Annotated in this window: 106 protein-coding genes, 1 pseudogene and 1 riboswitch (2 of these 108 only partly in view); of the genes and pseudogenes, 13 read left to right on the top strand and 94 right to left on the bottom strand. The window is 37.6% G+C overall.

The window, feature by feature from the left end; all coding sequences use genetic code 11:
- From IGJ95_RS05040 to IGJ95_RS05010, 7 genes are all read right to left on the bottom strand, one after another.
- Positions 1–1,763, bottom strand: the 5' portion of a protein-coding gene (locus IGJ95_RS05040; RefSeq protein WP_041684181.1) for a peptidoglycan D,D-transpeptidase FtsI family protein. 394 nt of this gene lie to the left of the window's left edge; only the first 1,763 of its 2,157 coding nucleotides appear in the window; the start codon lies at positions 1,761–1,763; the stop codon falls past the left edge of the window.
- Between the two features lie 254 nt (positions 1,764–2,017).
- Positions 2,018–2,863 carry a MurR/RpiR family transcriptional regulator gene (locus IGJ95_RS05035; RefSeq protein ID WP_010735849.1) on the bottom strand — a complete coding sequence of 282 codons (846 nt, stop codon included), beginning with the start codon at positions 2,861–2,863 and terminating at the stop codon, positions 2,018–2,020.
- Between the two features lie 279 nt (positions 2,864–3,142).
- Entirely contained in the window at positions 3,143–3,547 is a 405-nt protein-coding gene (locus IGJ95_RS05030) for a VOC family protein (protein ID WP_010735850.1), read from the bottom strand.
- Between the two features lie 42 nt (positions 3,548–3,589).
- Entirely contained in the window at positions 3,590–4,393 is an 804-nt protein-coding gene (locus tag IGJ95_RS05025) for an AraC family transcriptional regulator (RefSeq protein ID WP_010735851.1), read from the bottom strand.
- A 159-nt stretch (positions 4,394–4,552) separates the two neighbouring features.
- Entirely contained in the window at positions 4,553–6,487 is a 1,935-nt protein-coding gene (gene thrS, locus IGJ95_RS05020; protein WP_019723795.1) for a threonine--tRNA ligase, read from the bottom strand.
- Positions 6,488–6,811: 324 nt separating this feature from the next.
- Positions 6,812–6,991, bottom strand: coding sequence for a 2-hydroxymuconate tautomerase (locus IGJ95_RS05015; protein ID WP_002287649.1), 180 nt, complete (start codon positions 6,989–6,991; stop codon positions 6,812–6,814).
- 110 nt (positions 6,992–7,101) lie between these two features.
- The gene (locus IGJ95_RS05010) at positions 7,102–8,913 is read right to left on the bottom strand and encodes a heavy metal translocating P-type ATPase (protein ID WP_077151433.1); all 1,812 of its coding nucleotides are present in this window, start codon (positions 8,911–8,913) and stop codon (positions 7,102–7,104) included.
- 196 nt (positions 8,914–9,109) lie between these two features.
- Here IGJ95_RS05010 and helD point away from each other — a divergent pair, with 196 nt between their 5' ends.
- Entirely contained in the window at positions 9,110–11,392 is a 2,283-nt protein-coding gene (gene helD / locus IGJ95_RS05005; protein ID WP_438761517.1) for an RNA polymerase recycling motor HelD, read from the top strand.
- A 199-nt stretch (positions 11,393–11,591) separates the two neighbouring features.
- Here the strand turns inward: helD and IGJ95_RS05000 are convergent, their stop codons facing one another.
- The 16 genes from IGJ95_RS05000 to IGJ95_RS04925 all read right to left on the bottom strand — a co-directional run bounded on the left by IGJ95_RS05000 (position 11,592) and on the right by IGJ95_RS04925 (position 24,419).
- On the bottom strand, positions 11,592–12,230 hold the full coding sequence (locus tag IGJ95_RS05000) for a hypothetical protein (protein ID WP_010735856.1): 639 nt from the start codon (positions 12,228–12,230) through the stop codon (positions 11,592–11,594).
- A 480-nt stretch (positions 12,231–12,710) separates the two neighbouring features.
- Positions 12,711–13,430: a YebC/PmpR family DNA-binding transcriptional regulator gene (locus IGJ95_RS04995; RefSeq protein WP_029594248.1), complete on the bottom strand. Its 720-nt coding sequence runs from the start codon at positions 13,428–13,430 to the stop codon at positions 12,711–12,713.
- A 98-nt stretch (positions 13,431–13,528) separates the two neighbouring features.
- Entirely contained in the window at positions 13,529–14,710 is a 1,182-nt protein-coding gene (locus tag IGJ95_RS04990) for a nucleotidyltransferase (protein ID WP_010735858.1), read from the bottom strand.
- A gap of 77 nt (positions 14,711–14,787) precedes the next feature.
- Positions 14,788–15,549: a class I SAM-dependent DNA methyltransferase gene (locus IGJ95_RS04985; protein ID WP_010735859.1), complete on the bottom strand. Its 762-nt coding sequence runs from the start codon at positions 15,547–15,549 to the stop codon at positions 14,788–14,790.
- 1 nt (position 15,550) lies between these two features.
- Positions 15,551–15,904, bottom strand: coding sequence for a ribosome silencing factor (gene rsfS / locus IGJ95_RS04980; RefSeq protein WP_034688417.1), 354 nt, complete (start codon positions 15,902–15,904; stop codon positions 15,551–15,553).
- A 24-nt stretch (positions 15,905–15,928) separates the two neighbouring features.
- On the bottom strand, positions 15,929–16,513 hold the full coding sequence (gene yqeK, locus IGJ95_RS04975) for a bis(5'-nucleosyl)-tetraphosphatase (symmetrical) YqeK (protein WP_023519420.1): 585 nt from the start codon (positions 16,511–16,513) through the stop codon (positions 15,929–15,931).
- The gene (locus IGJ95_RS04970; RefSeq protein WP_153830349.1) at positions 16,503–17,150 is read right to left on the bottom strand and encodes a nicotinate-nucleotide adenylyltransferase; all 648 of its coding nucleotides are present in this window, start codon (positions 17,148–17,150) and stop codon (positions 16,503–16,505) included. The genes yqeK and IGJ95_RS04970 overlap by 11 nt, the downstream gene beginning before the upstream one ends.
- Before the next feature lie 12 nt (positions 17,151–17,162).
- Positions 17,163–17,474, bottom strand: coding sequence for a ribosome assembly RNA-binding protein YhbY (gene yhbY / locus IGJ95_RS04965; protein ID WP_019724120.1), 312 nt, complete (start codon positions 17,472–17,474; stop codon positions 17,163–17,165).
- A gap of 15 nt (positions 17,475–17,489) precedes the next feature.
- Complete coding sequence (yqeH, locus tag IGJ95_RS04960) at positions 17,490–18,599, bottom strand: ribosome biogenesis GTPase YqeH (protein WP_010735864.1); 1,110 nt, start codon at positions 18,597–18,599, stop codon at positions 17,490–17,492.
- Positions 18,596–19,123, bottom strand: a complete 528-nt coding sequence (locus IGJ95_RS04955) for a YqeG family HAD IIIA-type phosphatase (protein WP_010735865.1) — start codon at positions 19,121–19,123, stop codon at positions 18,596–18,598. The genes yqeH and IGJ95_RS04955 overlap by 4 nt, the downstream gene beginning before the upstream one ends.
- 316 nt (positions 19,124–19,439) lie before the next feature.
- Complete coding sequence (locus IGJ95_RS04950; RefSeq protein ID WP_010735866.1) at positions 19,440–20,174, bottom strand: amino acid ABC transporter ATP-binding protein; 735 nt, start codon at positions 20,172–20,174, stop codon at positions 19,440–19,442.
- Positions 20,175–20,187: 13 nt separating this feature from the next.
- The gene (locus tag IGJ95_RS04945; protein WP_226076818.1) at positions 20,188–20,877 is read right to left on the bottom strand and encodes an amino acid ABC transporter permease; all 690 of its coding nucleotides are present in this window, start codon (positions 20,875–20,877) and stop codon (positions 20,188–20,190) included.
- 11 nt (positions 20,878–20,888) lie between these two features.
- The gene (locus tag IGJ95_RS04940) at positions 20,889–21,707 is read right to left on the bottom strand and encodes a transporter substrate-binding domain-containing protein (protein WP_153830348.1); all 819 of its coding nucleotides are present in this window, start codon (positions 21,705–21,707) and stop codon (positions 20,889–20,891) included.
- Positions 21,708–22,034: 327 nt separating this feature from the next.
- Entirely contained in the window at positions 22,035–22,892 is an 858-nt protein-coding gene (locus tag IGJ95_RS04935; RefSeq protein ID WP_153830347.1) for a nucleotidyl transferase AbiEii/AbiGii toxin family protein, read from the bottom strand.
- A gap of 12 nt (positions 22,893–22,904) precedes the next feature.
- Complete coding sequence (locus IGJ95_RS04930; RefSeq protein ID WP_137072119.1) at positions 22,905–23,498, bottom strand: type IV toxin-antitoxin system AbiEi family antitoxin domain-containing protein; 594 nt, start codon at positions 23,496–23,498, stop codon at positions 22,905–22,907.
- Between the two features lie 465 nt (positions 23,499–23,963).
- Entirely contained in the window at positions 23,964–24,419 is a 456-nt protein-coding gene (locus IGJ95_RS04925; RefSeq protein ID WP_153830346.1) for a hypothetical protein, read from the bottom strand.
- Between the two features lie 30 nt (positions 24,420–24,449).
- On the opposite strand from IGJ95_RS04925, the gene IGJ95_RS04920 reads away from it, so the two are divergent.
- The 3 genes and pseudogenes from IGJ95_RS04920 to IGJ95_RS04910 all read left to right on the top strand — a co-directional run bounded on the left by IGJ95_RS04920 (position 24,450) and on the right by IGJ95_RS04910 (position 25,190).
- Positions 24,450–24,623 carry a hypothetical protein gene (locus IGJ95_RS04920; RefSeq protein ID WP_023519414.1) on the top strand — a complete coding sequence of 58 codons (174 nt, stop codon included), beginning with the start codon at positions 24,450–24,452 and terminating at the stop codon, positions 24,621–24,623.
- Positions 24,607–24,861, top strand: a pseudogene (locus IGJ95_RS04915) (hypothetical protein); the annotation flags it as partial. The gene IGJ95_RS04920 and the pseudogene IGJ95_RS04915, both read left to right, overlap by 17 nt.
- Positions 24,858–25,190, top strand: coding sequence for a hypothetical protein (locus IGJ95_RS04910; RefSeq protein ID WP_023519413.1), 333 nt, complete (start codon positions 24,858–24,860; stop codon positions 25,188–25,190). The pseudogene IGJ95_RS04915 and the gene IGJ95_RS04910, both read left to right, overlap by 4 nt.
- Positions 25,191–25,960: 770 nt before the next feature.
- Here the strand turns inward: IGJ95_RS04910 and IGJ95_RS04905 are convergent.
- The 11 genes from IGJ95_RS04905 to fabT form a co-directional block, all read right to left on the bottom strand.
- Positions 25,961–26,746 carry an acetyl-CoA carboxylase carboxyl transferase subunit alpha gene (locus IGJ95_RS04905; RefSeq protein WP_010735869.1) on the bottom strand — a complete coding sequence of 262 codons (786 nt, stop codon included), beginning with the start codon at positions 26,744–26,746 and terminating at the stop codon, positions 25,961–25,963.
- Positions 26,739–27,608, bottom strand: coding sequence for an acetyl-CoA carboxylase, carboxyltransferase subunit beta (gene accD / locus IGJ95_RS04900; protein ID WP_023519412.1), 870 nt, complete (start codon positions 27,606–27,608; stop codon positions 26,739–26,741). The genes IGJ95_RS04905 and accD overlap by 8 nt, the downstream gene beginning before the upstream one ends.
- 1 nt (position 27,609) lies before the next feature.
- Complete coding sequence (locus IGJ95_RS04895) at positions 27,610–28,989, bottom strand: acetyl-CoA carboxylase biotin carboxylase subunit (protein ID WP_023519411.1); 1,380 nt, start codon at positions 28,987–28,989, stop codon at positions 27,610–27,612.
- Between the two features lie 7 nt (positions 28,990–28,996).
- Positions 28,997–29,416, bottom strand: coding sequence for a 3-hydroxyacyl-ACP dehydratase FabZ (gene fabZ, locus IGJ95_RS04890; RefSeq protein ID WP_010735872.1), 420 nt, complete (start codon positions 29,414–29,416; stop codon positions 28,997–28,999).
- A gap of 19 nt (positions 29,417–29,435) precedes the next feature.
- On the bottom strand, positions 29,436–29,915 hold the full coding sequence (accB, locus tag IGJ95_RS04885; RefSeq protein WP_306795953.1) for an acetyl-CoA carboxylase biotin carboxyl carrier protein: 480 nt from the start codon (positions 29,913–29,915) through the stop codon (positions 29,436–29,438).
- 2 nt (positions 29,916–29,917) lie between these two features.
- Complete coding sequence (fabF, locus tag IGJ95_RS04880; protein ID WP_010735874.1) at positions 29,918–31,153, bottom strand: beta-ketoacyl-ACP synthase II; 1,236 nt, start codon at positions 31,151–31,153, stop codon at positions 29,918–29,920.
- Positions 31,154–31,165: 12 nt separating this feature from the next.
- Positions 31,166–31,903: a 3-oxoacyl-[acyl-carrier-protein] reductase gene (gene fabG / locus IGJ95_RS04875; RefSeq protein ID WP_010735875.1), complete on the bottom strand. Its 738-nt coding sequence runs from the start codon at positions 31,901–31,903 to the stop codon at positions 31,166–31,168.
- Between the two features lie 10 nt (positions 31,904–31,913).
- The gene (gene fabD, locus IGJ95_RS04870) at positions 31,914–32,834 is read right to left on the bottom strand and encodes an ACP S-malonyltransferase (protein ID WP_010735876.1); all 921 of its coding nucleotides are present in this window, start codon (positions 32,832–32,834) and stop codon (positions 31,914–31,916) included.
- A gap of 109 nt (positions 32,835–32,943) precedes the next feature.
- Complete coding sequence (locus tag IGJ95_RS04865; protein ID WP_010735877.1) at positions 32,944–33,168, bottom strand: acyl carrier protein; 225 nt, start codon at positions 33,166–33,168, stop codon at positions 32,944–32,946.
- A 54-nt stretch (positions 33,169–33,222) separates the two neighbouring features.
- Positions 33,223–34,185 (bottom strand): beta-ketoacyl-ACP synthase III, encoded by a 963-nt coding sequence (locus IGJ95_RS04860; protein WP_010735878.1) that lies wholly within the window; start codon positions 34,183–34,185, stop codon positions 33,223–33,225.
- Positions 34,186–34,194: 9 nt separating this feature from the next.
- Positions 34,195–34,635 (bottom strand): fatty acid biosynthesis transcriptional regulator FabT, encoded by a 441-nt coding sequence (gene fabT, locus IGJ95_RS04855; protein ID WP_010735879.1) that lies wholly within the window; start codon positions 34,633–34,635, stop codon positions 34,195–34,197.
- A 309-nt stretch (positions 34,636–34,944) separates the two neighbouring features.
- Here fabT and IGJ95_RS04850 point away from each other — a divergent pair, with 309 nt between their 5' ends.
- Positions 34,945–35,901, top strand: a complete 957-nt coding sequence (locus IGJ95_RS04850) for a GIY-YIG nuclease family protein (protein WP_010735880.1) — start codon at positions 34,945–34,947, stop codon at positions 35,899–35,901.
- 30 nt (positions 35,902–35,931) lie between these two features.
- Here IGJ95_RS04850 and IGJ95_RS04845 read toward each other — a convergent pair whose 3' ends face one another.
- From IGJ95_RS04845 to IGJ95_RS04820, 6 genes are all read right to left on the bottom strand, one after another.
- The gene (locus tag IGJ95_RS04845; protein WP_010735881.1) at positions 35,932–36,162 is read right to left on the bottom strand and encodes a YkuJ family protein; all 231 of its coding nucleotides are present in this window, start codon (positions 36,160–36,162) and stop codon (positions 35,932–35,934) included.
- A gap of 85 nt (positions 36,163–36,247) precedes the next feature.
- Complete coding sequence (locus tag IGJ95_RS04840) at positions 36,248–37,135, bottom strand: NAD(P)-dependent oxidoreductase (RefSeq protein ID WP_023519406.1); 888 nt, start codon at positions 37,133–37,135, stop codon at positions 36,248–36,250.
- Positions 37,136–37,222: 87 nt separating this feature from the next.
- Positions 37,223–38,446: a glycosyltransferase family 4 protein gene (locus tag IGJ95_RS04835; protein WP_010735883.1), complete on the bottom strand. Its 1,224-nt coding sequence runs from the start codon at positions 38,444–38,446 to the stop codon at positions 37,223–37,225.
- Between the two features lie 23 nt (positions 38,447–38,469).
- On the bottom strand, positions 38,470–39,510 hold the full coding sequence (locus IGJ95_RS04830; RefSeq protein WP_010735884.1) for a glycosyltransferase family 4 protein: 1,041 nt from the start codon (positions 39,508–39,510) through the stop codon (positions 38,470–38,472).
- A gap of 164 nt (positions 39,511–39,674) precedes the next feature.
- Positions 39,675–41,402: a phosphoenolpyruvate--protein phosphotransferase gene (gene ptsP, locus IGJ95_RS04825; protein ID WP_019723966.1), complete on the bottom strand. Its 1,728-nt coding sequence runs from the start codon at positions 41,400–41,402 to the stop codon at positions 39,675–39,677.
- Positions 41,402–41,668, bottom strand: a complete 267-nt coding sequence (locus IGJ95_RS04820) for a phosphocarrier protein HPr (RefSeq protein WP_002287602.1) — start codon at positions 41,666–41,668, stop codon at positions 41,402–41,404. Before IGJ95_RS04820 ends, ptsP begins: the two co-directional genes overlap by 1 nt.
- A 542-nt stretch (positions 41,669–42,210) precedes the next feature.
- On the opposite strand from IGJ95_RS04820, the gene IGJ95_RS04815 reads away from it, so the two are divergent.
- Positions 42,211–44,448: an ATP-dependent Clp protease ATP-binding subunit gene (locus tag IGJ95_RS04815; protein WP_137072107.1), complete on the top strand. Its 2,238-nt coding sequence runs from the start codon at positions 42,211–42,213 to the stop codon at positions 44,446–44,448.
- 195 nt (positions 44,449–44,643) lie between these two features.
- Entirely contained in the window at positions 44,644–44,964 is a 321-nt protein-coding gene (locus tag IGJ95_RS04810) for a DUF1827 family protein (RefSeq protein WP_438761513.1), read from the top strand.
- A gap of 18 nt (positions 44,965–44,982) precedes the next feature.
- Here IGJ95_RS04810 and IGJ95_RS04805 read toward each other — a convergent pair whose 3' ends face one another.
- The 4 genes from IGJ95_RS04805 to IGJ95_RS04790 form a co-directional block, all read right to left on the bottom strand.
- Entirely contained in the window at positions 44,983–45,204 is a 222-nt protein-coding gene (locus tag IGJ95_RS04805; RefSeq protein ID WP_010735888.1) for a hypothetical protein, read from the bottom strand.
- Between the two features lie 244 nt (positions 45,205–45,448).
- Positions 45,449–47,029 carry a peptide chain release factor 3 gene (locus tag IGJ95_RS04800; RefSeq protein WP_438761511.1) on the bottom strand — a complete coding sequence of 527 codons (1,581 nt, stop codon included), beginning with the start codon at positions 47,027–47,029 and terminating at the stop codon, positions 45,449–45,451.
- Positions 47,030–47,274: 245 nt separating this feature from the next.
- Positions 47,275–48,651: a hemolysin family protein gene (locus IGJ95_RS04795; RefSeq protein ID WP_010735890.1), complete on the bottom strand. Its 1,377-nt coding sequence runs from the start codon at positions 48,649–48,651 to the stop codon at positions 47,275–47,277.
- Between the two features lie 126 nt (positions 48,652–48,777).
- Complete coding sequence (locus IGJ95_RS04790; RefSeq protein ID WP_023519400.1) at positions 48,778–49,902, bottom strand: AI-2E family transporter; 1,125 nt, start codon at positions 49,900–49,902, stop codon at positions 48,778–48,780.
- Between the two features lie 135 nt (positions 49,903–50,037).
- On the opposite strand from IGJ95_RS04790, the gene IGJ95_RS04785 reads away from it, so the two are divergent.
- Positions 50,038–50,472, top strand: coding sequence for a GNAT family N-acetyltransferase (locus IGJ95_RS04785; protein WP_010735892.1), 435 nt, complete (start codon positions 50,038–50,040; stop codon positions 50,470–50,472).
- Positions 50,473–50,532: 60 nt separating this feature from the next.
- On the opposite strand, the gene ntdP is transcribed toward IGJ95_RS04785, so the two are convergent.
- From ntdP to recX, 3 genes are all read right to left on the bottom strand, one after another.
- A complete protein-coding gene (ntdP, locus tag IGJ95_RS04780) occupies positions 50,533–51,066 on the bottom strand; it encodes a nucleoside tri-diphosphate phosphatase (RefSeq protein ID WP_010735893.1) in 534 nt (177 codons plus the stop codon).
- A gap of 92 nt (positions 51,067–51,158) precedes the next feature.
- Positions 51,159–52,343 carry an A/G-specific adenine glycosylase gene (gene mutY, locus IGJ95_RS04775; protein WP_010735894.1) on the bottom strand — a complete coding sequence of 395 codons (1,185 nt, stop codon included), beginning with the start codon at positions 52,341–52,343 and terminating at the stop codon, positions 51,159–51,161.
- Entirely contained in the window at positions 52,336–53,136 is an 801-nt protein-coding gene (gene recX, locus IGJ95_RS04770; RefSeq protein WP_010735895.1) for a recombination regulator RecX, read from the bottom strand. The genes mutY and recX overlap by 8 nt, the downstream gene beginning before the upstream one ends.
- Positions 53,137–53,241: 105 nt before the next feature.
- Here recX and rlmD point away from each other — a divergent pair, with 105 nt between their 5' ends.
- Positions 53,242–54,618, top strand: coding sequence for a 23S rRNA (uracil(1939)-C(5))-methyltransferase RlmD (gene rlmD / locus IGJ95_RS04765; RefSeq protein WP_010735896.1), 1,377 nt, complete (start codon positions 53,242–53,244; stop codon positions 54,616–54,618).
- A gap of 115 nt (positions 54,619–54,733) precedes the next feature.
- Here the strand turns inward: rlmD and IGJ95_RS04760 are convergent, their stop codons facing one another.
- The 3 genes from IGJ95_RS04760 to IGJ95_RS04750 form a co-directional block, all read right to left on the bottom strand.
- Positions 54,734–55,450 carry a YcjF family protein gene (locus tag IGJ95_RS04760; RefSeq protein WP_010735897.1) on the bottom strand — a complete coding sequence of 239 codons (717 nt, stop codon included), beginning with the start codon at positions 55,448–55,450 and terminating at the stop codon, positions 54,734–54,736.
- A 214-nt stretch (positions 55,451–55,664) separates the two neighbouring features.
- Positions 55,665–56,243: a lytic polysaccharide monooxygenase gene (locus IGJ95_RS04755; protein ID WP_010735899.1), complete on the bottom strand. Its 579-nt coding sequence runs from the start codon at positions 56,241–56,243 to the stop codon at positions 55,665–55,667.
- Between the two features lie 364 nt (positions 56,244–56,607).
- Positions 56,608–58,158 (bottom strand): fibronectin type III domain-containing protein, encoded by a 1,551-nt coding sequence (locus IGJ95_RS04750; protein WP_438761508.1) that lies wholly within the window; start codon positions 58,156–58,158, stop codon positions 56,608–56,610.
- Between the two features lie 365 nt (positions 58,159–58,523).
- On the opposite strand from IGJ95_RS04750, the gene IGJ95_RS04745 reads away from it, so the two are divergent.
- Positions 58,524–59,006 carry a TspO/MBR family protein gene (locus IGJ95_RS04745; RefSeq protein WP_228065581.1) on the top strand — a complete coding sequence of 161 codons (483 nt, stop codon included), beginning with the start codon at positions 58,524–58,526 and terminating at the stop codon, positions 59,004–59,006.
- A 113-nt stretch (positions 59,007–59,119) separates the two neighbouring features.
- Here the strand turns inward: IGJ95_RS04745 and IGJ95_RS04740 are convergent, their stop codons facing one another.
- From IGJ95_RS04740 to IGJ95_RS04715, 6 genes are all read right to left on the bottom strand, one after another.
- Positions 59,120–60,883 (bottom strand): carbohydrate-binding protein, encoded by a 1,764-nt coding sequence (locus tag IGJ95_RS04740; protein WP_153830344.1) that lies wholly within the window; start codon positions 60,881–60,883, stop codon positions 59,120–59,122.
- 398 nt (positions 60,884–61,281) lie between these two features.
- Positions 61,282–62,496 (bottom strand): LCP family glycopolymer transferase, encoded by a 1,215-nt coding sequence (locus IGJ95_RS04735; RefSeq protein WP_010735903.1) that lies wholly within the window; start codon positions 62,494–62,496, stop codon positions 61,282–61,284.
- 416 nt (positions 62,497–62,912) lie between these two features.
- On the bottom strand, positions 62,913–64,385 hold the full coding sequence (locus IGJ95_RS04730) for a Mur ligase family protein (protein WP_010735904.1): 1,473 nt from the start codon (positions 64,383–64,385) through the stop codon (positions 62,913–62,915).
- A gap of 17 nt (positions 64,386–64,402) precedes the next feature.
- A complete protein-coding gene (locus tag IGJ95_RS04725; RefSeq protein ID WP_010735905.1) occupies positions 64,403–64,642 on the bottom strand; it encodes a hypothetical protein in 240 nt (79 codons plus the stop codon).
- Between the two features lie 5 nt (positions 64,643–64,647).
- Entirely contained in the window at positions 64,648–66,321 is a 1,674-nt protein-coding gene (locus IGJ95_RS04720; RefSeq protein WP_153830343.1) for a hypothetical protein, read from the bottom strand.
- A 79-nt stretch (positions 66,322–66,400) separates the two neighbouring features.
- The gene (locus IGJ95_RS04715; RefSeq protein ID WP_438761505.1) at positions 66,401–69,130 is read right to left on the bottom strand and encodes an adhesive domain-containing protein; all 2,730 of its coding nucleotides are present in this window, start codon (positions 69,128–69,130) and stop codon (positions 66,401–66,403) included.
- Positions 69,131–69,638: 508 nt separating this feature from the next.
- On the opposite strand from IGJ95_RS04715, the gene IGJ95_RS04710 reads away from it, so the two are divergent.
- On the top strand, positions 69,639–71,096 hold the full coding sequence (locus IGJ95_RS04710) for a helix-turn-helix domain-containing protein (RefSeq protein WP_438761503.1): 1,458 nt from the start codon (positions 69,639–69,641) through the stop codon (positions 71,094–71,096).
- Positions 71,097–71,194: 98 nt separating this feature from the next.
- On the opposite strand, the gene IGJ95_RS04705 is transcribed toward IGJ95_RS04710, so the two are convergent.
- The 3 genes from IGJ95_RS04705 to IGJ95_RS04695 form a co-directional block, all read right to left on the bottom strand.
- Positions 71,195–71,395 (bottom strand): cold-shock protein, encoded by a 201-nt coding sequence (locus IGJ95_RS04705; protein ID WP_010735910.1) that lies wholly within the window; start codon positions 71,393–71,395, stop codon positions 71,195–71,197.
- 128 nt (positions 71,396–71,523) lie between these two features.
- Positions 71,524–72,126 carry a superoxide dismutase gene (locus IGJ95_RS04700; protein ID WP_010735911.1) on the bottom strand — a complete coding sequence of 201 codons (603 nt, stop codon included), beginning with the start codon at positions 72,124–72,126 and terminating at the stop codon, positions 71,524–71,526.
- Between the two features lie 81 nt (positions 72,127–72,207).
- Positions 72,208–72,681: a GtrA family protein gene (locus tag IGJ95_RS04695; protein ID WP_010735912.1), complete on the bottom strand. Its 474-nt coding sequence runs from the start codon at positions 72,679–72,681 to the stop codon at positions 72,208–72,210.
- Positions 72,682–72,869: 188 nt separating this feature from the next.
- On the opposite strand from IGJ95_RS04695, the gene IGJ95_RS04690 reads away from it, so the two are divergent.
- A complete protein-coding gene (locus tag IGJ95_RS04690) occupies positions 72,870–73,676 on the top strand; it encodes a DUF1189 domain-containing protein (protein ID WP_010735913.1) in 807 nt (268 codons plus the stop codon).
- A gap of 55 nt (positions 73,677–73,731) precedes the next feature.
- Here IGJ95_RS04690 and IGJ95_RS04685 read toward each other — a convergent pair whose 3' ends face one another.
- From IGJ95_RS04685 to mltG, 10 genes are all read right to left on the bottom strand, one after another.
- Positions 73,732–74,679 carry a phosphoglycerate dehydrogenase gene (locus IGJ95_RS04685; protein WP_010735914.1) on the bottom strand — a complete coding sequence of 316 codons (948 nt, stop codon included), beginning with the start codon at positions 74,677–74,679 and terminating at the stop codon, positions 73,732–73,734.
- A 216-nt stretch (positions 74,680–74,895) separates the two neighbouring features.
- Positions 74,896–75,198 carry a HesB/YadR/YfhF family protein gene (locus IGJ95_RS04680; protein WP_010735915.1) on the bottom strand — a complete coding sequence of 101 codons (303 nt, stop codon included), beginning with the start codon at positions 75,196–75,198 and terminating at the stop codon, positions 74,896–74,898.
- Positions 75,199–75,213: 15 nt separating this feature from the next.
- A complete protein-coding gene (locus IGJ95_RS04675) occupies positions 75,214–75,879 on the bottom strand; it encodes a potassium channel family protein (protein ID WP_010735916.1) in 666 nt (221 codons plus the stop codon).
- Between the two features lie 186 nt (positions 75,880–76,065).
- Entirely contained in the window at positions 76,066–77,457 is a 1,392-nt protein-coding gene (gene mgtE, locus IGJ95_RS04670) for a magnesium transporter (RefSeq protein ID WP_153830341.1), read from the bottom strand.
- A gap of 145 nt (positions 77,458–77,602) precedes the next feature.
- A riboswitch (M-box (ykoK) riboswitch) is annotated at positions 77,603–77,778 on the bottom strand.
- An 84-nt stretch (positions 77,779–77,862) separates the two neighbouring features.
- Positions 77,863–80,934, bottom strand: a complete 3,072-nt coding sequence (locus IGJ95_RS04665) for an N-acetylmuramoyl-L-alanine amidase (RefSeq protein WP_438761501.1) — start codon at positions 80,932–80,934, stop codon at positions 77,863–77,865.
- 289 nt (positions 80,935–81,223) lie between these two features.
- Positions 81,224–81,856, bottom strand: a complete 633-nt coding sequence (locus tag IGJ95_RS04660; RefSeq protein WP_010735919.1) for a response regulator transcription factor — start codon at positions 81,854–81,856, stop codon at positions 81,224–81,226.
- A complete protein-coding gene (gene liaS, locus IGJ95_RS04655; RefSeq protein WP_153830339.1) occupies positions 81,853–82,926 on the bottom strand; it encodes a two-component system sensor histidine kinase LiaS in 1,074 nt (357 codons plus the stop codon). The genes IGJ95_RS04660 and liaS overlap by 4 nt, the downstream gene beginning before the upstream one ends.
- A complete protein-coding gene (liaF, locus tag IGJ95_RS04650) occupies positions 82,923–83,654 on the bottom strand; it encodes a cell wall-active antibiotics response protein LiaF (protein WP_438761498.1) in 732 nt (243 codons plus the stop codon). The genes liaS and liaF overlap by 4 nt, the downstream gene beginning before the upstream one ends.
- Before the next feature lie 180 nt (positions 83,655–83,834).
- Positions 83,835–84,314, bottom strand: coding sequence for a transcription elongation factor GreA (greA, locus tag IGJ95_RS04645; protein WP_010735922.1), 480 nt, complete (start codon positions 84,312–84,314; stop codon positions 83,835–83,837).
- 139 nt (positions 84,315–84,453) lie between these two features.
- Positions 84,454–85,629 (bottom strand): endolytic transglycosylase MltG, encoded by a 1,176-nt coding sequence (gene mltG / locus IGJ95_RS04640; RefSeq protein WP_010735923.1) that lies wholly within the window; start codon positions 85,627–85,629, stop codon positions 84,454–84,456.
- 216 nt (positions 85,630–85,845) lie between these two features.
- Here mltG and IGJ95_RS04635 point away from each other — a divergent pair, with 216 nt between their 5' ends.
- Entirely contained in the window at positions 85,846–87,000 is a 1,155-nt protein-coding gene (locus IGJ95_RS04635; RefSeq protein WP_023519383.1) for a serine hydrolase domain-containing protein, read from the top strand.
- Positions 87,001–87,111: 111 nt separating this feature from the next.
- On the opposite strand, the gene IGJ95_RS04630 is transcribed toward IGJ95_RS04635, so the two are convergent.
- The 25 genes from IGJ95_RS04630 to IGJ95_RS04510 all read right to left on the bottom strand — a co-directional run.
- Positions 87,112–88,071: an NAD-dependent epimerase/dehydratase family protein gene (locus IGJ95_RS04630; RefSeq protein ID WP_438761496.1), complete on the bottom strand. Its 960-nt coding sequence runs from the start codon at positions 88,069–88,071 to the stop codon at positions 87,112–87,114.
- Positions 88,072–88,222: 151 nt separating this feature from the next.
- Complete coding sequence (locus IGJ95_RS04625; protein ID WP_010735926.1) at positions 88,223–89,647, bottom strand: lipopolysaccharide biosynthesis protein; 1,425 nt, start codon at positions 89,645–89,647, stop codon at positions 88,223–88,225.
- A 120-nt stretch (positions 89,648–89,767) separates the two neighbouring features.
- The gene (locus IGJ95_RS04620) at positions 89,768–90,829 is read right to left on the bottom strand and encodes an EpsG family protein (protein ID WP_010735927.1); all 1,062 of its coding nucleotides are present in this window, start codon (positions 90,827–90,829) and stop codon (positions 89,768–89,770) included.
- Positions 90,830–90,840: 11 nt separating this feature from the next.
- A complete protein-coding gene (locus IGJ95_RS04615; RefSeq protein ID WP_010735928.1) occupies positions 90,841–91,791 on the bottom strand; it encodes a hypothetical protein in 951 nt (316 codons plus the stop codon).
- A 17-nt stretch (positions 91,792–91,808) separates the two neighbouring features.
- The gene (locus IGJ95_RS04610) at positions 91,809–92,792 is read right to left on the bottom strand and encodes a glycosyltransferase (protein WP_010735929.1); all 984 of its coding nucleotides are present in this window, start codon (positions 92,790–92,792) and stop codon (positions 91,809–91,811) included.
- Between the two features lie 11 nt (positions 92,793–92,803).
- The gene (locus IGJ95_RS04605; RefSeq protein WP_010735930.1) at positions 92,804–93,619 is read right to left on the bottom strand and encodes a LicD family protein; all 816 of its coding nucleotides are present in this window, start codon (positions 93,617–93,619) and stop codon (positions 92,804–92,806) included.
- Between the two features lie 12 nt (positions 93,620–93,631).
- On the bottom strand, positions 93,632–94,714 hold the full coding sequence (locus IGJ95_RS04600) for a glycosyltransferase family 1 protein (RefSeq protein WP_034691703.1): 1,083 nt from the start codon (positions 94,712–94,714) through the stop codon (positions 93,632–93,634).
- A gap of 62 nt (positions 94,715–94,776) precedes the next feature.
- Positions 94,777–95,838, bottom strand: a complete 1,062-nt coding sequence (locus IGJ95_RS04595) for an NAD-dependent epimerase/dehydratase family protein (protein WP_010735932.1) — start codon at positions 95,836–95,838, stop codon at positions 94,777–94,779.
- Positions 95,839–95,851: 13 nt separating this feature from the next.
- A complete protein-coding gene (locus IGJ95_RS04590) occupies positions 95,852–96,568 on the bottom strand; it encodes an IspD/TarI family cytidylyltransferase (RefSeq protein ID WP_010735933.1) in 717 nt (238 codons plus the stop codon).
- Positions 96,569–96,612: 44 nt separating this feature from the next.
- On the bottom strand, positions 96,613–97,653 hold the full coding sequence (locus tag IGJ95_RS04585) for a glycosyltransferase family 2 protein (protein WP_104775517.1): 1,041 nt from the start codon (positions 97,651–97,653) through the stop codon (positions 96,613–96,615).
- A 17-nt stretch (positions 97,654–97,670) separates the two neighbouring features.
- Entirely contained in the window at positions 97,671–99,062 is a 1,392-nt protein-coding gene (locus IGJ95_RS04580) for a sugar transferase (RefSeq protein WP_010735935.1), read from the bottom strand.
- A 212-nt stretch (positions 99,063–99,274) separates the two neighbouring features.
- Positions 99,275–101,413 carry a glycosyltransferase family 2 protein gene (locus IGJ95_RS04575; RefSeq protein WP_023519370.1) on the bottom strand — a complete coding sequence of 713 codons (2,139 nt, stop codon included), beginning with the start codon at positions 101,411–101,413 and terminating at the stop codon, positions 99,275–99,277.
- 31 nt (positions 101,414–101,444) lie between these two features.
- Complete coding sequence (locus IGJ95_RS04570) at positions 101,445–103,031, bottom strand: class I SAM-dependent methyltransferase (protein ID WP_438761494.1); 1,587 nt, start codon at positions 103,029–103,031, stop codon at positions 101,445–101,447.
- On the bottom strand, positions 103,021–104,241 hold the full coding sequence (locus tag IGJ95_RS04565) for an ABC transporter ATP-binding protein (protein ID WP_010735938.1): 1,221 nt from the start codon (positions 104,239–104,241) through the stop codon (positions 103,021–103,023). The genes IGJ95_RS04570 and IGJ95_RS04565 overlap by 11 nt, the downstream gene beginning before the upstream one ends.
- Before the next feature lie 11 nt (positions 104,242–104,252).
- Positions 104,253–105,059 carry an ABC transporter permease gene (locus tag IGJ95_RS04560; protein WP_019722596.1) on the bottom strand — a complete coding sequence of 269 codons (807 nt, stop codon included), beginning with the start codon at positions 105,057–105,059 and terminating at the stop codon, positions 104,253–104,255.
- 338 nt (positions 105,060–105,397) lie between these two features.
- Positions 105,398–106,627, bottom strand: a complete 1,230-nt coding sequence (locus tag IGJ95_RS04555) for an EpaQ family protein (RefSeq protein ID WP_143352709.1) — start codon at positions 106,625–106,627, stop codon at positions 105,398–105,400.
- Between the two features lie 118 nt (positions 106,628–106,745).
- Entirely contained in the window at positions 106,746–108,761 is a 2,016-nt protein-coding gene (locus IGJ95_RS04550; RefSeq protein WP_023519367.1) for a DUF7657 domain-containing protein, read from the bottom strand.
- Between the two features lie 46 nt (positions 108,762–108,807).
- Entirely contained in the window at positions 108,808–109,659 is an 852-nt protein-coding gene (gene rfbD, locus IGJ95_RS04545; protein WP_153830337.1) for a dTDP-4-dehydrorhamnose reductase, read from the bottom strand.
- Between the two features lie 451 nt (positions 109,660–110,110).
- Positions 110,111–111,139: a dTDP-glucose 4,6-dehydratase gene (rfbB, locus tag IGJ95_RS04540; protein ID WP_010735943.1), complete on the bottom strand. Its 1,029-nt coding sequence runs from the start codon at positions 111,137–111,139 to the stop codon at positions 110,111–110,113.
- A gap of 23 nt (positions 111,140–111,162) precedes the next feature.
- Complete coding sequence (gene rfbC / locus IGJ95_RS04535; RefSeq protein ID WP_010735944.1) at positions 111,163–111,735, bottom strand: dTDP-4-dehydrorhamnose 3,5-epimerase; 573 nt, start codon at positions 111,733–111,735, stop codon at positions 111,163–111,165.
- 13 nt (positions 111,736–111,748) lie between these two features.
- A complete protein-coding gene (gene rfbA, locus IGJ95_RS04530; RefSeq protein WP_010735945.1) occupies positions 111,749–112,615 on the bottom strand; it encodes a glucose-1-phosphate thymidylyltransferase RfbA in 867 nt (288 codons plus the stop codon).
- 98 nt (positions 112,616–112,713) lie between these two features.
- Positions 112,714–113,424, bottom strand: coding sequence for a glycosyltransferase family 2 protein (locus IGJ95_RS04525; RefSeq protein WP_023519364.1), 711 nt, complete (start codon positions 113,422–113,424; stop codon positions 112,714–112,716).
- Between the two features lie 4 nt (positions 113,425–113,428).
- Positions 113,429–114,256, bottom strand: coding sequence for a glycosyltransferase (locus tag IGJ95_RS04520; RefSeq protein ID WP_023519363.1), 828 nt, complete (start codon positions 114,254–114,256; stop codon positions 113,429–113,431).
- Positions 114,256–115,056 (bottom strand): glycosyltransferase, encoded by an 801-nt coding sequence (locus tag IGJ95_RS04515; protein WP_010735948.1) that lies wholly within the window; start codon positions 115,054–115,056, stop codon positions 114,256–114,258. Before IGJ95_RS04515 ends, IGJ95_RS04520 begins: the two co-directional genes overlap by 1 nt.
- A protein-coding gene (locus IGJ95_RS04510) for an MraY family glycosyltransferase (RefSeq protein ID WP_010735949.1) crosses the window boundary here: on the bottom strand, positions 115,056–115,343 show its 3' end. The gene runs 843 nt beyond the window's last position; 288 of the gene's 1,131 nt are visible here — the last part of the coding sequence; its start codon lies beyond the right edge, outside the window; it ends in the stop codon at positions 115,056–115,058. Before IGJ95_RS04510 ends, IGJ95_RS04515 begins: the two co-directional genes overlap by 1 nt.

Raw genomic sequence — 115,343 nt, 5'->3', positions numbered from 1 at the left:
CCGTAAATGCCTTTGACAATGCGTGGTTGGATTCTTTTTCCACCGTTTGCTACTGTTGCTGCATATTGCGCTAACTGGATCGGGGTATACGTATCGAACTGGCCAAATGCCAAGTCAGTAAAGTTTCCTGGTGTGAACCAGTCTTGTCCGTTGTCTGCATTGAATTTCTTCATGTATTCAACAGAGTGTGAGATCCCCGCAGACTCATTTGGTAAATCGATCCCTGTGACTGTTCCAAGTCCAAATTGTTTAAAGCCGTCACGCAATTGTTCATACGCTTGTGCCTCTTCACTTAGACTAGGTAAGCCCATATTTGGTACGTACTCTAACCCTAGCATCTTCAACGCTACTTTGATCATATAGGTATTTGATGAAAGCTCTAACGCTTGGACCACATCCAAAGGTACAGATCCAGTACGATTGAAGACGGAGCTTTTTTCTGAAGAGCCTTGTAATCGAATCGGTTCATCTACTAATACTTGATTACCGCTGATCACGCCACTTTGCCAACCGGCGGCTAACGTACCTGCCTTTACAACAGATCCTGGAACAAAGGCATTCGTGATCGTACCAAGGGCATTTTCAGTCAACTCTTTTGAGCCTTGCTCATGGCTGAAACCCGTCATCGCTAATACTTCACCTGTTTGAGGATTCATCGCGACTACATACGCACCTGGTGAGTATTGGGCTTTTCCATTATCGACTAATTTTTGATAATTGTTTCTAAGAATCTCTTCGACCTTCGCTTGGAACTCTGCATTGATCGATAACATCAAATTCGATCCTTTTTCTCCTGCATACAATTCTTTTTGTTGGATGACATTTCCATTGTTATCTAAAGTGATTTCATATTGTGTCTTTGTGCCTTGCAAGACATCTTCATATTGTTTTTCTAAATAGCTTTGGCCTACTCGGTCATTACGTGAGTAGCCTTTTGCCAAGAATTCTTCCACTTGATCGGCAGGTAAGCCTTGTTTTTCTGATGTTACGCTTCCTAGAATACTCTTTATGGAATCCGCCGCATTATACTGGCGTACCCAGTCAGTTCCTGTTGAAACACCTGGCAGGTCTGATGCATGTTCTGCCACGATCGCCAATTCTTGATCTGTAACACCAGAATTTTTGATGAAAACTGTATTCAGTTCATACGCATTATTCATTCGTTTAAAAATCGTTGCTGCTTTCAATTGTTCCTCATTGAAATTGATTTCCTCATCTGTCACTTTATCTACAGTTGCTTGGTATTGCTCACTCGTACTCAAGCTTTTTTCTTTTGCCGATAGGCGTTCAGTCGCAGCTTTCAAATGATCGGGATCTGCTAACCAAAAATCCTTCTTATCACGTGTAGTCAAATTTTCATCCACTGGCATATCGATCAACTGTGTCAAGGTATTTGCTGTTTTCAGCAAATCCTCCGCTGTCATATTTCTGCCTCTCGTGAATGTGATTGCTTGGTTGGCTTGGTTTGTCACCAAAGCTTTCCCGGTGGCATCGTAGATCATGCCTCGGGGTGAACTTACTTGTACCGTTAGAGACGAAGATGATTTGACTTTTGCTTCTAGTTCCTCACTGTTTACGATCTGCAAATAACCTAATCGAGCAATCAATGACACGAACAACGTAAATATAATGAAAAAAAGGAAATTTAAACGAAAGGGAACATGTGACCGTCGAAACGTTTTATTTTTTGGTTCTTGTGTTCCTTTTTTTATTCGATCTAACCAAGAATTATTTGTATTTTTTTTCATAAAACTTTTCATCATTCCTTCTTTTTCGCCTACTTATAGGCTCCATTGTACCTAAAAAAAACAAATTTAAAAAGTAAAATCCTGATCCGCAAGAAATTCTTTAATTCTCGACCCAAAAAAGACTAGTTTGTTTCACAAACAAGTAATGTGTCACACAAATGGATTCTAAAAAACTTTAAAAAATATGGTTATTTTTGAAAATAAAGTTTTCTTTTACTGTGAAACAATGGAAACAAATATGACATTGTGGAAAACTATCATCTGTTATTTCATTTTTGTTTGACATAATTTTTGATCACTTCTTTGGTTTGAGTGACTTTCTCGGTTAATTTTTCATTCTTTGCCATATAAAGATAAAAAATGATATCAATCGTTGCAAATTGAGCCAATAATGAGTTAGTTGCTGCACTTCGGTTCGTGATTTCTTTTGGTCTTGATGTCTGGACAACGACATCGGCCAATTTACTTAATCGGTTATTTCCAAATTGAGTCAATGCGATAATATCGATTCCCATTTCTTTGGCTAACTGTCCGATCATCACCACTTCTTTGCTGTTTCCTGAGTTAGAGACAAGCCATAGCACTTTTTTTGTTTCATTACTCACTAATTGTGGCAATAAGACGTGGATGTCTTTTTCAAAAATGATTGGTTTTCCTACACGAGACCATTTTTGGAGGATATCCTCAACGACTAAAGAAGATGCGCCCACACCATATAGATAAACTGTTTGTGCTTCTTCCAGACGCTCAACGACACGTTGGATCATCTCCTCTTCTAAAATATCCACGGTTTCTTTGATCGCTACTTGCGCATTATTCCCTAATTTATGTTTGATTGAATAAAATGATTCATTTGGTTCAATATCGCTGAATCCTTCCACGATACCTGCTTGTAATTCGGTGGAAATAGTGATTTTAAAATCCGTTAAACTTTGAAAGCCAAGTTTTTTGGAGAAACGAACAACTGTGGGAGCGCTCAGGCCCGCCGCTTCTGCTAACTCATTGGCTGTCATCGTTGGTATTTTTTCTACATGTGTTACGATATAATCTGCTAATTTTCTTTCGGCAGAAGAATAGTCATTCATCATACTTTCAATGCGACTCACTACGCTCATCTCATACACATCCCTTTTTCTAAATGTCTATGTCATTATATCATACTCAAAGGCAAACAATTCTCATACTAAACAAGAAAATAGAGAATATCCTTTGTTCTCTGCCTGCTCAACCGATTACTGTTATTCCTAAAAATCAATCGCTAAAAAAAGAAGCCAAGGTATAAGTGGCAACATGTCACACCCTTATCTTGGTTTCTTTTGACTTATCATTTATGGAGTTTCACAGAATCAGCTATTAAAAACAAAAAAAAGAAAGAAGCAACATCCAAAAAGAAACTAATACCCATCATTCAGTTCAAACAAATTGCCTTCTGGGTCTCTAAAGTAGGCACTGGTAAATCCTCCCCAAGCCTCTATTTTCTGAGGTTCACCTAAAAAAGTGACACCATTTGCGGTTAACTTCGCATAGTCCTTTTGGATATCCTTCGTAGGTAATATGATCACCACTGTATCAGATATTCCATTTTTAGCAGACTGTATATACCCTTTGACCAAAGACATTTCTTTTGCTGACGTCATATCAAAACAGTTAGGTTCTCCTTTTGCCATAGCAAATGACGTATACGGACCTTTTCGATTTCCCCATGTAGGAACCAATCCTAATTTTTTTGTGTAAAAATCATAACATTCCCCATAATCTTTTTGAATCAACAATCCGATTTTTGCCTGATTAAAGTTCATCTATCGACCACTCCTTTTTTAAGTTAGTTTTATTGTAGCAACTTAGGTTAGTAACGTATTGGATAGAAGCGACATTTTTCGCTGCTCACTCAACTTAACAAACTCAATGGGTGTGAGGCCAATATTTTTTTTGAACTCATTGATAAAATGGGACTGGTCATAATAATTTCCAACAAGCTCCCTTCGATCGGCAGGTTGTTTTAATAAAATGGTCAAACTATGATGAAATTTTATGGTCGATAGAGCCAATTGTGGGGTGAGACCGTAATGCTTTTTGAATAGCCGTTGGACATGCCTTGGACTAAGTCTCATATATTCGTATAATGCTTGTGGGGAAGCTAATTTTTTTATATATAGTTTTTCAAATAACTGAATGTATTCCGTCGAAGAGATACATTTGGCTAATCCGGATAAATAGCTGATCAGCGATTCTTTCATTTCTTCAATCGTGAGCGCAAAAAGATGGGTTGTATCAAACCCAACATCTACTTCTTCAATGAACAACACTTGATCCATCGCTGCTGTTGCCTCTCGACCAGTTAAAGCAGAAAAAGCACCTGGCTTTAAGCGAAAACCAATATAGTGTTCGGGAAACCTTGAGAGAAAGTTGAAGTCCGTTTTACTTGAACCAGTATAGAAAACAGATTGCTCCAAAACATTGACAATCAAATCAATGCAACCGTCGGCGATGATCACGTCGGTGACCGTACCGCTAAAGTCAAATGAAATAGACTCCCACATACACACCAAGACATCTGCTAAGACTGGGAGAACCGTTTCTTTATAATGTATTTTTTCTTCATATGCTTGATGAAACAGATGATGAGGTTGGATCGGTTGATACATTCTCTACGTTCCCCCTTATTTATCTAATACATTTATTTTAGCACGATCTAGCGTTTTGACGTGTGTAATGAGTGCCCCATAAAAAAACAGGAAGGAACAATTCTTTGTTGTCCTTCCTGTTTTTATTAAATTAGGCGTTGGTTCTCTTGCTAACTCGTCTTAACGGCTGTAATTATGAACCTCTTCTGCCATTGCATCGACAAAGATATTCAAGTCCTCTACAGCAGTTTCTTTACTACCATATCGGCGGATATTGACTGTTGCATCTGCCACTTCTTTATCCCCAACTACGATTTGGTATGGGATTTTTTGCGTTTGTGAGGCACGGATCTTATAACCCATTTTTTCATTGCGATCGTCGACTTCTACACGCAAGCCTTTCATTTGTAGACGTTCTTTGATTTCATAAGCGTAATCTGAATGAGCATCAACTGAAACTGGGATGATCGTTGCTTGGATCGGTGCCAACCAAGTTGGGAATGCGCCTTTGTATACTTCTGTCAAGTATGCCACAAAGCGTTCCATTGTTGAAACGATGCCTCGGTGGATAACGACTGGGCGATGATTATTTTCGCCATCTTCTCCTACATAAGTTAAATCAAAGCGTTCTGGTAATAAGAAGTCTAATTGGATCGTTGATAATGTTTCTTCTGTTCCCAATGCTGTTTTAACTTGGACATCTAATTTTGGTCCATAGAAGGCTGCTTCTCCTTCCGCTTCGAAATAGTCAAGTTCCATTTCATCCATCGCAGCTTTTAACATGATCTGTGCTTTTTCCCACATGGCATCATCGTCAAAATATTTGTCTGTGTTGTTTGGATCACGGTAACTTAAACGGAAGCGATAGTCTGTAATATTGAAATCAGCGTAAACTGCGACCATCAACTCCAACGTACGTTTGAATTCATCTTTGATCTGATCAGGACGAACGAATGTGTGTCCGTCATTCAATGTCATTTCACGTACACGTTGTAATCCAGACAACGCACCTGATTTTTCATAACGGTGCATCATACCAAGTTCTGCGATACGGATCGGTAACTCACGGTAAGAATGGATTGTATTTTTGTAGACCATCATATGATGTGGGCAGTTCATTGGGCGTAGCACGAGCATCTCGCCATCTCCCATATCCATTGGTGGGAACATATCTTCTTGGTAATGATCCCAGTGACCTGAAGTTTTGTATAACTCTACGTCCCCCATGATCGGTGTATACACATGTTGATAGCCTAAGCTGATTTCTTTGTCTACGATGTATCGTTCGATCGTACGACGGATTGTTGCACCTTTTGGTAACCAGAAAGGTAAACCAGAGCCAACTTCAGGAGCTACCATGAATAATTCTAGCTCTTTTCCTAGTTTGCGATGGTCTCTTTCTTTTGCTTCTTCACGCATTTGGATAAACGCTTTTAACGCTTTTTTATCAAAAAATGCTGTTCCATAAACACGTTGCATCATTTGGTTATTTGAATTTCCACGCCAGTAAGCTCCTGCCACAGATAATAATTTGAAGACTTGGATACGACCAGTTGATGGGACATGTGGCCCACGGCATAAATCGATGAATTCTCCTTGTTGGTAGGCAGTGATGACTTCGTCTTCTGGTAATTCGCTGATCAGTTCCACTTTGTAAGGGTCACTTGCAAAGATTTCTAATGCTTCTTGTTTTGATAACACACGACGTTCGATCGGCAAATTTTCTTTGACGATCGCCATCATTTCCGCTTCGATCGCTGGTAGGTCTTCGGCACTGACTTGGCTCTCACCGTTATCAGTATCGTAGTAAAATCCTGAATCGATTGCTGGTCCTACACCAAAGTGGATATTTGGATATAAACGGCGCATGGCTTGTGCCATCAAATGAGCACTTGAATGACGAATCAAAGCAAGTGCGTCTTCATGATCAGGTGTCACAATCTCGATTGAGCCATCCTCTTCGATCCCGCGGTTCAAGTCGATCAGTTCGCCATTCACTTTTCCAGCTAAGGCTTTTTTGGCTAAACTTTTAGAAATACTTTCTGCAATTTCTGCAGTGGTGATCCCTGGCGCAAACTCTTTGACTGCACCATCAGGAAATGTCATTTTTATCATAGGGGTTCCTCCTTTAAATTTCCGTTTTTAGCTTCGCCACCAATAAAAAAAGTCCTAGTATCTGTACAGATACTAGGACGAAAAATTCGTGGTTCCACCTAATTTTGAATACGACATGCGTATTCCTCAAGCGTGATAACGGTACGACCGCCTCTGTTTCAACAAAGGTTTCGAAAGTGGTCATCCTTTGGTTTTCTCCTGGAAAAGTTTCAGCCTAGCTTTTCCTCTCTTATCGAAGACTCTCAAATTCAGTTGTCTTTCTCATCAATCATCTATGTGTTTATTTAACCACTATTATTTCAAAAAATCAAGTCTCGAATTCACTTATTTTTTCCATTCACCATTGACACCATACGTGCCTTTTTTCATTTCGTTGATAATTACATGAATGTGTTCTTTTGGTGCTTGCGTATTTTTATGGACCGCCTCGGTGATATCTTTCATCATGTTTTCTAATTGTTCTGGGCTACGTCCTTCGACTAATTCAACATGTACGAATGGCATGTTTTCAACTTCCTTTCATCGTTCACTTTTGTATTGATCAACTATTGCTTCTCTCTTTGCATCATACCGCAAAAAGATTTTGCTGAAAAGTCTCTTTTATCATTTTGCCTTTAATTTTGTGTGATCATGGCATGTGGTTGTTGTTTCGCTGATTTTTTTGCACGTAACGCACTTAAAATGGAAACTGTATCAACCACTTCTTGAAGCATCGCGCCAAACAATGCTGGAATGACTCCTGTACTGGCAACGAGCATCAAAAAGACACAGACAAAAATCCCAATCAAAACAGATTGTTTCGCTACTTTCATCGTTTCTCTAGAAATCATCACTGCTTCTGCTACTCGTTCTAAATCATCTTTCAAAATGACGACATCTGCGCTTTCACTTGCAGCAGTTGAGCCATGTGCGCCCATGGCGATGCCTACATCTGCGACAGTCAAGGCAGGAGCATCATTGACACCATCTCCTACCATCGTGACAGGCCGCTTTTCTTTGGGGATACTAGTTAAAATCGTTAATTTATCTTGTGGTAAACAACGAGCATGAACTTCGGTCAAGCCAACTTCCTCGGCAATTGCTTCTGCAACCGTACGACCGTCCCCAGTCACCATCAGTAAGTCGGTGATGCCTTGAGCTTTCAAGCGAGCGATTGTTTTACTTGCTTCTGGACGGATTGTGTCTGAGAAGTAGATCGTGCCGGCGTATTTTTCATCAATCGCCACATAGATCGCAGTTGTATCTGTTTTAGCTTCTGGAACATCAATAAAGCGTGCATTCCCTACTTTAACCTGCCTGCCATCAACCGTAGCGGTAATCCCTTGCCCTGAGATTTCTTTCAAATCAGTGACTGGCAACAATTGGGGAACTGCTTGAACTAAGGAACGGGCCAAGATATGGGCTGAGCCTTGTTCCGCACTCGCCGCCACACGTAATAATTCCGCTTCTGAAAACCCTTGAACGGGAGCGACACCAGTTACTTCAAGCATCCCTTTGGTGATTGTTCCTGTCTTATCAAAGGCAATCGTTTTAGTCTCTGCTAATTTTTCCACAGCGGTACCAGTTTTGACAACGATCCCACTTTTACTTGAACGACTCATTCCCGCTACTAGAGCAACAGGTGCAGCCAAAATCAATGGACATGGCGATGCTACAACTAAGACTTGCACAAAGCGTACAGGATCACCACTAGCCCACCAAGCGATTCCGCCGATCAAGTAAGCGATCAAAGTAAAGGGAACAGCATAACGATCTGCTAGACGGACAAAACGTGCGGGTTTTTCTTTCGATTCCTCTACTAGTTTGATAATTAATTGATACTGGCTATCTTCTGCCCGTTTCTCAACCACCATTTTGACAGATGAGTCCCCATTGACCGAACCGGACATCAATTCATCACCGACTTTCTTGCTCATCGGTTTTGCTTCTCCAGTCAATGACGCTTCGTCAAAAGTAGATTCCCCCATGATCACTCGTCCATCAGCTGGAACGATTTCCCCTGGTTTGATCACCAGATGATCGCCGATCTCAAGTGTGTCTACCGCAACATCAAGTTGTTGATCTCCTTGCAATTTATGGGCAGTTCTTGGCGTATTATCTAATAGGGATTGCAATTCCTGACCTGCTTTTTTTTGCGCATAGTCTTCCAAACTTTCGCCACCTGTCAACATGATCAAAATCATCAAACTCGCCCAATATTCATTGACGAGCAATGTCGCAACAATAGCTGTAATCGCTAAAATATCGACCCCATATTTCCCTGAACGCAGTGTTTTGATCATTTCGACAAACATCAAGAAGGCGAGTGTGCCACCGGTGATAGCAATGATCATAAACGCAAGGCGAGGACGGTCGAACATAAACTCACTGATGAGGGCCACCGCTCCAATCAGTAGTGTCATTGCAAATTTTTTAAAATGTGTCATTTCGTTCAGCTCCTTTCTCCACATTTAGAATACCTGTTCTCTAAAGCCATTTAAACTAAAAACCCCTAAATGAAAACAACTATCACTCTCATGTAGTTTTGCGTTTATTTTTAGTTAACTCACTTGTGTACCTTTTTTAGTCAGACTGTGCTATACTTTTAATTCGTTATTTACGGCGGAAGGAGTAAACGATGCAATGAATGAAAGACAATTAGAACAACAGCATGTGGAAGAAACCACACAAATGATCCAACTTGAACAACGCCTATTGAATCGCAAATTAAGCGACTTGACTGAAAAAATGAATGACTCCACAAAAGAAACAGCTAATCACAAAATACGTAGCGGCTCCAACGAGTCTTTTTATGAGTCAGTGGTCGAATACCGCCAACATGAACAAGAATTGCTTTTAAAATACCATACATTAGAATCTCAGCAAAAACGTCTGCAAACATTAGAAGTAATGAAAGAAAGTCCTTACTTTGCTCGTATCGATTTCAAAGAAGAGACGGAAAAAGAAACTCTCTATCTTGGCATCGCCTCATTGAGAGATACAGAAGAAGAAACCATCGTGATCGACTGGCGTACACCGATCGCTAACCTGTATTACGAAGGAGAAATCGGCCCTGCTTTTTATGAAACAGATGTCGAAAAAATCGACGTCGAACTTCTCTTGAAACGACAGTTCAAAATCGTTGAAGGAAAAATCGTCTCCATGGTCGATACATCTGAAGTCATCAATGATGATTTTCTATTAGAAATCTTGGATGACGCATCAAGTGCTCACATGAAAAACATCGTGTCGACGATTCAAAAAGCTCAAAATGCCATTATCCGTGACACCAACAGTAAAGTGATGCTGATCGAAGGAATTGCTGGAAGCGGTAAGACTTCAGCATTACTTCAACGTATCGCATTCATCCTTTATCACAATCGGAAATGGCTAGATGCTGAGAACGTCTTATTGTTCTCACCAAACCATCTGTTTTCTGATTACATCTCCACTGTTTTACCATCTCTTGGTGAAAGTGGTGTTCCGACACAAACCTTCAAAAATTATTTACAGCAATTAGTTCCTGAATTTGAGTTGACTGAAGAAGAACAACAAGAAGTCGGTTTCCTTTCTGGTGCTGATGACCCGATAAAAACGTTGAAATCCGGATTGACTTTCGTTGATCTCCTGGAGACTTACATCCAGACGATCACTGATTTTGGGCCATTGTTCCGTGAGATGAAAATCAATGGTCGAACGATCCTATCCAAAGAAGCGATCCGAAAATGGTACCAAGAAACCAATGAACTACTTCCATTGCATCAACGTCTATCTTTATTACAGACAAAGTTATTGAAAAAATTAGGCGGTCTGCAAAAGGATGAAACCCGTCAGAAGTGGGTCAAAGAGCTTGCTGAAGAACAACTTCAAGAACTATATGCAACCGATCCAAATTTAGAATACACCGAACAAAAAGAAAAATCATTGCGTAAAAAACTTACGAATCAAATCGTGAAAAAAAGATTCCGTAAAGTTCACCGAGGAATTTTACATTATCAATTCGTCAACTTACCGAAACAGTTTCTTCACTTTTTACAAACGATTCCTAAAACGATGTTAACCGCACATGGAATCAGCGAAACTTCTTGGAACGAACATCTTCAAGAAGTCAAAATGAACTTACGGAAAAGAGAATTGCCACAGGAAGACGCCGTCTTGTACTTCCTATTGATGCGTCGAATCCATCCTGTATCAGTCACACAAAAGGCAAGGTATATTTTCATTGATGAAATGCAAGATTTTGCTCCTTCGCAGGTCGCATTGCTGCAATCAATCTATCCAACTGCCAATCTAACATTTTGTGGGGATCTGAACCAAAATGTTTTTGGGAACGAGACGATCACTGGTTCGTTAGAGTCGCTTTTCCCAGAGAAAGAAGTGACCCAATTCCAATTGACGACGAGCTATCGCTCCACGAAGCAAATCACTGATTTTGCCAATCATTTCTTAGCTCACGACAATCTTGTAGAAACAACGGCTCGTGAAGGTCGCCTACCGTTGATCGTCCAAAGTGATTCATCTACAAGCAAAATCAACTGGTTGGAACAAACGATCATTGACACGAAAGAGCAAGCAAAATATTGGCGTACCGCGATCATTGGTAAAACGATCGCTGAATGTGAAGCACTCTATGAACAATTGCCTGTATCCCTGAAAGATCAAGTCCAATTGATTGCTGATGAATCTGATTTTATGAAACGTTCGATTATTCTTCTTCCTGCTTATCTAGCAAAAGGATTAGAATTTGACCGAGTCTTTTTATGGAATGTCGATGATGCACATTTTAATTCTGGTCATGACAAACAAATCTTATATACAATGTGTACGCGTGCCATGCATGAATTGATCCTATTTACATCAGCGAAAGACGCTTCTTTTCTACAAGCATTGGCTACTGAAAATCATGAGTCTCTCGCTTTAGATTGATTCGTTATTAAAAATAAAAAGCATCAGGGGAATCAGTCCTCTCGCACCACTTTAAACTGAATATACGGCGAGAACAGAAGTAACCTCTTCAAAAAATAAGGCGTCATCCACAAAAATTGAAAAAACAATTTTCGTGGATGACGCCTTATTTCTCGAGGCTAAACACTTCTGTCTCTGCCTCTTTTTATTCATCTATCGATCATAACATCAATTCTGTGTTTGGGTATTTCAAACGAACAAGTGCGACGATCATTCGCAATTCTTCGATATTTTCGGGATATTCTGGGTCAAATACTTTACTATGGCGACCAATCCCTCCGTTATCGATCAGACGATAAATACGATTCCAATCCATAAATTGTTCGACTGTTTGGAAATTACTGATCGGGTAACCCCCACTATCTAATATTTCTGATACACGAAAAGCCAAATAAGCTGTATCAATGACTTTTTCTTTTTTCGTATCTACTTTTTGACTTGTTTCGATCAATATCTTTTCTGGTTGATGCTTCAGACTCCAGTCCAATAATAAAAAGAAAGCTTCCATCCGATAATCTTCTTCAAACAACTGAAATGCTGAGTCAGAACGTCGAAAAAGCAATGGAATCAAATATTTTTTTTTATAGATCAGCATGGGCGCGCGATCAACCATACATTCTAGATAACGATTCAAATAGCCTGTGCCTATATAGTTTCCTAAACGATAGCCTTCTACCCCATAAGGTGCATATTTTTGTGCAAGCTTTGAGCAATCGGTGATATTGACTGCCAACTCTTCTACTTTTTGGTAACCGCTTAGAATACGTTCGAAAGGCTCTAGATTAATTTTTGCTTCCATTATTCTTTCCCCGCCTACATCAAATTACTATTCGTTTACTCACGATACTTTAATAATAACACAGGTTGAAATAGAAATGATAATAAATCACAAAAAAACTGTAACAAATAACACAGGATTTTTAATTTAACTACTCTGTATTTGTTCTCTTTCTTTCATATCGTATGACTATACTTCTTTTTTAGCTTCACCAATATTTTCTCTTCTCCGAAAAAATCGTATAAATAAAAGTACGAAAGCAAAACATGACATTAGCTTTTTAAGCAGGATAACAGCTGTTTGTTTTTTTAGGAAAATAAAAAAGTGTCTGGACATTCATCCTCTCGTAACACTTAAAACTGAACAAACGGCGGGAACAGAAGTATCTCTTCACAAATAAGGCGCCAGCCACAAAAATTTGAAAAACAATTTTCGTGGCTGGCGCCTTATTTCTCGAGGTTAAACACTTCTGTTCCGACCTCTTTTATCCGCTTTATTCGATTAATCTTCTAAAGCAACATTATGGAAGACATGTTGGACATCTTCTAGATCTTCTAATACATCGATCATTTTTTCGAATTGTTCTAAGTCTTCGCCAGTCAATGTCACTTCATTTTGAGGGATCATTTGGATCTCCGCAATTGAAAAGTCAGTGATGCCTTTTTCTTTTAGTGCTTCTTGAATACTGTGGAAATCTGGCACTTCTCCGTAAACGATGATTTGGCCATCTTCTTCCATGACATCACGTACATCGATGTCCTTTTCCATCAAGTATTCTAAGATCTCATCTGCATCTTCACCGGCAAAACCAAAAATCGCGGTATTGTCGAACATATAAGATACTGCCCCAGAGACACCCATATTTCCGCCGTTTTTACCGAATGCTGCACGCACATCAGCGGCTGTGCGGTTTACGTTGTTGGTCAATGTGTCTACGATCACCATTGAGCCATTTGGTCCAAATCCTTCATAGCGCAATTCAGAGTATGTTTCATCCCCTGAACCTTTTGCTTTTTCAATTGCTCGGTCGATGATATGTTTTGGTACATTGTAAGTTTTAGCGCGCTCAATGACGAAACGTAGTTTTTGGTTAGCGTGTGGGTCAGGATCACCTGATTTTGCTGCTGCATAGATTTCAATTCCGAACTTCGCATAAACTCGGCTGTTGTTTGCATCTTTAGCTGTTTTTTTAGCTACGATATTGGCCCATTTACGTCCCATAGTTTCACTTCGCTTTCTGATTTGATATAGGATAGATTCTTTTTGATTCGTGCGGGAACACACAAAACGTCCTGTTTCATTATACTTGTGAATCAGGTTTATGTGAAGCTTTTTTTCTCTTCGATCGTTTCGATAAAGACTGGTTTTCGCCCAAATACTTGTTCCGCTACCTCGCCACCTAAGCGATAGATTTGATCACTGCGAACGAGTAGTTTTGCCACTTGCGCTTCTTTTTTGCCGATTTTCGCAAAAAGGGCTAAGGCTTTTTTATTTTTGAGACATGCTCTACCTGCTGCTGTAAAGCCCAACACATTGATGTATTCTTGCATCTGTTGCTCTCTCATCTCTTCTTTTTGGATATTCAATAACACGTAGCACGACAGGCGTTGGATCCTCGTCCACGTATAGCGTTTTGTTTTGACTTGTTCGACAAACTCGTAAAATGTATTAGCTGTCTTGGCCGCTTCTAACATCCTGATCTCTAAACCTTCCGTCATCTGGTAGATTTTTTGCAACGAGTCAACGGTGGAAGAAAGAAGACGGTATTTTAGCAAGGGCCAATAGGATGTCCAAGTTTGCAAACTTTCTGTCTTTAAAAATCTCTCTGTCTCTGAGGGAACTGTTGCAGAAATCGATCGATTTTCCGTTAATGCTTTACGAATCGCTGTGGCACTGGCTATTGTTTCTTTTGGTAACTCTTCATCATGATAACCAGCCCCTTTACGGTTGATCGGAACTAGTTCCATTGGATGTTCATAGGTAGCATTTTCTTTTGCATAGCTCAGCCCTAGAATATGATTAGGCGAGGAAAAATCAAGTGAGATTTCTGGGTAGACGTGCTTGAATACCTGTGTCATCTTTTGCGGATAACTCATTGTCTGATCGGGCAACTCTTGAAATGCTTTGGTGATTTGATCCTGATGGTGCAAAACAAATTGACCAAATGCTTGATAATCGAAGGTCGCTTCATCTTCTGTTCCAAAACATAAATAGTCACAGTTTAATTTTTGCAACAGTTGAACTGCTCCTTTAGCAAAATAATCAGCAGATTGTACTGCCCACTCGATTGGTAATTCAACCACGAGATCCACTCCGTTTTTCAAGGCTACTTCTGCACGTTGCCACTTATCTAAAATCGCCGGTTCACCTCGCTGCAAAAAATTGCCACTCATCACCGCAATCACTACGTCGGCACCGGTTCGTTCCCGTGCTTGCTGGACATGATAAAGATGACCATTGTGAAAGGGATTATATTCAACAATGATGCCACATACTTTCATTCGCTTTTCTCCTTTCGCCTAGTAAAAAAGAAGAGACTAAGCTTTTTGATCCAGCCGTCTCTCCTTTTTATTGTTTGCTACAGTTCGTCGATTTCGCCTTCTTCTTTCTGGGCGACAAAAAACCAACGTCTGGATTCTTCGTTAGGTGTTTCGTCTGTAAAATCAGCGAATACTTCTACTTTAGCAAATCCGCTATTCTCTAACATCCGCAAGTAGTTTTCTAGTGGATACGTACGTTCTTGATGTAATTCATCTTCACGTGTGAACGTACCGTCTTTTTCTTGTGATTCGACAAAGAATGTCAAATAATGTTCAATGCTATGTTTTTCTTTCCCCGTATAACTATCCCAAAGAAAGGCAAAATCGTCTCCTTGGTAATGATAACTATACTCCGGAAATACTTGATCGATTTGATAAACGGAATGGACATCAAACAAGAAACGGCCGTTTTCTTCCAATGCCTGATAGACTTCATCGAATACTTGTTGTACTTCTTGATCGTTTTGCATATAGCACAAAGAATCTGAGAAACAAGTGATGGCTTGGTATTGCCCACTCTCTGATAGATCTAACATATTCCCTTCAACAAACTGTACCGATGCTTCTTCTTCATAGGCACGTTGACTGGCGATCATCAGCATTTCTTCTGATAGATCCAAGCCAGTTACATTGTAGCCGTCTTTGGCAAAAGCCACAGCTAATGCTCCTGTACCACAAGCTAGTTCAAGGATGTTTTTAGTTGTTTCAGGCAAATGGCGTTTAGAAAATGCGAGCCATTGTTCATAAAGCCCGTCATCCATGACTTCATCGTAAATAAAGGCAAATGTTTCGTAGGCCATGTTAATCCAACCATTCAGTCAAATCGACAAGTGGCGCATCTGACCATAACTTCTCTAAATTATAAAACCCACGTTCTGGGGCATGGAATACATGGATGATCAAATCACCTAGATCGATCAGAATCCATTTGCCGCCTTCTTTTCCTTCTACGCGTTTTACTTCGTATTTGCTTTCTTCTTCTTTTTCAATGATTTCTTCCACGATGGCATTGATCTGACGTTCACTGTTTGCTGAACAGATCATAAAGTAGTCAGCTAATAGCGACACTTTACGGACGTCTAAAGCTAAAATATCTTCTGCACGTTTTGAATCTGCTGCTTGGACAGCGATTTTTAATTGTTCTTTACTATCGATGATGATTTCCTCCTAATGGGTCAGCTATTTTGCCACCCAATGATTATATGTTTCAATTGTTTTTGGATAAATTTTGCTCTCTTGCGCAATCAAATGTGCTAATGTATGTTTGGTTTCGAATGCAACTGCTTCATCTAAATCGATCATGGCAATCTCACGGGCTTCTTTGACACCTGGAAAAGAACGTCCTGGTTCGATATAGTCAGCCACATAGATGACTTTATCGAGTAAGGACATCTCAGCAGCTCCTGTCGTATGGAGACGGATTGCTTGTAAGATCTCCTCATCAGTGATGCCTAATTCTCGTTCAACAAATGATGCACCGACTAATCCGTGCCAAATTGCATTTCCATAAGCTAATAACTCTGGATCAAGTTGCTCACGTTCGATGAATAAGATAAACTCATCGTCTGGTCGTTCTTTCGCATAATCATGTGTCAATGCGGCGATACTCGCTTTTTCTGGCGAGCAACCATACCTTTCAGCAAGTGCAACAGCTGTTTGTTCTACACCCAAAACATGTTTGAAGCGTTGTTCACTCATTCTCATTTGGACTTTTTGCATCAAGATTTCTCGAGTATAGGCCGTATAATCTGTACTATAATTCATGTTGATACAATCCTTCTTTCTGAATATAATCCAAGACTTTATCTGGGATCAAATAACGGACGGAACAACCTTGTTGAATTTTTTGACGAATCTTTGTCGAACTTAGATCAATCTCAGGGACATCGACCCAGATCACAGGATACGGGGTTTCCACTTGATACCCACGTCGATGGATACCGACAAAGTGGACCATTGTCATTAACTCGTCGATTTTGTACCACTTTGGTAAATATTCGACCATATCACCGCCGATGATAAAATAGTAGTCCGTATCAGGATTATTTTGAGTCAAAGCCTTCATCGTGTCATACGTATAGCTTTTGCCGCCTCGTTCGATTTCAATCGTTTCAATCGTTAGAAAAGGATTGTCTTCGATCGCAAGTTCCAGCATGTTTAAGCGATGTTCTGCCGGTATAGTTGGCTTTTCATCCACATGAGGTGGTTGATAGGAAGGCATTAAACAGACATGGTCTAGTCCTAAATTCTGTCCTGCTTGTTCTGCCATCACTAGATGGGCTAGATGCACAGGATTGAAAGTTCCGCCCAAGATCCCCACCTGTTTTCTTTTCGCATAAAGATGGGGCATTTCTTTTGGAAATACTTGAGGTCGAACAAAGGATTTCGCTTGCGATTTCATCTTCGTCACTCCTTAGATTGCATGTACTTCTTTAGATATCCGTTGGTATTTCTCTTTAGATGATGCTTTGTATAAAACAAGCACGCGTCCGATGATCTGAACCACTTCACATGCGATAGCTTGTTCTAATACTTGTGCCACATCTTCTGCGATCTCATCTGTATTTTGCAACAATGATACTTTGATCAATTCTCTTTTTTCAAGTGCTTCTTCGATTTGGACGATCATTGCTTCATTGATCCCACCTTTACCGATTTGGAAGATCGGTTGAAGATGGTGTGCCTGACTACGTAAAAATCGTTTTTGCTTTCCTCTTAAACTCATGTTTTTCCTTCTTTCTTAAATCAGTGCTTTTCTTCTTAACACATGTACCCCTTTTGGCGCCCAGCCTGCGATGACTGCTGGTTCCGTTACCGTGATCCAGCCTAGTCCTGCAAAGACGATATCTGTCTTTTCTTTTACAGAAAACTCAAAGCGAACAAGTTCAGGGAATTCACTGACTTCATTCGGACGTGGTGGTTGCAATAAGCCGCCTACATGTTTTTCATAAAAAGTATCGGCTTTTTCTAATTTTGTCCGATGTAAATTGACATCATTTGATACATAAGCAATAAATGAACCTCGTTTGCCACTGATAAAGTCGAATCGAGCTAATCCTCCAAGGAAAAGCGTTTGACCTTCATTCAGCTGATACACCTTAGGCTTGATTTCCTTCGTCGGTGCGATGATACGTAAGTCTTTTTTGCCTAAATAGTGGGCCATTTGATGGCGATGGATAATTCCTGGTGTATCGATCAAAAATTGGCCATCATCCAATGGGATCTCGATTTTATCTAACGTTGTTCCTGGGAACTGCGAAGTCGTGATCACTTCTTGGACGCCTGCCGTATTTTTGATGATCTGATTGATCAATGTCGATTTCCCGACATTCGTCACACCAACGATATACACATCTCGACCCTCACGATATTTTTCGATTTTCTCTAGAAGTGTTGTCATTTCAGGTGCTTTTTTTGCGCTTGTCAACAACACCTCGACAGGTCTTAGCCCTGCTTCATGGGCACGCTCATTCATCCATTGGATCATTTTTGATTTTTTTAATGATTTAGGTAAAATATCGACTTTGTTCCCAACCAAAAGAACTGGATTGTTTCCGACAAAACGATGTAATCCAGGAATCAGTGAACCGTTGAAATCGAAAATATCCACCACATTGACGATCAATGCGTCTTTTTGACCTAATTCATTTAGTAATCGCAAGAAATCATCATCTGTCAGTGATACATCTTGGATCTCATTATAATGTCTCAAACGGAAACAACGTTGACAATAAACATCCCCTGTTGCTAACCCTTTTTCGAGTGCTGCTTTTGGTGTATAGCCTAATTCATCAGGATGTTCAGTTTGGATCATCACGCCACAACCGATACATTGCAATTCTTCGTTCATTCAATGCCACCTCGCCAATCCATATCTGGATGTTTCTTTACTAAATAACTCATGATCTTACGTTCCCAGAACCGATTGAATTTCGTCTTCCAACTATCAGTTTCAATGATTGGTTTAACTAAGACACTACGGATACCGGCACTATTCGCGCCACGAATATCGGTCATGATCTGATCACCAATCATGATGATTTCTTCATCTGCCAGATCCAACATTTTTTTTGCTTTATTGATTCCCACTGGCAAAGGCTTCAAAGCTCTTGCAACATAAAGTAGCTCAAATTTTTTAACTGCACGAGCTACGCGTTCTGAGTTGTTGTTAGAAACAACGACTACTGGTATGCCCGCATTTCTCATTTCTAAAATCCAAGTGAACAATTCTTCCGTTCCATCTGGATTATTCCAAGCAATCAGTGTATTATCAAGGTCCGTCAAGACGGCTTTGATCCCTAGTTTTTTCAGTTGTGCAGGGGTAATTTTATAGACGGCTTCTACCATCCATGTAGGTTTATAATTTGAAAACATGTTGTCTCCTCATCTGCAAAAAATGAAGGAGCACGATATGTACTCCTCAACCCCATATTATACTGTAAAATCTAAAAAAAAACTACCTCTATACATTAAACCTTTTAATGGAGGTAATAACAGAAGGAACCAGCTCCAAAAAATAAGCAATCAGCTCATAAAATAGATTCTTCTATATTCTTGAGTTGGTTGCTTATTACTGAAAGAGTTGCTTTTGGAACATCATTCATATAATTTTAGAAAAACCTAAAGAACTGAAATCACTATCCATAGGTAATGTTGGAAAAGAGCGCCATTTCTTATATCTTATTTTTTACTACAATACTTTGGCCAAAAAATCGATAGTCCGAGGCTGGCTCGTCCGCTCCAGCACCTCACTAGGTGTCCCCTCTTCCACGATCTGTCCTTGATCCATAAAGATGATTCGATCACCCACTTCTTTCGCAAAGCCGATTTCATGAGTGACAATGACCATCGTCATCCCTTCTTGTGCCAATTGCAACATAACCGAGAGTACTTCACCCACCATTTCTGGATCAAGTGCCGAAGTAGGCTCATCGAACAACATGACGTCTGGTTGCATTGCCAACGCTCGGGCAATCGCTATCCGTTGCTGCTGTCCACCTGATAAAGAGTAAGGATAGGCGGTGGCTTTATCTGACAAACCAACTTTTGCCAATAATTCCAAAGCGATCGCCTCGGCTGCTTTCTTAGGCATTTTTTTCACTTTGATTGGTGATAAGGTGATATTTTCTAATACTGTCATATTGGGAAATAGATTGAACTGTTGAAAAACCATCCCCATTTTTTCTCTTGTTTTAAAAATATCGTGTTTCTTATGTGTGATATCCGTTCCCTCAAACTCCACCGTACCGGCTGTAGGAGATTCGAGTAGATTCAAACAACGGAGAAACGTACTTTTCCCTGAACCTGAAGGGCCGATGATCACTACGACCTCCCCGGCGGAAATAGTCGTAGTAATTCCTTTCAATACTTCTGTTTCCCCAAATGATTTATTTAATTGTTTGATCGTTACTATTGATTTTTCCATACGACATTCTCTCCTAACGTTGATACCCTTTTCCGAGTTTTTTCTCCCAACTACTCAACAACCGCGATGTTACAAAGGTCATAACGAAGTATAACCCTGCGGCAATAAAATAAGGTTCCAATGGGATATAGGAGTTTGAGATAACGATCTGAGCAGATCCCATCAATTCATTGATACCGATCACTGTCAGTAAAGAAGAATCTTTGATCAACGTGACAAACTCATTTCCTAATGGTGGCAGGATATTTCTCAACGCTTGTGGGAAAATGACATAACGCATCGCCTGTATAGGACGTAAGCCTAGTGAATACGAAGCTTCTGTTTGTCCCATATCAACAGCCGCAATCCCTCCACGAATGATCTCAGCAACATACGCCCCAGAGTTCAGTGATAATACGATGATTCCTGGTATCAAACGCCCTAAGTCGATGGTTAAAATCCCCACGGACCAATCCACCGCTGGAAAGAAACGTTGCAATAAGATGAATCCGATCATGATCTGCAATAACATCGGTGTGCCTCTTAGTAATTCGATATAACTATTAGCTAACCAATTCCAAGGCTTGATCTTTGAGCGCTTCATCAATGCCATGGCTAGGCCAATCATTGTACCAAAGATGACTGTCAAGATCGAAATGACGATCGTAACGACCGCGCCGGATAAAAAATACGGTAAGTACTTATCTAAAAACGAAAAATTCACACTGCGTCCCTCTATTCTGTCGCTGTTTGTTCAGCTAGTTCATGATTTTTTTTGATGAATTCATCGATTTTTCCCTCATCACTTAATTTTTTGATGATTTTATTCAACTCTTCTTGTAATTCTGTACTCCCTTTTGGTAAGGCAATAGCAAAAGCTTCATCATCTGATTGTTCCAAAGGGATATCTGCAATCATCAAGTTGGGGTTCTGAGCAATATATGCTTCGGCAATCGTTTGTTCAACGACCATGCCATCCAGTGAACCTTGATTGATCTCGATCACCATATTTGGCACTTTATCGATCGTGACTACTTTAGCTTCTTTGATTTGTTCGTTGATCACTGCTTCTTGGATCGAGCCTTTTTGCGCCCCTAAGCTTTTACCTGCCAAGCGATCAATGCTTGTGAACGTGTTTTTATCTTTTTTATTGATCACGAGAACTTGTGGCGGATTGTAATAGTTGTCGGTGAAGTCAAATTGTTCTTTTCGTTCTGCGGTCGCTGAAATCGCTGAGATCGCTACATCGACTTTCCCTTCTTTTAAAGAGGCTAACACCGTGTTGAAACTCATATCTGAGAGCTCCAATTTCACACCAAGCTCATCTGCGATGGCTTTAGCTAAATCAATATCCGATCCGACGATTTGATCTTTCCCATCGACGATCGTATGAAATTCAAACGGCGCATAATCAGCAGACGTCGCCACTTTCAATACACCACTTTCCTTGATTGCTGCTAATTGATCGTTTGATTCAGCTGCATCCCCATTCCCGCAAGCTCCTAATGCGAATGTTGTAACTAAAAATAAAATAATTCCGGAAATCTTTTTCATTGTCTCGCCCCTTATTCATTTTGTTCTGTCATTATAGCATGAAAATTTCAAAAATAAACTATTTTTTGTATATTTATTTAATTTTATTCGTTTTTATGCTTTTAAAATGAATAATAATCACAAATTAAGAATATTTATTTTAATATTTCAAGGGAAGAAATGAAAAAGCTGAGAACCAAGTCTCAGCTTTTTTATTTGATTTTCAGTCTATTTTACTTTGTTTCTCAAAGCCAAACACCTCTGTACCAAGCTCATTGGTTCCGCTGATTTACGCTAAATCACACAATTAATATCGTTTGTCATCTTGATTTGTTCAATTCTTGTAAACTATTGTTTTCTTTCTTGATTTTCAATTTTGATTACATTTTGCATTAGATAAGCAACTCCGTTAACTGTATCTGCAAATGAAATAGAATTCGCAAAAGAATTAACTGAGCGATATTTGTCCCATAGTTTTTCCAAATAACCGCTCCCTTTTATCTTTTCGATTTCCCTTTCATAATAAAAAGATAACGGTTTGTTGTCTCCACGTTTTGTAAATGTATTTCGGACACTTTTATATAGCTCTTTCATATCAATATTTTCTAGTTTTCTGATGGCAAATAGGTCGTAGTAATCTTTCAATCTCGAATTGTCTGTCCCAAAGTTAAATGTAGCACTCAGCTTTTCTGCAATAATCTGTTCTGTTGGATAAGCTGGAATCTCCACTTTTTTATCTTCAAACATCAATTGATGATGATGTATATCTACTTCAGGATAAATAGAATCTCCTGTTGTTACATCCAATTTAAATGGGACACGTATTTTTTCTAAATGAGCAATCAATTTAATTTGAAACCCAGGATAAAAATCAATTTCCCTTGTCTCTTTAATCTCTTGAACAGAGAAAACAATTCCCTCTTTCGTAGGTTTACTAGTTAATTCTTTAAAGATGTTCTTCAATTTTTCTTTAGTTAATTTACTATTTCTAAATGTCGTATCAATATCAATTGTTGTTCTTCTATCAATTCCATATTTTGAACCTAATAGAAAACCACCTTTCAAAATAAAGTCATTTTTATACTTCGATTCAGAGATTTGTTCAACTAAGCGATCCATCATAAAATGCCTTTGAACTAACTGTGCATTTAATCCTATACTTTTTGCAAGATTTCTTGTTTTTGCTGTAAATTGTGTAGGGGTCATATTTTCTCTCCATCAATACAAACTCTGCATATGATATTTCATTTCTTTTTCTACATGTAGTTTTGTCATATAATCTCTTAATTTACTTGGGTCTCTCCTAGGATCTCTCATGTACTCTTTTAAAGCTTCTAATTTCATTTCATATTCAATTTCATATCTCGGATTCCAAATATCACAAAGAGTTCGTTCCTTATCGTATATAATAATAGGATTTCCTTGAAAGGAAGTGCCCTCCACTTTCCCTAACTCGTATACTTCCTTCTTCACAAAATGAAATTGTAACTGTTGCTCTTTCGTAATTGAACGATTCACATTATAACCATGTGGAAAAGTCAAATGAATGAAGTTCGGCATGTTTGTAGAAAGTTGATATATATCTAATGTCGTTTCATGAGAAAATATTCCTCTGGAAAATCGTTGCTGAAAACAAAATAAATCATCGATTCCATGACCAGTCTCTACATAATAACCACGATCAACTTTCATCAAAATTCCTTGATTCACCAATCTTTGTACAGTAGTTGCTGAAATTCCTAATTTTCTAGCTTCCTTCATAGATAAATTTCCATCGCGAATACGCAACAACTCTTTCAGCTTATCTTGCATTTAATCCCCTCACTTACGTTACAAATACACTACATTAAACTTATCATAATAGTGTAATTGTAACAAGGCATTCTTCATGCGGGAAAGAAATGGTCGATTACTGTGTAATGGATGTTTCGCGAATATCTGGACAATATAACTTCCTGAAAGCTATACCAAGACGATAAGATACGTTAGCAAGTTTATGCACACACCAAGAACGCCTTACACTATAACTATTCAGATGGCCTACTTAAATAGTTAAGTACCAATATCCAGCACTAAAAAGAAATACCTATGGTTTCAACAACTTTTAAAATTTCAAATCAAAAATCCTGATTCGGTACAGAAAAATATTTTTAATCAATTAAAAGAACAGGGAAAAGATGGTGCCCCCTTCTTTCTGTTCAAATTATTCTGAAATTCCTCTACTTCAATAATCATTTTGCAAGAAGCATCGTTTTTTAAGGCTATTCCTTTACTCAACTATTCCTCATTCCCTGACACAAAACTATATTCAATCTTATGTGAGTCAGATAAACGATTTCCACTTTCACCTACCCAAGAAAATTCTTTTCGATAATCCTTTCCGACTAACGTTGTCGTTTTCTTCTCCTGATTGACTTCGACTGTTACATGTTCGATCTCTTTAACAAATGTTTGAAAAAGTTCATTCGTTTTTAGGTCTTGTTCTGCGGATGTAAAATCTGGTGTCAGCAAACTTTTGATTTCTTGTTCTTCACTGCTTGAGAGTTTTAAATCTGCGGGATCTTGATCAAGGCTTTGTGCCAGTTGGATTTCTTTCATGATCTCTAAATTTCCCTCTTTAAGAGTATAACTTCCTCTGTTTTGTAGCGTCCCAGCATTCGTCACTTGAACAATTTCGATGTTTTTTAATCGGTCCTCATTCGATTTAGAGCAGCCAGTCAAGAATAGCGACAAAGAAATTACACCTCCCAAAAGAGGTTTAATATGAAAAAAAAAGTTATTTTTAGTTGTTTTGTTGGCGTTACTTTTTTCAGTATGTTGTTACCTAGCCAAATCGTCCAGACCCAAGAAATAATCGAGCATACAGAACCATTTTCTAGCATCCAATCAATAGGTTCAAATTCAGATAACTTAGACTCAAAAAGCAATATTGACTAGATATTGGACGTCAGGATGGATTAAAACAGGAAGACCCGCTCCCGCAGTAGCTTTCTTTCAAAGCGGTGCATATAGGGGATGGTTAAGCAGATATCGTGAACTACCAAGTCATTATGGTACAACTGGTTATTATGAAGGTTACTTTTATCATAACTCCGTTCCATTTCCAGTTCCATCAAAATTAAATATTTTGAACAATGACTTATTATCACCAATTGATGAGGAGGATCTAAAATGAAATATTTCAAACAAATTTTAATAGCTTCAATAGTAATTTCTGGTCTATTTTTATTTACTGAAAGACACAATGCAAACACAAACTTAGCAATAGCGGAATATACCTCAATATCTATAGAACCTTTAGGTAGTAAAATCATCTATCACACAAGACGATCTACTACGTTAGCCGGGTTAACTAACACAATGATTTATAATGATGGAATTTATTGCGGACAATTAACTTTACAGTCTTGGTCTTATGAAAAAGATTTTTCAACTGGAAGAATGTGGTATGTGGGTATATATAAAGGAACTGTACGTTCTAATGGTGGTTGTCCTATTGGTTAATTAATTAGTGAGAAAAATGAACAATAAATAAACTGCAATAAAGGACAACTTCACTTCATTTTTTCTCGCTATTATCTTAGACATCTCAAAAAGCTTGTACACATATATTGAATAGTAGTATCTAACCACAAATAGCCCGATTTGATAAACCAAATCAGGTTATTTGTGGTTAGAAGATGTTTATTTTTATGTATTGCGATAATTACACAATAAATAAGTGGGATATACTTCATTAAAAGAATAAAAACGGTACATTTAATTACGCGTTAACCTAGTTTTTTTCAATTTTTAGTGTATAACACAACATTCAATATATACTCTATGAAAAATCACTAAATTTTTTTAAGTTACAGAAATTCAAATTATCTCTATCTTTAATATCATTCTTCCAATTAACATTTTCCATTTTTCTTTTATATAATCAACAATCAAAATCTAATACCTAAATAATTACACATCAAGATACAATCTCTAATAACTAAATATCAGTGTAAGTTTAAAAATCTAAGAAAATTCAATGAAATTAGTTTTTTATATTAAGTTAAATATATATCATAAAATTTTTTCCATTTTAACCCTTACAATCAAAAAGAAACAAGAATATTTTCTAAAAAAATCATATAATTCCTATTTTATTTCCCCTTTTAACTAGCAAATCATACAAATAAACACATTAAATATATAAATCATAAACCAATATTTATCCATTTATAGGATAAATCAGAAAAAACTGTAGAGGCAATTCTCTACAGTTTAAATCAAAAAACTTCTTAATATTTACGAAAACGTTGGTAGCGTTGTTCGATCAATTCTTCGGTTGGTTTCTGACAAAGTTCGGTCAGTTTTTCGATCAATGCTTTTTGCATCATACGCGCAACTTTTTCTTTGCCTAAAGGTTCTCCATTGAATGTTTCGGGGATCACTCGATCAATGACGTCTAACTCTAATAATTCACCAGCAGCGACTTTCATCAATTCAGCGGCTTCGGCTGCTCGGCTGCCGTCTTTCCAAAGAATCGAAGCAAAGCCTTCTGGTGATAAAACAGCATAGATCGTTTGTTCTAACATCCAGACTTCATCGGCTAATGCTAAGGCTAGTGCCCCACCACTACCGCCTTCACCAATAATAATACTGATGATCGGTACCTTCAAATCCGACATTTCTAATAGATTACGGGCAATCGCTTCCCCTTCACCACGTTCTTCTGCACCGATCCCACAATAGGCACCCGCAGTGTTGATCAACGTAATGACCGGACGGTTGAATTTTTCTGCTTGTTTCATTAAACGCAGTGCTTTACGATAACCTTCCGGATGAGGAGAGCCAAAATTCCGACGAATATTTTCTTGCAAGTCACGGCCTTTTTGGATGCCAATGACGGTCACTGGTTTTCCGGCTAATTTTGCTACGCCTCCGACAATCGCTTCATCATCACCAAATAAGCGATCACCATGAAATTCTTGGAACCCTTCAAAAATCGTTTCAAAAAAATCAAGACTTGTCCAACGATCTTTTGCCCGCGCCAGTTGGACGATATCATGAGCAGTTTTATTCATGGTTGATCCATCCTTTCTGCGTATGCAATTCTAATAATTGATGGATCGTGTCATTGAGTTCTTTTCTTGGAACGATTTGATCCACAAAGCCATGTTCCAGTAAAAATTCTGCTTTTTGAAAATCTTCTGGTAGTTCTTGTTTGATCGTTTGTTCGATCACTCGGCGGCCAGCAAAGCCGATCAAACTTTGCGGTTCAGCTAAGATGATATCCCCTTCCATCGCAAAGCTGGCGGTAACACCACCTGTCGTCGGATCTGTTAAGACAGTCAAATAAAATAGCTGTTTATTGCTATGACGTTTGACCGCTGCGGAGATTTTGGCCATTTGCATGAGAGAGAAAATTCCTTCTTGCATCCGGGCGCCCCCTGAAGCAGTGAATAATACGACGGGTAATTTTTTACTCGCCGCACGTTCAAACAAGCGAGTGATCTTTTCCCCTACGATCGTGCCCATACTTCCCATGATAAAATTAGGGTCCATGACACCAATAGCAAAAGGAATGCCTTTAATAGTCGCTTGACCAGTTAGAACTGCTTCATGTAAGCCAGTCTTTTCTTGCATCTTGCCGATCTTTTCTTGATAATCAGGGAAATCAAGAGGATCTTTTGTGACGAGATCCGTATCCCATTCCTCTAAACTTTTCTCATCAATGATCAACGCTAATCGCTGCCATGCGCCGATTCTAAAGTTATAACTACAGTGTGGACATACTTTTTCTTCCCCGATATCTTTTGTGTAGATGATATGTTTACAATTTGGGCATTTCGCCCACATATTGTCAGGGACCGATGGTGCATTCGTTGGCTTGATTTCTCGATTAGGATTGATTCGAATGTATTTTTTCTTTTTGAATAAAGCCATCTTATTCGTCTCCTATCTCCGTCTCGGGAATCCAGTTTGGTAAAAACTCTTCTTGTAAGAATGCTGTACTGTAATCACCAGCAATCACTGCAGGGTGACTGATCAGATCCATTTGGAATTCAGCATTCGTGATCACGCCATCTGTCACGATCTCGCTCAATGCCCGTTGCATTTTCATCAACGCATCGAAACGTGTATCGCCATGTACGATGACCTTAGCAATCATTGAATCATAATAAGGGGGAATCGTGTAACCTGAATAAACCGAACTATCGACCCTTAATCCCATACCACCAGCTGGTAGCAACAAATTCTTGATTTTGCCTGGTGAAGGAGCGAAATGAAATACTGGATTTTCTGCATTGATCCGGCATTCGATCGCATGCCCTTGGAAAATGATATCTTCTTGTTGGATCTCTAGTGGTCGTCCGGCCGCAACCTCGATTTGTTTTTTGACAAGATCGATATTTGTGACCATTTCTGTTACTGGATGTTCAACTTGGATGCGGGTGTTCATTTCCATAAAATAAAAATCACCGGATTCATCCATTAAAAATTCGATCGTTCCTGCATTTTCATAATTCACTGCCTTTGCTGCTCTGACAGCTGCTGCACCTAAGTGATTTCGTTTTTCCTCAGAGATCACAACAGATGGTGATTCTTCTAAGACTTTTTGATTATTCCGTTGTAAGGAACAATCACGTTCACCTAGATGCAGAACATGACCAAATTGATCACCTAATATTTGCACTTCAATATGTCTTGCGGGATAAATGATTTTTTCCAAATACATATCATCGTTACCAAAAGCAGCTGCTGCCTCTTGTTGGGCGGATGAAAAATGTTGTGGTAATTCTTCTTTTGACAAGACTTTGCGGATTCCTTTACCGCCACCACCAGCGGCGGCTTTGAGCATCACTGGATAGCCAATTTTTTCTGCCACTTCCAGTGCTTCTTCAACAGTCGATAGCACACCATCACTACCTGGGATCACAGGAACATCTGCTTGTTGCATCAACTGACGTGCGTTGATTTTATTCCCCATATCATCGATCGTTTTGCTTTTAGGTCCAATAAAGACGATATTACATTCTTCACACATCGAAGCAAATCGACTGTTCTCAGATAAGAATCCAAATCCAGGATGGATTGCTTCTGCTTTTGTAACGATGGCTGCACTTAGAACTGCTTGTACATTCAAATAGGAATCTGTTGCTCTTGCAGGACCGATGCAGACGGCTTCGTCTGCTAATTGTGTGTGCAATGCCTCCGCATCCGCTTCAGAATAGACCGCAACGGTTTGGATTCCAAGCTCACGGCAGGCACGAATGATCCGTACGGCTATTTCGCCGCGATTTGCTATCAAGACTTTTGAAAACATAACTCACCTATCCAATCATAAAGGTTAATTCAGCTTCAGCAACTTTTTTGCCGTCCACTTTTGCAATTCCTTTGCCTATTCCTGCAGAAGACTTGATTTTAGTGATTTCCACTTCTAATATCAACGTATCTCCAGGAGTCACTTTTTTACGAAACTTCGCTTTATCTAATCCGCCAAAGTAAGCAGTTTTTCCTTTGAACTGTTCCAATGATAATAGAGCTACTGCTCCTGCTTGGGCCATCGCTTCTACGATCAATACCCCCGGCATCACAGGTTCTTCTGGAAAATGTCCTTGGAAAAAAGGTTCATTGATCGTCACATTTTTTTTAGCAACGATCCGTTCGCCTTCGACAATTTCTTCCACTCGATCAATCAGCAACAGCGGATAGCGATGAGGGATGATTTCTTTGATTTCTTGTATATTCATAGGTCTGGTTCTCCTTGGCTTAATTTGGTTGGATGATAAAGAGTGGTTGTCCGTATTCTACGACTTCTTCATTGTCGATCAAGATCGCAACGATCTCACCATCGACATCACTAGTTACTTCGTTCATCAATTTCATTGCTTCAATGATACAGATCACTTCACCCTTAGCGACTTTATCTCCTACTTTTTTGAATGCTGGTTTGTCAGGAGATGGTTGTAGATAGACGATTCCAACGATTGGTGATTTCACTTCAGTCCCATCAATTGTCGGCGCAACTGCTTCTGGTTGAACAGAATGGCTTTCTTCTTTTGGTAAAGCCGGTACAACTTGTTGAGGTTGTGGTTCAGAAGCACTCGTTGTTGGTACTGTTTGCCCCATTCCCCGACTCATTTCATTTTTATTCATATATAATTCAAATTGTCCGTCTTTCAAGTCAAATTCTGTTAAAGTTGACTGATCAAATTGACTGACTAATTCTTTGATTTCATGGATCTTCAACATTATTCCTCCCAGCGTTTCATACATAGTACAGCATTATGTCCACCAAATCCTAATGAATTACTCATGGCATAAGACAGTTCAGCTGGTTTACTTTCGTTGATCACAACGTTCAGATCGATTTCAGGATCTTGTTTTTCAACATTGATGTTTGGTGGAATAAACTGATGCTCTAACGCCATCAAAGTGGCAAGTGCCTCAATCCCACCTGCAGCACCTAATAAGTGACCAGTCATTGATTTCGTACTGCTGACATAGGTTTCTTTGAAAGAGTCTCCTAATGCGATTTGGATCGCTTTAGCTTCTGCTTGATCATTTGCAGGTGTACTTGTTCCGTGTGCGTTGATATAGCCCACTTCTTTTGCATCGATCCCGGCTTCTTCCATCGCCAATTTCATTGCTTTTGACGCACCAGAACCATCTGGTGTTGGAGCTGTCATATGGTAAGCATCACAATTTGAGCCGTAACCCACGACTTCACCATAAATTTTTGCGCCACGAGCTTGTGCATGCTCCAGTGATTCAAGGACTAATACTCCTGCCCCTTCACCCATGACAAAACCATTACGGTCTTCATCAAATGGCATCGAACCACGTTCAGGATCTGTCGATGTTGACAAAGCAGTCAATGCCGCAAATCCAGCGATCCCCATTTCACAGATTGTTGCTTCTGTTCCACCTGCAAGGATGATATCGGAATAACCATGTTTGATGTTGCGGAATGCTTCACCAATCGCATTCGTTCCACTGGCACAAGCGGTCACGATCGACGTACAAATTCCTTTCGCCCCTACACGCAACGCAATATTACCAGCTGCCATATTGGCGATCGACATTGGAACAAACATAGGTGATACGCGATTGGCCCCTTTGTCGTGCATGCGGATGACTTGGCTTTCGATTGTTGGTAAACCACCAATCCCAGAGCCAACGATAACACCAAAACGATCTTGGTTGATCGTTTCTTTTTCGATCCCACTCATCGTCAATGCTTCCATCGCAGCATAAATGCCATAGATCGAAAACATATCCATGCGTTTGCTATCTTTTTTTACAAAGTATTTATCAAAAGGAAAGTCTTTTACTTCACCTGCTAAAGTGATTCCTGTATCTGTTGCATCAAATTTTGTGATCGGTGCAATGCCATTCGTCCCAGCTTTTAAACTAGCTAAAAAACTATCTGCATCATTACCGATCGGTGAAGTGACTCCATAACCTGTAATTACTACTCGATTCATAAATTTTCCTCCCTATCCGTGCATGACCAATCCGCCGTCAACATTGATGACTTGACCTGTGATATACGAACTTTTCGCTAAGAACAATGCGGCTTCCGCAATATCTTCCACTTGGCCGAAACGTTGCATTGGAATTTGTTTTTCTGCTTGTTCTCTTACTTTTTCGGATAATACATCTGTCATATCTGTAGTGACAAACCCCGGAGCAATCACATTACATGTGATTCCTCGTGTGGCAACTTCTCTTGCCACAGATTTAGTAAAACCGACAACTCCTGCTTTACTTGCTGCATAATTGGCTTGACCCAAGTTACCGATCAATCCTGAAACACTTGAAAGATTGATGATCGCGCCTTCTCTTTTTTTCATCATTTTCTTTAACACGTGCTGTGTCATATTGAAAGTTCCTGTTAGATTGATATCCAAACATTTTTTGAAATCATCTGCATCCATACGTAAGACAAGTTTATCATTCGTAACTCCCGCATTATTGACCAAAATATCGACAGAACCCAGCTGCTGTTCTGCTTCTTTGATCATCTCTCCTGCTTTATCATAATCGGAGATATCACCTGAGATTCCTACACATTCAACCCCATGCGCTTTGATCGCATTGATTTTTTCGGCTGGGATCTCTCCACGACCATTTAAGAAGATGTTTGCGCCTGCTTTGGCAAAGGCTAAAGCGATTGCTTCACCAATTCCTCGTGTACTGCCTGTAATAAATACATTTTTTCCAGTTACGTCCATAACTTGCCTCCTATGACAATCGATTGATTGTTTCTTCAAATGTTTGTTGATTCTCCACACGTGCAACGGCGATCGACTTGTCAATTTTTTTCATAAAGCCACTTAATACTTTACCGGGACCGACTTCGACCACTTGGTCGATTCCTAAATCTTTAAGTTTTTCGATACTTTCGTAAAAACGAACGGGTTTCATGACTTGTTGTTCAAGTAAACCTAGGATTCTTTCTTTCGTCATGATCTCTGTCGTGGTGTTGCTGATCACAGGTATTTCAGGTTCTGAAAAAACGATCTTGCTTAGTTCCTCCGCTAATTGTCTAGCAGCAGGTTCTAAGATTGCTGTATGGAAAGGGCCACTTACATTGAGTGGGATCATTCGTTTGATCCCTTGTTCTTGTAATAGTGCTACCGCTTGATCCACTGCTTTTTCTTCGCCTCCGATGACGATTTGCTGGGGTGTATTGTAATTTGCAGGGGAAACGATCCCCATTTCTTCCGCCTGCTTACAACAGCTCTCGATAACATCTACCGGTGCATTCATCACAGCTACCATTTTCCCACTACCGATAGGTGCAGCGTCTGTCATAAACGTGCCTCTTTTTTCGACCAATGCGACTGCTTCACTAAAGGAGAGCGCACCACTGGCTACTAAAGCAGAATACTCACCTAAACTAAGCCCTAAAACGGCTTGAGGAGTGATCCCATGTTCTTTCAGCAAACGATAGAACGCAATGCTGACAGTTAAAATAGCTGGTTGCGTATAGATCGTTTGATCCAAACGTTCATTTGTTGAAAAACAAAGCTCCGCCATATCATAGCCTAAGATCTGACTAGCTTCATCAAAAGTCTGTTTCACGATGGGTTCATGGTAGAGGTCTTGACCCATTCCTTGGTATTGTGCACCTTGTCCGCTAAATAAAAATGCTGTTTTCATCATAGTCTCCAATTTATATTCAGGATAGATAGCTTTTTGTTTCATTTAAAAAAAGGCTAAGACATTCCTTTTTCGGAAAATGTCCCAGCCCCCAACCTAATCTTGATGATTATGCAGTTTGTTTTTCAACATAAGTGACTAAATCTTGAACTGTTTTGATGCCGTCTTCTGTTTCGATTTTCACATCAAATTCATCTTCGATTTCGTTGATGATTTGGAATAAATCCAAGCTATCTGCTTCAAGGTCTTCTTGGATGTTTGTCGTTAATTTGATTTCTTCTGTGTCTTTCCCTAATTCTTCCGCAATGATTTCTTGAATTTTTTCGAATACCATATGATAATTCCTCCGATATTGTTTCTTTATTTTATATTTTTTATTTTTATCAGTTTATAGTTCCATGAGGATACTTCCCCATGTCAATCCTCCACCATAACCTGTAAATACCACTTTTTGTTTTTGACCTAAGGTAATTTTTCCGCTTTCTATCGCTTCATCTAAAAGAATCGGGATGCTTGCTGCGGAAGTATTGCCATATTTATCCATGTTCGTTAGGAATTGCTCCTGGGGAATTTTTACCTTGCGAGCAATCTTTTCGATGATTCGTAAGTTCGCTTGATGCAAAAGCAGATAATCAACAGGTGTGTCTTGAATGAGTTCCTTGATGTTCATCGCGACGTCTCTTACAGCAAAGTCAAAAATATCCCGTCCAACCATTTTTAAATAGTAAGAACCTTCTGAATCTTTCGTGTATAAAGGCGATTGATTTGGTAGATAGCCAGAAGTAAGAGATTGCGCACGCGAACCATCTGCCGCTAGCGATTCTCTCAATAATTTTTGATCTGAGCCAGCTTCTAACAAAATCCCACCAGCACCATCACCAAACAAGACAGCGGTTGAACGATCCGTCCAATCGATCAGTTTAGATAATGTTTCGCCACCAATTACTAAACCTTTCATTGAGCCACAGCGAATCAGTTTCTCTGCAACACTCAAGGCATAAACAAATCCTGAACATGCGGCGCTGATATCAAAGGCGATTGCTTTGGTTGCGCCGATCCTTCCTTGAACTAAAGTTGCGACAGAAGGCGATGTATAATCAGGCGACATCGTAGCAACGATAATAAAATCGAGTTCCTTTGGATCGAGTGTTTTTTTCTTTAGTAATTTTTCGGCAACGAGGTAACACAAATCGGAAGTCTCCTGCTCGGTCACACAATGTCTCTCTTTGATTCCTGTACGGGATGAAATCCATTCATCCGAAGTGTCCATCATTTTTGAGAGATCATCGTTTGTGATGATTTTTTCCGGTAAGACACTTGCCGTTGCTGTGATCGTTCCAAATTGTTCCATTAAACTTCCTCACTTGTAATCTCGCAAGAAATCATGCAAGTTTTTCAATGCAGACAGCAAAGCTTGTTGTTCGTCGGTAGCCATACCATCCATAATGTTTTTGACCATTTCACGATGGAAATGCTGATGCACGCGGTAAAGTAACTTACCTTTTTTGGTCAACCCCAGCTTCACCACTCGTCGGTCGTCTTCACTACGGATACGCTCAACGTAGCCTTTCCTAACTAACTTGTTGATAGCAGTGGTCAAGGTCCCAACAGTAATCGACAGTTCTTTGGCTACTTCTGAAGTTGTCTTTTTCTTGTACATACCGATTGCCTCGATCGTATGCATCTCTGTAATCGACAGATCTTTGAATTGTGACTTTTTTAATTCGGATTCTTCGATCGTCAAAATATCATTGAAGACACTAACGAGATAATCATTTACTGTATTAAAATCAGGTTCCATGTTCCACCATCCACTAAAATTAGTTTGATTATCAAATCTTTTGATGTTCAAACTATATCTTAACTTTTTTCAAAATGCAACCTTTTAACTAGATTTTTTTGCATTATTAATTTTTTTTAATTTTAATTTTATGACAAAATGCTTTAATATCAACCTTTCAACCTCTAAAAATTAAAATAAAAGAATAAAAAAATATTTTGATTATCAAAGTATCTCTATAATTTATTTATAAAATATAATCCCTTTTATTGTTCATTTTTTTAAATCTGTTATAATCTTTTTAGTTCAAATTCAATTAGAGGAGCGCTTATGCACTTAAAAGAGAAAGTAAAAAACCTGCCTTTATTACCTGGTGTTTACTTGATGAAAAACAGCGATGGAAAAATTATTTATGTGGGGAAAGCTAAAAATTTAAAAAATCGCGTAAGTACGTATTTTCATCAAAATAAACAACACTCGAAAAAAGTCTTGCGCTTAGTTCGTTCGATTGCAGATTTTGAGATCGTTGTCGTTGATACTGAACTAGATGCCTTATTATTAGAGTGTCAATTGATCCAACACTATCGTCCTATCTACAATCGTCGGATGAATTATTTTGACAACTATAACTATTTACATATTCAATCCGATGGTCTTTTTCTCACGAATATACCTACCGCAAGAACTTATGGCCCTTTTCGTCTTTATAAAAAAATGCCTAGTATCCTTCGAATCATCGAAGAAAACTATCAAATGCCTTGGCTTTCTGAAATCAGTCATTTGGCGTTACAAGTTCAACTTCCTGAAATGAAGGCATTGAGCTTTGATCAAAAAAAGAAAGAGATCCAAGGTCTATTGCAAGGAAGAAACAAGAAATTGTTAGGCTATTTAAAAAAACGACAATTACATTTTGTTAACCAGCTTAATTTTGAGAAGGCGGCTATTCTGCAACGAGATATCGAATTGATCACGTACTTTACTGGTCGGATACAAGAACAAAAAAAATTTTTACGAACACCGAGAATCACATTGAGCATGCCGTTAGCTAGCGATGAGACCAAGATCAAGCATTTCTTGGTTTCCTACGGACAAGTGGCTGATACAACGATCACAGAACCTGGACAAACGCCTCATTTCTATTATGAAAAAGACAACAGGTTGTCACTCAAGCGACAACTGTCTCAAGAAGAAATCGATCCTGTTCAAATCTTGATCAGCTACCAACGTAAACTGGCAAAAGACGAACAGGAAACAAAAAAAGAGTCTGGAATCCAACGCATTGGTTGAATCCCAGGCTCTTTTAGCTAGCTCGAAATCTTATTGAATCAAATCATAGATCTCCATCGCAACGATATCGATATTGTCGAATTCGTATTGTTGATGTGTGTCTGTTTCAGTTAGTTCAAATGTTTCTGTCGCTTTATCATAAGTTACGGTGCATTTTTCTACGCCCTCTTTTTCAAAACGACGAACTTGCAGCTCATTGTCTGCTGATTCGACCATAGCCTCCAGTCGTTTAATGATTGCGACTAATTGTGAATGTGCCATCGGAGGTCCTCCTTTTCTTAGTTCTGTTATATTGTATCAAAAGCATCGTCGACTTGCATTGATTTTCTCCAAAAAAACTAGTTTTTTAGGATTTTTTTTTCGGCTGTCTGCCATCTTCCCACCAAAGCTTGATCAATGCTTGTGTTCCATCGTTCTCAAAACCCTTTTCTGCTAACTTCTCATACAGCTTTCGGGCTTCTTTGGTCGCTGGTAAGTCCAACCCTACTTTTTCTGCTTCGGCTAAAGCAATCTTCAAATCTTTGATAAAATGTTTGACAAAAAATCCTGGTGTATAGTTCTCTTGTAAAATACGAGGTGCATAATTACTTAATGACCAGTTTGCCGCACTACCGCCTGAAAGCGTGGCAATCACTTTTTCTAAGTCTAAGTCAGCTTTCTGTGCATAAACAAGCATCTCTGTCATACCAGTCATTGTTCCGGCAATCATGATCTGGTTTGCCATTTTTGTATGTTGTCCTTTTCCAGCTGAACCATGTAATGTAAATGTTGTTCCAAACTCACGAAATAGTGGTAATACTTGCTCGTAGACATTCTCTTTTCCACCCACCATGATCGTTAAGGTGCCATTCTTTGCACCTAGATCGCCTCCTGATACAGGGGCATCTAAGGCATCCGCTCCAAGCTCTTGTGCGCTTGCTGCAATTTTTTCAGCAAGTGTTGGCGTACTTGTCGATAAATCTATGACTGTTTTTCCATTTATAGCTGCTTGGAAAATGCCTTTCTCACCATAATAGATTTCTTCCACATCTTGAGGATAGCCAACCATTGTAAAGATAACTTGGCTCATCTCAGCTACTTCTTGTGGACTATCTGCCCATACTGCCCCTTCTTCCATAAGTGGCGCAGCTTTTGCTTTCGTACGATTATAAACAGTCAGTTCGTGGCCAGCTTTTTGTAAATGACGAACAATCGCGCTTCCCATAACTCCTGTACCGATAAAACCAATTTTCATCTTTTGCCCTCCTAAACGATAAAATCCTTGTTTCTATGCTAGTATACGCTAGAAACAAGGATTTTTTTAGGATTATTCACTGTTTTTTTATCTTTTGAAAGAATTTAATTTAATTTTAATCCGTTCGATGGATGCTTCTTCTTCTTTTTTACGCATCTCTTCTTTGTAATACACAAGCATATCTTCATAAAATTCGATCATTGATTGACCAAAATGAGTAGCTGAGATCTCGTAAAGTTTCTTTTCAAAAACTTCTGGATCTTTTTCAACTTTGCTTTCAATATAATCAATAAGTGCAGGTGCAAAGTCTTCATCTCGTTCAAATGTTCGGCCAAGGGAAGCATGATCAAATAAACGATTCAAATAATCATTTCCTTCAACTACACATGGTGTACCAGCCGCCATTGCTTCTGTATACGTCAATCCTTGTGTTTCTGATGTCGAAGCACACACAAAATAATCAGCCGCACGATAATAGAACGCGACGTCATTGTTATCGACTTCCCCAGTAAATTGAACCGCATCAGCTAAATCCAGCGACGTGATCAGTTCTTTTAGTTGCTCAACATAAGGTCCGTTTCCGACTATGACTAGTCGTGCATCTGGATAGTGTTTGATGACTTCTGGAAACCCTTGGATCAACGCTTGGATATTTTTTTCGTAAGAGATTCGACTTAAAGATAAAATCATCAAGCCGTTTTCTTTAACTCCTAATGAGGTACGTAATTCGTTGATTTGTTCTTGTGTAATTTCTGGACGTTTGAATTTTTCGATATCGATCCCTGTTGGTATCACTCGTAATGGCGCTGTCACCCCATAGCTTCGCAGTGTTTCGATCACACGCTCACTTGGGCAAACCACACCTGTCGTATGGTTCACAAATAGACGAGATAAGTATTTGACATGGGATTGTCGAATCACTTTCCCTTTTGCAATATAATGCAGGTAATCTTCATACATCGTGTGATACGTATGAATCGATGGGATCTTTAATTTTTTTGCGACCATCTTGCCAAGAACACCCGCTCCAAACTCAGTGTGCGTATGGATAAGATCTAACTCTAATTCTTTTGCCACTAAATAGGCGTACCACATTCCTCGTACCACTACTCGACGTTCTTTAAATGATACAAAAGGAACACTTGGCATACGAATTACATCTTTTTCTAACTTGTCTGCATTGGGATCTGTTGTCGTAAATATATACACGTCATGTCCCATTTTTTCGAGTTCTTCTTTTAATGTCTTGATCGATGTAGCTACACCACTTACCTGTGGAAAATAGGTATCGGTAAAAAAGCCGATTTTCATCTTTTTTCGCCTCCAAACTACCTTTATTTTGATTCTTGCATTTGTTCATCTGAAGAATCGGATGCCTTTAGCACTTGTTGATAAACGGATTGAAGTTTTTCACCAATTCTTTTGATACTTCGTTCTTCAGCCGTTTGATAGCCAGATTCAACTAAACTAGGTACTTCATGTTGAATGATTTTTTGAATGAGTTGTGAAAACTCTTCATTGTTTCGCCCCATATAACAATTTTTTTGATCTTCAAGCCAACCATCATAGACTGGAATATCACGTACTAACACATTTTGTTTACTTGCTAAAGCTTCCAGTACGACAATACCTTCCGTTTCTTCATAAGAAGGGAAAAAGAACAAATCCGCTCCTGAGTAAGCTCCTTCGATGATCTCTCCTCGAATATAGCCTGGAAAAATGACATTATCGGGATGATCTTCCTTCACGATTTTTCGGATATTACTTGGGATCGAATACATCGGCACATGACCAAACCAGATGAATGTATATTCCGGTAATTGTTTGGCTATTTCAACAAAATCAATGATTCCTTTTCTTGCAAAGAACAGTCCTACACAAATAATCACTTTTTGATCAGGTGAAAGATTGAAATACTCCCTGAATTTTTGTTCTTTGACAGAGTCTGGTTGGTACTTTTCCAAATCGATCCCATTGGAAATCGATTGAATAGGTAAATCAATGCCATAACTTTGCAATAATTTTTTTGAATATGGGGTTGGTGTAATCAAGTAATCTGCCTTTTCATACAATCCGACTAAATATTTTTTTACAAATGGTGCTAATTGATTCGAACCGATAAAGGAATTTCGAAAATCTTCCTCCGTTGAATGCGCATGATAAATAATTTTTTTACCGTTTTTACGCGCTTTGTTGACCATGTTATGACTATTGATACCATATGTATTGATGTGCAAAATATCATAGTCTTCCTTACTATCTAAAGTATAGGAGATCCCTACATCTTTAAGCGCACGCTTTTGATGATCAAGTGCACGACCAATGCCGGACTTAGAAAGTATCTTCTCACTTTCAAAATATAATAATACCTTCATCTACGTTCCCCCTCACTCTTATATTATAACACAGCGTGAAAGCTGTCACTCAACCTTAAGTCCGATTTTTTCCCAACAAACTTGTAAGTTTGGACAGAATTTTATTTATTATTGCAAGAAGACAAAAAAACAGGCACAGCAAAATACTGTGCCTGTTCCAAAAATCAAGCTAGATATTCATTCACAAGTTCTACGACTTCTTCCATTGTGTCGCACTCGTTTAGGGCACGATCCGCTAGTTCAGCCATTTTGCTTGTATCTAAACGTTTCATCAAGCTACGTGTTTTTAAGATCGATGTTGCACTCATTGAGAACTCATCTAATCCCATACCTACTAGTAAAGGAACAGCCATTTGATCGCCGGCCATTTCTCCACACATACCAGCCCATTTACCTTCAGCATGTGCTGCATCAATGACGTTTTTGATCAAACGTAGAATTGATGGGTTGTATGGTTGGTACAAGTAAGAAACACGTTCGTTCATACGGTCAGCTGCCATTGTGTATTGGATCAAGTCGTTTGTTCCTACTGAGAAGAAGTCTACTTCTTTAGCAAATTTGTCCGCAATAACGGCTGCAGCTGGAATCTCGATCATAATCCCTACTTGGATCGAATCAGAGACTTCAATGCCTTCATTTACTAATTTTTGTTTTTCTTCTTCAAAGATTGCTTTTGCACCACGGAATTCTTTTAGTGTAGCAACCATTGGGAACATGATACGCAAGTTTCCATGTACAGAGGCACGTAATAACGCACGCATTTGCGTACGGAACATATCGTCACCTTGTTCTGACAAGCTAATACGTAATGCACGGTATCCTAAGAAAGGATTCATTTCATGCGGCAATTGCAAGTATGGTAATTCTTTATCTCCACCGATATCCATTGTACGAACAACGACAGGTTTTCCTTCCATTCCTTCCAATACTGCTTTGTAAGCAACGTATTGGTCTTCTTCAGTAGGAAAATCTGGTGAATCCATATAAAGGAATTCAGTACGATAAAGTCCAACTGCTTCACCACCATTGTTGTGTACACCAACTAAATCTTTAGGTGTACCAATGTTGGCTGCTAATTCAAAGTGTTTGCCATCGGCAGTCACTGTCTCAGCATGTTTCAGTTTTTCCCATTCTGCTTTTTGTGCAGCATAATCTGCGCCGATTTTTTCAAATTCGGCTTTTTGTTCTGCTGTTGGTTCAATGACTACATCGCCTTCGATCCCATTAACAGCTAACATTACGCCTTCTTTGACCTTCGCAGTGATTTCTTTTGTTCCAACGATTGCTGGAATTTCAAGAGAACGAGCCATGATTGCAGAATGCGATGTACGTCCACCGATATCTGTTACAAAAGCTTTTACGAAGTTACGATCTAATTGAGCAGTGTCACTTGGCGTCAAATCATGCGCCACGACAACAACTTCTTCATTGATCATTGAAGGGTTTGGTAAAGTCACACCTAATAGATGTGCTAAAATACGTTTTGCAACGTCACGAATATCTGCTGCACGTTCTTGCATGTAAGCATTATCTTCCATTGCTTCGAACATACCGATATACATATCCGTTACTTCTTTAAGAGCTGATTCAGCATTTACACTGTTATCTTTGATGTTTTGTTTGATTTGACCTATCATTTCAGGATCTGAAAGAACCATTAAATGTGCGTCAAATACTTGCGCTTCTGCTTCACCTAAGCTTTGCGCTGCTTTTTCACGAATTTGTTGTAATTCTTCAGTTGATTTTGCTAAAGCATCATCTAAGCGAGCTTCTTCAGCTGAAGTATCCTCAACTGTCGTCTTACTGAATGATAAATCCGGTTGAACTAGCAGGTAAGCTTTTGCAACGGCTACTCCGTCACTAGCGGCGATCCCTTTTAGCATTTCAACCATTATTCAGATAAGCCTTCTTTCTTCATTGTTTCAACGATAGCTGCCATAGCGTCAGCTTCGTCAGCACCTTCAGCAGTGATAGTAACGTCAGAACCTTGACCTACACCTAAAGACATAACGCCCATGATAGATTTTAAGTTTACTGATTTACCTTTATACTCTAAGTTTACATCAGAGTTAAATTTGCTTGCTGTTTGTACTAATAGTGTAGCTGGACGTGCGTGGATCCCAGTTTCTGCTACTACGTGAAATTCTTTCTTTTCCATATTAATCGGTCTCCTTTAAGTGAGTGTTGTTTTTATGTGAGGGTTTTCTTTTTTAGCAATCCATGATAGAACTAATCAGATGAACCCTTTCATCTGTAAAGATTACCATTTTTTTTCCTTAGATACAACAGTTTTCATTTAAATTGAGAGAAAATCCAATAAACTATTCTGTAGAACTGTTTCATGCATAGTGATGATTATTCCTGTTTTAATAAATTCCATGTTTTTTTATATCTTATAAATCGATTGACCAATCATGTTTGTCGAGTAATTGAACGATTCATGAAATTTCAGCTTTATCCCCTACAAATTTGTCGACAACTTAAGGTTCTTACCCAAATGTTTTGTCACATTGTCTGAACAAAAGAATCAATTGCTTGCGTCAATTCAAAAAATTAGTATAATAAAATTAAATGGTCAGTAATGGTCAACGAGGTATGACTTTTACAAGTTTTGTTGATCGAGTGTTATTCTTTTACCCAAAGATAGGCGCGATGTAAAATAGACTTAATGACCAATGTTTGAAAGGACGTGAATGTTTTATGCTTTGTCAAAACTGTGGAAAAAATGAAGCAACGATTCACTTGTATGCGACTGTCAATGGCCAACGTACACAACTTGACTATTGTCAGAGCTGTTACCAAAAAATTAAAAATCAGCAAAATGGAGGTCTAACAAGTATGGCCCAAAATGATCCATTTGGCTTTGGTAGTCTGGACGATCTGTTTCGTTCGATGTCTCGTCAAATGCAACAACAAGGAAATTACGAACAAACACCCCCTACTCAATTTGGTGGGAACAACAACTTCAATGGTGGACAACCACCACAAGGACTCGCTTCAGATGGTCTTTTAGGCGAATACGGTATCAATATTACAGAAGAAGCACGCCAAGGTGAAATCGATCCAGTCATCGGTCGAGATGATGAAATCAAGCGCGTGATCGAAATCTTGAATCGCCGCACAAAGAACAACCCTGTATTGATCGGAGAACCAGGTGTCGGTAAAACGGCTGTGGTTGAAGGACTCGCTCAAAAAATCGTTGATGGCGATGTACCACAAAAATTACTAGATAAAGAAGTGATTCGCTTAGATGTTGTTTCACTTGTCCAAGGCACAGGAATCAGAGGACAATTTGAAGAACGGATGCAAAAACTGATCGAAGAAATCAGACAAGCAGAAAACGTTATTTTATTTATAGATGAAGTTCATGAAATCGTTGGGGCTGGTTCAGCTGGTGATGGTAACATGGATGCCGGAAACATATTAAAACCTGCGTTAGCTCGTGGTGAATTACAAATGGTTGGAGCAACGACATTGAATGAATACCGGATCATTGAAAAAGATGCTGCGTTAGAGCGCCGCATGCAACCTGTTCGTGTCGATGAACCTTCTGTAGATGAAACGATCAGTATTTTAAAAGGATTGCAAAAGCGCTATGAAGACTACCATCATGTCAAATACACAGATGCTGCGATCGAAGCTGCGGCTAGATTGTCCAATCGCTATATCCAAGATCGTTTTTTACCGGATAAAGCCATTGATTTACTGGATGAAACAGGATCTAAGAAAAATTTAACGATCCAAATCGTTGATCCAAAAATGATCGAAAAGAAATTGGAAGAAGCGGAAGAACAAAAGTTGTTGGCTTCTAAAGAAGAAGATTTCGAAAAAGCAGCTTATTATCGCGATCAAATCAATAAATTGAAAAAAATGCAAGAACGCCAACTTTCAGAAGAAGAAATCCCAGTAATCTCTGAAAAGGATATGGAAAAAATCGTTGAACAACGTACAGGCATCCCAGTTGGTGAACTGAAAGAAAAAGAACAAACTCAATTGAAAAACTTAGCGGACGACTTGAAAAAACATGTGATCGGGCAAAACGATGCGGTTGATCGGGTAGCCAAAGCCATTCGTCGTAATCGAGTTGGTTTAAGCAAGAAAAACCGTCCAATTGGTTCTTTCTTATTTGTTGGTCCTACTGGTGTTGGTAAAACAGAATTAGCGAAGCAACTAGCCTATGAATTATTTGGATCTGAAGAATCGATGATCCGTTTCGATATGTCAGAATACATGGAAAAACACAGTGTCGCAAAATTGATTGGTTCCCCTCCAGGCTATGTCGGCTATGAAGAAGCTGGTCAATTGACTGAAAAAGTACGTCGAAATCCGTATAGTTTGGTTCTGCTTGATGAAGTAGAAAAAGCACATCCAGATGTCTTGCACATGTTCCTACAAATCTTAGATGATGGACGTTTAACCGATGCGCAAGGTCGTACGGTCAGCTTCAAAGATACAATCATCATCATGACAAGTAATGCAGGAACTGGAAAAGTAGAAGCCAATGTTGGCTTTGGTGCTGCTCGTGAAGGTGTGACTCGTTCTGTCTTGAATCAATTGAACAACTACTTCACACCAGAATTCTTGAATCGTTTTGATGGAATCATTGAGTTCAGTGCTTTATCAAAAGAAAACTTGATGATGATCGTGACTCTTATGCTTGATGATGTCAACCAACTATTGGCGGCTCAACAATTACATGTGGACGTTCCTACAAATGTCAAAGAAAAGCTGGTTGATCTTGGTTACGATCCAGCAATGGGTGCCCGACCATTACGTCGGACGATCCAAGAACAAATCGAAGACGGCATTGCCGAATTCTATCTTGATCATCCAACGATCTCAGATCTTAAAGCAAAATTAGATAAAGACGACAAAATCGTCATTACTTCTAAACCTGAACGTTTAGTCAAAGAAGCAAACAATGAACCGACAGAATAATTTCACACTCAAATGGTAGAAAAAATGGAGCGGAGAGTTTGCCACTCTCCGCTTTTGATTTTATTTTTGGAAAAGAAAGTAACAATTTTTTTCTTATTCGTTTATTTTTAAGAAGACAAAATGCTGTTCATTTTACTAAAAAAAAATTATACTTAATATAAGTTATTTCTTAAATACATAAGAGAGGTGAGCGCCATGAAACTAGTTAATGTAACAAACAGCCATTCACGATTAGTTTTGAACCAATTAGAAAATACAGATGCACATATGGTCAAGGTGTATACCGCAGGAAATACAACTGTTATTTACACAGAAGCTCCTGAGCACAATGAAATCGTCCTGATGAATGAAAACCGCAATATCCAACCAAAGGAAATTGAAGAAATCCAACACTACTTCTTAAAAAAAATCCATGACGCTTTGTACCATCCTGAAGACATCAAAGTGATCGAGTTACCGGGCTTAGTAGAAATCTCTATTCCAAAAAGAAATTTAAATGCACCAATTGCTATGTAGAAAAAAATAAATCATGAATCAAAAGGGTTTTGTCGAAGGCACTTGGCATTCCCTTTTTTTCTTTTTACTATTTCCAACTTCCCTCCCCTTTACAGGTCGATCCGCTTGGATGATCGAGCGGATTTCATTGACGATCCGTTCATTTTTTTCCCAGTTCTCAATATCCAACATTTGACATACTCGACGCATTTTTGCTTTTTTTCTTTCAATACGCTGTTTTTTTTCGATTTCTGTTTCCATTTGATCCCTACTTTCTTTGCTTATTTTATATATATGTACGCAAAAATATTCTAATCTATTTTTTTATTTGTTTTTAATTGATTTTTTCAAAATAAACAAAAAAACGTTAAAATCCAACAAAAACACACGACAATTCACTGAAAATATGAATCGTCGTGTGTTCGTTTTAATTTATATACTAAATGAATATTTTTAAGTTTTTATTTTAAAAGGAAACAACTGTACAGTTAATGGGAATCACTGATTACATCAAACTTTTTAATTTTACGTTTGGATATTTGTCAGCAAACCAACGCTCTGCAAACTGATTCTCAAATAAGAATAGCGGTTGATCAAAGCGATCTCTCGCTAAGATATTACGGCTTGAACTCATTTTCTCATCCAGATCTTCCGGTTCGATCCAACGGGCAATCTTGTTCCCCATCGGCGACATGATCACTTCTGCATTGTATTCGTTCAACATCCGATATTGGAAAACTTCAAATTGCAATTGTCCAACTGCCCCGATGATGTATTCTTCGGTCACATAGGTTTTATATAATTGGATGGCACCTTCTTGTACCAATTGATTGATTCCTTTGTGGAATGATTTTTGTTTCATCACATTTTTGGCCGTTACTTTCATGAAAAGCTCAGGGGTAAATGAAGGTAACTCTTCATAAGCTACTTTTAGTTTTCCTTCATATAATGTGTCACCGATTTGATAATTTCCAGTGTCATACACACCAATGATATCTCCTGCCACAGCATTTTCAACGTTTTCTCTGGCATCTGCCATAAACTGCGTGACATTACTCAATTTCAATTTTTTGTTCGTCCGCTCTAATGAAACGTCCATTCCACGTTCAAATGTACCTGAACAGATTCGTACAAATGCAATACGATCTCGGTGAGCTGGATTCATATTGGCTTGGATCTTAAAGACAAAACCAGAAAACTCTTGTTCATACGGGCTGACTACTTGCTCTTCACGTGTTTTATGTCCATAAGGAGATGGCGCCAAATCAGCGAATGTTTCTAAAAATGTCTGAACACCAAAATTAGTTAAAGCTGAACCGAAAAATACTGGCGTCTGCTCCCCACGTGCAATTTTTTCTTCATTAAAGGAATCTCCGGCTTCTTTTAACAGCTCTACTTCTTCTAATACTTGCTCGTACAATGAATTATTTCTTAGTGGATGATCCTCCGGTAAGTGACCCTCTTCATCTAATTGAGCCAAGCGTTCATCTTGATAATTCTCAGGACGATAAAATTCTACTCGGTTATGATGGATATCGTATAATCCTTCCAATCCTTTCCCCATACCGATCGGCCAATTCATTGGGCAAGATTCGATATCTAATAACTCTTCTAATTCTTCTAATAGATCAAGCGGTTCTCGACCATCTCGGTCCAACTTATTGATGAAGGTGAAAATAGGAATTCCTCTTCTTTTGACTACTTGGAAAAGTTTTTTCGTTTGCGCTTCAATCCCTTTTGCGCTATCGATGACCATGACCGCACTATCGACCGCCATCAACGTACGATACGTATCTTCTGAAAAGTCCTCATGCCCAGGGGTGTCTAGAATATTGACTCTTTTTCCGTGATAATCAAATTGCATCACTGAACTGGTAACAGAAATCCCACGTTGTTTTTCGATTTCCATCCAGTCAGATTTTGCAAAATTACCTGTTTTCTTTCCTTTGACCGTTCCTGCTTGGCGAATCGCACCACCGAATAAAAGCAGTTGTTCGGTGATCGTTGTTTTTCCCGCATCCGGATGGGAAATGATCGCAAATGTGCGTCGATTGTCCACTTGCTGTTTTAATTCTGGATTGTTCATAAATTTACTCCATTCTTCATTTGTCTATTGCTTCATAAAAGAGAACCCCTTCGACTATTCGATAGTTCCTCTATCCTTTTCTTCAACTCAAATAGTATAGCATGGATATTCAATTTGAAAAAGTAAGCGAAACAGTTTTACTTTTTCTTTTCATTTGATATCTCCAAAAAAAGAACAGATACATCACTTCAGAAAGCAAGTAATATATCCGCTCTTCGTTTCGTTAAAAGATCATCGAAGGTGCTTTATCTTCGTGGTTCGTCGTCTTCAAAATCTTTTTTGAAATAGCGACGTTCTTCTTCAGGCTCAGCTTCTATTTCTTCTGGATCATGGAAGATCACACGAATTTTGAGTACTCTAGAACCTTCCATTTCTTCAGAAATCAAGGTAATGTTTTCAACATCAAATGAAAGTTTTTCTCCTTCATCGGGAATCATGCCTAAAGCTGTGATCAAGTAGCCGGCCATCGTATCCACATCACTCATGTGGAGATTACTTTCAAACGCCTCATTGAATTCATCGATCAGCATTCGACCTTGAATGATGTATTCATAGTCACCGACTTGTTCGTAGAGATTTTCTACTTCATCTGATTCATCATCGATTTCTCCAACGATTTCTTCAAGTAGATCTTCCAAGGTCACTAAACCTACGACTCCGCCATATTCATCTAATAGGATCGCCATTTGGTTTTGTGTTTTTTTCATTTCATACAATAGATCATCAATAAAAATCGTTTCTGGAACAAAAAGTGGTTCCTGCATGATTTTTTTGATCTCTAAGTTTTCGAACCCAAATTTATGGGCAGCTTTTAATAAATTTTTCGTATGAAGGATTCCGACAACTTTATCTTTGTCTTCATTATAAACAGGAATCCTTGAGTAATTCTCCGATAGTACTTCGTTGACATTTTCTTCAATGGAGTCATTAATGTCGATCATAAAAGCATCTGTTCGAGGAACCATTACTTCCCTTGCAACTTTTGTGTCTAAGGAAAAGACACCTTGAAGCATTTCCAACTCTTCGTTGTTCAATACCCCTTCGTTTTCAAGCATATACCGCATTTCGTCGCGGGTCATCTTTGAATCTTCATCGTCAAAAGTCATTGGTGTTATCCGTGCCAGCAAGCTGGTAGATGCAGATAACAGCCACACGAAAGGTTTCGCTACGACACCGATCATTCGGATCATACCTGAGGTAAAATTCGCTACCTCTTCTGATTTATTCAAAGCGATCCTTTTCGGGTATAATTCTCCAAAAACAATCGAAACATAGGTCAAAATAGCCAGTACGATAATATTTGCAATACTTCTTGCTGCGGCACCGCCACCTAGTAGTGGGGCTAATCTTACGGATAAAGTATTAGCTAAAGATGCACCAGATAAAATATTGACCAAAGTGATTCCTACTTGGATAGTTGATAGGAAGTTATTTGGGTTCTGCAATATTTTTAAAAGCTTTTTAGATTTAACATCTCCTTCTTCCGCTTTTTGTTCGATCCGATTTTTATTGATCGATACAACTGCAATTTCGGAAGCTGCTAAAAAAGCATTGATCAATGTCAAAATGATCAATAATAAAATTTGCGCTAACAGCGACTGACTCTCAGGGTCAGCATTCATAATCGCATTCTCTCCTTATTCATTTAAATTTTTATTTTTTTAAAGAAAAAAACGTGGCTAAAGGTAGCCACGTTAAAATGGTATCATAAAGCGATTTTCTTTGCAATAAAAATAGCCATTCGATCATTAAGATTCAAGAGTCGTCGCGATTTTTTTCTTGTTCTCGTTTTGTTTATCTTCTTTTACGATCTTGACGACATAAGAAATGATTGTTTTGCAGATCGCATAAAAAGGTACACCTAGAAAAATCCCTAGTAAACCGGCAATGTTTCCCGCAACAAGTAAAACGATAATGATCGTTAGTGGATGGATCTTCAATGATTTACCAATGACATTCGGATAAATGATATTTCCATCTAGTTGCTGAACGATCAAAACGACTACACAACATAGCAATGCTTTGAATGGATCATTGAATACTGTCACTAAAAAGGCAGGAGCTAAACCTAAATATGGGCCTAAATAAGGAATGAGGTTGGTCAATCCAGCAATTACTCCGAAAAGGAAGGCATAGTCTACGCCTAGAGCAAAGTAACCTAGAAAGGTGAATGTACCAACGAATAAGCATTCGATTGCTTGGCCACTAATATAATTAGCTAACGTTTTATTCAACTGTCCTAACAACTCGACGATTTGTTCTCTTCGTTTTTCTGGAAAGAAACGTTTGATGTTCGGTACAAGTTTTTCGCCATCTTTCAACATGTAAAACAAGATAAACGGCGCGGTAATAATAACGATGGTCGCTGAAGCAATCGTTCCAACGATCGAACCTAAGCTATTAGATAAGCCACTCAGAAATTGTTGGATGATCGTGCCATATGAAATATCCAGTTGTTCAAAATATTTATTGATATCGACATCTTTGAATACGGACCATTGTGCAACTTCTGCTAACCAAGTCTCTACTTGGCGAATAAAGTTCGGCGTGTTAGAGGCCAAGGAAGATATTTGTTGGACTAAACTTGGGATGACACTTAACAAGATCCAGACCAGAGCGGCAACTAACAATAACAGTACAATTGCTACTGCCCAGATCCGTTTCATTTTTGTTTTCATCAATAATCCAACGATTGGATTCAAAATATAATATAAAAAACCAGCAATCAAAACTGGTGCAAATAATGTGGAGAAGAATGTCCCGATTGGTTGGAAGACAAAGCTGATTTTCGAGGAGACTAAGATCAATGTTGCTAAAATCAGCAATTCAAATGACCAGAACATCAACTTTGATTGTTTTAACTTATCGAACAAATAATTCACTTCTTTCCTTTTTTATGATAGTATATAACATTCTTTTGAAAAAATCTGTTATTTTTGATTTTATTTTATGCACTTTCCATTCCGATCACTTTACAGTATACTACTGAAAAGAAAGGTGGCTGTTTGATGAAAGTAGTTCATACAAAAGATACGATGAGTCCGATCTATCTCGATGCTGTACGTATCAGAAACCAAGTCTTCGTTGTCGAGCAAGGTGTTTCCTTTGAGAGAGAAATCGATCAGGATGAAGCGCATTGTATCCATTTCGTCCTTTATACAGATGCACAGGAGGCGCAGGGTACTGTTCGTTTACTGCCACTCGAAAATGGCCAGATAAAAGTCCAACGTATGGCAATCCTTGCTGAATACCGTCAACAAGGTTTGGGGCAAGTCTTGCTAAGAGAAGCAGAGGCTTTTGCTAAAAAACAAGGATTTGATACGATAAAATTAGGCGCTCAACTGACTGCTATTCCTTTTTACGAGAAGCTTGATTATCAAGCCTACGGTGAAGTCTTCGAAGATGCGGGCATCCAACATCTCAACATGAAAAAAAACTTGTGAAGCATCCAAGTAAAAACAGTAAGCAAGATGAAGATTCCTTCACTTACTTACTGTTTTCGTTTACTTTTGCGACAATTGCTTGTAACGGTCATACCAAATATCAATATAGCCTTCTGAGAATGGGCCATCTCCATTATTGATCCAGTCAACCAAAATCTTCACGTTTTCTTTTAAAATGAAGTCAATATCACTTGGATAATTCATCATTTGACTGTGCATTTCATATTCATCGACATCTAACAAGCGCTTCTCGCCATCAGGAAAAACCTTGATATCTAAGTCATAATCAATATATTTTAATGCTTCATCATCTAATAAAAAAGGTGAAGCCAGATTACAATAATAGGAAACCCCCTTTTCTCTGATCATTGCTATTACATTGAACCAGTATTTTTTGTGAAAGTATACAATCGCTGGTTCTCGCGTCACCCAACGTCGTCCATCAGACTCTGTTACAAGAGTATGATCATTGACACCGATCATTGAATGTTCGCTTGTTTTCAATACCATGGTATCGCGCCACGTTCGATGCAATTTGCCGTCGTGTTTATAACTTTGGATCGTTACAAACTCTCCTTCTTTTGGAACTCCCATCGCAATCCTTCCTTAGCAACATTTTGTGCTTTGTGTTGGGGTGTTCATTACACCGACATCGTAATTATTATAGCAATAAAAATCATCTTTGCCTAGAAAGGATTACTATTGTTTCGATTTTTATCCAACTGCTCGACTAGCTTCATTTGTACTTTTGGGAAAACCACTTGTTCAAATGCTTCTGGTATCAGCCACTGCGTCTGTTTGCCAGTCTCAGATAGGTCTTTTTCAGTCTTAGGCAACCGACCATAAAACAATAAAACATGCCATTTCAAATGACTGAAGATATGCGTCACTTCCCCTAGATGCCTTTTTTGCCATACGATTTTGTCCGCATGAGCAAAAGGCAATACTGAAGCACCTTCTTCAGCGACTAAAACCTCATCGAACAAACTGATTTCGTTCTTAGGTTGCCAGTCTGCTTCTAGTTTTTCGTATACCTCTTTCGTTACTTCTACCATCGGAAATGTCCACATATCAGCCAGTAATTTTTGTTGATCTCGTTGTTCAAAATAAAATGCACCTTCTGCGTTTTCAATCGCTGCACAAACATAATAAACATCTCGCGGCTTTGCTTTTTTTGTTTTGACAGGATAGGCGGTTTGGATCCCTTTTTCTTTTGCTAAACAAAATGCTTGGATTGGGCATTCCTCACATTTAGGCGAGGTCGGCGTGCAGATTGCTGAGCCAAGATCCATCAATGCTTGATTGAACTCACCCGGATGCTCTTCGTCAATGATTTTCCGCATGGCTTGATCAAACACTTTGCGACTCGATGCTTTCGCAATATCTTCTTCAATACAGAACAGCCGACTAACCACACGCATGACATTTCCATCGATCGCTGGTTCAGGTAGCCCAAAAGCAATACTTGCGATTGCCCCTGTCGTATAAGGACCGATCCCTTTTAATGTACTGATTTCTTCCGGTGTTCGTGGCATCTTTCCGTCAAAATCTTCCATGATTTGTTTTGCAGCAGCTTGAATATTTCTGGCCCGTGAGTAGTAACCTAAGCCTTCCCAAGCTTTCAACAGTTTTTCTTCGGGTGCTTGCGCCAACGCTTCGATGGTTGGGAACCACTCCATAAAGCGATAAAAATAATCAATGACTGTATCGACTCTGGTTTGTTGCAACATGATTTCTGATATCCAAATACGATAAGGGTCTTGATTGTAACGCCAAGGGAGATTTCTCTTTTCAAGCTCATACCATTCAATAAAACGTTCTTGAAATTCTTTTGTTTTTTCTAAGGACCAGTTTTCCCATTCTCTACTCACTTGCTTCTTCTTCCTTTTCTAAAATAAAGCGCTGGATCATCTCAAAATCAAAGCCTTTTTGATAGAGACTCTGCTTTACTTTCATCTTTCTCTTTTGAGGTTCAAAGCGACTATTCTTACGCCAGATCTTCTCTCCTTGTTGTACTAAAAGCTCATATTCAACTTCTGGATCAGTTTCTTGAGGTAAGGTTTGCATCGCTTCTTGGATCACATCATTGGTAAATCCTTTTGTCATCAATTTCTGTTGGATATTCCGTAATAGATCCTTTTGACTTTTGGCACGATTTTTTTCGTAAGTCTTTTCCGCTGTTTGCCGTGCATTTTCTACTTGCTCTTCAAATGGGTACTGGCTTAAAGACTGCTCGATCACTTCTGGTGATAGCCCTTTTTGTTGCATTTGTTGTGCTAATTTTTTTGGTCCCTTGTCACTCAAACGCATATTCGTTCGGACGTAACTTTCACCAAACGTCAAATCGTCAACAAGACCTAATTCTTTTAGTTTTTCAACGATTTTATGACGGTCTTCTTGTCCGATCTCTTTATCTTTTAAATAGATCCGAATTTCTTTTTCCGTTCGTAATTGGTAACTCAAATAATTTAATGCTTGTTGTAAACCAAAATCATAACCTGTACTTTTTTTGATTTCAGCTAATTTATCTTCTGTCAATTCTTGTCCTTTTAATAAACGATAGCGTACTAAAATATCTTCTGATACTTGTAGTGTTTCGCCATCTGATAGATCGATCTGATAAAAAGGCCCCTTGCCTTTACTGATTCTTGCAATAGAAAGCAAACTATCCCTCCTCGAACATATATTCCTATCATAACATAGAAAATCCCCAACTTTCGCTATAATATGTTAGAATATAGCCACATAATGATAAAAAGGGAGATACCTATGCCAGAAGCAATTGTTAAAAACGGCCAAACGATCACATTAAAAATCAAACGTTTAGGGATCAACGGAGAAGGAATCGGCTACTTTAAACGCATGATCGTCTTTGTTCCGTATGCCCTTCCTAAAGAAGAAGTCCTAGTGAAGATCACCAAAGCGACCCCTCGCTATGCCGAAGGACAACTCGTTAAAGTCAAAAAAACAAGTAGTGACCGTGTGACTGCTCCATGTCCAGTCTACTATGAATGTGGTGGTTGCCAATTGCAACATTTAGCGTACCATGCACAACTCGATTTCAAAAAAGATTTGCTTTTGCAGGCTTTAGAAAAATTCAAACCCGCCGGTTATCGTGAGTATCCACTTTTACCAACGATTGGAATGGAGGATCCATGGCGTTACCGGAACAAAGCGCAATTTCAATTGAGAAAAAATAAACAGACAGACAAAATCGAAGCTGGACTCTATCAAGCCAATTCTCATGACTTAGTGGCAATTACTGATTGTTTAGTGCAAGAGCCTGCGACACAAAAAGTGATGAATACAGTCGTCGATTTATTGAATAAATATGATTTACCGATTTATGATGAACGTGCGGATAGCGGAATTTTCCGCACGATCATGGTTCGAGTGGGTATACAGACAGGTGAGCTACAAGTTGTCTTTATCACCAGGAGTCAAAAATTCCCACAAAAAAATGCCCTGATTCGTGAGATCAATCAGCAACTCCCTGAAGTCGTTTCGATCATGCAAAACGTGCAACCTTTAAAAACCTCCCTCGTGATGGGTGACGAAACAAAACACCTTTGGGGAAAAGAAGCCATTGAGGAACGGATCAATGAAGTAACTTTTGATCTTTCACCTCGTGCCTTTTTCCAGTTGAATCCTCAACAAACAGAAGTCTTATACGGTGAGGGAATCAAAGCTTTAGCCATCCAACCAGAAGAAACGATCGTAGATGCTTATTGTGGTGTTGGGACAATTGGTTTGAGTGTGGCAAACAAAGCAAAAGAAGTACGCGGAATGGATACCATCCCCCAAGCCATTTCAGATGCACAGAAAAACGCACAACGATTAGGCTATGAGAATACTCGTTATGAAGTGGGTACGGCAGAAGAGCTCTTACCAAAGTGGTTGAATAAAGGCTTTCGTCCGGATGGGATCATTGTTGATCCGCCACGTACTGGTTTGGATGAGCAGTTGATCCAAGCAATTTTAAAAAACCCACCGCAAAAATTAGTTTATATTTCTTGCAATGTTTCGACTTTAGCAAGGGACCTCGTCCAATTAGCGAAAGTATTTCACGTCGAGTATCTACAGTCTGTCGACATGTTCCCTCAGACAGCACGTTGTGAAGTCGTCGTGAAATTAACAAAAAAATAATTCAATAGCGCCAGCCAGAATCCTTATAAAAAATAAGCATTTTCCTTTACTTAATAGTCAAAACTATTTCCGAGGTCAATGCTTATTTTTTTATCCGATTATTTCTGATTAAACCTTATTTCATTTGTTTTTTTCGTTTCAATAAAGTAAAAAGTGTTTGAACTTGCCCTTTGAAAGACATGACATCATCAAAAATATCTTCGCCATCATTCAACATTTTTACTGTGATCCAGCCTAATGATTCGGTGATCGTACTAGCGACTGTTGCGTTGATCGCTGCACCAGCCACTGTACCTACTGCCGGAATGATCTTAATGATATTCCCTACTGCACTTCTACCTAAACTAACAACGATCAACTCTTTTGAGACACTTTTACCTAATGATTCAGACCATGATTGTCCAAATAACTTGTGGAGACGTCCCATCATCGTTAGCTGAACTGGTACCAGTAAAAAAGCATCTGAAAAAGGGATCGGTGAACAACCGATGATCGCCGCTGTCAAAGAGGCCGCATGAATCGTTGCATGGCATTTTCTACGTAAGGGTTCATCTACCCCTTTTAAGAATTCTTCAAATAAACGATCGAATTGTGTTTTACTCTTTGCTAATGTTTGTTCCGCTTTGCTTTTTGACGAATCAAAATTTCGTAAAATAGCTGCGGTTGTTTTTTGAGGAAGTCTTTTCATTGTTTCAGCGAAAAAGGAAGCAAATTCCTTTTGTTCCTCAGGTGTTTGCTCCAATGTTTCTTCTACTTTTGTTTCTTCGTTTTCGATTACAGTATCTTCAATCGATTCTTTGTTTTTCTTTTTTTTCCGTAAAAATTTTTTCATTTGATTTCCTCCGTAACCCTTCCCTTTTGGTATCCTTATTTCTATCATACAATACAACCTGAAGTTCGCCAAAAAATGGGATCATCATCGAACCTCGTCCTATTGATTTTAAATGGTTCGAACATACAAATAAACACCCATGAAGTGAAAATGAGAGTCACTTCATAGGTGTTCTTTATATGATCAGTTAAAAAGGTTTCTCTTCAAGGTTTTTCTATTGAACATTGACATCAATTACTTGATAGAACGCATTTGTTGTATCTGAAATATTCCAAACAGCTAAAATCACGTTGTAGCCTTTTCTATCTTGAGGAACAGTAATTGTTTGATTTACTGTTTTTGGCGGAACTGTTGCTTTATCATCGATTTTTGTAATCAATTCAAAATCGCTGAATTTCAAAGGTTGATTTTGGTTCCAACCTGGTTTTGTAATATAGTAATCCCAAGTACTTGTACGATGTTGTGCAGTTAAGTTCCAAGTGATATTCAAAGGACCAGCATTAATTACACTTTTATGCCAACGATTTGCTGTCTGTTCATCTAATGGTTCAAACCCACTAACACCTGCACTTGCGATTTTTCCATCAATAAATGTATTTTTAGGCGCTTCAATACTTTGTGGTTCCCATTGTGCGCGCCCAACGTTTTGATTCAAATTACCTGCAGCTGCTGTACCGAAATAGGCACGACTCCCTGGAGATGTTACATAACCATGTGCATAACCAGATGTACCAAAACCAAACAAACCTAACATAACAATTCCTACGAACATCATAATACTAAACTTTTTCATAACTGAACCTCCTATATTTGATAGGTTTATTGTAAACGTTTTCTAAAATAAAAACAAACATTATGCTTTTATAACTTTATCGCAGATAAGCTAATTTAAAACATCTAATAAAAAGATTGATTTAATAGGATTTAACTAGCAATAAGGATAGTTAATCACCTAAATGTTTCTATTGTACACTTAATATTTTCTTAATGTTTCAATATACATATTGTTTTTCCAACAAAAAGAAGAGAGCTTATTTAAGACTCTCTTCTTTTACACATCTATATAAATAATAACTTAAATATCATTTTACAATAGAAGTTATTAATAATTTTTACGATTTATCATTTTATCTATGGAGTAATAAGAAATCGCCGGATTATTTAGTCACAAGTCTCCATGGACCATAAGGACCAGATTCACTTGGAATATCGTTTTGTGTCCAATGTCTCGCTTCATAGATCAGCCCTTCATATGTAACACGCTCTCCACCTAAGTAAACTGTTGCAGGGTCCCAAGCGGGCAGAGTAGATTCTGATTCTTCAAGCGTAGTAAAAGTATAAGTTGCTGCATCCGAAACATTTCCAGAACGGTCTTCTGCAATCACTTCAACTGTGTAAGTCGTATTGCTCTTCAAGTTTTCAAAGGTATGAGAAACAGCCATTGTTGTCGCTGATACTGTTTCGCCTGCACCAGTTAATTTAAGGTTATAACGAGCAATGCGGTCATTATCCGTTGATGCCGTCCAATTGATACGCGCACGCTGTGTCGTAATGAAATCTGAACCTACATTTGTCGGTGTTGATGGATTTTGTGTATCTTCAGGCATCTCAGAACCATCTGTAAATCTTTGACCCACAGTTAAGAATTCATATTGATTTTTCACTTGCCTTTGTCCGCCATCTACTCTGGCATCACGATTCATTGACCAGTATGAGACCATACCGATTTTGCGTTCTTTGGCATGTTGTACAACTAAGTTGAACATATCTGTTGTAAAGTAAGGATGTTGTTCATTTTCAAATCCTACAGAAGGAGTCGTACCTAATTTTGCATAAGCTTGCTCATCCGTTAATGTTTTACCAGCGTATTGTTTGTAGTGATTTTTCAATTGGACCATTGTATTGTCTACCGCATCTAACGAACCTTGCGCATAGTCTGTAACACTTGATCCATAACACATCGTCATGATATTCACGTTAGTTAAGTCAACACCCGCTTCTAAATAAGCTTGCAAGACAGATAATCCTGTTGAGATCAATCCTGTAGGCATAACTGGTAATGTCAACGTCACGTCAACCCCAGTTGCATCTTGTAATCGTTTTACTGCTTTCGCATTTGCTAAATTTTCGTGGTACCCCATAGCAGCAGCTTCTACGTCAAAGTCAATACGTGTAAAACCATAACCTTGGATAACTTCCATGTAAGCATCATAAAGCATATCTTCATCTTGCGTTACTTCCCAGAAGGCACCAGAATTTAATCCGCCAAATGACACAGCTGCATCTCCGCCTACTTCTCTTAACTCACGGATCGATTGCTTGATTCCTTCATATTGCCATTGGTCACTATCACTTTCACTCAATCCATTGAAGCTTCCCCAAGCCCAATCAAGTTTCCCATTTTTGATCCCTCTAGCTTGCATAAACCCTAGATTAAAGAAACGCTGACCTGTTTCTCTAGCAATTGCTGCCATATTCAAGGCACCTTTATTTGACAGCACTTCATCTGAAGTATACGCCGTGATATCTACGAATGGCGCTACGACTTGTTCTGGCCACTCGATTCCTTGACCTACACCAAAATCAGGTGTTGCGCGAACTGTTTGCACTGTTGCCGCTCCTTGCTCTTCATTTAAAAACAACGGTGCAACTAATAAGCTACACAATGCTGCTCCAGCTAATAATCTTTTTACACTTTTTTTCTTCATTTTCCAAACTCTCCCCATTCAACTAATTCATTTCCTTGTTCGTAATCGATTACAAATTTTATAATATCAGATAACTCAAAATAATATAACGAAAACAAAAAAGAAATTAAGGTTATTTAATCGTTTTACCTCCGTTTTATAGTTAAATAAAAAAGTAAAAACAAAAATGTTCGGTATTGCAACAACGTTTAAAAATCAACCTAAAAAAGCTTTTATCACCGATTTAATCACCTCGTCACTGATTTATTTCGGTCAATATGTACGCTATATCAACATTTTTTAAAATAACTTAATAAATCACAAGCCATAAATAGGTGCTGTTATAAATAATTATGTTAAACTGTCTAAAGAAAGGAGTTTTTGTTATGGTATACACTATCAATCGATTAAAAGATTATCGTTTGTGGGTTTGCATTATCGGAATCGTTGCTTTGGGATTTTTATCTGGCATTCTTAGCGGCAATCCAGGAAAATATTATTACTCGTTACAACTCCCAGCTTTTGCACCACCTAGTTGGATTTTTGGTCCTATGTGGACGGTCCTCTACATTTTAATAGGCATTTCTTTGTACTTTATTCTAAATACACAAAATCAAAAACACCGCTCTAAACTACTGGGGCTCTTTACTATTCAATTCATCTTCAACCTTTTATGGTCAGCTTTATTCTTTAACCTTGGAAATACTTTGATTTCAGCAATCGATATCACTTTATTAATGATTTTCTTAACAGCTTTGGTCTATCATTTATGGCTGCACAATCGCACAGCAATGTGGTTGACGATTCCTTACTATTTATGGGTATTTTTTGCATCTATCTTGAATTACGCGATTTTTATTTTGAATTAATCGATAGGTTTTAACTAATAACAACGTACTAGAATGAATCACACAACAATGATTTAAAAAAGCTACGTGATCGCTCACGTAGCTTTTTTATATGATTCTATTATTCGAATGTTTTATCCAACCTGTTTCCAAGGACCGTACAATCCAGCTTCGCTTGGCTTGTTGTTTTGTGTCCAATATTGCGCTTCATAAACGATCCCATTATACATCACTCGATTTCCTTGTACATAAACTTTATTCGCTTCCCACGCGGCGATCTCATCGCCACCTTCTGGCGTTCCTGAAATCAATTCCCAAGGACCATATTGGCCTGACTCACTCGGTACATTGTTTTGCGTCCAATGCTTAGCGCGATATAAAGCACCTTTATAAGATACAACTTCTCCACCTAAATAAACCTTTGTCGCCTCCCATGCAGGTGCCTCCCCTGGTTCACCAGGTTCTCCCGGCTCCTCTGGATCTACTACATCCGCTAAAGTTGTGAATGCAACTTTTGCCGTATCCGAAATATTTCCAGAACGATCTTCTGCATTGATTTCTACCATATATTCTGTATCGGCTTTTAAGTTTGCAAACGCGTATGAAAGAGAAGTAGTCGTAACATTGATCGTTTGTCCATTCCCTACTAATCTCACGTTATATTTTGCCACACGGTCATTGTCAGTCGCCGCCGTCCAGTTGATATGAGCACTATTTTTTGTAATGTCCCCAACAGAAAGATTTGTCGGAACAGACGGTTTTTCTTTATCTTCCGGAGTTTCGCTTCCGCCGCCCTCATTACCTTCAGCAAATGCTTCACTCACTTTTAAGAATTCAAATTGGTTCTTTATTTGTCCTTGTCCACCATCTGTTTTTGCATCACGGTTCATCGACCAATAAGAAACCATACCAATTTTACGTTCTCTTGCATGTTCGACAACTTGATTGAACATTTCTGTCGTGAAGTACGGATGTTGTTCGTTCTCAAAACCAATCGAAGGAGTTGTACCTAATTTTGCATACGCTTCTTCATCAGTCAAAGTGATACCAGCATATTGGCGATAATGATTCTTCAATTGGACCATTGTATTGTCGACCGCATCTAATGATCCTTGTGCATAATCAATGACGCTCGGACCATAACACATCGTCATAATATTGACATTGGTCAAATCGACACCTGCTTCTAAATAAGCTTGCAATACGGATAGTCCAGTCGAAATCAAACCAGTCGGCATAACAGGTAATGTCAACGTTACTTGTACTCCTGTAGTATCTTGTAGTCGTTTGACTGCTTTCGCATTGAGTAAGTTTTCTGTATAGCCCATCGCCCCTGCTTCCACGTCAAAATCTACACGAGTAAAGCCATATCCTTGAACCACTTCTATATAAGCATCATAAAGCATATCTTCATCATGGCTGACTTCCCAGAAAGCACCTGTGTTCAGTCCACCAAATGAAACAGCAGCATCTCCACCAACCACTCTTAATTCACGGATCGTTTTTTTGATACCTTCATATTGCCATTGATCACTGTCATTCTCACTCAATCCTGCAAATCCGCCCCATGCCCAATCGATCTTACCATCTTTGATTCCTTTCGCTTGCATGAATCCTAAATTAAAGAATTTTTGCCCAGTTTCCTTTGCAATTGCCGCTAGATTCAACGCGCCATTATTCGACAACTCTGTACCTGATGTATAAGCTGTCATATCAACAAATGGTGCAACGACTTGTTCTGGCCATTCAATACCTTGACCTACACCAAAATCAGGTGTTGTTTTGATTGTTTGTTCTGTTGCTGCACTTTGTTGTTCATTCAAAAACAATGGTGCGACTAGCAGACTGCATAATGCAGCGCCAGCCAATAATTTCTTTAGACGAACATTTCTTTTCATTAGTATGTATATCCCCCATCAACAATTTTATCTCGTGCTATGTATTTCCCTCTTGCACAACGATATCATAACAAATAAAAACTAAAAATATAACATTTTTAAATAAGAATTAGCGTTTTTTAATTTTGAGTATAAAAATAAAAATATATAAAACTACTCTGTTTTGAATAAATTAACGTAAAAAAATCTGATAAACAAACATTTTCAAGACATTTCTGTAATCAAATAAAATCTATCTATCATTTTAAATTATTTTCCGTTATAAGAAAAACACTTAAAACAAAATAAAAATAACATAACTTAAAAAACTAAAAAAATATCGAAATTTAAGGATGTATCCTTAAATTTCGATATCTACTCGTTTTATTTATTGTTTAAATCATAAGAACAAAGCTTTGTTAATAGCCATTGCCTGTCCAAGTCTCTGTGCTTTGATCATTTTGTTGACCGCCATATGGGTCATAATATTGTTGCTGGTTATACTGATTTGGGTCGTAGTATTGAGAGGTGTCTTCTGAATAGACCGACTGCTGACCGTACCCATCGGTGCCATACTGATTGTACGTATCTTGTGAATATTCAGATGTCTCACCGGTTGTGGTATTAGCAGTGGTATCTCCTTCACCATTTTCTGAATCATCATAAAACATCATATAGGCATTATCATTTTTTAAGTTAGGCAACGTATCACTTGGCTTGATCTCTAATTGTTTCTTCAATTGATTTTGGATCGATAATAAGTCATTTTGACCTAGTATTTGGTAGTACACATCATTGATCGTCGTATCTTTTCCTTTTAGCTGGTCTTGCTTGATTGTTTGGAAAGCGGAGGTATAATTCGTTGCGATATCTAGCATGTCATCCCAATCCAAATCAGTTGTCACATTGTTACCTGCCGCATCTAAAAGTTTTCGATAATTGCTAACGCCATCAAGACTGACTACTTTATTGACGATTTTCGTCACAACTTCTCGTTGACGTGCTTGTCGGCCGATATCACCTTCAGGATCTTCATGCCGCATTCTTGCATACGCCAACCCTTTTTCACCATCAACTGTTTGTTTTCCTTCTGGAACATGGACGCCATCTAGAGTAAAGTCGATTTTATTGTCGATCTCGATCCCACCTACTGCATCGATCAAGTCCTTCATACCATCCAAATTGATTGTGACATAGTGGTCAATAGGGATATCAAGTAATTGTTCGATCGAATCCATTGCCATCTCTACGCCACCAAATGCATAGGCATGGTTCAACTTATCGACCGTCCCATAACCGACGATATTCGTATAGATATCTCGATCCAAGCTAATAATCGTTGATTTCTTTTGTTGTGGATTGACGGTCACGACCATCATCGTATCGGATCTCCCTTGTTCTGTTCGTCCAAGGCCTCCTGTATCTAATCCTAATAATAATACTGAAAAGGGTTCTTGATCATCAATACTTACTCGATCGTCACGTTTTGCTGATACACGATCAGATTGTTTTGAAATCCGATTGACTGTTTGGCTCGCCTCTCCCATAAACTTGATTCCATAAGCTGAAACTCCGCCGATGAGAAGTACGATTATTCCCAATAAAGTCAATATCACTTTTTGCCACCGCTTCATACTACACCTCTATCATACATATTCTTGATTATTCTCTCATACACCCAATCATTCAGCAATCCAACTACTTAATCCTAATAAAACTTTAAAAAATAGTGTTTTTCTTCGTGATTCATATGTATTTTTTTGTAAAATTCTTAATTATCATACCATAGGGCGCATAAACAGAAAAGAAAGAAAGCGATTCTTTTTATACGTTTTATTGGATTTTTATGATTTTTTGTTCAATAAATTAAAAAAACTAGTTTTTTTTAACTTTGTTTATGCCTTCCTATTAAGCATTTCCAGCAAAAAAAAGCGGAGAAATCAGGAAATGAAACAACTTCTCCGTTCTCTCCGTCTTTTTTTATTTGTTATAAGTGATTGTTCAAGTAAATGTTGTTAAAACGTTCTAGTAGCTCCCCGTATGCGAGAGCTCACACCATTTCTTTCAAAGAAAACTGACGAATATATCTATCGATCTCATGGAAATCGCTACCTGTGACTGACCCCTTTGCCAAAATGATACTATCATTCGTTAAATGCTGTTCGATATTTTGTGTTAATTCGGGTAACGTTTCAAACCATTCGTATTTCTGGTCATTTTTACTTTGTTCATTGAATAATTCTCTGAAATGTCCCCCATAGCCATAAATATGATCTGCTGGCACGTCTGTTAATGCCTCCATCACCTGCTGATGGACATTTGCAGAAGCATTTCCTAAATCCGCGATTTGACCTAGAACCAATATCGATTTTCCATTATAAAATGGGCGTACTGCTTTAAAGTAGTCGATTGCATTTTTCATAGAGGGTAATGACGCATTGTGTGTATCATCAATAAAAGTGAAAGAAGGTTCATTTGGATAAACATGTTTTTCTAAAATTTTAGGTAACGGCTTGAATGTCTCGAAGGTGGTAAGATAAGCTGAAACATCTCCTTTGATTTTCCAAATGGCTATCAGCGTTGCCAAAGCATTGGAAATCATCCCAGAAGATGGAACACTGAGACGGATCTTGAACTCTTGTTCAAAAAAATGGATACCTACTTCACAAAACTCTTTTTTATGTTCAATGGACAAGACATGGACATCTCTACTTGTATCATATAGCGAATAAGTAAAAATTTCAGTTGTTTTCTTTTCGGCTGCTTGAATGAGTATAGCTAACTCTTCAGCACCCATATCGGTGTTGATGATTGCTGTACCATTCTGTTTTAAACCGTCAAAGATTTTTGATTTGTAGTAAGCGACATTCTTAGTTGTTTTTAAGGAACTAAGATGTGCTTCACCTATCGAAGTCACGATGGCTATATCGGGTTGTATTAGACTAGACATTGAACCCGTATCATACGTATTCAACGCATTGAGAGATACTTCAAGGTTCAATAAGTCAAAATCCCCTACTAACTGACTTAAATAAAGAGGAATCGCAAATCTCACATTATGATTTCCACGATTTTCTAGAACTTTTTCTTCTTTGAATGCATGGGTGATCATCATACGTGTAGATGTTTTTCCAGCAGAACCAGTAATCGCAATCACCGGTTTTTTGAACGATTGCCGCATTTGATTGGCAAATTCCAATAAGAAACGCCAGCTATCTTGGACAATGAATTGCGGTGTCGTCACACGCGGGTCTTCGATTGGATGTTCTGTGACAATCAAAGCAAATTGATTTTCCTTGCCTTTGATTTGTTCATTTCCATCCGCCCATTTGACTGGACGCATTTGATTGATATATTGACGCCGTTCATTTGTTATACAGACAAATAATGTTTTAGAATAATCTTTCGTACGTTTAAGATGTCCAGAAAAGTACTCAAGTTGATTGATCTCCTGATCCAAACTAGCATACTCTTTAAAATATGAACCTTCGATATCACTAAGTAATTGCTTGATCGTATTCATCTTTCCACCTACTTTGTTTACCATTTTCCACGCTTAGGTCTTGCTTGATTGACATATCTTCTTGCTTTTTGATCAATTCGCTTAGGCGAGTCATCGGCATCAACTTCCCAAGGGTAAAGTCCTTCTTCATTTTTCTCGTATTGGCTCAGATCCGTCTCTAGCGATTCTGTTTGGTGATGTTTTTTCTTTTTTATACGATAACCTAAATAGGAAATCCCGATCAATGCCAATGCTGCAAAACGAATAAATGCAACCATCTTATTCACTCCTTTTTATAGTGGCTTTGATAATTGATCAATCCTGACAAAAAATGTTCTGCATCATCGATCCGCATACGAAAACGATCATGCCTTGCAAAAAAACCATAGCTGATACGAACCGGTTTTTTAAAGAAAAGCGCATATTCTGGAAACATGACTCCTGTTTTGATTTCATGAGAAACACGCTTCTTCATCACTGTATCGATTCTTTCCTTTACTTCAATGAAATCATTTTGCGTATTGAAAAGTTCATTTTTTAGTTCACTATGTTCCAGTTTCCTCATCATTTTGGACGCTGCCACAAGTAATTCAAGCATTGTCGGATAGGCAGTGTCTCTCTGCTCAATAAAGTTGATATTTTCAAGGGCATTTTTGATTCCAAAACGATAATAGTCAATTTTTTGTTTATATTTTAGCATCTCGTTTGTCGCATAACTCAACCAATGATCGTGATATTTTTGATAATCTTCCGTGACAAAATGTTCCATCAAGATTTCACACGTACTAAAAATCTTAGGATCATTAAGAATCTCATACGCTCTTAACAAAGAAAACAAGGCTTCCCCATCATAATAAATGATTCGAAAATGCTCTTTGACCGTCAATTGTTTATCCAGGACATGGATTGTTTGGTTGTCTATTGAGAGAAATTTCCTAGAAATCGTATCAACAAGTTGTTTCAAGTATTTTTTATAAAAAACGTCCTCGGATACTTGGACATATTTTGCGATTGCTAAAATTGCAGTTGCTTGGGCACCTAATTTGTATTCAATCTCTTTATTGAAAAAGTCTTTGACCAAAAAGTATCCCTGTTCATTCATTGTTAAGTTTTCGATACCCCAAGCAAGACCTTTTTCTGCCTGTAGCAACAGTTCATGGTCTGAGAAATACTCAGCAGCTTCAATCAACGCATATAATGAAGAGAAATGTCTGACTGAATTATAGCCCTTGATTAATTGATCATAACAAGGATAATAACCGTAGATAAACTGTCCAGTGTCAGTTAGCTGTCCTTTTAGATACTTACTTCCTTCTCTTATGACGGAATCAGTCACTTCATTCAAAGACTCTTCAGTGATCCTTCTCACCTGATTTCCATTTCCGTAATCTTCAAGCTTGATTACTTGATTGTTTTCAATATAATAAGCTTTTGTCTTAAAAAGATAAACGTTTGAGCGCGCTAAGTAACTTAAATCCGCCTCTTCTCGATTATATTTACGTTTCACATATCCTCGAAAATTCTGTGGGTCAATTTGTAGATTCGGATGATTTTTGCCAACAATATGTGTTTTAGCCGGTTTGATAATGGCATTTCCTACTAATTCTTCTTTTAAAAAAGATCGTTTCCTTATTCCATCAAATCGTACATTAAAATCTATATAATTATTGCGCTTGATTTTTTTTAATTTTTGGTTCAACAAGTCGAAGTCTATTTTTTCTTCTTCGGTTACAAGATCCACTCTTACATAAGAGTTTTTGTCCCATTGATTCGTTTGATAAGCAGTTACGATATTATTCCAAAGTTGAGAGATGTTTTTCCCATAAAACTCCATCGTTTTTCCACGTTCTTTGTTTTCACCAGTAGTAATGATAGCTGTTTTTCTCTCTGTTTCCATTCCTGTAGTATCCAAGATATCTTTAAGTATCGAGAGTTTATTACGCGTCTGCACTAGCATCATATCACCTCTATCAGAAATAGCTATGACAAGCAGACAATTTTCCGATTGTCATAGCTAATTTTCTAGTTCCTGTTCATTAATCTTCTTTATTTTTTTTAGATTTCCAGATACCAATTCCCGAAAGTAGTGCTGTGATCGCACCTAACCAAGAAGTGGCAACAGATGAATGCTCAGCTGTTTTAGGATACATTTTCGGTGTCGCTGAGTGGTGACCACTAGGATTCACTCCGTTTCTAGCAGAAGTCCAACCAGATTGGTTGCTTGTTCCACGAGTACTTAGGAACAAGCCAACTGGATCTCCATCTGGATTATTTCCTGCTCCACCCCCGTTGCTTCCAATCCCACCTAGACGACCATCAGCATCCGCATCAGCATCAGCATCCGCGTCGGCATCCGCGTCAGCATCCGCATCAGCGTCAGCATCGGCATCCGCATCAGCATCAGCGTCAGCGTCAGCGTCAGCATCGGCGTCAGCATCAGCGTCAGCATCCGCATCGGCGTCAGCATCCGCATCCGCGTCGGCGTCAGCATCAGCGTCAGCATCGGCGTCGGCGTCAGCATCAGCGTCAGCATCCGCATCCGCGTCAGCGTCAGCATCGGCATCCGCGTCAGCATCCGCATCAGCGTCAGCATCGGCGTCGGCGTCAGCATCAGCGTCAGCATCCGCATCAGCGTCAGCGTCAGCATCCGCATCCGCGTCAGCATCCGCATCAGCGTCAGCATCGGCGTCGGCGTCAGCATCAGCATCCGCGTCAGCATCAGCATCGGCGTCAGCATCCGCATCAGCATCGGCATCAGCATCAGCGTCAGCATCCGCATCAGCATCAGCATCCGCATCCGCATCAGCATCAGCGTCAGCATCCGCATCCGCGTCAGCATCCGCATCCGCATCCGCATCCGCATCAGCGTCAGCGTCAGCATCAGCATCAGCATCCGCGTCAGCATCAGCATCGGCGTCAGCATCCGCATCAGCATCAGCGTCAGCATCCGCGTCCGCATCCGCATCAGCATCAGCATCAGCGTCAGCATCCGCGTCGGCATCCGCATCGGCATCCGCATCGGCGTCAGCATCCGCATCGGCATCCGCATCAGCGTCAGCATCAGCGTCAGCATCCGCATCGGCATCAGCGTCAGCATCGGCATCAGCGTCGGCATCAGCGTCGGCATCAGCGTCAGCATCCGCATCGGCGTCAGCATCGGCGTCGGCGTCAGCATCAGCGTCAGCATCCGCATCCGCATCCGCATCCGCGTCAGCATCAGCATCCGCATCCGCATCCGCGTCAGCATCCGCATCCGCGTCAGCATCCGCATCGGCATCGGCATCCGCGTCGGCATCCGCATCCGCATCCGCATCCGCATCCGCGTCAGCATCAGCATCAGCGTCAGCATCCGCATCCGCGTCAGCATCGGCGTCAGCATCGGCATCCGCGTCAGCATCAGCGTCAGCATCAGCATCCGCGTCAGCATCAGCCTCTTCATCATCCGGAATAATTGCCGCCGTTGGTAAACTTGGATTGTCGTTTTGATCGTAGGCAATTAATTGGATATCATCAAGTGGCGCAACATCATCTTGAGAAATCGGTATCGTAAATGCTCCTGTCCCATCGGCTTGACCTTCTGCGATCAAATTGTTGGCATCGTCATAGATCCGCACTGTAGCATTTGGATCGGCCAACCCAGTGACTTCATATCCTTCTGTTGAATTTCCTGTAACTTCAACATTATAAGGCGCAGTTACTTCGGCTGCTTGGTAAAAAATCGGTGAATAGCCGTCAGTAGTGGAACCCACATTAAGGTTCAACACATCTGCTTTCACAACAGTTCCAACAAAGCCTGCTTCATAAGGAGTTGATAAATCGATCCCTGCATTTGCTAAATCAGCATAATTAGGATCTTGGATCGTTGTCGGGATTGTGATTTCTGTTCCTCCTAGCACACTCGCATCTGCTACAACACCAACCAAAGAAGAAGTTGGACCTAATAGTCCTGTTGCAGTAGCAAATGCTAAGTTAAATGCTGGTTTTACAGTCGCAGCTAATGCAGTATTAACAATCCCAGCTGCCGCATTTCCTAAAACCCCATTTCCAGTTGCTTGTAACGCCTGAACGGCATTGTTCAAATCAGTTAATATTTCTGTTAATCCCTCTCTGACAACTGTTTCAAGTGCCCCATCCAGTTCACCATAGATATATTCGTCCCCTTGTACTTGCAGTGGAATTTGCACTTCAGCAGAAGTCAACGTACTTAGATTTTGTAATAAGTTCAACTGCTCGTAAACTTCAGCAAGATTCACACTTGCTAATGGATTTGCCCCCAACAAGGTATCAATCGCTGTGATTAAAGGAGTGACCGCACTATTTACTGCATTCAGCAGTGGAGCTAATTCATCTTGTGGAAGTAATATATCTGTTTGAAAAGTCCCAGGGCCTGCTGGGGAAACAAGTCCCTGCATTTCTTCTGGGATCACTAAGACTGCTCGTCTCGTACCATTCAATAAATTAACATTGATTCCATTTTCTCCTGAAATCGTAAAGTCGACATTTCTAGTCGCCCCACTAAGTTGATAAGGAGCTGAAGCTGTTGTGCCACTTGTATTAGCTGTAGTCAAAGTATTGAATATTTGTCCACTGACCACATCCGCATATGCTTGATGTGTGCCAAGGGTAAATAAAGGTGTCACAATTGAAATCGGAGTAACCCCTAACATCACCCCTGCTGCTATCGACGTACCTATCAATATTGTTTTTTTTGATCGCCGTTTGGCACGTGCCTTTTGATCCATACTTTTTTTGTAATCCTTTTTCATTCCCTTTCCCCCTAAAGCAGATTCATGTATTTTTGTTCTCCCCCACAGATTGAATCAACACGAATAAATATGCTTTGCCCTGAATGACACTCCTTTACCAAAAATTTAAAAAGATATCTTTTTAATTTTTCTCATTACAACTTAAGTTATCTTGAATAGTAGCAACGTCGAAATAAGAAATCTATCATTAAGTTCTGATATATTTTGAAATAACTATCTGAAAGCAGATGATAATACCTAAAAATGAATATGTAATCGTTATTTTATGCAAAAAAATTTATTTAAAATGCCAAATAACATATAATATTAACCAAGTAAATTATTATTATTTATTTACAAAAAGCTTGTACTATCACCCTAATAAAATAACTAAAAAAATTATTATGTAACCTTTTTTTTTACTAAATATACTATTTAACAAAATGAAAATTATTATATCTTGAATAAAAATATAACATTTTATAATAATTCAACTATTTATCTATCTGCTTATGAAGGAGGTTTCTCATTGAATATCTATACTATATTAGAGAAAAACATACACGTACAACTGACTATTTTAAAAAGTTGTTACGAGTCACATCAACCTTTGACAATGGACGAACTTTCAAGTCTACTCCACATAGATAGACGTTCCTTATTCAATCATTGCGAACGCCTATGTTCTCTATCCCAAAATAATATGTTCAAAAAAGATGGATCTAGTTACCATTTTCTTGGTGACAACTATGACTTTCATCAACTGAAACTAGCAATACTTGAAAATTCGTTAAATTTCCAAATACTTAAAGCTGTTTGTCTACATTCAAATCTCACGCTTTACGAATTCGCCGCTCATCATGGAATCAGCGAATCCTTTCTCAGAAGGCAGTTGGCTCAAGTAAATCATTTCTTCAGTTACTATGATTTAAAAATAAAAACACGAGAAGGTACTATTTTTTTCAGTGGAAAAGAAACCCAAATTCGCTACACGATTTATTTGTTCTTATGGGAGGTATATGAAGGAATCGAATGGCCATTTCTAACGCTTGATTTCCAGAAGATCTTAACGACAGTAAAACAAGTTTTTACCAATATTGCACTAAAAAGGAACAAAATTAAAACAATGGAATGGTGCTTCATATTAGCTGTTAATATCAATCGATTCAAACAAGGATATCCTGTCCCTGAACCTGAACTTCCTCACTTTTTAGATCCTATGCTAGACGGTCTTTCTGATGTGACCACTGACCTGAAATCGATTATTTCTGCTTATGGCTTACCTTCTTCTGAGTTAAACTTTATTTTATTGTGGATACAAACACGCCCTCACATTTACGTAAATAAAAATATTATGGTTCATGCATCAAAGGTTCATAAAAAAAATGCGACACCGATTAATGAATTTCGCGATCAGTTTTATCATTGTATGAAATCTGTTGGGATAAAAACCAATGAAATTACTTCAAAGAAAAAGTTATTAGATGCAACATTATATGCGAACGCTATCCATGATTACCTTTTTAGTCCTTTTTCTGGCAAAAAAAGAGAAGTTACTGATTTTATCGAAAAAAATTATCCCTATTTCTATCAAAATATGGTCGATTGGACTCAACAAATGCAAAAAACACATTTTCCATGGATTCAATTAAGTACGTTGATCGAAGTATTTTTAGTCATTGCCCCACCCACATTTTTTGATAAAGAGATCAAAGTGAAATTAGAAAGTGATTATCCTTTAAGTATCGAATTATTATATGTAAAAGTTTTACAAAACCATTTAGGTTTGTATTTGAATGTCCTTTTCACAAATGAATTATTGCTGAATCCTGACTTGATTATTCGTACAACTGAGGCCCCCACCAAAATAATCAGCTATGAAAATGAAATTCCTTATATTACTATCCGCAATGATTTTTCTACTTCAGATAATAAGCACTTAGTCCAAAAAATCAAAGAAATTATGTTTGGCAATAACCAAAATTAACTAATTTTTCTTGTAAAACCATTTTTTCCAGAAAGAGAAAATAAAGAAACAAAAAGAAGATACGGCAAGCCGTATCTTCTTTTTTCGTCAACATGATCTTATAATTTAGATACTTCAGCAGCTTGAGGACCACGCGCACCTTCAACGATAGAGAATTCTACTTCTTGGCCTTCTTCTAAGCTTTTGAAGCCATCGCCTTGGATTGCTGAGAAATGTACGAATACATCGTCTCCACCGTCTACTGTAATAAACCCAAATCCTTTTTCATTGTTGAACCATTTTACTGTTCCGTGTTCCATAAATATATAGCCTCCAAAAAAGTTCTTGCAAGTAACCCTTGCAAAAACATTATACCGAATTTAGAAAACGCTCGCAAGCATTGCCCCGTTAATTTTCTAAATTCCATGGCAAATGGAAGAACGCTATTTTAGCCTGCGAAATGCTTGTTCACTTCATCCCAATTCACAACATTCCAGAAAGCTTCAATGTAATCAGGACGTACATTTTTGTATTTCAAGTAGTAAGCATGTTCCCAAACATCTAAACCTAGAACAGGTTTCTTGCCTTCCATCAATGGTGAGTCTTGGTTGGCTGTAGAAGTGATTGCAAGTTTACCATCTTCAAGTACTAACCAAGCCCAGCCAGAACCGAAACGTCCTGCCGCTGCTTTTTTGAATTCTTCTTTGAATGTTGCAAAATCGCCGAATGTTTCGTTAATTGCGTCTTTGATTGCTCCTGTTGGCTCGCCACCAGCATTTGGTGCCATGATTTTCCAGAAGAATGAATGGTTCGCATGTCCACCACCATTATTACGTACAGCAGTTTGAATGTCAGATGGAATAGCATCCATGTCTGAAAGCAATTCTTCTATTGTTTTTTCGCCTAGTTCAGGATATTTTTCGATTGCTGCATTTAAGTTTGTCACATAAGTATTGTGATGTTTGTCATGATGCAAATGCATCGTTTCTTCGTCGATATATGGTTCTAATGCATCAAATGCATAAGGTAGATCTGGTAATGTGTAAGTCATAAAAAAATTCCTCCTCAAATTTGTTGGGTCTCTTTACACTAAAAGAGTAACAAAGTGAGGGAAATTCTTCAATTGTTATGCCTAGTCTTCCAATTTTTTACTGGTTTCTGCTGGTTCTTCGATAATTTCTGTCTTGTTGAAAATAAATAATTTGCTAAAGACATAATTTGCCAATACGACTAAGATCTGTGTAATGATTTTAGCGACATAATCATTCATTTCCAACCCTTTGATCATCAAGAACATGGCGCCCATGTCTAGTCCATAAGAAACGATTCGGTAAAAAACAAATTTCCCAAATTCGATAAATAAATGCGTATAACTAGGAGATTTGGATTGAAACACCCATACCTTATTGGTGACAAATGCAAATAAAACAGAACAAATCCAAGAAATCGTATTCGATACTGGCATCGATAACTGGAAGATTTGTTGCGCGATTGCATAACTGACGAAGTTGACAACTGTTGCTAATCCACCAAAAAATAGATAGATGAAAACTTCCCAATATCCTTTACTTTCTAAATAGCTTTTAAATTGAACATAAATCTTCATTTTTCTACCTACCTTATTTATCATTCTTTCCTATCATACTCTATCTGCTAATAATTTTCATCTCTAGAAAACAATGATCGATAAGAATATAACCTTATCTATCGTGAGAGAATGTTTTAGAACTCTTGTAATTCATAGCATACTCCGCTAGAATTGCTAGTGATGACAATTCTACAGAAGGAGTAATTATGACAACAAAACAACTAATCATTAGCTCATTTGCTCGATTCACCGAGCTTAAAAATGCTAAAAACGTATCATTTGGAAAATCATTAGTCTATCTTTTATGTTTGAGTGTACTAATGGCATTACCTATTTCTTACCAAATTTTTCAAGTGCTGGACACTATCAAGTCCGATGGTCAAAAAATTGCAGCTGAAATTCCAGATTTTAAGATTCGTGATGGACAAATCGATTCGCCAACAAATGAAGGTTTTATTTATCAAACGGATTCGATCATCTTTACCTTTGACCCCGAAGGAAAACGTACCCCTGAAGATATCTCTTCAGATTTGATAGGGAATTTCCTAAGTGTCGGTCTGCTAAAGGATAAATTGGTTCTAGCTTTACCGAATACCGGCACGACTTCGGCATTGCTGAACAATAATCAGTTTGAATTTGAGTACACGAATAATGCTTTAAAAAATCTAACTGGCGAAAGCTTACGTAGTACATTAAGTGAAGCAACGATCCCTTTTTGGATCAAAGCATTAGTATTTTTGATTTCCATTTATCCTAGCTTTTTAAATCTGATCATCACTTTACTTATGGCAAATTTTGCGGCTTATGTATATGCAAGATTACGTTTAGCTAAAGTAACTTTTCTCGATTGTCTAAAAACAATGATCTATGCGATATCATTACCCACTGTTATTGCAACGATCCTGATGATTTTTGCACCAACTTTTGATACAACAGCGTTTATTGCATTTGCGGGCATATTCATTTTTGCTCAAGCAGTCAAAGGCTGGCCAAAAATCCAATTACCAAAATAAAAGAATCTCTGGGAGAGGTAGTCATTACACACCTCTTCTAGAGATTCTTCTTCATTTAATAGCCTTCATTCAAATCGATTTCATTTACTTCTAATTCTGTTTTGTCTACGTAGGATTTTAAGTTTGTTAGAAAAATATCCATAAACTTCGTTTGGAAATGTGGTGTCTGACCTGCAATATGAGAGGTGATCAACACATCTTCTCTTTCCCATAATGGGCTATCTTTTGCTAATGGTTCTTCTTCAAACACATCTAAAGCCGCAAAAGCCAGTTGTCCATCGTCTAACGCAGCTATTAAATCAGATGTTTTTACGGAAGGCCCACGTCCTACATTGATGAATAGCGCTTCTTTATCAAAAGCTTCAAATACTTTTGCGTCAAATAACCCTTTTGTCTGATCTGTCAAAGGTAAGATATTCACCACAATCGTTGCTTTCGGTAAAATTTCTTTTAATTTCTCTAATGGATAAGTCTCTTTGAATCCTTCCACTGGATGTCCAGATGTATTGATGCCGATACATTCTAAACCAAATACAGCTGCATGTTGTGCCAATTTTTTTCCAATATGTCCAGTTCCTATAATTAGTAATTTTTGATCTGCCAATGCTTGATAATGGATATCTGATCCTAGCCACTCTTTATGGAACTGCGCTCGTTGGGCTTGGAACAATCCACGAGAATAGCCTAAAATAATGCCCATGGTATGCTCGCTGATCGATTCTACATGGATACCACTCGCATTGGAAAGTAAAATATCTTTGTCAGCGAATTCGTTTAATGGAAGATTATCTACTCCAGCAGAAATCGATTGGACCCATTTTAAGCTGTCAGAAGCGAATATATCTTCTTGATAATCTCCATTCCAGCCGATACTGATCGCTATTTCAGAAAGTTCGTCGGATGCTACTTCCGTTTGAAATGAATATTCTGGTGCTATTTCTTTGATCTTTTCGATAAATTCTTCACGAAATGAACGTACTGAATAAATTATTTTTTTTGTCATCACACCCATCCTCTCTACTTATCAGTCTAGCTTAATCCCTCAAAAGAATGAAGTATGTTGCACTTCATTCTTTGAATGACTTTTTCCTATAATGAACACAGTAAAAGTGGATCAGCGTTTGACTGTCTAAAAAAAAGCCTAACAATCCGAAAGTAAGTAAAACTTACTTTTCGTTCGTCAGGCTTTTTTCCTAAAGATAAAAGACTATTTCTCACCTTATACATCTGCTGTTTCTTGGAAATGATACGTTGGTTCCTCTAATTGTGGATCATAATCAACAACCAGATCATATCCTTTGAAGAACCAATCATCGGCTTCATCAATAAAGAATAATAGACCATCGATCGTTTCTTGTTTCATCGGACGTTCTGGTAACTCCACAGACATACCGATTGAAAATCCCTCATGTACTTCTGTTTTGCCATATACTTTCCCAAAAAAACGGATACCATAATTTTCAGGTAAATCTACCTCTGCTTGAAACCATTCTTTTGCTTTGTCCGTTATTGTTAATTGCATGTGATGAGCCCCTTTTTATTGATTCATTTTATCATCAAGTATATCTACATCTTCTGTTTCTCCGATAACAAGTAAATTATCATTTTCACGTACATATTCGTCTGCGGCTGGTGACACTACGACAGAACGATCGAAGCGTCGGATGGCTACCACAGTCAAATCAAATCGCTGTCTGAAATTTAGTTCTGCTAATGTTTTATTAAAGAACTTGGGATTAGATACCCGAATCTCAGCGAGCGAGAATTTGTCTGACAGCTCTAAATAATCCAAAATATTTTTAGAAACAAGATTATGTGCGATCCGTATCCCCATATCTCTCTCAGGATGAACAACGCGATCTGCACCGATCTTTTCAAGAACACGAGCATGATACTCATTTTGTGCTTTGGCTAAGATATTCGGAACGCCCATTTCTTTAACCATCAGTGTCACTAAAATACTTGCTTGGATATCTTCTCCAATTGCTACGATCACATGATCAAAATTTCTGATTCCTAAAGATCGTAAAGTCATTTCATCTTGTGCATTCGCAACCACTGCATGTGTTGCGATATTCATATATTCATTCACTCGGTCTTCACTGCTATCAATAGCTAAAACTTCTTGACCAGCTTCGACTAACGTACGACAGATACTGCCACCAAAACGTCCAAGTCCTACGATTGCAAAATTCTGTTTCACTTTTCTCCTCCTTTATCCATTCCATTTCAAGTATAGCAAAGCCACTGTAAAAACAAAAGCAACCCTGCTTTTCTTTACGGAAAAGACTCATTTTAATGGAGGATCAAGAGAAGGCCTACTATGGTAGATCATAGAATATTTCTTGATGTTTCTACTAAAAAGGTATGGCTATATTACTAATTATTCCTACAATAGGTAGCCTAAGAATACGTTAACTGAAATAAAGTAAATAAACAACCCAGCAATGTCTTTGATCGATGTAATAATCGGTGCAGATCCAGCAGCTTGATCAATATTCAATTTCAATAAGATAAAAGGAATCAAAAAACCAAGGGCGGCAGCTAAGGTCATTGCAAAGACCAGAGAGATCCCCACAGCTACACCTAACAATGGTATGCCTTGCCACACAGAAGCGACTATTCCAGATACGATCCCTACAACAATCCCTAAACTTAGACCAATCCCTGTTTCCTTCAAAAAGTGCTTGATAAATGTGTTGAGATCAATGTGCCCTAAAGATAATCCACGAACAAAAACCGTCGATGATTGCGTCCCTACATTTCCACCCATATCCATGATCAAAGGAATAAAAATAGCAACAGCAGCCACAGATTCTAACGTTTGTTCAAACTCATCGATTACTAGACCAGCTAACATCCCTGCAACCAATGTGATCGCTAAGAAAGGCAACCGGACTTTCCATATTTGCCAAAGATTCCCGTTAATCAGTACTGTACTACGATCAGCTTCTACAGAGGCGACGTCTGCTAAACCAGCAGCATTGAACATATCCTCGGTCGTTTCTTGCTCTAAGACATCGATGGCGTCATCCACTGTCACAATACCTACTAGTCGTGTTTCTTTATCTACGACGGGAATAGCGATCAAATCTAACTCTTGTAACAATCGTGCAGTTTCTTCTTGGTCTGTATCTGTGGTTACATAAGCGACGTGCTTGATCATGATTTCTTCAATCTGTTGATCACTTTCTGCAATGACTAGATCCTTTAACGATAGTACTCCTTCAATTTTTTTCGCCATATCTGTCACATACAAAATATAGATTGTTTCCATTTCTTTCGCTAATCTTCTGATTTTATGCAGTGCTTCTTCAACAGTCATTTCTTTTTTAATTGAAATAAATTCAGTCGTCATGATCCGTCCAGCTGTCTCATGTTCATAGCCCATCAATCGATTCGTTGTTGCTCGCTCTTCTTCAGAAAGCTCTGCCAATAGTTTTTTAGTCACACTTGCTGGTAGTTCGTAAAACAACCTTACCCGATCATCTGGAGCCATCTCATTCACAAATTCAATCACACCATCATCCGTAAACGAACGAAGCAAATCTTGTTGGACAGACGGTTCAAATGTTTCAAAGATTTCGAGGGCTTTGTCTTTTGATAATAATCGAAAGACCAGTACTTGCTTATCTAAAGGTAACGTAACAAATAGTTGGATCAATTCCACTTTCTCGATCGTTGCTAAATAGTTCTTCAATTCTTCAAGCTTTTTTTGCTCAAGATAATTAAGAATCTTCAATTGTGTTTCTAGGTTATTTGTATCATTTAATGTTCTCATCTCGTATTCTCCTTTGTTACATCGTTTTTTCGATATAAACTTGTTGGATGGATTCGTTTGGAAAAAACAGGAAGTATATAAAAAAGACGGCCTCCAAAAGAAGCCGTCTCATAAGATCCCATCAAAATGGTACCAGTGTTTACCTGAACGAACTTCTCGTCTGAGCTTTAGCACTAAAAGACGTAATTCTGGAAATATAATCCAGATAGCTACGTTAAGCACGCCTTAAGCCGACGTTGCCTGTTATACCCTGTGGCGTCTCTCGACGTTTGAGGGCAGTAGCCTGTGTTCTTTTAGGAGCCTCACCTAACAAGTTTTTATAATTAAACCCTACAGGTAAAATTGGTTTTTGTCAATAAGAGGATTAATATTTGATAAAAAATTGATAAAACAGAAATGATTACTTTACAATCTTTCTCCTGTCACTCCTTCTACAATCCCTTTAGCAATTTGATCCATGTTTCTACGAATATTTTCTACATCACGAGTATTGGTGATAAATCCTAGTTCCGCTAGTCGATAAGGGATACCACGAGAATGTAGTACATTCAAATTCAATAAATCACTTCTTAAGTTGATACCACCGGTATTTTGAACAGAGCCCCATAAACCTACATGTGTGCGTATCACATTAGCAATGGCATAATTTTGTGTCGTATATGAGTTGCCGTTACGATGCGCAATCACATGCCCACCAGTACTAATACCAATCGCTCCTGCATCTAAATGAAATTCTGTTACAGAAGAAAAACTACTACTAATCGTATACGCACCCTGCATTCTACGAGTGTCTTGGAACATATCCGCATTTGTATCATAAAAGGTTATACGATTTGTTTTTAAGCGCCCTGCCCATTTTTGTAAATATGGCATAAGTTCATTTCTTGTAAAGTCTCGCTCGTTGATACCGTTATATGAAGCCCCTGGATCTCCTGCTCCATGTCCCATTACAAATAGATGATTGATTGAGGTTTGGTACGGATTTGACGTAGGTCCTGGCGCTGGTGCTCCTTTTTTAACTAGTACAACTTGGATAGCTTCCATTTGTAATGCTACATTGGACGTCCCAGCATTTTGACCGTTTCTGGCCCAATCTAACCATCCAAGTTGCGCAGAGTGAACTCTATAATAGACATCATAATGTTGACTTAACTGACCAGTTAATCTCACCCTTATCGCTTCAGCTCGTAATTTTCTACCCTCTGTTCCCGAAAGAGTATTATTATTCACATAGTTTTGCCAGCCAATCGATTGAACGTGTGTACTATATTCTATTGTTCCTGGAATAGGTGTACTAGAGATATTCATTCGTAATGCTTCTAATCTAAAGCCACGTCCCACTGTTCCCGCAGTTGCACCATTCATTTGATAACCTTGCCAACCAATCGATTGACTATGCGTTTGGTAATTAACATTAGGATTTTTTATTGTATCCTTATCATAAAAGGCAGTACTAGCTGCTGGTCCAGATTGCCCTTTGGCTACCAGCCTTACTTCCATAGCTTCCATCTGATAACCAAATCCTGCACTTCCTGCATTGCCATTATTTTTTGTCCAACCTAGCCAACCAAAATAAGCTGAGTGCACGCGATAATAAACATCATAGTGTTCTGCTAACTGACCAGTTAAACGTATTCGAATTGCTTCTGTTCGAAGTTTACGATCAGTTGTTCCGGAAATCGCATCATCTCGCACATAATTTTGCCAACCAATAGAACGCACATGACTAGAATATTCAATGGAGCCAGGGATTGGTGTATCCGAAACATTTATTTTTACAGCCTCTAATCTTAATCCACGATTCATCGTTCCAGCAGTTGAACCATTTGACTGATAGGGTTGCCACCCGACTGACTGACTGTGCGTCTGGTAATTGACATTAGGATTAGGGAGTTTATCTTTGTCATAGAAAGCTGTGCTCTGAGTTGGGGCAACTTCTCCTTTTTTGACTAGTTGGATCTGGATAGCTTCCATTTGGTACCCAAATCCTGAACTACCTGCATCTTCGCCATCTTTTGCCCAACCTAACCAACCAAAATAAGCTGAGTGCACACGATAATAGACGCTATATTGTTCACTTATCTCTCCAGTCAAGCGAATCCTAATTGCTTCTGTTCGTAAAGAAAGATCTGTCGTTCCTGATGTAGCACCATTTTTCACATAATTTTGCCAGCCAATCGTTCGTACATGACTACTATATTCAATATCGCCATTTAATGAATTATTTGGTAATTGGATTTTAATGGCTTCAATTCTTTTACCTTGACCAATCGTACCTGCAGTAGCACCATCAGCTACGGTACTTTGCCAACCGTAAGTTTGCACGTGTGTTTGATAACTGACGGATGGTTTAGAAACTTCTGCACGATTGCTCACCGTTTGTTCTGGGCGATTCGCTTGGGTTATTGAATCATTGTTATTTTTTTCTACTTGTATGTTGAACTTTCCTAATGTTCTCTCGCCATCTTTTAATAATACTTCTGTTTCACCGATTGCTTTTGCTGTCACCAGACCCTTTTCATCCACTTCAACAATATTATTGTCTACTGATACCCAATTTGGAGTAATAATCTCAGCATTTTCTGGAACAAGCGAATACTCAAGTTGTTTAGTTTCGCCTTGGATCATTTCTATTTTTTCTTCTTTTGGAATAATTGATTCAACGCTATTTTGTTCTAAAAATTTCACGTCTACAGTGATATCTAGTGAGCGATTAGATGTTTCTTCTAAAATTGATTTTTGTGAAAACTCTACTTGGTAACTATAATTTAGTGCCGAAGGTTCAACAGTAGTAAAAACGGATCCATTGTATTCCCAATTAGTTGAGTTAATATCGATCTTATTTAATTCCGGTTTTAGATTGTCTTGATTGATCACCCATTCACGATCATCTTTTGATGCTTCTGCATTAATCAATTGTTCTTTCCCGTTAAAATAAGTCAAATGATCATTCATCGACAAATCAATTGTTGACAGTTTATTTTTAGAAACATCAAGGTAAGTTAACTCTGAAAGAGCCGAGACATCTACTTGTTCTAACTCATTATTTTGAACTTCCAGTTTTTTTAACTGTTTAAAATATTCGATACCATCCAATGATTTGATATTTCTACCACTAAGATCCAACTCAGTTGTAGCCAATAATTCATCGGATAATACGTTACTATGATTCTTCTCCATCATTTCAATCAATACTTGACGGAAATTTTGATCTGGGAAATGAACTTCATCAACAGAAATATCTTTAGATGAATTTTCTGCAGAGTTTTCTGTTGTTCCTGTGGTTTCCTCTGTGGTGGGATTAGTACTTTCTATCAAAGGGACATTAGATGATGTTGCTGTAGTTTCGTTTGTTTGCGAAGTACTTCCTTGTGACGTATTTGTTCTATCGTTTATCGATACTGCGTAGACACTTGGCGTGATCGAGCCTGACAGTAATAAGAAACTTAATAACATGCCTATCCAATTTTTTCTCATGACATTCTCCTTTATTTTTTAAATCGAACTTATATTGTCCTATAATATATTAAACTATAAAAAGACCCAAATGAAAAGAACATGATAACAAAGAATTCAAAATAACAAACAATGTAATTTGTAATTAGCAAACACAAATAAATCCAAAACAAAAGTAATAACATTTTGCTTTGGATCAGGGTACTGTTTTCCCTTATCAATGTGAAAACAGGGATACTTTATAATTTATGTTCCAATTTATACTTAGCAAAAATGTGCTTACTGTTTAGATCATAAGTCATAAGTCTACTTACTTCACTAATCCATGCTTGAATGCGTATATGGCAGCTTGCGTACGATCTTCCACTTCTAATTTTGCTAAAATATTAGAAACATGTGTTTTGACTGTTTTCAAAGTAATAAACAATTCGTCTGCGATTTCTTGATTGCTCTTTCCTTCAGAGATCAACATAAGAATCTCATTTTCACGATTCGTTAAATCATCGTGCAAGATTGGCTCATTACGCCGACTCATCTTTTCCATCATTTTCGAGGTTACTTCAGGTTCAAGCACACGTTCACCTCTTTGAGTCGCGCGGATCGCATCGGCGATTTCATGGGCTGTCGATGTTTTAAGTAAGTAGCCTGTTGCGCCAGCTTCAATAGCCGGATATACTTTCTCATCATCAATAAAACTCGTGACAATAATGATTTTTGCTTCTGGCCAATCTTTGAGGATTGCTTTTGTAGATTCGATCCCGTCCATTTCTTCCATGACTAAATCCATTAGAATCACGTCCGGACGAAGTTCCATGGCTTTTTCGTAGCCTTTTCGTCCATCTTCTGCTTCTCCAATTACTTCGATATCTTCTTGGATCGACAAATAGGAAGAAACCCCTAAACGTACCATTTCATGATCATCGACTAGTAATACTTTTATCATTTTTCCGCCTCCTTTATTAAAGGAACTTTAATTTCTACACTTGTCCCTTGTCCTTTGAAACTAATGATTTTTACTGTCCCACCAATACCTGCTACACGTTCTCTAATATTGTTTAGTCCGTAGCTGCCAGTTTTTGTTTCATTCATATTGAAGCCAGTGCCGTCATCGATCACTCGTAATAAAAGATTATTATCGATTTTATGCAGATACACTTCTAATTCATTTGCTTTTGCATGGCGTAACGTATTTGAAAGTAGTTCTTGAACGATCCGAAAGAGATGATCTTCAATCGAATCAGACAAAGTGATATCTTCAATATCCCATTTCAATGCAATTTGTATCTTGTTTTTTAATTCTTTTAATAATTGTTCAATCCCTTGTTTCAAACTTTTTTCTTCAAGATTGACTGGTCGCAAATGTAGTAGCAACGCACGCATTTCAGATTGTGAAGCATTGATGATATCTGCTACCATCCTTAGTTGTTTACGAAACATTTCAGGCGTATCACTTTTTTCTGCTTGTTCCGTCAGAGCAGACATCATCATCATCGCTGCAAATAATTGCTGGGAAACTGAATCATGTAGCTCACGCGCTAAACGATGTCTTTCTAATTCTAAGATTTCTTCTTTTGTTTGTCCATCGACATATTGAGGTCGACTCGTCAATATTTGAAGTTCACTTGACACTTCGATCATTTTTTCTTTGATTTTAGTGATTTCTTTTTCAATTTCTTTAACATATATATCGTCAGATGCACTTGGTAAGGAATCATTTAAAACTTTTGCTTCATAGTTACCGGATGAAATTGCCCGTAACTGCTCTTCGATTTTCCCATAAAGTGCTTTTTGTAAAAGAGAGACAATCAAAAAAACAATTAAACCGACACCTGACGAAATTGCTAGTAAGTGAAAGATCAATGGCACGTATAAAATTCTGGCACTTAATAAAGTACGCCAAAAATGAGTTTGATTACTTGCGTAAAAATAAGTAAAAAAAGAAAATAAAATGACGATAAATGAGGCGATCGAAGCATAAATAGCTAGCATCGGTCGAGAAAGTTTCTCTATCATGCTCGAATCACCTCGATATCCCCAAGTAATGTGTTCGTAATGATTTTTAAACGACGTGGATTTTCATCGTAATCGTTACTATAGATTTTAATCGACTCGTTCTTCAATGCAAATTGTTCTTCTTCAAATTGTACATTTCCTACTAACGTTGCATGTTCGAGACTGATTGCAATCCCTAAAGGAACTAAGATGCGTGTCCGACCGATTCCTTTTCTGACGATAACGATATTATCGTCTTTAGGTAACAAGGTGTTCCCTAAATCGATGATCGTGTCTCCTGAAAGTAGAGAGATATTAATATCATCCCATTCATACACATCATTACCAATTCGCTGGTTACCGAATAATTGTTGTTTTTTTCGTTCATTATTGTGGGACTTCACTTGCTCTGTTTGAACCATAATGATTTGTTTTTTTCGCCAAAAAGCATTTTTGGTTAGATCGATCCCAGAAATCTCTACACCTTTAAGACCGATGAACAAGACAGCAAAGACTGCCATTATCCATAGCACAGGACTATTGATCAAACTGAAAAAAATAACTAGTCCACCTAGTACAAATTGAAAATTCTGAAATCCCGATCTCGGTGATTTTCGCAATGCAAGATAGATATTAAAAATACCAAATAAAACTAATAGTAATAATTCAACATTATTTACGATTTGCCAAACTGCAAAGATCAATAGTAAGGCTTCTACTACTATAAAAAAGCGCCAAGAGCTATTCATCGCTATTCTCCTTTCCTTTTCATTCTCTTTTTTATCATACCTATTTTTGTTTCGAGATGCTATAGGACTTTAGATGTAACTATCGCTTTCTACAGCAAAAGGCCTGGGACTTTGTGTCATGATCCCAGACCTTTTTGTATAGACAAACCAATAATTGATTATCTGTGTCTAAATTTCAACTTATGCTTGCGCAACCTTGACGATTTTTACTTGCATATCGCCACCAGGTGTTGAAATTGTTACTTCATCATTTTTATATTTGCCAATCAAAGCTTGTGCAATCGGTGAATCATTTGAGATTTTTCCTGAGAAAGGATCTGCCTCAGCACTTCCCACGATCGTATACTCTTCTTCTTCACCATCTGGTAACTCAATGAACGTCACTGTTTTACCAATAGATACTTCATCCGAATCAACGCCATCATTGTCAATGATCTGTGCAAAACGGATCATATTCTCGATTGTCGTGATACGTCCTTCTACGAAAGCTTGTTCATCTTTAGCTGCCTCATATTCTGAGTTCTCAGATAAATCACCAAAGCCACGGGCAATTTTGATTCGTTCAATGATTTCTCCCCGTTTAACTGTTTTTAATTCTTCTAATTCTTGCTCTAACTTCGCTTTTCCTTCAAGCGTCATAGGATATACTTTTTCTACCATGTATAACTCTTCTCCTTTTTCTATGGAATACCGCAAAAGGTAATCTTTTACGGACTACAGTCCAAAAAAGATTACCATGCTTTTTCTAAAATGTAAATGTTTTTCTAAAAATAAATAAAGTTACAGCCAGCGCTCAATTTTAATTATTTACGTATTTTTGTACTAATTCCATATGCTCTTCATATGTTTTTGCAAAATAAACCTCACCTGTAGAGATATCTGCGACAAAATAATAATAATCATTCTCTGCTGGTTCAACAACAGCTTGGATAGCTGCTTCACTCGGGCTATTGAACGGTCCTGGACCATATCCCTTATTTGTATAAAGATTATATGGTGAATCGACTGCCGTATCTTCATAAGAGACAAATTCTTTGTGTTCATCTAACGCATATAAAATAGAAATATCTGATTGTAATGGCATCCCTATGTCAATCCGATTATAGAAAACTCTGGCAATATTTTTACGATCTGATTCAGATACCCCTTCTTTTTCGATCAATGAAGCAAGTGTCATGATTTCTTGAACCGTATGATTTTGCTGCTTGATCGTTGAGAAGTATGGTTGTAACACGGTATTCGTTTTATCGACCATCTGAATGATCAGATCTTTGAGTGACATATCTTTATAGTAATCATAAGTCGCTGGGAATAAGTAACCTTCTAAGCGATACTTGGTGTTTTCTGCCTTAGCTGCACTTTCTAATAAATCAGGATATTTTTGGGTCAATTCCGTGAAAAAGGCTTCGTTTTTTAGTAGATCTAAAAATTCCTGTTTATCTTTCCCAGTGATTTTTGCTACTCGTTCTGCAATCTGCTCTGCATCAAATCCCTCTGGTATCGTGATCTTCCCATCTGCCACTTCTGTAGGTTCTGAGGTTCCACCTTCTTGGAGCTCTTTACCGATTTCATCTAACGTCATGTTAGGGGCTAATTGGTAGAAGCCAGCCTGAAAGCCAGTCATATTTTTAAATTTTGTATAATAATTAAATACGATACCGCTCTTGATGATATGGTCTTGTTCTAAAATCTCTCCGATTTGCTTATTTGAAGAACCACTAGGGATTTCGATTGAAACCAATTGTTCATTCTCTGGGTCTAAAGGTTTTAAGCCACTATCAATATAGCGATAGACCGTAAAACCAAATACACATCCAATAATTAGCAACGTAAGCGCAATCACTAAAATAATTTTTCCTACGATTTTATCTTCTTTTTTACGTAGGTCTTTTCGCTTACTGACTACATCTGTCGAATCAGTTGCATTCTTTTGTCGTCGTCTCTTCTCATCTGGATGTTGTTTGTTTTCTGACAAAACAACTCCTCCTTACTATCAACTTCATAACTTTATTCATTATACATGAAATTCAGGCGGAGGTGAATTATTTTTAACAATTCTTATGTCAAAATTGTAAGTAGTAAATCGATTATCTTCGGCTTAAAATAGAAAATAAAATAATTCTTATTTACTAAATAACAATAATCTGCTTATTTAAATCACTAAGCTCTTTGACAGGAAGGATTGATGTACATGAACACAAGGAAACATTTAAGAAGAAAACAAGCTTCCCATTTTTCTTTTTCTCAAAAAATCTGCTTATTCATTTTAGTCGTCACTATTGGGATTATCACTTGGGCTACCTATGAAATGGCCCAGTCAAGAGTATCCGCCTCGATTCAAGTGGCAAACGATTCCCTAGATTTGACCAAAGATGAACAGGTCCTTGCCGATCAAATCGACCAATTATTACAAAAAAATGATTATGTCGGATCTGTCTATATTCGTAAAAACAATCGAGTGATCCTTGAAAAGGGCTACGGATACGCTAACGAAGAAGCACAGCAACCAAATACTCCATCTTTGTATTATCAAATTGGCTCGATCCAAAAAGCAATGACTGCACTACTGATTCTAAAACAAGTTGATATAGGGAAACTTTCTCTAGATACAAAACTGGATAAATTTTATCCCCAAATCAACGGTAGCAATAAAATCACGATCAAAGACTTATTATATATGCGATCAGGATTGAAAAAAACAGCTTCTCCGACCGTACCGATGAATGACCAAGAGGTGATCCAGTTTGCCCTAGACCATCTCGAATATACCAATGATCAAAGTTACAAATATGAACCATTGAATTTCACGTTACTAACAGGTATTTTAATGAAATTAACTCATCAGCCATACGAAAAGTTGGTGTATGACCAAATCATCACTCCTTTACAATTAAAACAGACGACCTTCTATGACCAAGTCAAAAACACTTCAGAACACGCAGTCTCTTATCAAATGAGTCCAGACGATGATTATCATCAAGCTTTGACTGAATCTGAAACAGATATACGTAATGAATTAGGAACTGGAAATATCAGTATGTCCGTCTATGACTTGAATGAATTTTTTACAAAAGTATTAAAAGGAAAATTGATTCCACAAGATTTACTTTTTTCTCTTTGGGGAAAGAATTTGAATGGACGTCCATATAACGGCGGGGTCTACAGTGGGAGAGATACCATATTTGCTCAAGGAAACATCAATCGTTTCCATGCGGTATTAGCAATGAAAAAAGATACCTCTGATGCAGTTGTATTAGAAAGTAATATCCAAGCCGATAAAAAATATAAAACAACAGCCACCGATCTTAGAGATCAGATTTATAAATTGATGGGAAATGATGAATAAGCAATTTGCTTACCTGTCATCTGTGATAATTGAATAAGAATGAAGAAAACCTTGTATAAGCAATTTGGCTTGATACAAGGTTTTCTCAGTTGTTCCCTAGATATAGAAATTTTATGATTTTGTCATATTTATTTCTGTTGCTAAATATTTTCTCATGCCATCTAGTATGCTATGTTTAGGTTGGTAACCAAGGGTTGAAAGCTTAGTGATATCAGCTAAAGAGTCATGGATATCTCCTGCTCTCTCCTCTTGATAATCTAACAGTAATTCAACTTCAAGAATCTGATTGATTGTCTGGATCAACTCAAGTAAAGTTGTACTGTTTCCCGTTCCAACATTGAATTGTTGCCCTAATGCTTTTTCTTCTTTTGAAACAAGTAATAAAGCTTGCACAACATCTTCGACATAGACAAAATCTCTTGATTGACTCCCATCGCCGAATAAAATAAATGACGCTTTTTCACCTGCAAGTTGCTTTTTATAGCGATCCACTAAAATCGAGATCACCCCACTATATGGCGAATTTGGATTTTGATTTGGACCGTATACGTTGAAGAAACGTACCGCAGTTCCTGGCACATCATACAAATGGCAATAATCAAGTACATATTGTTCAGCGGCAAATTTATCAATAGCATAAGGCGTCAACGGTCGAATAACTGACTCTTCTTTTTTAGGTAGTGTTGGTTCATCTCCATAAACAGCTGCAGAAGAGCTAAATACAATACGCTTTAAATTTGGCTGATACTTACGAATCAACTCAAGTAACATCAAGACACTATCAAAATTCACTCGATGAGTTTCCAACGGCCGTTCAACGGAATCAGCAACACTAGCTATAGCAGCTAAATGAAAGATATAGTCAAACTGGTGAGATTGCAAAATCTTTTCCATTTTTTGCTTATCACTGACATCACCTTCAATAAAAGTGATTTTTTTTGTTTGATCTAAATTCTCTCTATTCCCCATTGATAAATCATCAATAACTACAATATCGTTATGATCTCCTAGATGATTTGCCATTGTTGAACCGATAAACCCGGCTCCACCGGTAATTAATATTTTATCCACTTTATTCACTCCAATTATTTATTAAAAAATATAAACCTATTTTACCATGATAAGATATTGAACACTATGCAGTGTAATCGAAAACGTCTCGTAGAAAATAAAATATTTTTTACGAGACGTTTTTATGAATGATTTTATACAGAAATTTAGATTAACGTTCTTTTAGTAAAATACGAAAATCTTTATAGCTAGCAATAATTGATCGATGTATAAAAGCAAGATATACAATATAAATAACGACGTATACAACCATGCTTGCGAAGGATGCATTGAATAGTACGTTACTTAAAATAAATAGCACAGTTAATAATGTTTCAATAACATGCTTCCAACCTATTGTTAATCGCAAATCTTTGTATAAGAAAAATTCAGCCAGATTACAACGTAGGGCCAAACTAATTAAAATGAGTAAAACAGTCAAATCTAAATTTCCAACAATGAAAATCACAAATAAAGACGCAAGTAATGTTACTCCTAACGTAATGATATTTACAAATAAAATCGTTTTTTCTTTTCTCAAAGTTTTTAGATACGTATTGATCAGTAATGACATTCTTCCTTCATAAATGACAATTGGGAATAAAATCCCCATAAACCTAAGACTTTCTGCATATTCCGGTAACCATAAACTTAAAATGATTTTTGCAGGAATATAAAATATTAGTAATCCGTACGTTAATGGGACAAATAATCCTCTAAGAATTCGAAACAATTCAGGCAATCTCTCTTTATTCGTCCTTCTTAATAAAGGAAACATAACAATGCCAATGGCATTGATGAACGTCAAAAACATATTTGAAAGGCTTAGTGTGAATGACAACTTACCAAATGTTTCGATTGTCCATTTTTGTTGCACAAAAAAACGGATTGTTCCAATAATCAGCATACTCGCAATATTACTAATCATTAATTTACTACCAATATTGATATTATCTAATATTTCTGGGAATAAAACTCGTAAATTGATTAATTTGACATTTAACATATCTTTAATCAAAGACATTCCCCATAATGTTACCAACAATTTAGAAAGGATATCTAATAAAATCAACCAGAAAAAATTTCTACCACCTAAAGAAAAGTAAATAGCAATAAATAAAACATATAGATATCGATCATTTCTTGATAGTTGTGCATACTCTTTGATTCGATTCGTCGATTGTAAAATATATAAAACAAATGTTTTTATAATCGTCACGACTGACACTATTGCTGTTAAGATAAGTATGACTGATTGCTCAGAATGAGGAAGAAACAACCAGGCCCATATAGCTACAAAGAAAGATAAGAATAGTTCAAAGATCATTAGATACCAAAACTGTGTACCCAAATCTCGTTTATTCAACTGATCATATTCTTCTCCGCCAATTTTTAAGTAGATGCCATCAATCCAACCAAAATGTAGAAAACCTACATAAGACGAATAAAAAACATAAAGTTGCCAATAGCTATATTCAGTAACACCTAAAAGTTTTGGCACAAATAGATTTAATAGCACTGATATTCCTAAAGTAGCAAAATTTGCAGCTACAGTATAGTATAAGTTTTTCATTACGTTTCTTGCTTTATCATTCATTATTAATACCTACTTTGTCATACTATTTAATAAAACCATCTTATATATAGTGCTTGTGCCTCTATATTTCTTACAAATTAACCTTAGTAGTATTTAAGCTAATCTATTGAATACTATTAATTATTTAAAGAATATCGTATTGTATGGGACATATGAATTATATGCTCCAGAAACAATAAAAATCAAAATAAATATACAGAAGCTGAACAAAATAAAAGTTATTAAAAATAGAAATTTATTTTTAAAAAGTTTCTCCAATACAATGGGTACGATAAAAATTTCTACTGTTGAAAATATTGTACTGATTCTTCCACCAATTGTTGCTAAAGGTCCGAAACACACTAACAGAATCGTCGATAAGCAATATAAAGACAATATTATATTAAAGTTTTCTGTAAAAACTGTATTGTTGTTTTTTACGAAAATAGTTGCGCCAATCAGTATGACTAATTGCATTATGAATACCGGATTAAAAATCCAACTACCTTGTGCATAGTACCCAGATAAGTAACCATAGTAACGATCTGGAATCATAAACCTAAATAAATTTGGGAAAAAGAAAATGATTCCTACAAATGCGCTAGATGAAATCAGAAATATTTCTTTAGGGACGTTGATCTCTTTAACAATCTGTACGAAAAGATACGCAGGAATAATAAAAATAGAAACAATATGAAATAATGAACCTACTAACGAAAGTAGAATAATATTTCTTAAATTTCTTTTTTTGAACGCTGGTAAAGCCAATAAGAATATGATAGCCACAATAGAAGATCTTATTTGCCCCATATCACGTACTAGAAAAAATCTAGAGTAGTAATAGAGTAGTGCAATTGATGGAACCGGAAAATAATTATTAAGTGCATAAGCGAGCAATAACATGCTTATTATAGAAAATAATAAGATAAAAGTTGAAAAATTCATTCCTAGCTCACGTACGATATAATTTAATAAAAGATACCCAGGTTCTGCATCAATACTACCATCGAATATTTTATCCCAATTAATTAACCTATCAAAAAAATTGTTATAGGAAGAAAAATCATATCCCGTAGAAAATCTAAAACCTGCTAAACACGTTAAAAATACGATACCAGCATAAAAAAATATTTTTTTTCTAGTAAAATATTCCAAAACTGACAATACCGCTAGCAGTGCGAATGTTCCTACATAAATGTACAATGCTGTTCTCCTTATATATAGATTATTTTAATGATATTAGTTAAAGCTTTTGCAATCTCTAATTGTTCTCTATACCATTTTTTTGTCGTATTTTTCTTAAAACAAACAATTAAAATTTCATCTGGTTTAAACGACACAGGCTCAATAATATGATTCAAATTTGAATAAATATTTGTATCATCATGCTTGAAAATTTTATTTTTATCAATGGTATTATTTTCTTCTAAAACCAAAAATTTATTTTCAGATGTGCCATTCAATAGTGAATTGATAATATTTAGTTTTTCTTCTACTGTTGATAAGTCTAAGGAATTGATATCAATCGCTTGAACATCATTTCCCAGTGTGAATTTTTGCGTGATAACTTTGGTTCTGTACTCTTTCCAACTTACTAAAAGAGTTCCTAGACCCAATGTAATAACTATCATTACTAATACTAATAAAATGATTTTTTTTGTACTAATTCCTTCACTCACTTGTGCTGGCAATGTTTTATTATATTGGATATCTTTGTTGATATAATAGAACGTTTTATTATCAAAAAATGGTAACTCGTTATTAGTCATTTCCTTTTGCAATAATTCAGATATTTGTTTTTGTTCTTGCTCTGGGACATCATCTGTAAACTGAACATCAATCGTGTTTTGGATATCATTGTATCCTACACTTAATTTTTCAAGTGTCTCATCTGAAAATTGATTTTTTTCCTGTAAACTAGTTAAAAATACTTGTTTTACAGCCCCTGAAGCAGTCATGATGTTACCTTGACTATTTTCTAAAATAAATGAGAATAATGGACGATTTATTTGATTATTATTTTCAATCTTACTTTGAGAATAATTTGAATAGAAGAATAACCCACCTACAAGAAGTAAACTTACTATAAATGAAACAACATATACTTTTAAATGATCTCTAAAAAAAGAATATATATCTTTAGGCGACAGACTATTATTGGACATGTATTTTCCTCCATTTATTACCGGTATTTTTTATTCACTCTGCTTTTTGTAAAGTATAAGATATCAGCTAGAAAAGAATGCAAAACTGTATAAGAGTTCCAAGATGTCAACACAGCCATTGGTTTATCTTCTTCGATAATCTTTAATCTTGTTTCTAATTCCTTTAATAAAGCTTTCAATGTTTTTATTTTATACTCTTTATTTGGCACATCAACTCGTTGAACAAAATTCAAATTTGATTCTGTTAGAATTTTTAATAACTCCAGTTTTCCTAAACGTATATTTTTCTTAGTTTCTGCAGTTTTTTCTGTTTCTTCATTTTCAATTTGCATGGCACTACTTCCATGTTTTCGCCATAATCCTGTTTTTTCATCTAGTAGATATAACTTGTCTGTTAAAACACCTGTAGACCACATCGCCATATCATGAACTGGATAAAGTGATGTTTCGAGAAACTCATCGAAAGTCGGAATAAAGTCTTTTTGAAAAGCATAAACCCATCCTGGTCGATTTAAAAATACATTTTTTTTAGAAAAATAAATATAATCATTTGGTTGTTTTGTCGGTATCTTTCTCTTTTCACATGGATAAGAGACACCATTTTCTTCAAGTAGCTCATCATAATTAGAAACTAGTACTTTTATATTTTCCGGGTCCGACATAATCTTTTCAGACATATGTTTAATTTTGTGCGGGTACCAAATATCATCTTGGTCACTAAAAAAAATCACATCCCCCTTTGCTTGGTGAATCAAGCGGATGAAATTTTCTCTCCAACCGATGTTTACCTCATTGATCAACAACTGCCATCCAGATAATTGGTTTTCTTCTATAAAATTAGTTACGATCTCAACCGTGCGATCGGTTGAACCATCATCACATAATAATACTTCATCAGGCATACGTTCTTGATTTTTGATTGATTCTAATTGTTCAATGATATTTTTTTCACCATTATAAGTCGGCATAATCACTGAAACTGTAAAAGATTTATCTCTCATATTTATATTACCTACTTTTCTTTCTTATGTCTTTTTATTTTATAGTGATCTCCTTTTTGCTTTTCTAAAGGTGGCAATTGCATGTAATCTCCATATAGACTCTCTAAATAAACTTTGTAATTTTTTGGGATCGATAACTTCGCGTCTTCAAACTCTACATAGATAGCTTCAGAAAAAGTACTAGATGGCAAAAATTCTCTCACTCCATAAATTGTTGATACACTTACTCCTTTTAAACTAGAATCAATCTGTCGCTCATTCGTAATTTTAGCGAGTTGATCCATCTTCCTAGCAAAGTGATTCGCACCCTTACGTCTAGCATACTTAGCAATCATTTTTTTGATAAAAATAAATTTTTCTTCTGGTTTAAACTTTTTCTTACTCTCTGCACCTCTAAAAACATCTAATAACTTCATTCTTTTTACTAAAAATTTTTGGCTAAAAGTTTTTTCTGGTACAGAATCAATCGGAAAAATATCTAAAAATAATCCATGCTGGGCAACTCGATAATCATCATCGATATACGTTCGTGTATCGTTTATTTTTGTAAAAGCATATTCCCATTTATTATCGATTTCTAAAGCTTTTAATTCTAGAAAATCTGGCAATTTATGTGCTAAGCTGATAAGTTTATTGTAATCTTTTCTTGGCATAATGATGTCTGCATCATCATCCCATGGAATAAAACCTTTATGTCTAATGGCTCCTAGTAAGGTTCCTCCAGCTAAAAAATATGTCATATCGTGTTCTTGACAAAACTGATCAAAAAATTTTAATAAATCTAGCAAACCTTCATGGATTTCTTTTGTACTTAAATAATCAGACATTGTTTACTCCCTCTAATAAACCTTATATACCTTTAACATTTGTTGTAATGTATGGCTAACATCATATTCCATTAATTCTTGTGTTATTTCATTATTCAAAGGCTGACTTAAAATTGCTTCACACCAAGTTGCCTTAGCTTCATCAAGACCAATAAAAGTAACGTTTGGAGTCAATTTCGTGTCTGGAGAAATCGTACTCGATAATACGAGTTTTTTTCTACTTGCCTGAGCCTCTAAGCCGACCATTGGAAGACCTTCGTACAAAGATGTCATACAAAATACATCCATAGCTTGAAACAACTCTGGAATGTCGTTTCTTTCACCTAGCAAGTACACATTTTTTGATAGGCTCAATTCAGTTATTTGTTTCTCTAAACTTTTTTGCAACGAACCCGCTCCAACAATCAACAATTTTGCATCTGGTTTCTTTTGTAATAGTTCGCTAACGATATCAATGAGATAGGTTTGATTTTTTTGCTTTTCGAGACGTCCAATATTCCCGATAACAAAATCATTTGGGGAAAGTCCCAGCTCCGCTCTTTTCTCCGCACGTACATCTTCATCCGTCTTATACAATGATAAATCAATACCATTATGAATAATCTCATAAGGATGACCTTGAAATAAGCTATCTCCAGCTTCTTTACTAACAGCTAAAAAATCAGTTGCTTCTTTAATAAGTAAATGATGTAAATATTTCCTTAGTAAATTCATTAAAAAATTAGACGATTTTCCGTCACTAGTGGCATGACTATGTGCTATTCGTTGTGTTATTCCTCGTTTTCTAGCTAATACCAGGTTGATACCTCCGCCAAAATACACTTCATTATGAACGATATCGAAATGCTGTTCTGCTAAAAGTTTTCTAACCTCAAACCAATACTTTATGATGTTTTTTTTAGGATTAGTCACTACAAATATTCTTCCACCCAGTTTTTTTATCTCTTCATGATAATCTGTCACATGTGCAAAATCATCATAAATCAAAAAATCGAACTGTACTTTACGACGGTCGATTCTTCTATATAGATTCATCATGAAGGATTCGGCTCCACCTTTGCCCATTCTCCCCTGAAAATGTAACACTCTTTTCACTTTGTTCACTTGATCACCTATTTTTCTATATTTAATACTCTATAACGGTTAAAAGTATAGAATTATTTTGAGATACTTTCTGATAAGATATCCAAAGTATTCTTAAATCCATCTTTTGCATCAAAAAATGCTTTCCATCCTAAAGCACTCAGCTTTTCGCTATTCAAACTGGAGTTATTCATAGGATTGAATTGTTTTGCTTCACCTGCAGTAGGCAAATCAAACTCCAAATCAACATTCCCAATTTCCGCAATCTTTTTAGCCATCTCTGCAATACTGATAATTGAACATGGATTGGATATATTGTAGGCTTCTCCAGGATTTCCTTTAACAAGTGCATATAGCATGGCAGTAGCACAATCCAGACTATAAGTATAGGATCTTATTTGGCTACCTGTGCTTTTCATAATAATTTTTTTACCTTTCAAAGCATCTAAAACAAATGCTGAGGAAACACGTTTATCTTCTTGTTTTGCTGAAGGACCATAAATATGTCCTGGACGAACAATTACACTCTTGACTGAGTATTCTTTTAAATAACTAACACATAATGTTTCAGCTGCACGTTTCCCCATAGAATAAGAAGATCGTGGATTCAATAGGTCAATATAACCATAATCAGATTCAAGTAAAGGTCTATCTGTACTAAATTCTCCGTAGACTTCACTTGATGATACATATAACAGTCTATCAACTTGTTCTTTCTTTGAAAATTCCAATAATGAATTCAGCCCAAAAATATTGCCTTGCATTGTCTCTACAGGTTTTTCTGAATAAAGTTCAGGACTCGCATGACTCGCGCCATGAATAATATAATCTACTTTATTAGTAAAAGTGAACTCTTTCGTCGCATCATACAATACTGGTACAATGCATTTACTTGCCGAATAAGTAGAAAAACGTGTTTTTAATCTTTCGATATTTCTTCCAAGAGTATATACTGTCATCTGCAAATCAAGTTCTTGATTAGCGATAATCAATAAATCGACCACCGCAGAACAAATCAATCCGCTTGCTCCTGTGATCATGACAGATTTATCTTTGAATTTTTGAAATATATCAGTAGTTTTTTGAACACACATTTTTAGATTTGAAAGATAAGTTTCGTTTTCTAATAGATTCATTTTCTTACCTTCCTTACTTGATCCAGTCATCATTTGTTGAATTCAATAATGCTTTAAAAATTTCTAAATCTTCTAAAGTAGTGATTTTTAAATTTTTCTCTGATCCAGGTGAAAAGTAAGATTTTTTTCCTAAAACTTGCATCAACTGACATGAAGCTGCCATATCATTAATTCCCTTTTCTTCTGCTAATTGGTAGGTTTCGATAATTTCACCCAATTGATACGTGTGCGGTGTTTGTGTACGAACTAAAAGATCTCGATTCAATGAATTTACTGAACTTGTCTCTCCTTTTTCTTCTAATGTGAAAACAACTTCTGTACAAGGAATAACAGCTACAGCATTTCCATTTTCTTTATAAACTGCAATACTCTCACTGATGATTTTTTCACTGACCATAGGTCGATTACCATCATGGATCAATACAACATCATCTTTTGCTCTTTTTTTGTAGATTTCTTTCAATCCATTATAAATTGATTCTTGTCCAGAATTACCACCTTCAACAATATACTTTAGTTTTGTGATATTGAATTGCTTAGCATAAGCAGTCAGCATTTCTTCCCAACCTTTTAAAATAACCACACAAATTTCATCAATCTCTGGATGTTCTTCAAAAGCTTTCAGTGTATAAACTAGGATTGGAATATTATTCACATGGATGAATTGCTTTGGAATATCTTGTCCTGTTCTAGTTCCAGTACCTGAAGCAGTTAATAAAGCAATATTCATAAAATGTTTTTCTCCTTTTCGTGATCTTAACTAACTGTAAGAACTTAATATTTTCTTTTTAATAAAGCGATTAATCGCGGGCTAATTCGCTGGATCTTATTTGCAAAAATAATAGTATGATAAGCGATTGTACTTGGTAGGTTGAAATAAAACTTTGTCAATTTTTTAATGATCGAATCAGTACACGCAATCGAGCGCGCTTCTCTTATTACATCACTATTTAAAATTTCTTTTATTGCATGTCTCTTTTCAATATTAGTTAACTGATACGTTTCAGCAATCGATAAAAGAACTGACGTTGTTCCTTTTAATAAAAGGGAAGCCATTCCTGCTTTATTATTATTATTTGTCACTTCATTTGCTCGTAAATAAAAGTCTTCAAATGTTTGAAACTTATTTTTATTATATTTATTTGTTATTCCTTTGCCACCTTGGAATTCATAGGTATAAACAATACTAGGATTCATTAGGACCTCATCACAGTATTCAAAATAATCTAAATTAAAAATTCGATCTTCACAACTACTATAATTTTTGAATCGAACACTATATTTTTCTAACAAATCTTTACGGTAGCATTTATTCCAAACAACATACATCAGTTGCTGATTCATCAATGTGTACATGTCTTGCAAAAATTCTTCTCGTTTCGTATATCGATGTTCGGTGACCTGATTTATCTTTTCAGAGATTACTTTTTCATCATCAATAGTTCGAAATATGAAGGAACTCACAATCAAATCAGCATTCGGTTGTTTTTTCAAAAGTTGTTCATATTCTTTTAATACTGCTCGATTCGGAGTGTCATCTGCATCAAAAAAGAGGATGTATTCCCCCCTCGCACGATTGAGCCCCTCATTACGTGCAAATCCTGGTCCTTGGTTTTTAGTTGTCACCCATTGAAACTTAGGATTTTTGTCGACTAATTGATGGATCAACTGTTCTGTTTTATCCGTAGAGCCATCATTCACTAATATCACTTCATAATCATTAAATTCTAACGATTGCAATCTATTAATCGAACGCTCGATCGTATCTTCGGCATTATAGACAGGAACGATAATACTGAAAATCGGTTTTTTCATTTTTCAGCTCCTCCAACTCAACTATAAATTTTTTCTTGGGGAAAATCTATTTCTTTTAATGAGCTGGCATTTTCATCCTCTTCTAACCCTTGGGAAGACATTTTATCAAAAAGGATCTTGATCGTTTGCAATAAGATCTTTAGATCCATCATTAACGAATATTTTTTGATATACAACAAATCAAAGCGTAACTTGCTGTTATAGTCAGAAACATATTTCCCATATACTTGAGCATAGCCGGTGATGCCTGCACGGACATTATGTCTCAAATAATAATAAGGATTTTCTGCATTGAATTGATCCACAAAGAAAGGTCTTTCTGGGCGTGGACCGACGATCGACATATCGCCTTTTAACACATTAAAAATCTGTGGCAATTCATCAAAACGTACAGCACGAATAAATTTACCGACTGGTGTTACTCGAGCATCATTACTTTTCGCTAAGACAGGTCCTGATTTTGCTTCCGCTGTCGCTGTCATTGACCGGAATTTATAGATTGAAAATTCTTTTTGATTTTTAGTGATACGGACTTGTTTATAGATCACTGGTCCTGGTGAAGTCACTTTGACTAGTATTGCTGTAAGCAACATGAAAGGTGATGCAAGGATCAGTAAGATAAAGGAAATGATAATGTCGAATAAGCGTTTGAACAATTCATCTTCTGGTTGTATCTTGAAACCAGAAGCTTCAATGATACTTTCATCTTCAAAGTTCATAATGTTTGGATTGATCATTGTTAAATTCTCAAAAGTCGTATTCAAAAATAATTTTTTTTCCTTCTTAGTAACTAATTGATAAATCTTGATTTTTTCATTTTCTTCAATATGTGATGACAAGTAGACGATATCGATCGTATCGATCATCTTCTTGATGTTTTCATAATAGTTATCGATAACGACCGCTTCAACTTTATGTTTATTATTTTTTTTAGATTGGAAATTTTGGATTGCTGGAGCAACATCTTTTTCAAGTCCAACGATCACTACTTTCTTGTCTCTACTGACTTTCAAATATAATTTGTAGACCAAGATGCGGTATAAGCTCAGTAAAACTGTTCCTACTACCAAAGATAAAAGAATAACTGCCCGTGGAAAGGCAAACCATCTACCAGCGAAAGTCACCACCATTACACCTAAAGACATCAATACTTGCCCTATTACAGTCACAAATATAATGTCACTGATCATCCGATTATAGAAGACGTATGCCCCTAATAAAATATTCAAGACGATAAAGATGATAGATATAAACACTGCAGAATGTTGAAAGGTCTCAAAATTCCGTGTGGGAATTTCTCCTTGAAATTTCAATAAAAAACTTATATATATCGCTGCATTGTAAACTAAGACATCCAGCATGATAATGAATATCCGACGAGCAACATTCCATTCTCCATTTTTATTCATGTATACACTCCTAACCACAAAATAATACCTCTATCATCTTACCATAGCACACTTTAAAAACATAGTGAATAACCAAATTGTAACCTAAATTCAAAGTTTTTCACGACAGATTTATGTGCTTGATTCTGCTATAAAAATGGGGCATACAAAAATATACCTTAAGTAAAACTTGAATATTCTCCAAGTCTTTCCTAAGGTATATCAACTACTCTTTAATCTGGCCGTAATGAAAAATCGCCAATTCCTTGTTTGGTCAAATTGTCATTATAGAAAGGATCATGTGCGATATATTTGGGCCATTTATCTTGCATTTTTTTGATTTCACCCGCAAAGCGTTTCTGCTTTTCTGGCGTATCTTCGTACCCGCGAGATTTTGACTCAAAGTGATATAGTTCAACCTGATGAGCATACACATTGTTTCTGCCCAGTTCATAGACTTTAAGACATAAGTCTACATCATTGAAGGCAACTTGTAATGTCTCATCGAAGCCATCCACCGCTTTGAAATCATCCGCTTTGACCATCATACAAGCGGCGGTCACTGCTAAATAATCGACGTCGATCACTAATCGTCCGAAATAGCCACAATGTGTGCGGTCATAATTATTCAACGCGTGACCAGCGACGCCACCGATGCCAACGAGTACACCCGCATGTTGCGTCGTATCATCTGGATAGTAAAGTTTTGCACCCACACAGCCAATTGAATCAAACTGAGCATATGAGACCATCGTTGTCATCCAATTAGGAGCGATCACTTCCGTATCATTGTTCAAGAATAAATAATACTTTCCACTAGCTTTTTCAGCCGCAAGGTTATTGATACGAGAATAGTTGAATGGGATATCGATCAATTCGACAATAAAGCGTTCTTTTAGTTGTTCCTTATATGAGTCGAAAAGATTTTGCATCTTCGGATCAGTACTACCATTATCAGCTACAATGATCTCGTAGTTAGGATAAGTCGTTTTTTCGATGATCGAATCAATACACATTTTCAAATCGTCATACCCATTTTTGGTTGGGATGATGACGCTGACTAGATCCTCTTGTAAGACATCATAATTGATCTCATAAAACCCTGAGATTCTTCCTGGACGCACTTGGCCTTTGATATTCCTGCGAGCTAATGCATCCGTCAAAGCTTTCACACCAGAATCGTAAATATAACTTTTAGCTTCTCCACTACTAGCTGTTGATCCTGGAATCGTACGCCAATGGTAAAGGACACGATCGATATGATAAATATGATCTGCTGGGATCTTTTCTGTAAAACGAAGAACTAGGTCATAATCTTGTGAACCTTCATAGCCTTTTCGGAACCCACCTAGTTCTTTGACGATACTTAATCGATAGACGCCTAAATGAGAAATATAGTTATTTCCCATCAAAGTATTGGGTGACCAGTCTGCTTTAAAATGAGGATCGAAGCGATTGCCATCAGCATCGATCTTATCTTCATCACTATAAATCAAATCAAGTTCTGGCCGATCATTCAAGACATTGACTACTTCAAACAATGCATTGACAGGAAGTTCGTCGTCATTATCAAGTAATGCCATGAATTCCCCTTCAGCGATCTCAAGTGCAGAGTTCGTGGCTAAACTGATATGTCCGTTTTCCTCACGAAAGACAACTTTGATCCGTGAGTCTTTTTGCTGATAACGTTCTAAACATTTATGGATTTTAGGATCGGTAGAGGCATCATCACTGATACATAATTCCCAATGGTCATATGTTTGAGCAATCACAGAATCGATACATTTTTCTAGCCATTTGATTTCTACGTTATAAACTGGCATCACGACAGAAATCAACGGACGATAGGCAAAGGCTTGCGCTTTTGTTTTTTGTGCTGCAACGTCGATTTGTTCATGCTTAGCGATCCATTGTGCATAGTCGATCGAACCTGGTTTCAATTCCATTTTCACACGACGTACAGCCTTTTTTAGGCCATGCGTTCGAGCATAGTTCAAGCCTTTTTTTAACAATCGTTTTTTCTTTTCCAAACTCGACTCGATGCCATCATCATAAGGATAGCGTCCATTCAATTTGACGGCTATCCCATTTTGATGATCTTTCGTTTGAAAATCTAAAATTGCTTTTCCCTTCATCTTTCCAGATAATCGAAGATTAAAACCACTTTGCGTTTTTACATCCAAATCATAAAGATGATTGATATCTAAACGCACGACTGGTGTATTTTTTGCTATAATATTTTCTTTTTCAACTTGGATCGTCGGTATTTCTTTCGTTACTTCATCGATTGCCCAACCAACGATCAATAAATCGCCGGTCGCCCGCTCACGAGTGATTTTATCGATAAATACAGCAATTTCTTTTTTTTGCACTGGTTTGGTACTCCTTTACCTAATAAGTTATTTATATTTCAACTAGCCAAGACTGCCCATTTTCTGCAATCAATTCAATCAAAAATGATTTTTCTTGTTCACACGCTATCTGGATCTCAAAACCAGCTTTTGTGTGGGGAGGAAGTTTTTCGGCTTCATTCACTTCGGCTCGCTCAATCTGCTGAACCTCGAAGAATGGTGATTGATCTACAGACAACTTATAAGATAAAGGTTTACGTTCCGCATTTGAAATTCCCCATCCAATGATTTTGAGTAATTTTGTTTCTGGATCCCAATTTTTTTCGTCGATACAAAGAGAAAGATCTTTGGCTTGGATTTTTTTTGCCGTTTCTTTTGGTCTCCCTAATAGTCCTTTTGGCTTTATTGCCCAATTGTTAGGCTGCAACAAGTCAAAATATCGATCAGCCGTAGTCTTCAAGACTTTCGTCAGCTCTTTATTCTCTATTTGCAAGTGCTGGTTTTCTTTTGTTAATCTCTCGTTTTCAGCAGATAGTTCTTTTTGAACAGCAGCCATAGGTTTGATTTCTCTAAGGACTTCAGTCATCGTTGCTGGTAATTCACCAATGAATCGATAATGGCAAGAGATTTTGATCGTTTCTCCACTTATATCGGTCAATTCTAGTCTTGGTGCTTCTGATCCATCAAAGATATAACAGTCTGTCGCTGTTTTGATGACCGCATTCGATGCGATAAAATCAAGCTTTACTCCGTCTACTTCAACACTGAACTCAAGATAACTTGGTTGCTTTTCAAATTGAAAAATAAAACTTACCGGTTCTTCTGTCAGTGGAAAAGTCAATACTTGGTTTTCTCCCGTATAATTATTGAACGGGATCTGTAATGTTTCTTCTTGCGTACTCTTTTTGATGATTTCCATCATTTTGACATAATTTGAATTTTGCGGTGAATTGATTTTAGCTTCCACATTTGGGTGTTTTTTCAATGAAAAGAAGTATTGATACACTTCGCCAAATGGGCGCATTTTGAAATCATAACGAACTGCTTCTGGTAAGTCAGTATATGCCGACTTCAATTCAGTATCCCCTACTGCTAGATATAAATAATCTTCAATGTTGATGTGCAGATCAGCGTTTGCAAATACTTTTTGAAAGCCTTCGTGGGTATAAAATGAATTATGTGTTTCATCTAGTAGCCCAAACGAAGCCCACGGCAATTCGTTATTAAAGAGGTGGATCAATACAGAGTTATGCACGAGATTAGGAAAAGTAATCAAAATCTCGCCTTCTTCATTTAGAAACTCTCTGACTTTTTTTAATGTCTTCAAAGGATCCACTAAATGTTCCAAGACATCTGCAAATAATATATAATCAAACGTTTGACCAGCATAATATTTTGCCCATTCAAAACTTTCAATATCGCCATAAAAACCATCTTGTGCAATTTCATTGACGTAATCAAATAGTTCTTTGTCCAGTTCAACGATGCTTACTTCACAGTTTTTTGCACCGATCAAATGTTTCGTCATGCGTCCATTGCCTGGACCAAATTCCAAGACTTTACTTCCTGGTTTAATTTGTCCGACAATCTTACCTACGCTACTTTGTTCATCTAAATCCATTTCGAAATCATACTTCATTGTTTTGATCTCCTTCTTTCCACTGGTGATCCAAGACCACGATCCCTTCACCAATATAAGAACCCGTCACAAATAAGTTCATATACTTCGTTTTATAAACTAATGGAACAGTGGCATTTTCTTCAAAAACCGCCACATCGAAATAGTATTCGCCAGCAAGTAAGCCTAACTTCTTATACTTGAGATAAAAGACGTTTTTTCCTTTTTCCCAAGGAATCGTGATATCGTCCAGTAAGGTATTCAAGCCACAGACATAGAAATTATCGACCGTTCGTAGGGCAATCCCTAATACAGGTTTTTTGATGGTATCATCTTTCACTTCATAAGTAACCTTGACATAAAGATCTTCCCCTTGTTCTAACATATCGATTGGTTGCTTGTTTTCATCTAGTAACTCAGCACTTAACACATCGACGATATCTGGGGCAGCAAAACGCTCCACTTGATTTTTGTTACGATCTACTGTTTTTACTGATTTTTTCTTTAAGAAGTTTTCGTAATTGGTTGTCACATCCATCGTATCACCAAATTCTACAACTTCACCATTTTTTAGCCAGTAAGAACGGTCGCAGAAACGACGGATCGAGCTGATATCATGGGAAACAAATAAAATCGTCTTCCCAGAATTTTTGATTTCCGTAAATTTTTCCATACATTTCAATTGGAACTCCAAGTCACCTACTGCGAGTGCCTCATCAACAATCAGAATATCTGGATTGACATTGATCGCTACCGCAAAAGCTAAGCGTACGAACATCCCACTTGAGTAAGTTTTAACTGGTTGATAAACGTGGTCTCCGATATCTGCGAAATCAATGATGTCATCCACCATCGCATCGACTTCTTCACGTGAAAAGCCAAGAACCATTCCATTTAAATAAATATTTTCATACCCAGAATATTCTGGATTAAAACCTGAACCCAATTCAAGTAAGGCAGAAATCTTTCCTTCGATCTCCATGGTTCCACTTGTTGGAGTCAAAACGCCTGTAATGATTTTGAGCATCGTTGATTTACCAGAACCATTTTCACCGACAAAACCAATCATTTCACCTTTTTTAATCTCTACATCAATATTTTTCAATGCATAGAACACATCATGGTACGATTTCTTGAAAGGATTCAAAGCTTCTCTAAAACGATCCGTCGGTTTCGCATACATATTGTATGATTTAGTGATGTTGTTTAATTTAATTGCGTATTCTGTCATAACTATACTCCTTACAGCACATCTGAAAAATGTGGTTTCAATCTACGGAACACTAAGGAACCGATTACGAACATGATTAATGTAACTACCCAAAAATAGATTGTATAAGTACCATGTTCCCAGAACCAAGCTTGACTTAAAAATGATTCACGGTAACCTTGAACAACATAATACAGTGGGTTTAATTTTAGAATCTTTATGATTGCTGGATTAAATTGACTAGGACTCCAAAGAATCGGCAACGTCCACATAATCAGCTGTAGCAAAATTGTGATAAATTGCATGATATCTGGTATAAAAGGTTGAATCGATGCGGTCAACCACGTCAATCCGGTCAAAAAAGCAACCATACAAAATAGATAATAAATCAATTGTAAAGACATGACCGTTGGAAAAATACCATGTCCCATTGTTACGACTAAACCAATCAAAATAAAGAACATATGTGAGTACAAGTTTGAAAGGATTTTAGTTGTTGGTAAGATACGGATATTGAATACCACTTTTTTCACTAAATAGGTGTATTCTCGGAAAACAAGTGTTGTAGAGGTAAACGCATCTGAGAAAAAGAACCATGGGACCATCCCTGTGATCAGATAGACGATAAACGGATACTTCCCGTCAGTCATTGCCGCTTTCAAGCCGAAGCCAAAGACTAACCAGTAAATGAGAACCGTAAACACGGGATTGATGAACGCCCATAAAATCCCTAAAAATGAACCCGCAAAACGCGATTTAAAATCGTTTAACGAGAATTGAAGTAATAGCTTTCGATTTTGATAGATATCCTTCATAAATAAAAACAAATCTTTCAACATTTGTGTTCCTCCAAGCAGTTTCAATTAATTACAGTCAACAGCCATTTTACCACATATTGAGCCAAGGACTGCGATATTCGTTGTTTCTTAATTTTCTATTAAGCAAACTTTTTGTCAACGTTACTATTTTACAAAAGATGATACTTAATTGCAATGAAGCAAAAAACGTGGGCCTGCCAAAAAAGGCTTACCCACGTTTTTATTTTTTTGATTGAGATTGGGACAGAAGTGTATAGCCTTATTTCCGAAGTGCTTGCTCCTGTTTCCACCATTTATTCGATTCTAAGGTGACAGGCAAAATAATTGTTGCTGTTGTCTCACACCCCTTATTTTCAAATTCAGTGATAGCGTGCAAGTCTTGAAGTTGACAGTTGATTTTCCTCTTGTATTTTTATTTGCTTACCTGGTGGCTGATCGTAACGATGACTTGCCATCGCTAACAACAAGTAGCCGATAGGTACCCAAGGGAAAGAAGTCAATGTATCTTCCATAAACGATTGGATCATTACTGCCATGAATGCCCATAAGAACGTAAGCTGTCCATTCGAATAATCAGCTTTCAGTGTTAGTCTTCCAACAAAAACAAGTAATAAAATCCCTACAATTGCGATTCCTATCAATCCATATAAATTCAAAATAGAATTATAACTATTGTGATTACCTAAAACCTCATTCCCACGAAAATAAAGAAAAGGCTTCATTCCAACCAGTAGTTGCTCTGTACTCTCGGAAATCGTTTGATAAAATTTCAGCCATATGCCCTCTCTTCCAGTGAAGAGATTGATCTCTTCAGAAGTGGCAGCTAAATAGGATATCGGTAGCGCCAAGCTAAAAATAGCTAAATAGCCGATAAAAGGGGCACGAATAAATTTAAAGAATCTTTTAGGCCAGATATCCAATAAAGCAAAAATGATGATCGCAATCAATGCCGAGCGTGATTGACATACCCAGATTCCTAAAAATGCAGCAATGATCGCTGGTACTCCAAGGATCCGAATATACCAACGTTCAAATGAACTGGCGAAACCACTGATCAGTAGTCCAAGCATCATCAACGAGCTGCCAATCGTATTTGTATTGATCCAAATATCGGATAATTTATTATCTTGGTTCCATATACTTTGTCCTTCAGGTACTTGAATCTCTGTAAATACTCGATATACCGTCACAGCAAGGAAAAATGAGAAGACAAGCAAATAAATTCCCCGATCTACTTTGTCAAATTCGATCCACTTTACACTCAATCCAATCAGAATCAAAATCGGGATCAACAGATTACCTGCCAAAGAACCTTCTCGTATTCCACTGAAATACGTATAGAAACCGAAGATTACAACTGCTGCTCCTAGATAAAAAAAGTCAAATCCTCTTGCTTTATAGATATTCAGTCCTGTTAAGACAAATACACCAAAAGTGACGAACTGTGCGCTATGTTCATATAAAAATAAAGTAGCTGGTGTGCCTATACCGATCGTCCAGACAGAAAAAAGAGCGATTAGCATCATTAACAAGATCCCAGTACTCATTTTATTTATGAATTTTTCGACAAATGTTTGAATGGTTTCCACCTCCTCTTCCAAATAATACTTTTTAAAAACGGATCATTGGATCAGCGTTATCACGATGATTTCTAACTGATCCAATATCCTCTTTTTTTGCACACATCTTCTTCAAACTAAAAGTTTTTTATTGACCAGTAGACTGTGTTTGCCAAGTAGCATAGTTTGGATACGCTACTTCATAGATCATGTGCCCATCGTCGTCTGGTCCATATAATTTAGTGAACTGCGCTTCATTACGCTGATTATAGTCATCTAATGGACGCTTGGTTACGACATATTTGATGCCTAACTTTTCAGCATCATCAAAATTCAAAGTCACTGAGAACATGTCTGGACGATCTAGCTTGAAGGCTGTATCTTCTTTGGCAATAAAAGCTCTAGTATGGGCATAACGATTGTAGAAACGCTCATATTCCCCTTCTGGATCAATCAATTGCCATGCAGCTTTGTCTGGATAAAAGCGGACCGTATTGAATGCCTTTACCCCTAAAGCCGGTGTGAAATTATAGAGCTCATCTTCGGTTAACCATACTTGACCTGGATCCTGTTGATCGATTTTTTGGATTTCCTTGGCTAACGTTTTTTCAAAAATCGCACCTGTTCCTTGGACAACTGGATTCACAAAGAAACCAGAAGCAATGATCAATGCACTAAATGAAAGGTAGAAAAAGACGCGTTGTCGAAACAGTGCAAATGCTAAAAGGAGTGTTCCCAAAACAATCACACTGATTAACTCAAAGCCAGAGAAATAGCCTTCCATCTTGGAACCTTGTAACGCATAGTAATAGATACCTGCATTAGCAATCAATAAGACGAATTTATACCACGTTGGGATGACATCGTGTTTCCAAATGTACGCGATAAACCAAATCGATAATAGAAAGGCAGCAAAGCTGAAAGTTAAGATCGCACGAAATGGTGGGACAAATGATAACAAGGTCAATTGAGCCATCGTTCTAGGTAAGCCAATGGTGATCCAAAAAATCGCGAAGAGACAAAAGAGCATTAAGATCCGACCAATATTTTTTTGATCGTCGTCTTTTTTTCCAAACAAGACAAATGGACTTGCTAAAAAGACAGTTGGGAAGAAATGGTAAAATAGTGCTACTTCTGAATTATTTGAGAAACTGATATCCTCGAATGGGATTTTCCAGTTCGTTAAGAAATAGAAAAATTCACTAAATTTCCATTTACCACCTGTACTTACTCGATTCCCAGGATACAACGTATTCAAAGAGGCGAGTAACGCATCTTTAGAAATTGACCAAAAATGCCACATGACAATACCAATAAACAACAACGCAGCAGTAATCAATACAGCGTCAAACCAATCCCATTGTATTTTTTTGCGGTAATAGATCAGTAAACCGACAAAATAAAAAACTAATAGATAGGCGAGCATCACTTGATGGGCCGGATAGATAACTAAGATAAATCCGAGACCGAATATGACCACTAATAACATCATCAATGCACGCAGCCACTTTTTTTCATGTTGATAAAAATAATGATAAAAGGCGACCATTAAACCAATTGTAAAGAAAATCAAATCGCCAACGTGTTGCATGAACCACCATTGAACAGCTGGTGAGAAGGTCAATGCAAATGACCCAATCAACGAAAGTGGCTTGTTTCTTTTCGTTAAGATCATCAGGAGTTCAAATCCTAACAGGACCATGACTACCAGTTTCATTGCCCAATAAAAGGACAATCCTCGATCCCTTCCCAAAAAGAAGAATCCCCAGTTAAATGGTTTACCGATAACAGTGATATCTTTTACTGGTGAATTGTAGGCAATAATCATATTTTGACCATTCAACGAATAATCTTCGTTGATGACCGGATAACCCGATTCTGCTTGAGAGAAATAAAAAGGCGTTTGGACTAGCCATTCATCTGAACGAACTTCTCGATTTTGACCAAAAATAACATCCGTCTTTTTCCCGTCATCTCTTTGGGATACATAGTTATCCCAGCTACCGATCGAGCTACCATTCAAGTTGAAGGTCACAACGATAACGATCACCAATAAGCCAATCACATAACGTAATTTCAATAGGATATCTAAAAATAGATTCGTCTGTTCTGTCTCCGGTTCTCGTGATTTATCTCGCCTTGCACTTCTTGTTTGTTTTTCCATAAAATTCTCCAATTTCTTCGTTGTTTCTTTTTTCTAAGGAAAAACCTTATTTGTTTAATTTTTCAGAAGCTTGTAACATTTGTTCAAGTGCTTCTTGCCACGTTGGAATAACAAAACCAAGATCTTCCGTTTTCTTCAGGCTCATCACTGAATATTGTGGACGTGTTGCTTTTTGTGGATATTCGGCTGAAGTAACAGGAGCTACTTCTACTGCTGTATCTTTTAAGATTTCTTTTGCGAATTCATACCATGAACAACTATTCTCGTTTGATAGATGATAGACACCATATGGTACTTTTTCTTCGATTACATAAACCATAAATTCAGCCAGTGTGCGTGTCCATGTCGGACGTCCAAATTGGTCATTGACCACTGTTAATCGATCGTGGGTTTGTGCCAAACGTTGCATCGTATAAACAAAGTTATGACCATATACACCAAATACCCATGACGTACGAATAATATAATAATCTTCTAAAATTTCCTGCACTGCTTGTTCGCCTAGTAGTTTTGTACGACCATATTCATTCAATGGATTCGTTGCATCATCTTCTAGATATTCTTCATCTTCTTTTTTACCATCAAAGACATAATCGGTACTGATATAAATCAATGTTGCATTCACTGCTTTCGCTGCCAATGCAACATTTCTCGTTCCGTCTACATTGATTTTTTCATCTATTTCTTTTCCTTCGTCTTCTGCTTTATCGACAGCAGTATAGGCTGCACAATGGAAGATGACTTCAGGCTTTAAGTCTGTGATATAAGCCATTGTTTTTTCTGCATCCGTGATATCCAGTTCTTGGGCGTCAGTCGAAACATAATCTAACCCTTTCTCATCTAATAAATGACGTAACTCGGTACCAAGTTGACCATTTCCACCTGTTAATAAAAACATAACGCAATCGCTCCTTGATTTATTTATTTTTAAACTTTTTTTTGTAAAAATATCATTAGCTATCATGTTGTCTTTAATGAACGCTTTATCTTTGAAGTTCGATTCATTCAACTGTTTGTTCGGAGTATTGGACAAAAATAACGGTCTCATTATTTCCCCTTATCCCCAAACAACGGCAGAACACTTATGTGCCAACCACGTTCTAAGAACCAAGCTTATTCTACCATATCGGTTCTCGCTTTTCGAGAGGATGAGCATCCATCCAGCGTTCTTAAAAAATTTTTCATGAAAAAAGGGGCAGCGTCAGTTAAACGCAGTGCCCCTTCAATGACTATTTAAAAAGAGGTTGAGTCTCTCAAGCTATCTATTCAAGCAAGAAAAACATCTGATAAGAGGAAGTCTCTGACTCTTATCTACGCAGCTTGTTCGAGGGAATTCGATTTCTCGCCTCTTATTGTCCATTTTTAGCGTAAGCTGCTTCAACTGCTTCTTTCTCTTTTTGCCACCATTCTTGGTTCTCTTCGTACCACTTGATAGTTTCTGCTAAACCATCACGGAAATTAGTGAACTCTGGTTGCCAACCAAGTTCTTGTCGAAGCTTGGTTGAGTCGATCGCATAACGCAAATCATGGCCAGCACGATCTTTGACATGTTCATAGGCATCTTTAGGCTGACCCATCATTTCTAAGATCATTTCCAATACGGTTTTGTTGTCTTCCTCGCCATCAGCGCCAATCAAATAGGTTTCCCCAATATTCCCTTTGGTTAGGATCAACCATACGGCAGAAGAGTGGTCATTCGTATGGATCCAATCACGAACATTTTTTCCTTCTCCGTATAACTTAGGTTGGATACCACTTAAAATATTGGTGATTTGGCGTGGAATGAATTTTTCAATGTGTTGATAAGGTCCATAGTTATTGGAACAATTTGAGATTGTCGCCTTTAGTCCAAATGAACGAACCCAAGCTTTCACTAATAAATCAGAACCAGCTTTTGTTGAAGAATAGGGGCTGGACGGGTTGTAAGGTGTTTCCGCAGTGAACTTCTCACCTTCACCCTCTCCATGACCTGGTAAATCTTCACGTAATGGTAGGTCACCATAGACTTCATCCGTAGAAACATGATGATAACGAACATCGTACTTACGGCAAGCTTCTAGCAATGTATACGTACCAATGATGTTCGTGTGTACAAACGGAAACGGATCTTTAAGAGAATTATCATTATGTGATTCAGCAGCATAATGAACCACTGCATCTGCTTTTTCCACTAATCGATCGACTAATTCTGCATCTGCAATATCTCCGACAACTAGCTCCACACGATCAGTTGGCAATCCTGCTAGATTTTCTTTGTTTCCTGCATAAGTTAATTTATCTAAGACTGTCACATGTACTTCTGGGTGGTTTTGTACAACATAATGTACAAAATTTGATCCAATGAAGCCTGCTCCACCAGTAACAATGATATTTTTCATTTAATATTTCTCCTCATCAAATGTTAGATTTCACCATAAACAAATGGGTTTTCTGCTTCAAATTCTTTCAGTGTAGGATGATTATGATCTTTTTCAGACATGATCGCTTTTGAAAGATCGATTGGCCAATCAATCGCTAACTCTGGATCGTCAAATGCGATCCCACCGTCTGCTGCGGCATCATAATAATTATCGCATTTATAAAGGAAATTCACATTTGGTGTCAATGTCACGAACCCATGTGCGTATCCCTTGGGTACAAGTAATTGACGATGATTATGTTCAGATAAGATATAACTTTCCCACTGTCCATAGGTTGGACTACCTTTACGAATATCGACGATCACATCTAAGACTGCTCCTGAAGTGACACGGATCAATTTTGTTTGAGCGGATGCCCCTTTTTGAAAATGCAAACCACGAATCACTCCGGCTTCAGCAGATAGAGAGTGATTGTCTTGGACAAAATCAAAATCTAATCCATGTTCCGCAAATTTTGCTTTTGAATAGCTTTCTGTAAAGAAACCACGATGGTCCCCAAAAACATCCATTTCGATAATTTTAACATCTGTTAATTTAGTATCCGTCACTTTCATCACTAAAAACTCCTTATTCAGCAGCCAATCTTAATAAATATTGACCATATTGATTTTTTTTCAGTGGTTCTGCCAAAACAGCTAATTGTTGTTTGTCGATATAGCCCATTCGATAAGCCACCTCTTCTAAACAAGCAACTTTTAAGTTTTGACGCTTTTCAATCGTTTCAATAAATGTAGAGGCTTCAAGTAAAGATTCATGCGTGCCTGTATCTAACCAAGCAAAACCACGTCCCATAATCTCTACAGAAAGTTTTCCTCTTTCTAAATATGCTTTGTTGACGTCAGTGATCTCTAGTTCGCCACGCTCAGATGGTTTGATTTCTTTTGCAATTGAAATCACATCGTTGTCGTAGAAATAAAGTCCTGTGACAGCATAATTTGATTTTGGTTCTGTTGGTTTCTCTTCAATAGAGAGAGCTTGCATATTTTCATCAAATTCGACCACACCAAAACGTTCCGGATCATTAACATGATACCCGAAAACAGTCGCTCCACTTTCTCTAGAGGCAGCACGTTGCAACATTTTTGATAGTCCACCACCATAGTAGATATTATCTCCTAAAACAAGACAAACACTATCATCGCCAATAAATTCTTCCCCAATGATAAAAGCTTGAGCTAGGCCATCGGGACTCTCTTGAACCGCGTATTCAAGGTGAATACCTAGATCATGCCCATTTCCAAATAATTCTTTAAAGCGTGGGGTATCTTGAGGTGTTGAAATAATCAATATCTCCTTGATACCTGCCAACATCAAAATAGACATTGGATAATAGATCATTGGTTTATCGTAGACTGGCATCAACTGTTTCGAGGTTGCCTTTGTTAGTGGATACAAGCGTGTTCCGCTTCCTCCCGCAAGGATGATTCCTTTCATGAATATAAGCGCTCCTTTTTCTTTAAATTTTCACTTTCGTTATTATCTCATCAATCCTACTATTTGTCATGGATTTCTTGAGAATTTAACAATATCTTTTAGGGATATTTTTTCCATTTCCGCTGAATGAGTGCTTGGATCAAATGAATCCGCCAAGTGATTTTCTGGCGCCAACTACTCTTCGTTTCAATTTCACTTGCATTAAAATCGTGTCGCCGATAAAGAGTCAGCGGTTCTCGAATAAAGCCCGCATGATTCCCCGCCAGCAAACCGATCCACATATCATGCATCGGTACATTGTCAGGTATCGGTAAGATCGTCTCTTTTAATGAAGAGCGAAAAGCCATCCCTGCACCGATATAGTTACTACGAATCAAATTCGTCAACCAGCCTTCTTTGGATCTCCTAAAGGTAAAGTATGAGGAATGGATCTCATTCAACTGGCTATCTACGATCACTAAATCTGAAATAACTACTAGTTGTTTTGGATGAAGGCTAAAGTATTGTGTGATTTTCTCTACTTTCCCATCTAACCATACATCATCTTGATCTGCTAAAAATATCAGGTCTCCCTGAGCTTGTTCAATCGCAAAGCCAAAATTTTTGATCAAACCTTGTTTGGGACCTTCAAAAAGTTTGATACGTGGATCATTATGTGCATATTCTGTTAAGATCGACCAAGTATCATCGACTGAACCATCATCCGAAATAATCACTTCATCTTCTGGAGAAAGTTGCTTTAAGATACTATCCAATTGTTCTTTTAAATACGCGCCACCATTAAAGGTTGCTATACAAACCGATCGCATCATTTCACACCTTCCAATTATCAACAAACGAACGTAAAGTCATTCGCCAGATTTGACGATTCTTGACAGTCAAAAATTGCTTTGTCATTCTTAATACTAACTGCTTCCGATGTTGCATTAAATGCTGACGGTCGTATTCTTGGTAAAAGATCGACTCAGCAGCCAATATCGACTGATAGCGTGTTACGTTAACTTTTTTATAATCTAATACTGAGAGATCATGAGTCATGCTAGTGGCTAAAACTACAATTTCTTTGTTTAATTGTTTGATTTGCCAAAAAAGCCAATGATCTAAAAAATCGAGTGGGAACACTGTATTATAACCATTGATCTCTCTTAAAAATGTGAGCGAGAATGCCGCGCCAGAATTGATTGCCATAATCCGTTGACGTGTTACTACTGGCTCTTCGATCACTTCGAAGTGGCGATTGATATAGTGGTCTGCCCACACCGGAGAGATTTGTTTTGTACCAGAAAATACTAAGGGGACCGCAGCTACTCGCTCCTTTGTCCAAGTGAGTTCGGCTACAGTTTCCAAATAATCAGTACCTAACTGAGTGTCCTGATCTAATGTTATAAGTGTCTGTACCGTATCTGAAATGTGGTCAATTGCATAATTGTAAGCAACCGCTAGGCCTGGATTTGCTGGATCATGATGATAATGGACGTTCTTTTCTGAATAAAGCACATCAGCATGTGCAACAGGACTATTATCAAAAATAACTAACTCCACTGTCCCAGCTTGGATAGCTGCTTTTAAATAATCGTAAGAAGGCGATTGGTTGATTTTTTGGTGATACAATACGATCACTACTGCTATTTCTGGTGTCATTAGAAGAAAGTCCACCCCCACTTATGGAAGAATTTCATCATTGAATTTAAAAATATTCGAAAAAGTTTGAAGTTACGATGCGCCCCTTTTCCATATAGATGGATGGCACTATAACGTGGCGTATAAAGGATCTTTTCGTTTGCTTTTTCAAAACTTAAACAAAGATCATTATCTTCAAAATACATAAAGTAGCGAGTATCAAACCCATTGATTGATTTAAATTTCGCAACATCTACTACCATAAAACTACCAGAAATCATGCGCACATAAGAATCACGATCCTCTGGCAAATCACGACATTCAAAGCGATTCAATCGCCGATCAAACATTTTTTTGACAAATTTGAAAGGAATGAAACGTAGTACATAGTCGAATAGAGCTAAACGCTGTCTAATCAAGTATTGAGTCGTCCCATCTTCATTCAAGATTTTAGGTGCCAACATCGCACATTCAGGATGCGTTTCTAAGAGCGCAACCAGGTCGATCACCGTCTGCTCATCTACTAAAATATCTGGATTAAAAATCACCGCATATTTTGCAGCGCTTTGGAGCAAGGTATGGTTATGACCAAATCCAAAGCCTCGGTTTTCATTATTGAAATAAATATTCATGAACGGATATTTTAAATATTCGCGTAATCGTTCTTGGTATTCAGGTGTCGAGTTATTATCAAAAATTTGAAATTCAATTGCCGGTTCTTCACCGATCGTCGCAATGATCGTATCTAATGTCTGGAATATTTTTTTACTATTTGCTGTCACAATGCTAATTAAAATCGGCTTTTTTTTATTGTTCTCCATTAAGGTCTTTTCCATTTCTTAAAGTATTTCTGCATCACTTGTGTACGGTATTCTTTATTCCCTAAAAACCGTAATGTTTTTAGAATGAATTGGTATTTTTCATTGATCAATCCGATCAATTCAAATAATAAAATAGCAGCAAATAGCATCACTAAGAACAAAGCAATCGTTCCAAGACTTCCCGTATAATTCATGATCATTGCAGTAAATGAAAACATCAAAGCGATGGAGTAGATCGTCAAAACAGCTCCTTTATGGGTAAAGCCTAAAGCGAGCAATCGATGATG

The organism is Enterococcus sp. AZ156, from assembly GCF_051714165.1.
GTDB classification, from domain to species: domain Bacteria; phylum Bacillota; class Bacilli; order Lactobacillales; family Enterococcaceae; genus Enterococcus_B; species Enterococcus_B pernyi.
Note: the sequence above shows the minus strand (reverse complement) of the source record. Positions and strands in the feature narration are given on the sequence as shown.

Coding starts and splice junctions, on each gene's coding strand:
- liaF (WP_438761498.1), bottom strand. CDS start 83,654: ATGAATAGCTCTTGGCGCTTTTTTATAGTAGTAGAAGCCTTACTATTG.
- IGJ95_RS04865 (WP_010735877.1), bottom strand. CDS start 33,168: ATGGTATTCGAAAAAATTCAAGAAATCATTGCGGAAGAATTAGGGAAA.
- IGJ95_RS04850 (WP_010735880.1), top strand. CDS start 34,945: ATGCACTTAAAAGAGAAAGTAAAAAACCTGCCTTTATTACCTGGTGTT.
- IGJ95_RS04995 (WP_029594248.1), bottom strand. CDS start 13,430: ATGGGACGTAAATGGGCCAATATCGTAGCTAAAAAAACAGCTAAAGAT.
- IGJ95_RS04665 (WP_438761501.1), bottom strand. CDS start 80,934: ATGAGAAAAAATTGGATAGGCATGTTATTAAGTTTCTTATTACTGTCA.
- IGJ95_RS04970 (WP_153830349.1), bottom strand. CDS start 17,150: ATGAAATCGCAAGCGAAATCCTTTGTTCGACCTCAAGTATTTCCAAAA.
- IGJ95_RS04615 (WP_010735928.1), bottom strand. CDS start 91,791: ATGTCCAATAATAGTCTGTCGCCTAAAGATATATATTCTTTTTTTAGA.
- IGJ95_RS05015 (WP_002287649.1), bottom strand. CDS start 6,991: ATGCCATTCGTACATGTTGAATTAGTCGAAGGACGTAGCCCAGAACAA.
- IGJ95_RS05000 (WP_010735856.1), bottom strand. CDS start 12,230: ATGGAAGCAAAAATTAATCTAGAGCCTTTCGAACGTATTCTAAGCGGT.
- helD (WP_438761517.1), top strand. CDS start 9,110: ATGAATGAAAGACAATTAGAACAACAGCATGTGGAAGAAACCACACAA.
- IGJ95_RS04730 (WP_010735904.1), bottom strand. CDS start 64,385: ATGAATACGATCAAGCAATTACTTAGTGATATCGAAGGTTCATATTTT.
- fabD (WP_010735876.1), bottom strand. CDS start 32,834: ATGAAAACAGCATTTTTATTTAGCGGACAAGGTGCACAATACCAAGGA.
- IGJ95_RS04590 (WP_010735933.1), bottom strand. CDS start 96,568: ATGAATATTGCTTTATTAACTGCTTCAGGTACTGGAACTAGAACAGGA.
- rfbA (WP_010735945.1), bottom strand. CDS start 112,615: ATGAAAGGAATCATCCTTGCGGGAGGAAGCGGAACACGCTTGTATCCA.
- IGJ95_RS04550 (WP_023519367.1), bottom strand. CDS start 108,761: ATGGAAAAACAAACAAGAAGTGCAAGGCGAGATAAATCACGAGAACCG.
- yhbY (WP_019724120.1), bottom strand. CDS start 17,474: ATGAGTTTAAGAGGAAAGCAAAAACGATTTTTACGTAGTCAGGCACAC.
- IGJ95_RS04595 (WP_010735932.1), bottom strand. CDS start 95,838: ATGAATCTATTAGAAAACGAAACTTATCTTTCAAATCTAAAAATGTGT.
- IGJ95_RS04755 (WP_010735899.1), bottom strand. CDS start 56,243: ATGAAAAAGTTTAGTATTATGATGTTCGTAGGAATTGTTATGTTAGGT.
- IGJ95_RS04820 (WP_002287602.1), bottom strand. CDS start 41,668: ATGGAAAAGAAAGAATTTCACGTAGTAGCAGAAACTGGGATCCACGCA.
- IGJ95_RS04795 (WP_010735890.1), bottom strand. CDS start 48,651: ATGAATGCTGACCCTGAGAGTCAGTCGCTGTTAGCGCAAATTTTATTA.
- IGJ95_RS04740 (WP_153830344.1), bottom strand. CDS start 60,883: ATGAAAAGAAATGTTCGTCTAAAGAAATTATTGGCTGGCGCTGCATTA.
- IGJ95_RS04930 (WP_137072119.1), bottom strand. CDS start 23,498: ATGCAAGATAAGCTGAAAGAGTTGTTGCGTATTCGCGATGGAAATTTA.
- rfbB (WP_010735943.1), bottom strand. CDS start 111,139: ATGAAAAATATCATTGTTACTGGTGGAGCAGGCTTCATTGGATCAAAT.
- IGJ95_RS04680 (WP_010735915.1), bottom strand. CDS start 75,198: ATGCAATTAACAATAACGGACAAAGCAAAAGAATGGTTTCAAGCAGAG.
- IGJ95_RS04690 (WP_010735913.1), top strand. CDS start 72,870: ATGACAACAAAACAACTAATCATTAGCTCATTTGCTCGATTCACCGAG.
- yqeK (WP_023519420.1), bottom strand. CDS start 16,513: ATGAATTATAGTACAGATTATACGGCCTATACTCGAGAAATCTTGATG.
- rlmD (WP_010735896.1), top strand. CDS start 53,242: ATGCCAGAAGCAATTGTTAAAAACGGCCAAACGATCACATTAAAAATC.
- IGJ95_RS04610 (WP_010735929.1), bottom strand. CDS start 92,792: ATGAGAGATAAATCTTTTACAGTTTCAGTGATTATGCCGACTTATAAT.
- IGJ95_RS04830 (WP_010735884.1), bottom strand. CDS start 39,510: ATGAAGGTATTATTATATTTTGAAAGTGAGAAGATACTTTCTAAGTCC.
- accD (WP_023519412.1), bottom strand. CDS start 27,608: ATGGCTTTATTCAAAAAGAAAAAATACATTCGAATCAATCCTAATCGA.
- liaS (WP_153830339.1), bottom strand. CDS start 82,926: ATGATAGAGAAACTTTCTCGACCGATGCTAGCTATTTATGCTTCGATC.
- IGJ95_RS04520 (WP_023519363.1), bottom strand. CDS start 114,256: ATGACACCAGAAATAGCAGTAGTGATCGTATTGTATCACCAAAAAATC.
- IGJ95_RS04635 (WP_023519383.1), top strand. CDS start 85,846: ATGAACACAAGGAAACATTTAAGAAGAAAACAAGCTTCCCATTTTTCT.
- IGJ95_RS04990 (WP_010735858.1), bottom strand. CDS start 14,710: ATGAAAGTATGTGGCATCATTGTTGAATATAATCCCTTTCACAATGGT.
- IGJ95_RS04860 (WP_010735878.1), bottom strand. CDS start 34,185: ATGGAACAATTTGGAACGATCACAGCAACGGCAAGTGTCTTACCGGAA.
- IGJ95_RS04950 (WP_010735866.1), bottom strand. CDS start 20,174: ATGGAAAAATCAATAGTAACGATCAAACAATTAAATAAATCATTTGGG.
- fabG (WP_010735875.1), bottom strand. CDS start 31,903: ATGGACGTAACTGGAAAAAATGTATTTATTACAGGCAGTACACGAGGA.
- IGJ95_RS04745 (WP_228065581.1), top strand. CDS start 58,524: ATGGTATACACTATCAATCGATTAAAAGATTATCGTTTGTGGGTTTGC.
- rfbC (WP_010735944.1), bottom strand. CDS start 111,735: ATGAAAGTGACGGATACTAAATTAACAGATGTTAAAATTATCGAAATG.
- IGJ95_RS04585 (WP_104775517.1), bottom strand. CDS start 97,653: ATGAAAAAACCGATTTTCAGTATTATCGTTCCTGTCTATAATGCCGAA.
- IGJ95_RS04720 (WP_153830343.1), bottom strand. CDS start 66,321: ATGCTAGTGCAGACGCGTAATAAACTCTCGATACTTAAAGATATCTTG.
- thrS (WP_019723795.1), bottom strand. CDS start 6,487: ATGATAAAAATGACATTTCCTGATGGTGCAGTCAAAGAGTTTGCGCCA.
- IGJ95_RS04565 (WP_010735938.1), bottom strand. CDS start 104,241: ATGACAGAATACGCAATTAAATTAAACAACATCACTAAATCATACAAT.
- IGJ95_RS04705 (WP_010735910.1), bottom strand. CDS start 71,395: ATGGAACACGGAACAGTAAAATGGTTCAACAATGAAAAAGGATTTGGG.
- fabF (WP_010735874.1), bottom strand. CDS start 31,153: ATGAATCGAGTAGTAATTACAGGTTATGGAGTCACTTCACCGATCGGT.
- IGJ95_RS04895 (WP_023519411.1), bottom strand. CDS start 28,989: ATGTTTTCAAAAGTCTTGATAGCAAATCGCGGCGAAATAGCCGTACGG.
- IGJ95_RS05010 (WP_077151433.1), bottom strand. CDS start 8,913: ATGACACATTTTAAAAAATTTGCAATGACACTACTGATTGGAGCGGTG.
- greA (WP_010735922.1), bottom strand. CDS start 84,314: ATGGTAGAAAAAGTATATCCTATGACGCTTGAAGGAAAAGCGAAGTTA.
- mgtE (WP_153830341.1), bottom strand. CDS start 77,457: ATGAGAACATTAAATGATACAAATAACCTAGAAACACAATTGAAGATT.
- yqeH (WP_010735864.1), bottom strand. CDS start 18,599: ATGAACGAAGAATTGCAATGTATCGGTTGTGGCGTGATGATCCAAACT.
- IGJ95_RS05035 (WP_010735849.1), bottom strand. CDS start 2,863: ATGAGCGTAGTGAGTCGCATTGAAAGTATGATGAATGACTATTCTTCT.
- IGJ95_RS04785 (WP_010735892.1), top strand. CDS start 50,038: ATGAAAGTAGTTCATACAAAAGATACGATGAGTCCGATCTATCTCGAT.
- IGJ95_RS04695 (WP_010735912.1), bottom strand. CDS start 72,681: ATGAAGATTTATGTTCAATTTAAAAGCTATTTAGAAAGTAAAGGATAT.
- IGJ95_RS04955 (WP_010735865.1), bottom strand. CDS start 19,123: ATGTTTTCAAATTATAAACCTACATGGATGGTAGAAGCCGTCTATAAA.
- IGJ95_RS04940 (WP_153830348.1), bottom strand. CDS start 21,707: ATGAAAAAGATTTCCGGAATTATTTTATTTTTAGTTACAACATTCGCA.
- IGJ95_RS04985 (WP_010735859.1), bottom strand. CDS start 15,549: ATGGCCTACGAAACATTTGCCTTTATTTACGATGAAGTCATGGATGAC.
- IGJ95_RS04715 (WP_438761505.1), bottom strand. CDS start 69,130: ATGAAAAAGGATTACAAAAAAAGTATGGATCAAAAGGCACGTGCCAAA.
- IGJ95_RS04580 (WP_010735935.1), bottom strand. CDS start 99,062: ATGAATAAAAATGGAGAATGGAATGTTGCTCGTCGGATATTCATTATC.
- IGJ95_RS04685 (WP_010735914.1), bottom strand. CDS start 74,679: ATGACAAAAAAAATAATTTATTCAGTACGTTCATTTCGTGAAGAATTT.
- IGJ95_RS04605 (WP_010735930.1), bottom strand. CDS start 93,619: ATGTCTGATTATTTAAGTACAAAAGAAATCCATGAAGGTTTGCTAGAT.
- IGJ95_RS04660 (WP_010735919.1), bottom strand. CDS start 81,856: ATGATAAAAGTATTACTAGTCGATGATCATGAAATGGTACGTTTAGGG.
- IGJ95_RS04760 (WP_010735897.1), bottom strand. CDS start 55,450: ATGAAAAAATTTTTACGGAAAAAAAAGAAAAACAAAGAATCGATTGAA.
- IGJ95_RS04920 (WP_023519414.1), top strand. CDS start 24,450: ATGAAAAAAAAAGTTATTTTTAGTTGTTTTGTTGGCGTTACTTTTTTC.
- IGJ95_RS04625 (WP_010735926.1), bottom strand. CDS start 89,647: ATGAATGATAAAGCAAGAAACGTAATGAAAAACTTATACTATACTGTA.
- IGJ95_RS05030 (WP_010735850.1), bottom strand. CDS start 3,547: ATGAACTTTAATCAGGCAAAAATCGGATTGTTGATTCAAAAAGATTAT.
- IGJ95_RS05025 (WP_010735851.1), bottom strand. CDS start 4,393: ATGTATCAACCGATCCAACCTCATCATCTGTTTCATCAAGCATATGAA.
- IGJ95_RS04805 (WP_010735888.1), bottom strand. CDS start 45,204: ATGGAAACAGAAATCGAAAAAAAACAGCGTATTGAAAGAAAAAAAGCA.
- IGJ95_RS04560 (WP_019722596.1), bottom strand. CDS start 105,059: ATGTTGAAAGATTTGTTTTTATTTATGAAGGATATCTATCAAAATCGA.
- IGJ95_RS04845 (WP_010735881.1), bottom strand. CDS start 36,162: ATGGCACATTCACAATTAGTCGCAATCATTAAACGACTGGAGGCTATG.
- fabT (WP_010735879.1), bottom strand. CDS start 34,635: ATGGAACCTGATTTTAATACAGTAAATGATTATCTCGTTAGTGTCTTC.
- rfbD (WP_153830337.1), bottom strand. CDS start 109,659: ATGTTTTTATTAACAGGTGGAAATGGTCAACTTGGTACCGAGTTACGT.
- IGJ95_RS04810 (WP_438761513.1), top strand. CDS start 44,644: ATGAAACTAGTTAATGTAACAAACAGCCATTCACGATTAGTTTTGAAC.
- IGJ95_RS04910 (WP_023519413.1), top strand. CDS start 24,858: ATGAAATATTTCAAACAAATTTTAATAGCTTCAATAGTAATTTCTGGT.
- IGJ95_RS04835 (WP_010735883.1), bottom strand. CDS start 38,446: ATGAAAATCGGCTTTTTTACCGATACCTATTTTCCACAGGTAAGTGGT.
- IGJ95_RS04935 (WP_153830347.1), bottom strand. CDS start 22,892: ATGACCCCTACACAATTTACAGCAAAAACAAGAAATCTTGCAAAAAGT.
- IGJ95_RS04735 (WP_010735903.1), bottom strand. CDS start 62,496: ATGAAGCGGTGGCAAAAAGTGATATTGACTTTATTGGGAATAATCGTA.
- IGJ95_RS04525 (WP_023519364.1), bottom strand. CDS start 113,424: ATGCGATCGGTTTGTATAGCAACCTTTAATGGTGGCGCGTATTTAAAA.
- IGJ95_RS04725 (WP_010735905.1), bottom strand. CDS start 64,642: ATGGTTGCATTTATTCGTTTTGCAGCATTGGCATTGATCGGGATTTCC.
- IGJ95_RS04840 (WP_023519406.1), bottom strand. CDS start 37,135: ATGAAAATTGGTTTTATCGGTACAGGAGTTATGGGAAGCGCGATTGTT.
- IGJ95_RS04905 (WP_010735869.1), bottom strand. CDS start 26,746: ATGAATAAAACTGCTCATGATATCGTCCAACTGGCGCGGGCAAAAGAT.
- IGJ95_RS04800 (WP_438761511.1), bottom strand. CDS start 47,029: ATGAACAATCCAGAATTAAAACAGCAAGTGGACAATCGACGCACATTT.
- IGJ95_RS04570 (WP_438761494.1), bottom strand. CDS start 103,031: ATGAAGTATGATTTCGAAATGGATTTAGATGAACAAAGTAGCGTAGGT.
- IGJ95_RS04815 (WP_137072107.1), top strand. CDS start 42,211: ATGCTTTGTCAAAACTGTGGAAAAAATGAAGCAACGATTCACTTGTAT.
- ptsP (WP_019723966.1), bottom strand. CDS start 41,402: ATGGTTGAAATGCTAAAAGGGATCGCCGCTAGTGACGGAGTAGCCGTT.
- ntdP (WP_010735893.1), bottom strand. CDS start 51,066: ATGGGAGTTCCAAAAGAAGGAGAGTTTGTAACGATCCAAAGTTATAAA.
- fabZ (WP_010735872.1), bottom strand. CDS start 29,416: ATGAATATACAAGAAATCAAAGAAATCATCCCTCATCGCTATCCGCTG.
- IGJ95_RS04750 (WP_438761508.1), bottom strand. CDS start 58,158: ATGAAGAAAAAAAGTGTAAAAAGATTATTAGCTGGAGCAGCATTGTGT.
- IGJ95_RS04515 (WP_010735948.1), bottom strand. CDS start 115,056: ATGGAGAACAATAAAAAAAAGCCGATTTTAATTAGCATTGTGACAGCA.
- IGJ95_RS04700 (WP_010735911.1), bottom strand. CDS start 72,126: ATGACTTACACATTACCAGATCTACCTTATGCATTTGATGCATTAGAA.